100 protein-coding genes and 1 pseudogene (2 of these 101 only partly in view) are annotated in these 115343 nt (G+C 62.4%); 54 read left to right on the top strand and 47 right to left on the bottom strand.

Annotation, left to right across the window (positions count from 1 at the left end):
- From IFT47_RS06735 to IFT47_RS06715, 5 genes are all read left to right on the top strand, one after another.
- Positions 1-159: the final stretch of an AAA family ATPase gene (locus tag IFT47_RS06735; protein ID WP_122538460.1), read on the top strand. 759 nt of this gene lie to the left of the window's left edge; the window shows 159 of its 918 coding nt (coding positions 760-918); the start codon falls outside the window, past its left edge; the stop codon is at positions 157-159.
- On the top strand, positions 129-1112 hold the full coding sequence (locus IFT47_RS06730; RefSeq protein WP_192172196.1) for a DUF58 domain-containing protein: 984 nt from the start codon (positions 129-131) through the stop codon (positions 1110-1112). The genes IFT47_RS06735 and IFT47_RS06730 overlap by 31 nt, the downstream gene beginning before the upstream one ends.
- A gap of 13 nt (positions 1113-1125) precedes the next feature.
- Entirely contained in the window at positions 1126-3126 is a 2001-nt protein-coding gene (locus IFT47_RS06725; protein ID WP_192172195.1) for a transglutaminase TgpA family protein, read from the top strand.
- Positions 3127-3171: 45 nt separating this feature from the next.
- A complete protein-coding gene (locus IFT47_RS06720; RefSeq protein ID WP_192172294.1) occupies positions 3172-3942 on the top strand; it encodes a CHAD domain-containing protein in 771 nt (256 codons plus the stop codon).
- 128 nt (positions 3943-4070) lie between these two features.
- Positions 4071-4865: an acyl-CoA thioesterase gene (locus IFT47_RS06715; protein ID WP_192172194.1), complete on the top strand. Its 795-nt coding sequence runs from the start codon at positions 4071-4073 to the stop codon at positions 4863-4865.
- A 72-nt stretch (positions 4866-4937) separates the two neighbouring features.
- On the opposite strand, the gene IFT47_RS06710 is transcribed toward IFT47_RS06715, so the two are convergent.
- The 3 genes from IFT47_RS06710 to IFT47_RS06700 form a co-directional block, all read right to left on the bottom strand.
- Positions 4938-5159 (bottom strand): hypothetical protein, encoded by a 222-nt coding sequence (locus tag IFT47_RS06710; RefSeq protein ID WP_192172193.1) that lies wholly within the window; start codon positions 5157-5159, stop codon positions 4938-4940.
- Positions 5160-5301: 142 nt separating this feature from the next.
- A complete protein-coding gene (locus IFT47_RS06705) occupies positions 5302-6786 on the bottom strand; it encodes a methyl-accepting chemotaxis protein (protein WP_192172192.1) in 1485 nt (494 codons plus the stop codon).
- Positions 6787-6945: 159 nt separating this feature from the next.
- Complete coding sequence (locus IFT47_RS06700; RefSeq protein WP_192172191.1) at positions 6946-7770, bottom strand: TatD family hydrolase; 825 nt, start codon at positions 7768-7770, stop codon at positions 6946-6948.
- A gap of 197 nt (positions 7771-7967) precedes the next feature.
- Between IFT47_RS06700 and IFT47_RS06695 the strand changes: the two genes are divergently transcribed.
- The 3 genes from IFT47_RS06695 to IFT47_RS06685 all read left to right on the top strand — a co-directional run bounded on the left by IFT47_RS06695 (position 7968) and on the right by IFT47_RS06685 (position 10513).
- Complete coding sequence (locus IFT47_RS06695) at positions 7968-9371, top strand: transglycosylase SLT domain-containing protein (protein WP_192172190.1); 1404 nt, start codon at positions 7968-7970, stop codon at positions 9369-9371.
- A 102-nt stretch (positions 9372-9473) separates the two neighbouring features.
- Positions 9474-9911 carry a DoxX family protein gene (locus tag IFT47_RS06690; RefSeq protein WP_192172189.1) on the top strand — a complete coding sequence of 146 codons (438 nt, stop codon included), beginning with the start codon at positions 9474-9476 and terminating at the stop codon, positions 9909-9911.
- 284 nt (positions 9912-10195) lie between these two features.
- A complete protein-coding gene (locus IFT47_RS06685) occupies positions 10196-10513 on the top strand; it encodes a class I SAM-dependent methyltransferase (protein ID WP_192172188.1) in 318 nt (105 codons plus the stop codon).
- On the opposite strand, the gene IFT47_RS06680 is transcribed toward IFT47_RS06685, so the two are convergent.
- The 3 genes from IFT47_RS06680 to IFT47_RS06670 form a co-directional block, all read right to left on the bottom strand.
- Positions 10500-11438: a hypothetical protein gene (locus tag IFT47_RS06680; RefSeq protein WP_192172187.1), complete on the bottom strand. Its 939-nt coding sequence runs from the start codon at positions 11436-11438 to the stop codon at positions 10500-10502. The two genes, IFT47_RS06685 and IFT47_RS06680, sit on opposite strands and share 14 nt — an antisense overlap.
- 157 nt (positions 11439-11595) lie before the next feature.
- Positions 11596-12612, bottom strand: a complete 1017-nt coding sequence (locus tag IFT47_RS06675) for a zinc-dependent alcohol dehydrogenase family protein (RefSeq protein WP_192172186.1) — start codon at positions 12610-12612, stop codon at positions 11596-11598.
- Positions 12613-12744: 132 nt separating this feature from the next.
- On the bottom strand, positions 12745-13647 hold the full coding sequence (locus IFT47_RS06670; protein ID WP_192172185.1) for a LysR family transcriptional regulator: 903 nt from the start codon (positions 13645-13647) through the stop codon (positions 12745-12747).
- A 100-nt stretch (positions 13648-13747) separates the two neighbouring features.
- Between IFT47_RS06670 and IFT47_RS06665 the strand changes: the two genes are divergently transcribed.
- Positions 13748-15025 carry an aspartate aminotransferase family protein gene (locus IFT47_RS06665; RefSeq protein ID WP_192172184.1) on the top strand — a complete coding sequence of 426 codons (1278 nt, stop codon included), beginning with the start codon at positions 13748-13750 and terminating at the stop codon, positions 15023-15025.
- 393 nt (positions 15026-15418) lie between these two features.
- Here IFT47_RS06665 and IFT47_RS06660 read toward each other — a convergent pair whose 3' ends face one another.
- On the bottom strand, positions 15419-16672 hold the full coding sequence (locus IFT47_RS06660) for a M20/M25/M40 family metallo-hydrolase (RefSeq protein ID WP_192172183.1): 1254 nt from the start codon (positions 16670-16672) through the stop codon (positions 15419-15421).
- A gap of 226 nt (positions 16673-16898) precedes the next feature.
- Here IFT47_RS06660 and IFT47_RS06655 point away from each other — a divergent pair, with 226 nt between their 5' ends.
- Complete coding sequence (locus IFT47_RS06655) at positions 16899-19268, top strand: DNA polymerase II (protein WP_192172182.1); 2370 nt, start codon at positions 16899-16901, stop codon at positions 19266-19268.
- Positions 19269-19277: 9 nt separating this feature from the next.
- Here the strand turns inward: IFT47_RS06655 and IFT47_RS06650 are convergent, their stop codons facing one another.
- Complete coding sequence (locus IFT47_RS06650; RefSeq protein ID WP_192172181.1) at positions 19278-20177, bottom strand: LysR family transcriptional regulator; 900 nt, start codon at positions 20175-20177, stop codon at positions 19278-19280.
- Between the two features lie 95 nt (positions 20178-20272).
- On the opposite strand from IFT47_RS06650, the gene IFT47_RS06645 reads away from it, so the two are divergent.
- Positions 20273-20716, top strand: coding sequence for a (R)-mandelonitrile lyase (locus IFT47_RS06645; RefSeq protein WP_192172180.1), 444 nt, complete (start codon positions 20273-20275; stop codon positions 20714-20716).
- Between the two features lie 19 nt (positions 20717-20735).
- Here IFT47_RS06645 and IFT47_RS06640 read toward each other — a convergent pair whose 3' ends face one another.
- Positions 20736-21677, bottom strand: coding sequence for an AraC family transcriptional regulator (locus IFT47_RS06640; RefSeq protein ID WP_192172179.1), 942 nt, complete (start codon positions 21675-21677; stop codon positions 20736-20738).
- A 187-nt stretch (positions 21678-21864) separates the two neighbouring features.
- Here IFT47_RS06640 and IFT47_RS06635 point away from each other — a divergent pair, with 187 nt between their 5' ends.
- Both IFT47_RS06635 and IFT47_RS06630 read left to right on the top strand, forming a co-directional pair.
- Positions 21865-22893 carry an alpha/beta hydrolase gene (locus IFT47_RS06635; protein ID WP_192172178.1) on the top strand — a complete coding sequence of 343 codons (1029 nt, stop codon included), beginning with the start codon at positions 21865-21867 and terminating at the stop codon, positions 22891-22893.
- Between the two features lie 145 nt (positions 22894-23038).
- Positions 23039-24229 (top strand): MFS transporter, encoded by a 1191-nt coding sequence (locus IFT47_RS06630; RefSeq protein WP_192172177.1) that lies wholly within the window; start codon positions 23039-23041, stop codon positions 24227-24229.
- Between the two features lie 43 nt (positions 24230-24272).
- Here IFT47_RS06630 and IFT47_RS06625 read toward each other — a convergent pair whose 3' ends face one another.
- On the bottom strand, positions 24273-25142 hold the full coding sequence (locus IFT47_RS06625; protein ID WP_065986037.1) for an isocitrate lyase/PEP mutase family protein: 870 nt from the start codon (positions 25140-25142) through the stop codon (positions 24273-24275).
- Positions 25143-25826: 684 nt separating this feature from the next.
- Between IFT47_RS06625 and IFT47_RS06620 the strand changes: the two genes are divergently transcribed.
- The 5 genes from IFT47_RS06620 (at position 25827) to xylB (ending at position 31957) form a co-directional block, all read left to right on the top strand.
- Positions 25827-27422, top strand: a complete 1596-nt coding sequence (locus tag IFT47_RS06620; protein WP_192172176.1) for a sugar ABC transporter ATP-binding protein — start codon at positions 25827-25829, stop codon at positions 27420-27422.
- Positions 27419-28414 carry an ABC transporter permease subunit gene (locus tag IFT47_RS06615; protein ID WP_192172175.1) on the top strand — a complete coding sequence of 332 codons (996 nt, stop codon included), beginning with the start codon at positions 27419-27421 and terminating at the stop codon, positions 28412-28414. Before IFT47_RS06620 ends, IFT47_RS06615 begins: the two co-directional genes overlap by 4 nt.
- A 64-nt stretch (positions 28415-28478) precedes the next feature.
- A complete protein-coding gene (locus tag IFT47_RS06610; RefSeq protein WP_192172174.1) occupies positions 28479-29420 on the top strand; it encodes an ABC transporter substrate-binding protein in 942 nt (313 codons plus the stop codon).
- A 26-nt stretch (positions 29421-29446) separates the two neighbouring features.
- The gene (locus IFT47_RS06605; RefSeq protein WP_192172173.1) at positions 29447-30445 is read left to right on the top strand and encodes a substrate-binding domain-containing protein; all 999 of its coding nucleotides are present in this window, start codon (positions 29447-29449) and stop codon (positions 30443-30445) included.
- A gap of 27 nt (positions 30446-30472) precedes the next feature.
- Positions 30473-31957, top strand: coding sequence for a xylulokinase (gene xylB, locus IFT47_RS06600; RefSeq protein ID WP_192172172.1), 1485 nt, complete (start codon positions 30473-30475; stop codon positions 31955-31957).
- Between the two features lie 477 nt (positions 31958-32434).
- Here the strand turns inward: xylB and IFT47_RS06595 are convergent, their stop codons facing one another.
- From IFT47_RS06595 to IFT47_RS06580, 4 genes are all read right to left on the bottom strand, one after another.
- Positions 32435-34666 (bottom strand): xanthine dehydrogenase family protein molybdopterin-binding subunit, encoded by a 2232-nt coding sequence (locus tag IFT47_RS06595; protein ID WP_192172171.1) that lies wholly within the window; start codon positions 34664-34666, stop codon positions 32435-32437.
- A 14-nt stretch (positions 34667-34680) separates the two neighbouring features.
- Positions 34681-35664 carry an FAD binding domain-containing protein gene (locus tag IFT47_RS06590; protein WP_192172170.1) on the bottom strand — a complete coding sequence of 328 codons (984 nt, stop codon included), beginning with the start codon at positions 35662-35664 and terminating at the stop codon, positions 34681-34683.
- On the bottom strand, positions 35664-36335 hold the full coding sequence (locus tag IFT47_RS06585; RefSeq protein WP_192172169.1) for a (2Fe-2S)-binding protein: 672 nt from the start codon (positions 36333-36335) through the stop codon (positions 35664-35666). Before IFT47_RS06585 ends, IFT47_RS06590 begins: the two co-directional genes overlap by 1 nt.
- Before the next feature lie 389 nt (positions 36336-36724).
- Complete coding sequence (locus IFT47_RS06580) at positions 36725-37789, bottom strand: NAD(P)-dependent alcohol dehydrogenase (protein WP_192172168.1); 1065 nt, start codon at positions 37787-37789, stop codon at positions 36725-36727.
- A gap of 309 nt (positions 37790-38098) precedes the next feature.
- Between IFT47_RS06580 and IFT47_RS06575 the strand changes: the two genes are divergently transcribed.
- Entirely contained in the window at positions 38099-40984 is a 2886-nt protein-coding gene (locus tag IFT47_RS06575) for a sensor domain-containing phosphodiesterase (protein WP_192172167.1), read from the top strand.
- Positions 40985-40994: 10 nt separating this feature from the next.
- Here IFT47_RS06575 and IFT47_RS06570 read toward each other — a convergent pair whose 3' ends face one another.
- From IFT47_RS06570 to IFT47_RS06550, 5 genes are all read right to left on the bottom strand, one after another.
- A complete protein-coding gene (locus tag IFT47_RS06570) occupies positions 40995-41939 on the bottom strand; it encodes an alpha/beta fold hydrolase (RefSeq protein WP_192172166.1) in 945 nt (314 codons plus the stop codon).
- 58 nt (positions 41940-41997) lie between these two features.
- Positions 41998-43005 (bottom strand): transketolase family protein, encoded by a 1008-nt coding sequence (locus tag IFT47_RS06565; protein WP_192172165.1) that lies wholly within the window; start codon positions 43003-43005, stop codon positions 41998-42000.
- Entirely contained in the window at positions 43002-43850 is an 849-nt protein-coding gene (locus tag IFT47_RS06560) for a transketolase (RefSeq protein ID WP_192172164.1), read from the bottom strand. Before IFT47_RS06560 ends, IFT47_RS06565 begins: the two co-directional genes overlap by 4 nt.
- An 18-nt stretch (positions 43851-43868) precedes the next feature.
- A complete protein-coding gene (locus IFT47_RS06555) occupies positions 43869-45167 on the bottom strand; it encodes an MFS transporter (RefSeq protein ID WP_192172163.1) in 1299 nt (432 codons plus the stop codon).
- Between the two features lie 88 nt (positions 45168-45255).
- On the bottom strand, positions 45256-46005 hold the full coding sequence (locus IFT47_RS06550; RefSeq protein WP_192172162.1) for an SDR family NAD(P)-dependent oxidoreductase: 750 nt from the start codon (positions 46003-46005) through the stop codon (positions 45256-45258).
- Between the two features lie 224 nt (positions 46006-46229).
- On the opposite strand from IFT47_RS06550, the gene IFT47_RS06545 reads away from it, so the two are divergent.
- The 3 genes and pseudogenes from IFT47_RS06545 to IFT47_RS06535 form a co-directional block, all read left to right on the top strand.
- Entirely contained in the window at positions 46230-47147 is a 918-nt protein-coding gene (locus tag IFT47_RS06545; protein WP_192172161.1) for a LysR substrate-binding domain-containing protein, read from the top strand.
- A 137-nt stretch (positions 47148-47284) separates the two neighbouring features.
- On the top strand, positions 47285-48469 hold the full coding sequence (locus IFT47_RS06540; protein ID WP_192172160.1) for a DUF2252 domain-containing protein: 1185 nt from the start codon (positions 47285-47287) through the stop codon (positions 48467-48469).
- Positions 48470-48565: 96 nt separating this feature from the next.
- Positions 48566-48979, top strand: a pseudogene (locus IFT47_RS06535) (RidA family protein); the annotation flags it as partial.
- A gap of 148 nt (positions 48980-49127) precedes the next feature.
- Here the strand turns inward: IFT47_RS06535 and IFT47_RS06530 are convergent.
- The gene (locus IFT47_RS06530; protein WP_192172158.1) at positions 49128-50324 is read right to left on the bottom strand and encodes a sensor histidine kinase; all 1197 of its coding nucleotides are present in this window, start codon (positions 50322-50324) and stop codon (positions 49128-49130) included.
- Positions 50314-51129 (bottom strand): alpha/beta fold hydrolase, encoded by an 816-nt coding sequence (locus IFT47_RS06525; protein WP_192172157.1) that lies wholly within the window; start codon positions 51127-51129, stop codon positions 50314-50316. The genes IFT47_RS06530 and IFT47_RS06525 overlap by 11 nt, the downstream gene beginning before the upstream one ends.
- A gap of 238 nt (positions 51130-51367) precedes the next feature.
- Between IFT47_RS06525 and IFT47_RS06520 the strand changes: the two genes are divergently transcribed.
- The gene (locus tag IFT47_RS06520) at positions 51368-51844 is read left to right on the top strand and encodes a hypothetical protein (protein WP_192172156.1); all 477 of its coding nucleotides are present in this window, start codon (positions 51368-51370) and stop codon (positions 51842-51844) included.
- On the opposite strand, the gene IFT47_RS06515 is transcribed toward IFT47_RS06520, so the two are convergent.
- A complete protein-coding gene (locus tag IFT47_RS06515) occupies positions 51834-52763 on the bottom strand; it encodes a polyprenyl synthetase family protein (protein ID WP_192172155.1) in 930 nt (309 codons plus the stop codon). The genes IFT47_RS06520 and IFT47_RS06515 overlap by 11 nt on opposite strands.
- Before the next feature lie 198 nt (positions 52764-52961).
- Between IFT47_RS06515 and fni the strand changes: the two genes are divergently transcribed.
- The 5 genes from fni to crtB are packed head-to-tail and all read left to right on the top strand — an operon-like array spanning position 52962 to position 58938.
- Positions 52962-54017, top strand: coding sequence for a type 2 isopentenyl-diphosphate Delta-isomerase (gene fni, locus IFT47_RS06510; RefSeq protein ID WP_192172154.1), 1056 nt, complete (start codon positions 52962-52964; stop codon positions 54015-54017).
- The gene (locus tag IFT47_RS06505) at positions 54014-55288 is read left to right on the top strand and encodes a glycosyltransferase (protein WP_192172153.1); all 1275 of its coding nucleotides are present in this window, start codon (positions 54014-54016) and stop codon (positions 55286-55288) included. Before fni ends, IFT47_RS06505 begins: the two co-directional genes overlap by 4 nt.
- Positions 55285-56460 carry a lycopene beta-cyclase CrtY gene (gene crtY, locus IFT47_RS06500; protein ID WP_192172152.1) on the top strand — a complete coding sequence of 392 codons (1176 nt, stop codon included), beginning with the start codon at positions 55285-55287 and terminating at the stop codon, positions 56458-56460. The genes IFT47_RS06505 and crtY overlap by 4 nt, the downstream gene beginning before the upstream one ends.
- Position 56461: 1 nt before the next feature.
- On the top strand, positions 56462-57952 hold the full coding sequence (locus IFT47_RS06495) for a phytoene desaturase (protein WP_192172151.1): 1491 nt from the start codon (positions 56462-56464) through the stop codon (positions 57950-57952).
- A complete protein-coding gene (gene crtB, locus IFT47_RS06490) occupies positions 57949-58938 on the top strand; it encodes a 15-cis-phytoene synthase CrtB (protein ID WP_192172150.1) in 990 nt (329 codons plus the stop codon). Before IFT47_RS06495 ends, crtB begins: the two co-directional genes overlap by 4 nt.
- Here crtB and IFT47_RS06485 read toward each other — a convergent pair.
- A complete protein-coding gene (locus IFT47_RS06485; RefSeq protein ID WP_192172293.1) occupies positions 58820-59365 on the bottom strand; it encodes a sterol desaturase family protein in 546 nt (181 codons plus the stop codon). The two genes, crtB and IFT47_RS06485, sit on opposite strands and share 119 nt — an antisense overlap.
- A gap of 344 nt (positions 59366-59709) precedes the next feature.
- Here IFT47_RS06485 and IFT47_RS06480 point away from each other — a divergent pair, with 344 nt between their 5' ends.
- Entirely contained in the window at positions 59710-59958 is a 249-nt protein-coding gene (locus IFT47_RS06480) for a hypothetical protein (RefSeq protein WP_192172149.1), read from the top strand.
- Positions 59959-60055: 97 nt separating this feature from the next.
- Here the strand turns inward: IFT47_RS06480 and IFT47_RS06475 are convergent, their stop codons facing one another.
- Positions 60056-62458 carry a glucose/quinate/shikimate family membrane-bound PQQ-dependent dehydrogenase gene (locus tag IFT47_RS06475; protein ID WP_192172148.1) on the bottom strand — a complete coding sequence of 801 codons (2403 nt, stop codon included), beginning with the start codon at positions 62456-62458 and terminating at the stop codon, positions 60056-60058.
- Between the two features lie 550 nt (positions 62459-63008).
- On the opposite strand from IFT47_RS06475, the gene IFT47_RS06470 reads away from it, so the two are divergent.
- Positions 63009-63356, top strand: coding sequence for a hypothetical protein (locus tag IFT47_RS06470; RefSeq protein WP_192172147.1), 348 nt, complete (start codon positions 63009-63011; stop codon positions 63354-63356).
- Between the two features lie 82 nt (positions 63357-63438).
- The gene (locus tag IFT47_RS06465; RefSeq protein WP_192172146.1) at positions 63439-64170 is read left to right on the top strand and encodes a GNAT family N-acetyltransferase; all 732 of its coding nucleotides are present in this window, start codon (positions 63439-63441) and stop codon (positions 64168-64170) included.
- 8 nt (positions 64171-64178) lie between these two features.
- On the opposite strand, the gene IFT47_RS06460 is transcribed toward IFT47_RS06465, so the two are convergent.
- Genes IFT47_RS06460 through IFT47_RS06450 form a run of 3 tightly spaced genes read right to left on the bottom strand, consistent with a single transcriptional unit; the run spans position 64179 to position 66564 of the window.
- Complete coding sequence (locus IFT47_RS06460; protein WP_192172145.1) at positions 64179-64778, bottom strand: SAM-dependent methyltransferase; 600 nt, start codon at positions 64776-64778, stop codon at positions 64179-64181.
- Entirely contained in the window at positions 64775-65536 is a 762-nt protein-coding gene (locus IFT47_RS06455) for a PIG-L deacetylase family protein (RefSeq protein ID WP_192172144.1), read from the bottom strand. Before IFT47_RS06455 ends, IFT47_RS06460 begins: the two co-directional genes overlap by 4 nt.
- Positions 65533-66564 carry an acyl-CoA dehydrogenase family protein gene (locus tag IFT47_RS06450; RefSeq protein ID WP_192172143.1) on the bottom strand — a complete coding sequence of 344 codons (1032 nt, stop codon included), beginning with the start codon at positions 66562-66564 and terminating at the stop codon, positions 65533-65535. The genes IFT47_RS06455 and IFT47_RS06450 overlap by 4 nt, the downstream gene beginning before the upstream one ends.
- 440 nt (positions 66565-67004) lie before the next feature.
- Between IFT47_RS06450 and IFT47_RS06445 the strand changes: the two genes are divergently transcribed.
- On the top strand, positions 67005-67613 hold the full coding sequence (locus IFT47_RS06445; RefSeq protein WP_192172142.1) for an SCO family protein: 609 nt from the start codon (positions 67005-67007) through the stop codon (positions 67611-67613).
- A complete protein-coding gene (locus tag IFT47_RS06440; protein ID WP_192172141.1) occupies positions 67613-68098 on the top strand; it encodes a copper chaperone PCu(A)C in 486 nt (161 codons plus the stop codon). The genes IFT47_RS06445 and IFT47_RS06440 overlap by 1 nt, the downstream gene beginning before the upstream one ends.
- Before the next feature lie 600 nt (positions 68099-68698).
- Here IFT47_RS06440 and IFT47_RS06435 read toward each other — a convergent pair.
- The 4 genes from IFT47_RS06435 to IFT47_RS06420 form a co-directional block, all read right to left on the bottom strand.
- Positions 68699-69973, bottom strand: coding sequence for an Nramp family divalent metal transporter (locus IFT47_RS06435; RefSeq protein ID WP_197983773.1), 1275 nt, complete (start codon positions 69971-69973; stop codon positions 68699-68701).
- A gap of 142 nt (positions 69974-70115) precedes the next feature.
- Complete coding sequence (locus IFT47_RS06430) at positions 70116-70781, bottom strand: glycosyltransferase (RefSeq protein WP_192172139.1); 666 nt, start codon at positions 70779-70781, stop codon at positions 70116-70118.
- Between the two features lie 209 nt (positions 70782-70990).
- Positions 70991-71554 (bottom strand): type 1 glutamine amidotransferase domain-containing protein, encoded by a 564-nt coding sequence (locus IFT47_RS06425; RefSeq protein ID WP_192172138.1) that lies wholly within the window; start codon positions 71552-71554, stop codon positions 70991-70993.
- Between the two features lie 210 nt (positions 71555-71764).
- Positions 71765-72112, bottom strand: a complete 348-nt coding sequence (locus tag IFT47_RS06420) for a hypothetical protein (RefSeq protein WP_192172137.1) — start codon at positions 72110-72112, stop codon at positions 71765-71767.
- A gap of 300 nt (positions 72113-72412) precedes the next feature.
- Here IFT47_RS06420 and IFT47_RS06415 point away from each other — a divergent pair, with 300 nt between their 5' ends.
- The 5 genes from IFT47_RS06415 to adhP all read left to right on the top strand — a co-directional run bounded on the left by IFT47_RS06415 (position 72413) and on the right by adhP (position 77297).
- Positions 72413-73498, top strand: a complete 1086-nt coding sequence (locus IFT47_RS06415; protein ID WP_192172136.1) for a glycoside hydrolase family 3 N-terminal domain-containing protein — start codon at positions 72413-72415, stop codon at positions 73496-73498.
- Positions 73499-73612: 114 nt separating this feature from the next.
- Positions 73613-74377, top strand: a complete 765-nt coding sequence (tam, locus tag IFT47_RS06410; protein ID WP_192172135.1) for a trans-aconitate 2-methyltransferase — start codon at positions 73613-73615, stop codon at positions 74375-74377.
- A gap of 71 nt (positions 74378-74448) precedes the next feature.
- Positions 74449-74952 (top strand): cupin domain-containing protein, encoded by a 504-nt coding sequence (locus IFT47_RS06405; RefSeq protein WP_192172134.1) that lies wholly within the window; start codon positions 74449-74451, stop codon positions 74950-74952.
- Between the two features lie 146 nt (positions 74953-75098).
- The gene (locus tag IFT47_RS06400; protein ID WP_192172133.1) at positions 75099-75884 is read left to right on the top strand and encodes a sulfite exporter TauE/SafE family protein; all 786 of its coding nucleotides are present in this window, start codon (positions 75099-75101) and stop codon (positions 75882-75884) included.
- Positions 75885-76265: 381 nt separating this feature from the next.
- On the top strand, positions 76266-77297 hold the full coding sequence (gene adhP, locus IFT47_RS06395; RefSeq protein WP_192172132.1) for an alcohol dehydrogenase AdhP: 1032 nt from the start codon (positions 76266-76268) through the stop codon (positions 77295-77297).
- 168 nt (positions 77298-77465) lie between these two features.
- Here adhP and IFT47_RS06390 read toward each other — a convergent pair whose 3' ends face one another.
- Both IFT47_RS06390 and IFT47_RS06385 read right to left on the bottom strand, forming a co-directional pair.
- A complete protein-coding gene (locus tag IFT47_RS06390) occupies positions 77466-77771 on the bottom strand; it encodes a DUF6482 family protein (RefSeq protein ID WP_192172131.1) in 306 nt (101 codons plus the stop codon).
- Between the two features lie 221 nt (positions 77772-77992).
- Entirely contained in the window at positions 77993-78322 is a 330-nt protein-coding gene (locus IFT47_RS06385; RefSeq protein WP_074885710.1) for a hypothetical protein, read from the bottom strand.
- 402 nt (positions 78323-78724) lie between these two features.
- Here IFT47_RS06385 and IFT47_RS06380 point away from each other — a divergent pair, with 402 nt between their 5' ends.
- Positions 78725-78970, top strand: a complete 246-nt coding sequence (locus IFT47_RS06380; protein WP_192172130.1) for a hypothetical protein — start codon at positions 78725-78727, stop codon at positions 78968-78970.
- A gap of 16 nt (positions 78971-78986) precedes the next feature.
- Here IFT47_RS06380 and glgX read toward each other — a convergent pair whose 3' ends face one another.
- The 6 genes from glgX to glgA form a co-directional block, all read right to left on the bottom strand.
- Positions 78987-81173 (bottom strand): glycogen debranching protein GlgX, encoded by a 2187-nt coding sequence (glgX, locus tag IFT47_RS06375; RefSeq protein WP_192172129.1) that lies wholly within the window; start codon positions 81171-81173, stop codon positions 78987-78989.
- A gap of 174 nt (positions 81174-81347) precedes the next feature.
- Entirely contained in the window at positions 81348-81836 is a 489-nt protein-coding gene (locus tag IFT47_RS06370; RefSeq protein WP_192172128.1) for a DUF2934 domain-containing protein, read from the bottom strand.
- Positions 81837-81852: 16 nt separating this feature from the next.
- Positions 81853-84639, bottom strand: coding sequence for a malto-oligosyltrehalose synthase (locus IFT47_RS06365; RefSeq protein ID WP_192172127.1), 2787 nt, complete (start codon positions 84637-84639; stop codon positions 81853-81855).
- Positions 84636-86720, bottom strand: a complete 2085-nt coding sequence (malQ, locus tag IFT47_RS06360; protein WP_192172126.1) for a 4-alpha-glucanotransferase — start codon at positions 86718-86720, stop codon at positions 84636-84638. Before malQ ends, IFT47_RS06365 begins: the two co-directional genes overlap by 4 nt.
- The gene (gene treZ, locus IFT47_RS06355; RefSeq protein WP_192172125.1) at positions 86710-88536 is read right to left on the bottom strand and encodes a malto-oligosyltrehalose trehalohydrolase; all 1827 of its coding nucleotides are present in this window, start codon (positions 88534-88536) and stop codon (positions 86710-86712) included. The genes malQ and treZ overlap by 11 nt, the downstream gene beginning before the upstream one ends.
- 25 nt (positions 88537-88561) lie before the next feature.
- Positions 88562-90148 (bottom strand): glycogen synthase GlgA, encoded by a 1587-nt coding sequence (glgA, locus tag IFT47_RS06350; RefSeq protein WP_192172124.1) that lies wholly within the window; start codon positions 90146-90148, stop codon positions 88562-88564.
- 605 nt (positions 90149-90753) lie between these two features.
- Between glgA and IFT47_RS06345 the strand changes: the two genes are divergently transcribed.
- Positions 90754-91245, top strand: coding sequence for a GNAT family N-acetyltransferase (locus tag IFT47_RS06345; protein WP_192172123.1), 492 nt, complete (start codon positions 90754-90756; stop codon positions 91243-91245).
- Between the two features lie 400 nt (positions 91246-91645).
- The gene (locus IFT47_RS06340; protein ID WP_192172122.1) at positions 91646-93202 is read left to right on the top strand and encodes a TerC family protein; all 1557 of its coding nucleotides are present in this window, start codon (positions 91646-91648) and stop codon (positions 93200-93202) included.
- 90 nt (positions 93203-93292) lie between these two features.
- On the opposite strand, the gene IFT47_RS06335 is transcribed toward IFT47_RS06340, so the two are convergent.
- Both IFT47_RS06335 and IFT47_RS06330 read right to left on the bottom strand, forming a co-directional pair.
- Positions 93293-95038 (bottom strand): phosphoethanolamine transferase CptA, encoded by a 1746-nt coding sequence (locus IFT47_RS06335; RefSeq protein ID WP_192172121.1) that lies wholly within the window; start codon positions 95036-95038, stop codon positions 93293-93295.
- Between the two features lie 350 nt (positions 95039-95388).
- Positions 95389-95562, bottom strand: a complete 174-nt coding sequence (locus IFT47_RS06330) for a DUF6026 family protein (protein ID WP_192172120.1) — start codon at positions 95560-95562, stop codon at positions 95389-95391.
- 321 nt (positions 95563-95883) lie between these two features.
- Here IFT47_RS06330 and gnd point away from each other — a divergent pair, with 321 nt between their 5' ends.
- The 4 genes from gnd to IFT47_RS06310 all read left to right on the top strand — a co-directional run bounded on the left by gnd (position 95884) and on the right by IFT47_RS06310 (position 101102).
- The gene (gene gnd / locus IFT47_RS06325) at positions 95884-96861 is read left to right on the top strand and encodes a phosphogluconate dehydrogenase (NAD(+)-dependent, decarboxylating) (RefSeq protein WP_192172119.1); all 978 of its coding nucleotides are present in this window, start codon (positions 95884-95886) and stop codon (positions 96859-96861) included.
- A complete protein-coding gene (gene zwf / locus IFT47_RS06320; RefSeq protein ID WP_192172118.1) occupies positions 96861-98384 on the top strand; it encodes a glucose-6-phosphate dehydrogenase in 1524 nt (507 codons plus the stop codon). Before gnd ends, zwf begins: the two co-directional genes overlap by 1 nt.
- Positions 98381-99199, top strand: a complete 819-nt coding sequence (locus IFT47_RS06315) for an HAD family hydrolase (protein ID WP_192172117.1) — start codon at positions 98381-98383, stop codon at positions 99197-99199. Before zwf ends, IFT47_RS06315 begins: the two co-directional genes overlap by 4 nt.
- 97 nt (positions 99200-99296) lie before the next feature.
- Positions 99297-101102, top strand: a complete 1806-nt coding sequence (locus IFT47_RS06310; protein ID WP_192172116.1) for a glycoside hydrolase family 15 protein — start codon at positions 99297-99299, stop codon at positions 101100-101102.
- Between the two features lie 489 nt (positions 101103-101591).
- Here the strand turns inward: IFT47_RS06310 and alkB are convergent, their stop codons facing one another.
- The 3 genes from alkB to IFT47_RS06295 form a co-directional block, all read right to left on the bottom strand.
- A complete protein-coding gene (gene alkB / locus IFT47_RS06305; RefSeq protein ID WP_407073221.1) occupies positions 101592-102269 on the bottom strand; it encodes a DNA oxidative demethylase AlkB in 678 nt (225 codons plus the stop codon).
- 29 nt (positions 102270-102298) lie between these two features.
- Positions 102299-102478 carry a hypothetical protein gene (locus tag IFT47_RS06300; RefSeq protein ID WP_192172114.1) on the bottom strand — a complete coding sequence of 60 codons (180 nt, stop codon included), beginning with the start codon at positions 102476-102478 and terminating at the stop codon, positions 102299-102301.
- 96 nt (positions 102479-102574) lie between these two features.
- Positions 102575-102880, bottom strand: a complete 306-nt coding sequence (locus tag IFT47_RS06295) for a DUF1883 domain-containing protein (protein ID WP_037010615.1) — start codon at positions 102878-102880, stop codon at positions 102575-102577.
- Between the two features lie 203 nt (positions 102881-103083).
- Here IFT47_RS06295 and IFT47_RS06290 point away from each other — a divergent pair, with 203 nt between their 5' ends.
- Positions 103084-103440, top strand: a complete 357-nt coding sequence (locus tag IFT47_RS06290; RefSeq protein ID WP_122534636.1) for a hypothetical protein — start codon at positions 103084-103086, stop codon at positions 103438-103440.
- 56 nt (positions 103441-103496) lie between these two features.
- Here IFT47_RS06290 and IFT47_RS06285 read toward each other — a convergent pair whose 3' ends face one another.
- Positions 103497-103778 carry a hypothetical protein gene (locus tag IFT47_RS06285; RefSeq protein ID WP_065987192.1) on the bottom strand — a complete coding sequence of 94 codons (282 nt, stop codon included), beginning with the start codon at positions 103776-103778 and terminating at the stop codon, positions 103497-103499.
- A 180-nt stretch (positions 103779-103958) separates the two neighbouring features.
- Positions 103959-104144: a hypothetical protein gene (locus IFT47_RS06280; protein WP_065987194.1), complete on the bottom strand. Its 186-nt coding sequence runs from the start codon at positions 104142-104144 to the stop codon at positions 103959-103961.
- Between the two features lie 349 nt (positions 104145-104493).
- Between IFT47_RS06280 and galU the strand changes: the two genes are divergently transcribed.
- The 6 genes from galU (at position 104494) to IFT47_RS06250 (ending at position 111645) form a co-directional block, all read left to right on the top strand.
- The gene (galU, locus tag IFT47_RS06275; protein WP_192172113.1) at positions 104494-105336 is read left to right on the top strand and encodes a UTP--glucose-1-phosphate uridylyltransferase GalU; all 843 of its coding nucleotides are present in this window, start codon (positions 104494-104496) and stop codon (positions 105334-105336) included.
- Between the two features lie 136 nt (positions 105337-105472).
- Entirely contained in the window at positions 105473-106828 is a 1356-nt protein-coding gene (gene gorA, locus IFT47_RS06270) for a glutathione-disulfide reductase (RefSeq protein ID WP_192172112.1), read from the top strand.
- 105 nt (positions 106829-106933) lie between these two features.
- Complete coding sequence (locus tag IFT47_RS06265; protein ID WP_407073220.1) at positions 106934-108646, top strand: hybrid sensor histidine kinase/response regulator; 1713 nt, start codon at positions 106934-106936, stop codon at positions 108644-108646.
- Positions 108647-108825: 179 nt separating this feature from the next.
- On the top strand, positions 108826-109389 hold the full coding sequence (ahpC, locus tag IFT47_RS06260) for an alkyl hydroperoxide reductase subunit C (protein WP_065987199.1): 564 nt from the start codon (positions 108826-108828) through the stop codon (positions 109387-109389).
- A gap of 159 nt (positions 109390-109548) precedes the next feature.
- Positions 109549-111111 (top strand): alkyl hydroperoxide reductase subunit F, encoded by a 1563-nt coding sequence (gene ahpF / locus IFT47_RS06255; protein ID WP_192172110.1) that lies wholly within the window; start codon positions 109549-109551, stop codon positions 111109-111111.
- Positions 111112-111339: 228 nt separating this feature from the next.
- Positions 111340-111645, top strand: a complete 306-nt coding sequence (locus IFT47_RS06250) for a DUF1883 domain-containing protein (protein ID WP_342345366.1) — start codon at positions 111340-111342, stop codon at positions 111643-111645.
- A gap of 69 nt (positions 111646-111714) precedes the next feature.
- On the opposite strand, the gene IFT47_RS06245 is transcribed toward IFT47_RS06250, so the two are convergent.
- Entirely contained in the window at positions 111715-113454 is a 1740-nt protein-coding gene (locus IFT47_RS06245; RefSeq protein ID WP_192172108.1) for a dipeptidase, read from the bottom strand.
- Between the two features lie 323 nt (positions 113455-113777).
- Between IFT47_RS06245 and IFT47_RS06240 the strand changes: the two genes are divergently transcribed.
- A complete protein-coding gene (locus IFT47_RS06240; RefSeq protein ID WP_192172107.1) occupies positions 113778-114806 on the top strand; it encodes an alpha/beta fold hydrolase in 1029 nt (342 codons plus the stop codon).
- A gap of 217 nt (positions 114807-115023) precedes the next feature.
- Positions 115024-115343, top strand: partial view of a hypothetical protein gene (locus IFT47_RS06235; RefSeq protein WP_192172106.1) — the 5' portion only. It continues 295 nt past the right edge of the window; the window shows 320 of its 615 coding nt (coding positions 1-320); it begins with the start codon at positions 115024-115026; its stop codon lies beyond the right edge, outside the window.

The raw sequence follows: 115343 nt of genomic DNA, 5'->3' as shown, positions 1-115343 counted from the left end.
TGGGCGTTGCTCGCCGGGCGCGATTACGTGATTCCCGAAGACGTGCAGGCGATTCTGCCCGCCGTCATCAGCCACCGCCTGCGCGAGCGCACTGACCCGACCGGGCATGGCGGCGGGGCGCTGGTCCAGTGGCTACTGCGCGAGGTGCCGGTGCTGTGATCGAACGCTTCAAACCGGTCTGGCAGCGCTGGGTGGGACGCCGCATTCCCCCGGCGTCGCGGGTCGAACTGGATCACCGCCGAATCTTCATCCTGCCGACCCGGGTCGGCGGTACCTATGCGCTCATTCTGTTTCTGTTGCTGCTGGTGTCGATCAACTACCAGAACAGCCTCGCCTACGGCCTGACCTTTCTCATGCTGTCGGTGGGCGTGCTGGCCATTCTGCACACCTACCGCAACATCAGCGGGCTGATCCTCAGCGGCGGCCACGCGCGTTCGGTGTTCGTCGGCGAACCGGTGCAACTGCGCCTGCGTCTGGAAAGCACCGGCCATGGCCATCAGGCGATTGCCCTGGGGTGGGACAGCGAACAGCTGGAGCAGACCGACGTTGAAGCCGAGCGTCTGGTCGAAGTCGACCTGACGCTGCCGGCGCTCAAACGCGGCTGGATGCGGGCCCCGCGTTTGCGCGTGGAGAGCGTGTTTCCGCTGGGGATCTTTCGCGCCTGGAGCTGGCTGGACCTGGAACAGACCGTGCTGATCTACCCGCAACCGCTGGCCGGCACGATGCCGCTGCTGCAAGGCGTGCAACCCCATGCTGAGGACGACGGCCACGCCACGACGGGGCCGGGCGTCGACGATTATCAGGGCCTGCGCCTGTGGCAACCGGGCGACTCGATGCGGCGCATGCACTGGAAAGCCTGGTCGCGGGGACAGGGGCTGATGGTCAAGGAGTTCAGCGACCTCAGCGGTCACGACCTGTGTCTGGATTTCATGGCCCTGGGTGGGGATATCGAAGAGCGGCTGTCGCGCCTGTGTTACTGGGTGCTGGAATTGTCCCAGCGTCAGCAGCCGTTCGCGCTGCGGCTGCCCGGTTTTATCTCGGCGGTGGACAGCGGCGACGCTCACCGTGATGCCTGCCTGCGCCAATTGGCGCTGTACGGGGTGCGCGCATGAAAGGCGCGGCGCGATGACCTCCTCAAGCCTGGCCAAACCGATCCCCCGGGTCAGCCTCAATTGGTTGCTGATTGCCCAGGCGCTGGTGATCGTGCCCTTCGCCTTGCACGTGCCGGTGGCGTTGATCGTGCTCTGGCTGGTCTGCTCGTTCTGGCGCATCCAGATCTTCCGTATGCGCGTGCGCATGCCCGGCACCTGGATCAAATCTGGACTGCTGGTCGGCACCGCCAGTGGCATCTATCTGGCGCGGGGCAGTTTGATCGGTCTGGACGCAGGGGCGGCGCTGCTGATCGCGGCGTTCATTCTGAAGATGCTGGAAATGCAGAACCGTCGCGACGCGCTGGTGCTGATCTTTCTTGGCTTCTTCTGCATCGCCGTCGGTTACCTGTTCGAAGACTCGCTGCTCTGGGGCCTGTTTACCCTGCTGCCGATCACCACGCTGCTGGCGGCGTTGATCGGCCTGCAACAGTCCGGTATCTCCAGCAGGCCCGCCGCGACGCTGCGGCTATCGGCCAAACTGCTGCTGCAGGCCGTGCCGTTGATGCTTCTGCTGTTCCTGTTTTTCCCGCGCCTTGAGCCCCTGTGGTCGTTGCCGCAACCCAGTAACAAGGCGCTGACCGGGCTGTCCGACAGCATGGCGCCGGGGGACATCGCCGAGCTGAGCAAATCTGCCGAGCTGGTGTTTCGCGCCAGTTTTGACGGCCCGCTGCCGCCGCGCAATCAGCTGTACTGGCGCGCGCTGACCCTGGAGCAATTCGACGGCAGACGCTGGTCGCAATCGTCGCGGGCGCAAGTGCCGGACGCGCCGCTGTGGCGCCGGGAAGGCGAGCGGGTCAGCTACAGCGTGGTGCTGGAACCGACCGGCAAGCCGTGGCTGATGACCCTCGATGTCGGCCAGACCGATCTGGCCGGCGTGCGCCAGATGACTGATTTCCGCTGGCAGCGGCGACGACCGGTGGAGCAATCAATGCTCTACAGCGTCGAATCCTGGCCCGACGCGGTGCGCGAGACCGTGCTCAGCGACGGCGCGCGCTTGCAGGCCCTGCAACTGCCGGCCAAAGGCAATCCCCAGGTGCGCGAATGGGCAGCGGACCTGCACCGGCGCCATCCCGGCACCGACGCGGTGGTGGACGCGCTGCTGTCGTATTTCACATCGCAGCCGTTCCGCTACACCCTCAAGCCCCCGGCGCTGGGAGCCAACAGCATCGATGACTTCCTGTTCGGCAGCCGTGCCGGTTTTTGTGCCCACTACGCCGGCGCCATGACATTTGCCCTGCGCGCGGCGGGTGTGCCGGCGCGGGTGGTTGCCGGTTATCAGGGCGGCGAGCTCAACCCGGACGGCAATTACCTGACCGTGCGCCAGTTCGATGCCCACGCCTGGGTCGAGTACTGGCAACCGAACGTGGGCTGGCGCAGCGTTGATCCCACCGCAGCGGTGGCGCCCGCGCGGGTCGAGCAAGGGCTTGAACAGGCCCTGGCGGCGGACGAAGACTTTCTCAGCGATTCGCCGATGTCAGCCCTGCGCTATCGGCACCTGGCCTGGGTCAATTCAATCCGCCTGAGCTGGGACAACCTCAATTACGGCTGGCAGCGCTGGGTGCTGGGGTATCAGGGTCAGCAGCAACTGCAGGTGCTGGGCCGCTGGTTTTCCGGGTTTCAGGCACCCGTGTTTGCCAGCGGCGCGGCGGTTATTCTCGGGTTGCTGGCGCTGTGGCTGTTCAAACCGTGGCGCCGTGAGAGCGATTCGCAGCTGCGGCTGTTCAACCAGTTCGAACGTCTGCTCGCCCGGCAGGGTCTTAAACGTCAGCCGGGTGAGGGCGCCCAGGCCTTTGCGCAGCGTGCTGCCGCGCAACTGCCGGCCCACGCCGGGGCGATCAGGGATTTTGTCCACGAGTTCGAGGCCCAGCGCTACGCCGGGGCAGACGGCTCGGTTGGTGCATTGCGTCAGCGCCTGAAATGCCTGCGCCGCAGCCTGCCGTGGCGTTTGTCCACTGCGAGGGGCAAGCGGCCGTGAGTCATCAGACATTCATCTTCAACCTAGGAGTGTTTCATGTCAGCGATGGTCGATCACCTGGTCGCCGAGATTATCGGCCTTAACATCAAGCTGCTTGCCTGCCACGCGCGGTTGGAGGTCTCCACCGACAGCGAAGCGCTGCACGACCTGCGCACCAACGTCCGCCGCCTGCGCAGCGTTTTGCGCCCGCTGCGGGGGCTGCCAGGGCTGGATCAGGTGGAAGCGGCGGCCAAGGAGGTCGGCGCGCTCACCACGCCTTTGCGTGACATGCAGGTGCTGGCGGCGTTCCTCGATGAACAGGGTCTGCCCCAGGCGGCGGCCAAGCGCGAGCAATACCTGAAAACCGCGTGCCCGAAAGTGGCCAGCTCTGCGGAGCTCAATCGTCTGTTCGGTGTGCTGGATCAATTGCCGGCCCTGCTGCGCACCCAGGAACGCCATGGCCTGCTCGACAAGCTGGAGCAGCGCATTGAAAAGCGCCTGGACAAACAGTGGAAGCAACTGCGCGAAGCCATGGGCGAACCTGCCCACGATCGCCATCGTCTGCGCCTGTTGATCAAACGCGTGCGCTACGCCGGCGAGGCCTATCCAGAACTCAGTCATCAGCCGAAGAACATGGAGCGCCGGTTGAAAGCCGCTCAAGGCGCCCTGGGCGATTGGCACGATCACCTGCAATGGCTGGAGCAGGCGCGGCATCAGGCGGATCTGGCGCCGTGCGTGGCCGGGTGGGAATTGGGCATTCATCGTGCCGAGCAAAAGTCTGATCAGGTTCTGGAGCGTTTGTACAAGGCGTGCTTCGGAAAACATTCTCCACGCTGACTCCACGGGATCTTCAGGCCTGGTCGCTTTTAAACCGTCTGGTCCGCAGGATTGGCGCTTATCAACCCTGTCCTGCGGCGGCTGCCTCGTTACCATTTGCCCATCCCGCCTGCCACCCTGGAATGCCCATGAAATTCTCCGAGCTGCTTGACGCCGTCCGTGCCCATCCCGAATGCGTCAGCATCCCCGCCTCATGGGCACAGGGGCGAGCCTGCTTCGGCGGGCTGATGGCTGCGCTGATGTATGAAGCGATGCGCGCGAAGGTCTCGACCGAGCGGCCCGTTCGGTCGCTGGCGATCTGTTTCGTTGCGCCACCGGCCATCGATACACCCATTTCGTTTGAGGTGGAAGTCCTGCGCGAAGGCAAAGCGGTCAGTCAGGTCTTGGGCCGGGCGATCCAGAACGGCGAGGTCATGACCCTGATTCAGGGCAGCTTCGGCGCGCCCCGCGAGTCGATGATTTCGGTGCACGCCGAGCCAGCGCCGGTCTTCAAGCCGGTGGACGAGATCCAGCCGTTCCCGTTCGTGTCCGGCGTGATGCCGGAATACCTGCGGTTTATTGATCTGCGCTGGGCGCTGGGCGGCCTGCCGTTTTCCAACACACCGTCACCGGCGATTGGTGGCTATGCACGCTTGCGTGACGTGGAAGAGGAGCCCTTGACCGAAGCGCATCTGCTGGCGCTGGTCGACACCTGGCCGCCTGCGGTGCTGCCCCATCTGAACAAGCCGGCACCGGGAAGCTCGTTAACCTGGACGATCGAATTTGTGCAGCCGTTGCCCGCGATGACCACCCATGACTGGACCCAGTACCGAGCGGTGATCGAGCATGCCCGCGATGGCTACGGTCATACCGCAGCGGCGCTGTGGACGCCAGAAGGGGAATTGGTGGCGATCAGTCGCCAGACGGTGACTGTCTTTGGCTGATCAGATCAGAGGTGAGGTTGCTGACAACGTCATCAGGTGACGCATCTCTGTACCGGGCAAAAGCCAGGTGCCTTATTGACCTCTGGCTTTAATGGCTTGCGCGGCGATCAGACCCAGCACACCGATAGCGGCGGACGTCAGGCTGCTGTTGAACGCGCCGTCCAGCAGGAGCAAGCCGGAGACGATGGACAGCGGGAACGCCAGTGAGGACAACACAGCGTTCGACGGCAAACCGTCCTTGCGCGATGGGTTGAAGAATTCGCCGATGTGAAGATCCGTAATGAACTTGGGCATGACGCTTACCTCGGTGAAACGTGAACAAGAAGTGTTTTCGATACAGATGAGAATAGGCCCGGAGGTTCACTTCGGCGAATCGAGGATTGCTATCAGCCTGATAGGCAGGATGTGTCGGAGCAATCGCAGGGGCGCGAGGCAATCAGCCCTGTAATTTCAGCTGCCCGATGGCCGTGTTCAAGGCGCCGGCCAGTGTCGCCAGCTCATCGCTGGTGCCGGCCGAGTCCACTGTTTGTCGGACGGTGCGCTCGGTCACGTCGCGGATGCTTACCACGGCCCGGTTCATTTCTTCGGCGACCTGGCTCTGTTGTTGCGCCGCTACCGCAATCTGAGTGTTGCTCTCGCGCATCTGCGCCACCGCTTCAGTGATCGCCGTCAGCGCCTGACCCGCTTCCCGCGCGCGCTGCACGCAGTCGTCGGCCTTGTGCGAGCTTTCCTGCATGAACTCCACCGCATCGCGGGTACCCGCCTGCAGAGTGCAGACCATGGTGGTGATCTCGTCGGTGGACGTCTGCACCCGGCGCGCCAGATGTCGCACCTCATCGGCCACCACCGCGAAGCCGCGTCCCATCTCCCCAGCGCGGGCCGCTTCGATGGCGGCGTTGAGGGCGAGCAGGTTGGTTTGTTCGGCGATGCTGTGAATCACGCTCACGACGCCGTTGATTTTCTGACTGTCCTCGGCCAGCCGCTGGATCATCCCGGCCGTCTGTTGCACCCCGCTGGACAGCCCGGCGATGGACGTCTCTACCCGATCAACCACGGCTTTGCCGGTGCCCGCGAGCCGGTCAGCGTTCCGGGATTGATCACGGGTGGCACCGGCGTGTTGAGCGATGTGGTGGACGGTGGCGGTCATTTCATTGATGGCCGTTGCCACTTGATCGGTCTCGCTCTGCTGGCCGAGCATGCCTTGGCGCACCTCGCTCATGCCCGACGCCAGTTGACCCGCGCCTGCATCCAGGCGGGCGGCGGAGTGGGCAACGGTGGTGACGATGCGTTGATAACCGGCTTGCATGGCGTTGAAGGCCTTGGCCATCTGCCCGACTTCATCCTCACCGGCCAGGGGCACGCGCGCCGAGAGGTCGCCGCTGCTTTCTACCTGCAGCATCACGTCTTTGAGGGTGTTGAGGTGGGTCAGCAGAAAGCGGATCAGCAGTTGCGACGCGCCGAGCATGGCGAGCATCAGAATGAACACTGCGACGGCGTACTGGACGAAACGCACCTCCACCCATTGCAGCAGGTGTGGCGCAGCGGCGAGCACGGCGATGCGTTGGTCACCGCGCTGGATGACATAGGCGCCGATCAGTGGCGTACCGTCTGTGTCGGAAACACCCGTCAGGTCAGTCCAGCCGGTAACCGGGCTCAGCGAGGGCAGGGGCTGACCTTTGAACACCGGCACCTGTCCCGCTGGATACGTCAGACGGTGGGCTGCAGCTGGCAGTGATTGCCCGGCGGGCCACGCGCTCAACAACTGTGCCTCGGCCTGCGCGGCGGCTCTGGCATCGTTGGCGCGGGTTTGTTGCTCCAGCTGCAGGGCGTAAAGCACCAGCAACAGCGTGGTGAAAAACGCAACGGCGTTGACCGCCCAGAACTTGTATTTCAGCGAAACATTGCTCAGCCAGCGGGCCATGGTGGAAGTCTTCTGTGGGTGCACGAAGCAAGGCAGGGTGCCATCATTTTGTGCGCTTTAAAGACGCGAAGCGTTGATCTGGATCAATGGTGTTTATGGGGTGACAGGTCAGACGGCGCTCCTATCGTTTTGAACTGCGGAACAAGGCAGAGCCTGTTGTTACGATGCGTGAACGGCCGCTTCCACCGCCGGCAACGAAAAAAACGCCCGAGCGCAATTGGTGGTGTGGGCCGCAACGTCGTGCAGGCTTTCACCTCGGTGCAGCGCCACTTCGCGCAGGACCTCGGGCAAATAGGCCGGTTCGTTGCGGCCGTTCTTTGGTTTGGGCCGCAAGGTGCGGGGCAGCAGATAGGGCGCGTCGCTTTCCAGCATCAACCGGCCGCGGGGAATTTCGCGGACCAGCGGGTGCAGGTGCGTGCCCCGGCGCTCGTCGCAGATCCACCCGGTGATGCCGATGTGCAGGTCCAGATCCAGATAGTTGAACAGCGCGCGTTTTTCCCCGGTGAAGCAATGCACCACCGCCGCCGAGAGCTGATCGCGGTAGTCCCGCAAAATGGCGAGCAGGCGCTCGTCGGCATCGCGCTCATGGAGAAACACCGGCAATTGCAGCTCAACGGCCAGTGCCAGATGCGCTTCCAGAACCTTTTCCTGCTGCGGGCGAGGGGAGAAGTCGCGATTGAAATCCAGCCCGCATTCACCCACGGCGCAGACGGTCTTTTCACCCAGCAGCGCCCTGAGCTGGCTCTCGGTTTCGCCCGTCCAGGCGCTTGCCGAGTGCGGATGAATGCCGGCAGTGCTGAACAGACGTTGGCCGCTTTCATCGAGCCGGCGGGATAACGCCAAGGCCTCTTCGCTGCCTTCGACGTCGGTGCCGGTGAGGATCAACTGGCCGACGCCGGCGGCGTACGCGCGTTCCACCACCTCATGTTCGCGGGCGGCGAAGCTGGGGTTGGTCAAGTTGACGCCAATGTCTATTAGTTGCATGGTGCTACCTCAGGCCGGAGGCCGAGAAGAATACCAGAGCGATTGAAGCGATAAAAAACAAGCAGGCTCAACTGCTTGGAATACCCAATCCTGTGATCCCGCTTTTGTTGACGCATGCCGCGATGCACGCGACGAGCCGTTCAGCTGCGCGACACAGACTTCAAGCCCGTTTTTTTCGGCCTTTCATCGGAGCGTCAATGATCCGAGCGTCCCTGCTTTCCCTGATGTGCGTCCTGGCCGTGCCCAGCCACGCGTCGCCGCGCCCCGCCGGTCCGCCGGTGGTGATCAAAAAGAGTCAGGTGCGCGACCTGCCGGCGATCCGCAGTGGCAAAGTCCTGCGGGTGCTGGTCAATCAGAGCCGCAACAGCTCCGCCGAAGTTCAGGGTGAGCCCGTTGGCGTCGAGTGCCGTCGCTTGCAGGCGTTCGAAACCTACCTCAACAGCCACGCCCGCGACGGTCAGAAGATCTCCCTCAAGCTCATTCCCAAAGCCAAGGACCAGCTGCTCGCCGCGCTGCAGCGGGGCGAAGGCGACATGGTTGCGCCGGGCGAACTCCTGGACGCCAGCGCCGCCCGCTACGTCGACGCGTCTGAACCGGTGGTCGCCCAGGTGCCGCTGGTGGTGGTGGGCGTCAAGGGTGAGCGCGGCCTCCGGCGTCCCGAACAGCTCTCCGGCCGCACACTGATGCTCACCAGCGGCAGCGCCGCCGATGAGGCCATCCTGCAGCTGAATCAGAAGCTGGCCCTGCGCAAGCTGCCGCCGGTGAAGATCGAATGGGTTGACCCGAGCCTGGCCGTGGAAGACGTGCTGGAAATGGTTCAGGCCGGTGTTTATCACCTGACCGTGGTCGAGCAACCCATCGCCGAGCGCTGGGCCAAAGTGATGCCGAAGCTGCGGATCGACCGCGCTGCTGCCTTGAGCGATCCGGGGGACATGAACTGGTTCGTGCGCAAGGACGCCGTGGTGTTGCGCGGCGCCGTCGACCATTTCCTGCAAACCTACGAACCGCCGCGCAATCAGGACGCCGCCTTCCAGACCGCCTACAAGGACCGCTACCAGATCCACAATCCGCTGGCGCGCGAAGACCGTCAGCGCCTGGAGAAACTGCGTCCCACGCTGCAATTGCACGCCGACAAACAGAAGATGGACTGGCTGGATCTGGCCGCCGTGGCCTTCAAGGAGTCGGCGCTCAACCCGGTCGCCAAGGGTGGCAGCGGCGCCACCGGTCTGCTGCAGATCACCCCGTCGGCCGCCCAGCGCGTCGGCGTCGACAACATTCATGACCTCGACGGTAACGTGCAGGCGGCGAGCAAATACATGGCGCTGCTGCGGCGCAAGTTTTTCGCCAGCCCGAAAATCAACGAGCGTGAGCGCATGGCATTTACCCTGGCTGCCTACAACCTCGGCCCGGAGCGCGTGCAGGCCATGCGTGCGGAGGCGAAGCGCCAGGGGCTCAACCCGAACCAGTGGTTTTTTCAGGTCGAGCGCGTGGCCATGGAGCAGGGCGGCAAGAACGTCGTGAGCTACGTGAACAGCGTCAACAAGTACTACCTGGCGTTTGACCAGGCCCGCAGTTCATTGGAGCGTCCGGAGACTCGGTGACAGATCCAAGGATTCGATAGATATCACGCGTATTTTGCGATTTTCATATTTATAGAAGCGATTAAGATGGCGCCATTCTCAACTCAAACGGAATTAACCGCCATGAATGCTCAACTTAAATCGATCTTTAACACCCACGCCGGTTTCGGCATCACCGGCCTGCGGATTCTCATCGGCATCATCCTCATGGCCCACGGCAGCCAGAAACTGTTCGGTATGTTCGGCGGCTATGGCCTGGAAGGCACTGGCCAGTACATGGCGAGCCTGGGCCTGAACCCTGGCTACCTGATGGCCTTGATGTCCGGCAGCGCGGAATTCTTCGGCGGCCTGGCGCTGTTCCTTGGCTTGCTGGCACGGCCTGCAGCGCTGGTGGTGATCGTGATGCTGGTGGTGGCGATTCTCTCGGTGCACATCCACAACGGCTTGTTCATGGCCAACAACGGTTATGAGTTCGGGCTGGCGCTGATCGCCGCTGCGGTGGCGGTGCTGTTCGAAGGCGCGGGTCGCCTGTCCGTCGACCGATTGATCGCGCGTCGCTGATTCTCCTGGACAAATCCGTAGCAACCACATTGTTAGCAAACAAAAATCCCGGCCTCTCAGGGCGCCGGGATTTTTTTGCGTCCGGTTAGACAGGAGCGCGACGGTATCCGTCGATTGACAATGCCTACAGCGCTTCTCTAGGATGCCGTTCATGCGCCGATTTAAACAGCTACTTGCGGGGCGCCGGGTGACGGTCATTCGTCATCGAAATTCCGCTAAAGCGCTGGTTCGGTGTTGCCTCTCACCGCTGCCCAGCGGATCAATGAGGCAGAGAAAACGACACTATGAGCAGTCATTCCCACCCGCGTCCCCTCGTTCGTCTGGCCCCCATCGCCAGCCAGTTCAATCGTCGTAATCCACAAATCCTTCTGGGCGGCGCCCATCAGCCGTCGTTGCTGCGTTACCTGGACGGCTGGCCGCGTCGCCAGGGCGGCCCGCACGCTTTCCTCATTCAATTTATCGAAACCGACGATGCCCTTGAGCGCTTCAGCAACGACCAGTTCGACCTGGCCGTGATTCAGGCGCCCGCTGCCGAGCGCGCGGAAGCGGTGATTCACCAACTGATTCGCGTCGCCCGACAGGGTTTGATCACGCGCTGCTGACGGCTCGCCGCCTGGGTTGCAACGGCTGATCGGGATGGCGCAGGTTGAAGCGGGCACGCATACCATTGGCATGACGGCAATGGGCGACCAGCGCGCTGCGCAGGGTCCAGTCGGTGTTGATGATGTAGAAATTCTGGATGAAGCTGTTCTCGTCCGTCGACTCGAACCACTGATCGATCTTCCCGCTCAAGTCACTGGGCGCGTGCAGCGGCAATGAATACTTGGCGCACTGGATGGCGGTCAGGCTGAACTCGGGTTTGTTTTCCACTGCCACTTCGTTGACGAACGCCTTCAGGGTGTTGGTGTTGAACAGGTTTTCTCCCGGCCAGCGCTGCTTGACCCCGTCCCACAGCAGCTCGTCGCCGGAGCGCCGGTTATAGGCAAGCACGACGTTTTTGCCCGGATGATCACGCCAGATGCCTTCCAGCGTCAGCCTGCTTAGTTGCCGTGGCACGGCCCTCGGGCCAAGGGTTTTGGTTAGCAGGTTCTGAAATTCCCTGTGGGTCAGTTCAGTGAAATCCTTGAACTGATGGAAATCCAGAATGACGATTTCACGCGCCGGGGAGCCGTTCTGTTCCAGTTCTTCAAAAAATGCATGGACGCACGCCAGAATGTCTCCGGCGACCGTGCGCCCTGACGAGGTCAGGTGGAACAGCTGAAAACGCCGCGGGTCACCCTTTTCATACTTCGAATAAAACGCCACGCGCAAATCCAGCGCGCGCACCCCCTGGCGCAATTGCTCCAGGGGCGCGACGTCCTGGGCCATCTCCTGGGGGACGGCGAAGTTGGGTGACAGCTTGTCGCTGCCGGCGTTGTGGGCGCCGGGGAGGATGAGTTGGTCAATGCGCAACTGCGCGAGTTCGGGGATGTGCGCCATCCAGTCGAGATGGGGCGGACGGGGTGAAGCCGGTGGGTTAAGGGGCATACAGTCATTCCTTGACGTGTGGTGAGGCTCCGAGGGCGGAGCGGGGTGAGCGGTCATTCGCTCGGAAAGTCCTTTTCTGGAGTGTGGCCGCCGCGTCACCGACGTCAACCAAGGCAGTTCTTCAGGTCTGTTACCCCATGTGAATGGCGGCGTGCGCTCATCTGACTTTCAGCACCACGCGACCGCGCACGGGATGCTCGTCGAGGTGGTTGTGCGCCTTGCCGAACTGCTCGAAGGGCCAGGTGCGGTGGATGTCCGGCTTGAGCAGACCCTTGGCCGTCAGATCGTTGATAGCGTCCAGTGCCCGCTGCAGGGCGGGGCCATTCTGCTCGATGCCCAGCTCCGGTTTGCCGGTGAAGTTTTCCAGGCAATGCACGTGGAAGCGCATGTTCTTGCGGAATGCCTGCTGCGCCGGGAAAGGCGTTTTGTTGCCACCGCGCAGGCCGTACAGCACCAGACTGCCGCGGGGCGCCAGCACGTCACCGAGCATCGACATCTGCATGCCGCCCAGTCCGTCGAACACCGCTTCGATGCCATGGCCGTGGGTCAGCGACTCGATGCGCAGGCCGATGTCGTCCTCGTCGGTGACGATCACCCGATCGGCGCCGTTCGCCAGCAGGTATTCACGGTCTTGCCCATGGGGCGTCGCCGCGATCACCCGCAGGCCCAACGCCTTGCCCAACTGCACGAAGGCAATGCCGGGGCTGTACGTCGCGTCGGTGACGAGCACGGTCTGGCCCGGTTGCACGTTGGCAAGCTCGACGAAGGCAAACCAGGCCAGCAGCATCGGCGTGTAGTGAACGCTGGCTTCCACCGGCGTCAGTGCGTCCGGGTAAAGGGTCAGCGCGTTGCGCGGGACCATCACGTGGTCGCCACACACCGGGTACTGGTTGGCGCTCATGGCTTTGAAGCTCGCCACCTTGTCGCCCACCTTCAAGTCGGTCACGCCAGCGCCCACGGCTTCGACGACGCCGGCCATTTCACTGCCCAGACCCGCTGGCAGTTGCACCGGTGCCAGTGACAGGTTTTGCCGCCACAATACGTCGTCCCAGCTGATGCCGATGGCTTCGGCACGAACCAGCACTTCCTGTGGGCCGGGGGACCGGTCAGGCTGCTCCTCGCAACTGAGCACATCGGCTTTGCCGAAGCGATGAAATTTGATGGCGCGTGACATTGTTGACCTCGATGCCTGTCGTTGAGTGTTGCAACGACTGTATCGATGGGGGCCCCGGGGCACTATTTCTGTCGGTCGATACCCGACATGCCTGCTATCAATTCGCGTTGACGACTTCCCTGGCGTGAGCGCTTATTTGCCCCAAGCCCGTAAAGCATGTTCGACGAACTGCCGCACCTTGGGCAGGCGATAGCGGTCCTGGGGGTACATCAGCCACAGCGTGCGGCTGGGCGGTTGATAATCCTGCAGCAGTGGCACGAGCTTTCCGCTGGCGATGTCCTCGCTGATCAGCACGTCGGGCAGCATCGACACGCCCATCCCGGCGAGCACGGCCTGGCGCAGCGCCGGCGTGCTGTTGACGATCATCGAGCCCGACACCGGCACCTCCATCACGCCGTCGGGCCCGGTCAGGCGCCATAATTTGTCGGCGGCACGCCAGTCATCACCGGCCGGGTAGGCGAACGCCAGGCAGTCGTGGTCGCGCAGGTCGTCGGCGTTTTTCGGTGTACCCCGACGCTTCAAATAGGCGGGCGCCGCGCAGATGGTCAGGGTGTAGTCCTGCAGGGGCCGGGCAATCAGGGCCGAAGATTCCGGGGTGCCGAGGCGGATGGCGGCGTCGAAACCGTGCTCGATCAGGTCCATCGTCTGATTGCTGAGCACCACCTCCACCTTGATCTCCGGGTAGCGCTGGACGAAATCGCTGAGCAACGGCGCCAGGCGTTCGGCGCCGAAGGCTGGCGGGGCGGTGACGCGCAAGGTGCCGCTGGGCTCGGTCTGGGCCTGTTCGGCCATGCGCTCGGAATCGTTGACCAGCCCCAGTACTTCGACGCAACGCCGGTAGTATTCGAGGCCAAACTCGGTCAGGTTCTGCCGGCGCGTGGTGCGCTGCAACAGGCTCACCCCGAGGCGCTGCTCCAGGGCTTTCAGGTGATTGCCGACCATGGTCGTCGACATTTCGCACTGGCGCGCGGCCGCGGTCATGCTGCCGCCTTCCACCACTTTGACGAAGACCGTCATCGCCAGAAATACATCCATTATCAAGCCCTGCTTTAAAGTCACTGAAGGATGGCGGTCTTTATACATCAGAACGGGCTAACGATACTGGCCTCACTTACCCCGTGATGGAGCCACCGACATGACCGCCGCCTGCCTGATGAACACCTACAAACCCATGCCGTTGAGCTTCATCCGTGGCGAAGGCGCGCGGCTGTGGGACGACAGCGGTCGTCAGTACCTGGACGCCGTCGCGGGTGTTGCGGTAACCAACGTCGGCCACAGCCACCCAAAGATTGTCGCAGCGATCAGCGAGCAGGCCGGGCTGCTCTTGCACACGTCCAACCATTACCGCATCGACTGGCAGCAGAAGCTGGCGCAACGTCTGACCCGGCTGTCGGGCCTGGAACAGGTGTTTTTCAACAATTCCGGCGCCGAGGCCAACGAAACCGCGCTCAAGCTGGCGCGTTTGTATGGCTGGGCCAAGGGCATCGAGCATCCGCTGGTGCTGGTGATGGACAACGCCTTTCACGGCCGCACCCTCGGCACGTTGTCGGCCAGCGATAACGGCGCCGCGCGGCTGGGTTATCAGCCGATGTCCGGTGAGTTCGTGAAGGTGGCGTTCGGTGACATCGTTGCGGTTAAACAAGCGACGTTGGCGTATGGCGAGCGCATCGTCGCGGTGCTGGTCGAACCGATTCAGGGCGAGGGCGGTGTGGCGTTGCCGCCGCCGGGCTATCTAAAGGCACTGCGCGACCATTGCACTCAAAACGGTTGGCTGATGATGCTGGATGAGATCCAGACGGGCATGGGTCGGACGGGGCGCTGGTTTGCGTTCGAGCATGAGGGGATCGTACCGGATGTGATGACGCTGGCGAAGGCGCTGGGCAATGGCATTCCCATTGGTGCGTGTCTGGCGACGGCGGCGGTGGCGCGGCTGTTCACGCCGGGCAGTCATGGCAGTACGTTTGGCGGTAATCCGCTGGCGTGCCGGGTCGGTTGTACGGTGCTGGATATCGTTGAGGATGAGGGGCTTTTGCTCAATGCGGCGGTGCAGGGGGAGCGGTTGCTGGCGGGTCTGCGCGCTGCGCTGGCGGGGCACGCTGATGTGGCGCAGGTGCGGGGGATGGGGTTGATGATCGGGATTGAGTTGAGGCGGCCGATTCGGGATGTGTGTCTGGTGGCGGCGCAGGAGTATGGGGTGTTGATCAATGTGACGCGTGGGCAGACGATTCGGCTGTTGCCGCCGTTGGTGATTGATGCAAACGATGTGGACCGGATCGTGGCAGGCGTCGTAGGGGCGCTTCGCGGTTCAGGTTTTAAGATCAAGATCAAGATCATCGACCTTAAGATCAAGAGCGTCTGCCTGGGGGCAGACGTTTCGCCTTCGGCGAGTTACTTGGAAAAGCACCCCAAGTAACCAAGGGTGCTTGCTCATGGTTGGGTTCCTCCTTCGTCGGAATACCCTCACTTCGACGACGCTCCGTGGGCCCGCGCCGAACGGACATCCATGTCCTGACGGCGCTCTCGCCGCATCCATGCGGCTCGGCCCACTCCGCGTCGTCTGCGTTCAGCCTGCACCAAAGTCGCGATTGGTGTCGTCTGGACTTTTTGCGTCGTAATGATGATCAAAGGCGAAAATCAAAGCCCGTCTTATGTAGCCACGCCCAATTTTCGACGCAACCCAAAAGCTGGCAACTCGGTCTATCAGGCCATGGCACGTTTAAGCAAATGTGGGAGCGAGCTTGCTCGCGAAAGGCCCGAAGGGCAACAAAGTCGCGATCTATCGACAAGCTCTAAAAAGCGCCCCGCCTTATTTCCCGGACAATTCCATGATCATCGCCGCCGTCAGGTAGAGCCTTGGGGCGATGCTGGTGAGGTCCATGTATTCGTCGTCGGCGTGGAGGCCGGCGCCGACGACGCCCATGGTTTCGAGGACGGCGGGTTTTTGGCTGTCGGGGACGTAGGCGTAGCCGGCGTCGGTGCCGAAGCGCATGGCGATGGGTTCGAGGGTGCGGCCGGTTTTGGCGTAGATCGCCTGGGCGGTTTTGGCGAGGGCGTCGGTTGCGGGGTTTTTTGCCAGTGGGGGGCGGCCTTTGTCGAGGCGGAAGGTGACGTCGGTGCCGTCGATCATTTTGCCCTGCACGATGCGCTGACCGTCGGCCAATACGCGATCGGATTCGCTCAGGTCTGAATAGCGCATGTCGCCCTCAGCCGCGGCGCTCGACGGGATGATGTTGCGCTTCTCGCCGCCTTTGATCAGGGTCCAGTTCACCGTAGTGCCCTTGGCCGAATCGCCCAGGTCCTTGAGCTGCACCAGTTGATGGGCCAGTTCCATGGCCGCATTGCGCCCGGCTTCCGGGGCGGAGCCGGCGTGGGAGGATTTGCCTTTGACATCGACGAACACGCCGTTGATGCCGTTGGTGGCGACCGTCACGGCGTCCTTGTCCGGTGGCTCGAACGAGAACACGTAGTCGTGCTTGCGGGCCAGCTCGGCGATGAGGGTTTTCGAGCCGGCGGACCCCGTTTCCTCGTCAGGGTTGAACAGCACGGTGATCGTGCCAAAGTCCTTGAACTTCTGGTCTTCCAGCAGCTTCAGGGTATGCAGCACCATCGCCACGCCACCTTTGGCGTCGGCCACGCCAGGGCCGTAGGCGTGGTCGCCGTCGACGCGGAAAGGCCGCTTGGCGGCGGTGCCCGGACCGAACACCGTGTCGTAATGAATCATCAGCAGAAAGGATTTGCTGCCCGTGCCCTTGAGGGTGCCGACGATGTTATCGCCCGCCGAGGGCGTCGCCGGCGTGGTTTCGACTGTTGCGCCTAAGGCCTTTAGCCGTTCGACCAGCACCGCACTGACCATTTTCAGGCCGGGTGCCTGACCCGTTCCGGTGTCGATGTCGACCAGTTGCTTGACGGTGGCCAGATAAGGTTTTTGCTCGGCCTGGGCCTTCTTCAATAACTGCTCGGGGGAGACATCGGCGGCATAGGCGCTGCCGGCAAAAAGGGCGCCGCCACTCAACAGCGCGGCGAGGATGGAAGTCGTCAGGGCGGTACGTCGAACGTGCATGCTGGATCCCTCAGATGATGGTCGAGTTGTTGTGATGTCCATGGGACCCACATCGTTCCCGCAGCATAGGTCGTCAGGCACTGACCGTGGGGCGGATTTTCCGGGAGAGCCGCTGCTGGCTGACAGGTCATCGGCCGGGCATGGCGCTTTCCCGCAGCCGCCGCGCTTTCCTGTCGCATTCACCGTAGAATCCTCGTCTGAAATAAAAAGCGACGAGGTTGCAGCGGTGGATTTACAGCAGGGCTTCGTCCTGACCCGGCATTGGCGCGACACGGACGCCGGCACCGAAGTGGAATTCTGGCTGGCCACCGACGAGGGGCCGCGCCAGGTGCGCCTGCCGTATCAGACGTCCGTCGCGTTTATCCCGGAACAGCACCGCGAGCGCGCTGAAACCGTGTTGCGCAAAGAGCGCCATGTCGAGCTCAAGCCACTGGAGCTGTGTGATTTCCGCCATCGCCCGGTGATGGGGCTGTATACGCGTCAGCATCGCCAGTTGATGAACCTGGAAAGCGATCTTCGCAAGGCCAGCGTCGACGTCTACGAAGCCGATATCCGTCCGCCCGAGCGCTACCTGATGGAGCGTTTCATCACCGCGCCGGTGCAGTTCAGCGGGCGGCCGGACGCCAATGGCCTGTTGCTGGACGCGCAACTCAGGCCTGATCCACGTTACCGACCGACCCTGAAACTGGTCTCGCTGGACATCGAAACCACCGAGCGCGGCGAGCTGTATTGCATCGGCCTGCACGGCTGCGGCGAGCGTCAGGTGTACATGCTCGGCCCGGCCAATGGCGATGACGCCCAGGTGAACTTCAAGCTTGAGTACTGCGACACCCGCGTTGCGCTGCTGGAGAAACTCAACGAATGGATGGCCCGCCATGACCCCGACGGGATCATCGGCTGGAACGTGGTGCAGTTCGATCTGCGCGTGCTGCATGAGCACTCGCGGCGCTTGAATGTGCCGCTGCGTCTGGGGCGCGGCGGCGAGGTGATGACCTGGCGCGAACACGGCGCGCGCAACAATCACTTCTTCGCGGCGGCGGCCGGGCGCTTGATCATCGACGGCATCGAAGCGCTGCGTTCGGCGACCTGGAGCTTTCCCTCGTTCAGCCTGGAAAACGTATCGCAGACGCTGCTGGGCGAAGGCAAGGCCATCGACAATCCGTATCAGCGCATGGACGAGATCAACCGCATGTTCGCCGAGGACAAGCCGGCGCTGGCGCGTTACAACCTCAAGGACTGCGAGCTGGTCACGCAGATTTTCGCCAAGACCGAGCTGCTCACCTTCCTCCTCGAACGCGCCACGGTGACCGGCCTGCCGGTGGATCGAAGCGGCGGCTCGGTGGCCGCGTTCGAGCATTTGTATATCCCGCTGATGCACCGTCAGGGCTTCGTCGCGCCGAACCTGGGCGAGCGCATGCCGGAAGCCAGCCCCGGCGGTTTCGTCATGGATTCGCGCCCAGGGCTGTACGAATCGGTGTTGGTCCTCGATTACAAGAGCCTGTATCCGTCGATCATCCGCACCTTTCTGATTGACCCCGTGGGCTTGATCGAAGGCCTCAAGCACCCCGACGACAGCGAGTCGGTGGAAGGCTTTCGTGGCGCGCGTTTTTCCCGCACCCGGCATTGTCTACCGGCCATCGTTTCGCGGGTGGCCGAAGGACGCGAAGTCGCCAAGCGCGAGCGCAATGCGCCGCTGTCCCAGGCGCTGAAAATCATCATGAATGCCTTTTACGGCGTGCTGGGTTCCAGTGGCTGCCGGTTCTTCGACACGCGGCTGGCATCGTCGATCACCCTGCGCGGGCACGAGATCATGCACCAGACCCGGCTGCTGATCGAAGCCCAAGGCTACGAGGTGATCTACGGCGATACCGACTCGACGTTCGTCTGGCTGAAAAAAGCCCATGAGCAGGACGATGCCGCGCAGATCGGCACCGCGCTGGTTAAGCAGGTCAACGACTGGTGGCGCGCTCATGTGAAAGAGGAATACGGGCTGGAGAGTGCGCTCGAGCTGCAATTCGAAACCCACTTCAAGCGCTTCCTGATGCCGACCATTCGCGGCGCGGAGGAGGGCAGCAAGAAGCGTTATGCAGGTTTGGTGACCCGCGCCGATGGCAAAGACGAAATGGTCTACAAGGGGCTGGAGGTCGTGCGCACTGACTGGTCGCCGCTGGCCCGGACTTTTCAGCAAGAGCTGTACCTGCGGATTTTCCAGCGTCAGCCGTTTCAGGAATACATTCGGGAGTACGTGGGCCGAACCCTGGCCGGGGAACTCGACGGCCAGCTTGTCTATCGCAAGCGCCTGCGCCGGGCCCTCGACGATTACGAACGCAACGTGCCGCCCCATGTGCGCGCCGCGCGGCTGGCCGATGAGTACAACCGCCAGCAGGGTCGGCCGTTGCAGTACCAGAATGGCGGCTGGATCAGCTACGTGATCACGGTCGCCGGACCCGAGCCGCTGGAAGTGCGGACGGCGGCCATCGATTACGACCACTACATCAGCAAACAGCTGCAGCCGATTGCCGACGCAATCCTGCCGTTCGTGATCTCGCGGACCATCGATCTCAGTTCCCAGGACCAGTTCAGCTTCGACTTCTGACCTGGGTTTTCACGCCAGCGGATTGATCCGCAGCGCCTCCAGCACCACGCGAAACGCCGCCGTGTGCTGGCGCCGGCTGGGGTAGTAAAGGTGGTAGCCCTCGAACGGCTCGCACCAGTCGGCGAGCACTTCCAGCAGTTCGCCCTGCTCGATAGGCCCGGCCACCAGCCCCTCGGGAAGCTGCGCCAGACCGACGCCGTCCAGGCAACCCTGAAGAATCTGAAACACGCTGTTCATGATCAACGGGCCGTCGACGCGCACGCGGATATCACGGCCGTCTTTGGCGTACTCCCATTGATACAGCGCGCCATGGGTGGGCAGGCGCAGGTTGATGCAGCGATGGCGGGGCAAGTCCTCCGGCACCTGCGGCGTGGAATGCCGCGCCAGGTACTCGGGGGACGCCACGGTCATCAGCCGCAGCGGCGGGGCAATCGGCGCGGCGATCATGTCCGCCGCGAGGGTGTCACCCAGGCGCACGCCGGCGTCGATGCGCTGGGCAACGATGTCGGTCAGGCCGTAGTCGGTGACCAGCTCAATGGTCATGTCCGGGTATTGATCGAGCAATGGTTTGAGGCGAGGCCAGAGCACGTAACGCGCGGCGAATTCATCGGCGGTGATGCGCACCGTGGCGGACGGGCGGCCGCCGTGCTCGATGGCGGCGTTGACCTGCTCTTCAATGCTGTCGAGCAGTGGCGCCAGTCCCTTGAATAACTGCTCGCCGACTTCGGTGCGGGTCACGCTGCGGGTGGTGCGGGTGAGCAGGCGAACGCCGAGACGCTCTTCCAGCAGGCGCACGGTCTGGCCGACGGCGGAGGGGGAGATGCCCAGCGCGGCGGCGGCGCGGGTGAAATTGCCTTCTCGGCCCACTGCAACGAACACCGCCAGATCATCGAGTTTGTAATCCGCCATTGCGAAGCGCTCCTTCATTTTGATCGAAGCATTCTACGGATACTGTCGCCAATGTGCCCTTGTTATGCTGGCTGCACACTTTCTGGAGACCTGATATGACCGCCACTGACAGCGCTGCTGAAGACATGCAAATCCACCGCGCCGGCTCGGCCAAAGCCATCAAGGGGCCCGCAGACTGGTTCACCGGCGACGTGCGCATTGACCGGATTTTCAACGCCCCGGCACCGGCGCGGGTCGGTCTGGCCATCGTGAATTTCCAGCCCGGCGCGCGCACTAACTGGCACACCCACCCGCTGGGCCAGATCCTGCTGGTCACCGATGGCGTCGGCTGGACCCAGTGTGAAGGCGGGCCGAAAACCGAAATCCGTCCGGGCGATCTGATCTGGTGTAACTGCGGCCGTCGTCACTGGCACGGCGCGACCGACACCACCGCCATGCAACATGTCGCGGTCAACGAAGCGCTGGACGGCAAGCCGGTGGACTGGCTGGAGCCGGTGACCGAGCAGACCTACCTGGCCGGGCCGGTCAAAAAAGACTGAGGGGCTGGCGCGGCGACGATCATGACGCCGCTACGGCTTGGCTGCGCATCCGGGCGATGTCCTTTTTCGGTGGTGCGCCAAACAGACGACCGTACTCGCGACTGAACTGCGATGGACTTTCGTAGCCGACCTTGAACGCAGCGCTGGCGGCGTCCTGATGGTCGTTGAGCATCAGCCGCCGGGCTTCGTTCAGGCGCAGCCATTTCTGGTACTGCAGCGGGCTCATGGACGTCAGGTTGCGAAAGTGCAGGTGAAAGTTCGGCGCGCTCATCTGCACGCGCGCGGCCAGGTCTTCGACGCGCAGGGCTGTCGCGTAATTGAGCTTCAGCCAGTCGATGGCCTTGGCGATGCGGTAACCCTGACTGTCGACCGACGCAATGTGTCGCAGCAGCGGCGCTTGATCGCATGTGAGCAGGCGGAAATGAATCTCGCGCTGCAACAGGGGCCAGAGCACCGGAATGGCGTCGGGCTCCTGCAACAGGTCGACCAGTCGGGCCAAGGGATCGAGCAGCGCTGAGGTCAGGCTGGCGATGCCCGCGCTTTTGCCCACGGTGCGCGCCTTCGGTGTTGGCACATCCCCCTGGGCGATCAGCTCGGTCAAGGTGCGCAGGTCAAGCTTGAACACCAGTCCCAGACACGGCGCGTCCGCGCTGGCGAGGGTCACGGCGGAATTGGCCGGCACGTCCAGCGAGGTGATCAGAAAGCGCGTCGTGTCGTAGGGATAGACCTCGCTGCCGATGACCATTTCCTTGGCGCCCTGAACCACCAGCACGATGCTCGGCGCGAGGATGCACATGACCGGCGGCGAGGGCGCTTCGCGGCGAAACAGGCCGAGGTCGGCGATGGCGGTGGGAAAGTCACCGGAGGCCGGCGTGAGGTGCCCGATGATGTTCGTCAGCGACCGCAGCTGCACGGTGTCCGAAGCGCGGCACGCGGGTGTAGAAGCGGATGTCAGTGGCATGTCTGCGGCCCTCGGAATCAAGTCGAAACTGTACGTGCCCGGCAAAACAGCCGTCCAGCCTCGCGCCTCGGGATTGATCGGATCAGGCAAGAAAACCACCGGATCGCTCTACGGGTTGCCCGGCCCGCGCCATGAAGATGTGCATCGCACACTTCATTTGCGCCATGCCCTGGCGCCGGAGACATTCATGAAACAGCTGATGATGGGGCTGGCCTTGCTGGTCAGCTCATTCGCGACAATGGGAGCCGATATGTCCAGCGGAGCTGACAACTTCTACACCAGTGAACAGGTCACCCGGCAGAAGGTGACGTTCAACAACCAGTACCAGATGAACACAGTGGGCAACCTGTTCGTGCCCAAAGACATGATCAGTGGCCGCAAGTATCCCGCGATCATCATCGGTCACCCGATGGGTGCCGTGAAGGAACAGAGCTCGAACCTGTACGCGCAGAAACTGGCCGAGCAGGGTTTCATTACGCTGGCCATCGACCTGTCCTTCTGGGGCGAAAGCGAAGGCCGGCCGCGCAATCTGGTGTCCCCCGAGATCTACGCCGAAGCCTTCAGCGCTGCTGTCGACTACCTCGGCAGCCAGGGCTTCGTCGATCGCGACCGCATCGGCGTGCTGGGTATCTGCGGCAGCGGCAGTTTCGCCATCAGCGCTGCGAAGATCGACCCACGCATGAAGGCTGTCGCGACCGTGAGCATGTATGACATGGGCGGCGTCAATCGCAACGGCCTGCAGCATTCGGTCAGTGTCGAGCAACGCAAAGAAGCCATCGCGGCCGCCGCTGCACAACGTGATGTCGAGTTTGCCGGTGGCAAAACCCAGTACACCAGCGGCACCGTGGACACACTCACCGAACACTCCAACCCGATCGAGCGTGAGTTTTACGATTTCTACCGGACCCCACGTGGCGAGTTCACCCCGAAGGGCCAGTCGCCGGAGTTGACCACGCATCCCACGCTGACCAGCAACGTAAAGTTCATGAACTTCTACCCGTTCGCTGACATCGAGACGATTTCACCGCGGCCAATGCTGTTCATCGCCGGCGAGAACGCCCATTCCCGTGAGTTCAGCGAGGAGGCTTATCGCCTGGCCGGTCAGCCCAAAGAGCTGGTGATTATTCCGGGTGCCGGGCACGTGGACTTGTATGACCGGGTGGATCTGATTCCTTTCGACAGGCTCACGTCTTTCTTTCAGACCCATCTGAAGTAACTCTCAGACTGTTCAAGACGCCTCGATCCGGTCACGTGCCGGATCCTGCCGGAACGGTCCTTATTGTTGCACGCGCGGTTTTGCGCGCCGTTTGTTGATCACTGGCCCCGCTGCATGACGGGGCTGAATGAGCTGGAGCATGTTCATGGGCACCCCCGCTGTATCGATGACCGAAACAACCCACCGTGTGTGGGGCGCCGTGCTGGCGATGTCGCTGTGCGCGTTCGCGCTGGTCGCGTCCGAGTTTTTACCGGTCAGTCTGCTGACGCCCATTGCTGCCGACTTGAGCCTGACCGAAGGCCAGGCAGGTCAGGCGATCTCAATCTCGGGATTTTTTGCGGTGGTCACCAGCCTGTTTCTCTCTGCGCTGACCCGTGGGCTTGATCGCAAGCCGCTGCTGCTGACCCTGACTGCCTTGCTGATGGTTTCGGGGGCAATGGTTGCCTTCGCGCCGAATTACCCGGTGCTGATGTTCGGTCGGGCGGTGCTGGGTGTTGCGATCGGCGGTTCATGGTCGATGAGCACGGCGGTGATGATGCGCATTGCCCCCGAGTCGATGGTGCCCAGGGCCATCGCCATGGTGCAGAGCGGTACGGCGCTGGCCACCGCCGTTGCGGCGCCTCTGGGCAGTTTTCTGGGCGGGCTGATTGGTTGGCGCGGCGCGTTTTTCTGCGTGGTCCCGCTGGCTGCATTGGCGCTGTGCTGGCAGGCCTTCACGCTGCCGCGCATGCCCAGTGAGCGCTCGTCCGGATCGGCGATGGACGTGTTTCGACTGCTGGGCCGCGCGAAGGTGGTCTACGGGATGGCGGCGGTAGCCTTCCTGTTCATGGGTCAGTTTGCGCTGTTCACCTACCTGCGGCCGTTTCTGGAATCGGTGACCAGGGTCGATGTGCCGAAGCTGTCGATCCTGCTGCTGATCATCGGCGTCTCAGGGCTGGCCGGGACGCTGATGATTGGCGCCGTATTGGCAAAAAGTCTGTACCGGGTACTGATCGCCATTCCGGTGCTGATGGCCGGCATTGCCATCGCGCTGCTGACCTGCGGTCAGTCGTTTGCCATGACCGCTGTGATGCTCGGGGCCTGGGGTCTGATCTCGACCTGTGCGCCGGTGGGATGGTTCACCTGGCTGACCCGCACGCTGCCCAAAGACGCCGAGGCGGGAGGAGGGCTGATGGTCGCGGTGATCCAGCTGGCGATCACGCTGGGCGCAACGGCGGGTGGCTTGCTGTATGACGGGATGGGCTACAGCGCGACGTTTATCACGAGCGGCGTGTTTTTGCTCGTCGCCGCGCTGTTGGCGTGGAAGGTGTCGCGGACCGCAGCGGTAACTGCATGAAGCGTGCAGGCGGTGTGACGCAATCATGCGCCACGCCGCAGCCTCACTCTTTCACGTCCATGAAATCCTTGGCCCAGGCCACGTAATTTTCCGGGAAGGTGTAGGTGTGGGTCAGTTCGGTGGCGCTGTGATTCGAGGTGCTGTGGGTGACCTGGCGCTGGGCGCGGAGGCTGTCGTAGGTGGCCTTGATCGCGGCGAAGTACGCCGCGTGCCCGGCGACCACCACTCGCACGCCCAGATCGGCGAGGCGCTGGCGGTCATTGAGCTCGGGGTTGCCGTAGGTCACCAGCATCAGCGGGACGGTGAGCTTTTCCGAAATCTGCTCCAGGTGCTCGAAGTCCTTGATGCCAACGATGCAGATGCCGTCGGCGCCGGCCTTTTCGTAGGCGAGGGTACGTTCGATGATGTCCTGGACCGGCAGCACGCCAGCGTTGGTCCGGGCGACGATCGTCAGTTCCGGATCGACGCGGGCTTCAAGGGCGGCCTTGACCTTGCCGATGCCTTCTTCGATGGAGACCAGGTCCGTGGATTTGCGGCCGAATTGCGCCGGCAGCAAGGTGTCTTCGATGGTCAGCGCCGCCACACCGGCGCGCTCCAGTTCTTCCACGGTGCGCATGACGTTCAGGGCGTTGCCGTAGCCATGGTCGGCGTCGGCGATAAAAGGCAGTTGCGCGACGCGGCCGATGCGGGTGGCCTGCTCGACGAACTCGCTCAGGGTGATCAAGGCGAAATCAGGGGCTGCCAGCACCTGCAGCGACGCCACCGAGCCGCCCAGAATACCGACCTCAAACCCCAGATCCGCCGCGATGCGCGCCGACATGGGATCGAACACTGAAGCCGTCTCGACGCAGTGCTGCGAAGCCAGCTGCTCACGGAATTTGCGACGCAAAGCGGAGTGGGAAATTCTGGACATAAGGCTTCCTGATTCTGGCCGTCATCTAAATGCCAGCAATGCTACCGCAAATTCAGGCTGAAACGTCTCACCTCGACGAGCGACGTGCATTGATTTGCGCAGGTGGCAGCGCGGCCCCGACCTCCGCAGCGCCTGGGAGGACCGGCTTCAGCATCGCACCGCAGAATTGAAGGTGATCACCCCGGCCTCTTCCCGGCTGAAGCCGGTCCCACTGAAACACCACGCGCGCCGAGTGCCGATCGTTCCCACGCTCTGCGTGGTAACGCCGCCCCGGACGCTCCGCGTCCAGCAGAAGACGCGCATTCGAGAACGGGAGGCGACGCGGAGCGTCACAGGCTGCATCCCCACGCGGAGCGCGGGGACGATCAAGGGCGGGGCTTACCTCTGCCGCGCTGGGTAGGACCGGCTTTAGCCGGGAAGGGGCCAGACCTTCCGCCGCAAACTCCAAACTGTAAATACCGAAGCAAGCGCTTGCGTGAATCGATTCAGCTGTTCTAGGATTCAGCTGTTCCGAAATATTTCACAGCAACACCCGAGTGCCACCCGCAAAGAGGTGGCCCAGGCATAAAAACAAGAAACCTCGGAGATCCACATGATCAGCTCGTCTGTTCGATTGCCGCGTGTGCTGTCCGCGCTCGTCATTGCTGCTTCATCGGCCGCCCGGCCATGAGCGCCGTCCTCGCTATGTCCCCTCAACCCGTGCTGGAAATGTCCGCCATTTCCAAGACCTTCAACGGCCTGCGCGTGCTGAAAAATGTCGCCCTCAAGGTGTACGCCGGTGAAGTTCATGCCCTGATGGGCGAGAACGGCGCGGGCAAGTCGACGCTGATGAAGATTTTGTCCGGCGCCTATCAGGCCGATGCCGGTGGCGAGATCCGCATCGACGGCCAGGCCCTGAGCGCGTTTGACCCGTTGTCCGCCAAAGCGCGCGGCATTGCGGTGATCTACCAGGAACTGAGCCTCTGCCCGAACCTCAGCGTCGCCGAAAACATTTACCTGGGCCGCGAACTGCGCCGTGGCTGGAGCATCGACCGCAAGGCGATGGAAGCCGGCTGCGTTGATGTGCTGGTGCGCCTGGGGGCTGATTTCAAACCGTCCACCAAGGTCAGCGTGCTGTCGATTGCTGAGCGGCAACTGGTCGAGATCGCCCGGGCCCTGCACGCCAACGCGAAAATCCTGGTGATGGACGAGCCGACCACGCCGCTGTCTTCCCGAGAGACCGACCGCCTGTTCGCGCTGATCAAACAGCTGCGTGACCAGGGCCTGGCGATCATTTACATCAGCCATCGCATGGCTGAAATCTATGAGCTGTCCGACCGGGTCTCGGTGCTGCGCGACGGCGAGTACGTCGGCATGCTGGAGCGCGATGCGCTGTCGGCCGAGGCGCTGGTGAAGATGATGGTCGGCCGCGACTTGTCCGGGTTCTACAAGAAAGAACACGCCGCCTACGACCCCGGCGCCGTGGTCATGCGCGTGCGCGACATGGCCGACGGCAAGCGCGTCAAGCCGTGCAGCTTCGATCTTCATGCCGGGGAAGTGCTGGGCATCGCCGGGCTCGTCGGGGCAGGGCGCACGGAACTGGCGCGTCTGATTTTTGCCGCTGACTCGCGCATCTCCGGCACCCTTGAAGTGGCCGGCAAGGCGATCACCGATCTGCGCAACCCCACCGACGCCATCCGTGCAGGGGTGGTTTACCTGACCGAAGATCGCAAGGCCCAGGGCCTGTTTCTGGACATGAGCGTGCGCGACAACATCAACGTTTGCGCCTGCGTGCCCGATGCCCATGCCGGCGGCGTGCTCGATCGCGGGCGTGGCGCACAGCGGGCAATCGAGGCGATTCGTTCGCTGTCGATCCGCGTGGCGTCGGGCAAGGTCAATGTCGGCGCGCTGTCCGGCGGCAACCAGCAGAAGGTGCTGCTGGCGCGACTGCTGGAGGTCAAGCCCCACGTGCTGATCCTCGACGAGCCCACCCGCGGCGTGGACATCGGCTCCAAGTCCGAGATCTACCGAATCATCAACGAACTGGCCAAGGCCGGCGTCGGCATTGTGGTGATCTCCAGCGAGCTGCCGGAAATCATCGGCACCTGCGACCGCGTGCTGATCATGCGTGAAGGGGAGCTGGTGGCTGAAGTCGGCGGGGCGTCTGGGCAGGAGATCTCCCAGGAGCGGATCATCGATCTGGCGACGGGGAGCGAGAACGCCGCAGCCGCCGCGGCCCACGGCGCCCGCGATACTTCGACCACCCCATTCAACAACAATAAAAAGGAACCCAGGCCATGAGTCTGCCCCTGGAAAACTCGCCCACCGTTGCCGCCATCAGCAAGCGTGAACGTGCGCGCGAATTGATGCGCACCGTTGGCATGCTGCCGGTGCTGATTCTGTTGCTGATCGGCTTTTCGCTGATGACCGACACCTTCATGAGCTGGCAAAACCTGTCGATCATCACCCAGCAGGCCTCGGTCAACGTGGTGTTGGCTGCGGGCATGACCTTCGTGATTCTGACGGCGGGGATCGACCTCTCGGTGGGCGCGATTCTCGCGGCCTCCGCAGTGGTCGCCCTGCAAGCGTCGATGTCGCCGCAGTTCGGCATGCTCGGCATTGCCGCCGCCGGCGTCGGTTTCGGCCTGCTGCTGGGGCTGGTCAATGGTGGCCTGATTGCCTTCATGCGCCTGCCGCCGTTCATCGTCACCCTCGGCGCGCTCACCGCCATGCGCGGCCTGGCGCGTTTGCTGGCCGATGACAAAACCGTGTTCAACCCCGACCTGCCATTCGCCTTCATCGGCAACGATTCGGTACTCGGCGTGCCGTGGCTGGTGATCATCGCCGTGGCGGTCATCGTGGTCTCGTGGTTCATCCTGCGCCGCACGGTGATGGGCGTGCAGATCTACTCGGTGGGCGGCAACCCCGAAGCGGCGCGCCTGTCCGGGATCAAGGTGTGGAAGGTGTTGCTGTTCGTCTACGCGGTGTCCGGTGCGCTGGCCGGGCTCGGCGCAGTGATGAGCGCCTCGCGCCTGTTCGCCGCCAACGGCCTACAGCTGGGCCAGTCCTACGAGCTGGACGCCATCGCGGCGGTGATCCTCGGCGGCACCAGTTTCACCGGCGGCGTCGGCACCATCGGCGGCACCCTGATCGGCGCGCTGATCATCGCGGTGCTGACCAACGGCCTGGTGCTGCTGGGCGTGTCCGATATCTGGCAATACATCATCAAGGGGATCGTGATCATCGGCGCGGTGGCGCTGGATCGCTATCGCCAGTCCGGTGCGCGAACCTGATTCAACGCTGTCTGGCTGCACGCGTTTCAACGAAGACTCCGACAATAATCACAAGAGAGAACCCATGAACTTCAAACGCAAATTCCCTGCTGTCATATCCCTGTGCCTGGCCGCGTTGCTGTCACAGGGCGTTCAAGCCCGCGAGCTGAAATCCGTCGGCATCACCCTGGGTTCCCTGGGCAACCCGTATTTCGTCACCCTGGCCGACGGCGCCAAGGCGAAGGCCATGGAGCTCAACCCTAACGTCAAAGTGACTTCCGTCTCCGCCGATTACGACCTGAGCAAGCAGTTCTCCCAGATCGACAACTTCATTGCGTCGGGCGTTGACCTGATCCTGATCAATGCAGTGGACCCGAAGGCCATTGCTTCGGCGATCAAGAAGGCCCAGGCCGCCGGCATCAAAGTCGTGGCCGTGGACGTCAGCGCCGCCGGTGTCGACGCCACCGTGCAGACCGACAACGTCGAAGCGGGCAAGCTGGCCTGTCAGTTCATCGTCGACAAGCTGTCGGGCAAGGGTAACGTGATCATCGAGAACGGCCCGCAAGTCACCGCCGTGACCGACCGCGTCACCGGCTGCAAATCAGCCTTCGCCGCCGCGCCGGACATCAAGATTCTTTCCGACGATCAGGACGCCAAAGGCTCCCGCGAAGGCGGCCTGAACGCGATGCAGGGTTACCTGACGCGCTTCCCGAAAATCGACGGTCTGTTCGCGATCAACGACCCCCAGGCCATTGGCAGTGACCTGGCCGCCAAGCAGCTGAAACGCAGCGGCATCGTCATCACGTCGGTCGACGGCGCGCCGGACATCGAGCAAGCGCTCAAGTCCGACACCTCGATTCAGGCCTCCGCCAGCCAGGACCCGTGGGCCATGGCGCAGCAGGCGGTGGTCATCGGCAACGATTTGCTCAACGACAAGAAGCCGGCTGAGGCGGTCACTCAACTCACGCCGAAACTGATCACCCGCGACAACATCGGTTCCTACAGCGGCTGGTCCAGCAAGCACTGAGACGCAGGCCTGAAGGAGTCGGCGCAGTGATCAAAATGGAAGACGTGGCGAAGCGGGCGCGGGTATCGACGTCGACCGTTTCCCACGTGCTCAACGGCACGCGCAAGGTCAGCGCCAAGACGGTGGAAGCGGTGCAGCGGGCGGTTCAGGACTTGGGCTACATCCCCAACACCCTGGCGCGCTCGCTGGCCCGTTCGCGCACCAACACCATTGGCGTGGCGATTTCGGCGCTGTCGAACCACTATTTCAGCGAGACCGTGCACGCCATCGAAACCGAATGCGCGCGCCACGGCATCATGATGTTGTTCGTCGACACCCACGACGATCCCGCCCAGGAACTGCGGGTGGTGCAGGCGCTGCACCATCGCCGCGTCGACGGCATTCTGCTTGCGCCGTCCAGCGATCCGCAGCAGGCAGCGCTGGCGTACTTGCGCAGCAACGCGATTCCCAGCGTGTTGGTGGACCGGATGGCGGTGGAGGGTTTTGATCAGGTGGGCGTCGAGAATCGCCAGTCCACCGCTGAGTTGGTGACCCACCTCATCGGCCACGGTCATCGGCGCATCGGCATGATTGCCGGGCATCGCGGGCTGAGCACGACGGAGGAGCGTATTGAGGGCTACCGGCAGGCGCTCGTCGAGGCTGATCTGCCGTGGGATCCGCAGTTGCTGATCGACGGCGAGTCGAACAGCGAATCGGCACGTGTCGCCACGTCAGCGCTGTTGCGCCTGAACCCGCCGCCCACGGCAATTCTGGCGGCGAATAACCTGATGACCATCGGCGCCATGCACGCGCTGCGCGACGCCAGTATTGAGGTGCCGCAGCAGCTGGCGCTGGTGGGTTTCGATGATTTCGACTGGGCGGATTTTTTCCTGCCGCGCTTGAGCGTGATCGCTCAGCCGGTGCAGGCCCTGGGCGCGCGGGCGGTGCAGTTGCTGTTGCAGCGCATCGATAAACCCGAGGGCAAACGACTGTCGGAGCGACTGGCGCCGACGTTACGCATTCGCAATTCGTGCGGATGCCTTTAGGCGTCCGCTGACAGGAATGACACCTTAATGAAGCAGTTTGTTTCCCTGGGCATCGACCTCGGCACGTCCGAGCTGAAGGCCATTTTGCTGAGCGCCGAGGGCGAAGTGCTGGCCCAGGCCGGTGCCCGGGTGGAAGTCAGCCGCCGGCAGTCGGGTTGGTCGGAGCAGAATCCGGCCGATTGGTGGCAGGCCTGCCTATCTGCGCTCGGGCAGTTGCGGACAAACGATCCTCAGGCATGGGCGCGGGTCGGTTGCATCGGTTTATCGGGGCAGATGCACGGCGCGGTTCTGCTGGATGCCGCAGAACAAGTGCTGTACCCGGCGATTCTTTGGGACGACTCCCGCGCGGTGCTTCAGGCGTCGCAGTTGAACCAAGATTTCCCGGATTACGCCGAGGTCACCGGCAGCCTGGCCATGGCCGGGCTTACTGCGCCGAAGCTGTTGTGGATGCAGCAGCACGAACCGCAGCTGTTTGCGCGCATCGCCAGCGTGTTGTCGCCGAAGGATTACCTGCGTTTGCTGCTGACCGGCGAGCAGGTCAGTGACATGTCTGACGCCGCTGGCACCTTATGGCTGGATGTGGCAAAGCGCGAGTGGTACGCGCCGATGCTCCACGCCACCGGGCTTACGGTCGAGCACATGCCTCGGTTGCTGGAAGCCGATCAACTGTCTGCCCGGCTGAGTGCCGAGGCGGCGGATGCGCTGGGTTTGCCGCTGGGTCTGCCCGTGGCCGCAGGCGGGGGTGACAACCCGGTTTCGGCGGTGGGCATCGGCGCGATCAACGCCGGCGATGCCTTCGTCACCCTTGGCACCAGCGCGGCGATCGTCGCGATCACCGATCATTCGGCGGGCAATCCGGCCAGCGCCGTGCACAGTTTTTGCCACGCGTTGCCGCAGCGCTGGTACACCATGGGCGCGATGCTGGCGGGGGCGAGCTGTCTGCGCTGGGTCACCCGTTTGTTGGGTCAGCCCAGTGAGCAGGCCTTGCTCGATCTGGTTCACGCGCAATGGCCGGTCGATCAGCCGGTGGCGATTTCCAGTCCGCTGTTTCTCCCGTACCTGGCGGGCGAGCGCACGCCCCACAACGACCCGCTGTTGCGCGGCGGATTCATGAACCTGGGGCACGACAGCACGCCGGCGATGTTGGGTTATGCGGTGCTTGAAGGCGTGGGTTTCGGGCTGCTGGATGCGATGAACGCTACGTTGTCCGCAGGAGCCACGGTCAACGCCTGCGCCCTGGTGGGCGGTGGGGCACGCAGCGAATACTGGGCGCAGTTGCTGGCCAACATTCTTGATCGCGAGGTGTACACGTTGCACGGCAGCGAACTGAGCGCGTGCATTGGTGCCGCGAAACTGGGGTTGCTGTCGATCGGTGAGGGGGCTGAGCTGTTGGGGCAGGGGATGGCGGTGAAGGAGCGGTATCAGCCGATGCCGGCGGTGCAGGATGTACTGAGCGCGCGTTACGGGAAATTCAAAGGGCTGCTGGGTGCAGCGCAAGGATTGCGCGCCTGACAACATGGTCGTTCCCACGCAGAGCGTGGGAACGATCAATCAAAATCAAAGGCTTCCCGGCTAAAGCCGGTCCTACTGACTGCACGCGGTGAGTCATGATCGTTCCCACGCTCCGCGTGGGCATTCATACCATGACGCTCCGCTTCAGCTTTGGTACGCGGAGCGTCCAGTGCGGCATTCCCACGCAGAGCGTGGGAACGATCAATCAAAATCAATGGCTTCCCGGCTAAAGCCGGTCCTACTGACTGCACGCGGTGGGTCATGATCGTTCCCACGCTCCGCGTGGGAATTCATACCATGACGCTCCGCGTCAGCTTTGGGACGCGGAGCGTCCAGTGCGGCATTCCCACGCAGAGCGTGGGAACGATCAATCAAAATCAAAGGCTTCCCGGCTAAAGCCGGTCCTACTGACTGCACGCGGAGAGTAGGACCGGCTTTAGCCGGGAAGAGGGCGCTCAGCCCGCGGGAATTTCCGGCTCAGACCCTCATCGTCGGCGGCAACTCCATCAGCTTGTCCAGCGTGATCGGCAGGTCCCGAATCCGCTTACCCGTGGCATGTGAGACAGCATTCGCCACCGCTGCAGCCAGTCCGGTGATCCCGATCTCGCCGATCCCGCGTGCGCCGAATTCGTTGAGCTCGAAGTCCGGGTAGTCCAGCAGGATCACATCGATCTCCGGCTGGTCAGCGTGCACCGGCACCACGTATTCGGCGTAGTTGTTGTTCACCGGCATGCCGTTGCGCTCGTCGAAGTCGGTCGCCTCAAACAGCGCCATGCCGACGCCCATGACGATCGCCCCTTCAACCTGATTGAGCGCGGTTTTCTGGTTGATCACCTTGCCCACGTCGATCGCACTGACCACCCGCGAGACGCGCAGCCGCGAGATGCCCGGGTCCCAGCGCACTTCGACAAAATGCACGCCGAAGGAGCGGAACGAGTGCTTGCTGGTGTCGTTCATGCCGGTTTTCGCTTCACCAAAGGCGCTGCCCTGCTTCTGCGCCTTGAGCACATCGGCAATGGCAAAGGTCTTGTCGCCGCTTTTCAACTGACCCTGCTCGAAGCTCACTTGCTCGGGCTTGGCTCCGGCAAACACGCCCTTGGGCGCGGTCGCGAACGCCTTCAGCTGTTCGACGGCCTGGCGGGTGGCTTCGGCGATGGCTGGCAGCACGCTCGCCGTTGCCCATGAGCCGCCGGACACCGGCGCCGGCGGGAACGACGAATTGCCCAGCTCCACTTCGATCTTGTCCAGCGGAATGCCGGTGATGCTGCTGACCACTTGAGCAACGATGGTGTAGGTGCCGGTGCCGATGTCCTGCACACCGCAAATGGCCCAGGCCGTGCCGTCGGCGCGCAGCACGACTTGCGCTTCCGCCGGGGTGCGATAGGCGTCCCAGTTACAGGCGGCCATGCCATAGCCGATGATCTCGGTGCCGTCCTTCATCGACGCCGGCGTCGGGTTGCGTTTGCTCCAGCCAAAGCGTTCGGCGGCCTTGTCGATGCATTCCTGCAGATGATTGCTCGACCACGGCAGGTTCTGGCTTTCGTCGCGCTCGGAAACGTTGAGCTTGCGGAACTCAAGGGGGTCCATGCCCACTTTATCGGCCATCTCGTCCATGGCCGATTCCAGCGCGAACAGCCCCGGCGCTGCACCCGGCGCGCGCATGGAGGTCGGCGTGCCGCGATTGACCTCGATGATCTTGTGGGTGACCAGCACATTGGCGCAGCTATAAAGGCTCTTGGTCGACGTGCCGCAGTTTTCCTTGTACGGGTCGGTGAAGGAGGTGGTGTTGATGGACTCGTGGCGCACCGACACCAGCTTGCCTTTGTCGTCGGTCGCCAGGCGCAGGCGCTGACGGGTTTCCGGGCGGTGGCCGGTGGTGGTGAACATCTGCTGACGCGGCACGACCAGTTGCACCGGCCGATTGAGCACCTTGGCCGCGCCGCAGGCGGCGACTGAATGGGGCCAGATCCACAGCTTGCTGCCGAAGCCGGAGCCAATGAACGGCGCCCGCACTTCGACCTTCTCCGGGATCAGGCCGAAGATTTTCGCCAGGGAATTGCGGTGAGCGACCACGCCCTGGGTGGCTTCATAAACGATCAGGCGCCCGTCTTCCCAACTGGCGACGGTGGCGTGCATTTCCATCGGGTTATGGGTTTCGACCGGCGTCGAGTAGGTGGCGTCGATGCTATGGGCCGCGCTGTCGAACGCGGCGGCGGCATCACCCCGGGTGTGGTTCGGGCTGCCGTCCTGCAAGGCGCCGGCTTTCAGGCCCTGTTCGAGATTGGCCACTGCGTCGGTCTTGCTGTAGCTGACCTTGATCTTGTAGGCCGCGGCCCGCGCGTGCTCGAAGGTGTCGGCCACCACCAGGGCGACGAACTGACCGGCGTAATGCACGGTGTCGTCTTCGAACGGCAGGCGGCTTTCGTCTGACTTGGCCGCCTTGAGGATCTGCGCGAAGGACATCGGCAGCGTCGAGTTGTGATAGAGCGACGGGAAGTTGCCGTGGTGTAAAATTTCCAGCACGCCGGGGGACTTGCGCGCGTCGTCCAGCTTCAATTCGGTGATCTTGCCGCTGGCAACGGTGCTGAACACGCCGTAGCCGTAGGCCATATTTTTCAGGTGATGGTCGGACGCGTACATCGCGCTGCCGGTGACCTTACGCTGGCCATCAATGCGGCGGGGTGCCGAGCCAATCATTGCATCAGTCATGGTGAATCCTCCGGTCAGGCGTTCAAGGTGCCGAGGTTGCGCACGATGGCCTGCTGCCCCAATGCGATCTTGTAGGCGTTGTGGCGATAGGCTTTGGCGCCCTTGAGGGCGATGGCGGCGACTTTCTCGAGGGTCTGCGGCGTCAACGTTTGGCCTTTGAGCGCCTGCTCGGCTTCACGCGAGCGCCAGGGTTTGGTGCCGACACCGCCCAGCGCCACCCGCGCGTCACGCACAGTGTTGCCATCCATGACGACGATCACCGCGCTGGACGCCAGGGCGAACTGGTACGAGGCGCGATCTCGCAGCTTCAGGTACGAAGACTTGTTGCCGGCCAGCGGCGCGGCGAGCACCACGTGGGTGATCAACTCGTCGTCCAGCAGCGCGTGTTCTTTCCACGGCGTCGCACCGGGCAGCAGGTGGAAGTCAGCGAAGTCCACGCTGCGCTTGCCCTTCGGCCCTTGCACCTCGACGGTCGCGCCAATGGCGACCATCGCCACGCACATGTCCGAAGGATGGGTCGCGATGCACTGGTCGCTGGTGCCGAGCACCGCGTGAACACTGCGATTGTGGCCGTCGATGGCTGCACAGCCCGAGCCCGGCTCGCGCTTGTTGCAGGGTGAATAACCGTCGCGGAAATAGTTGCAGCGCACCCGTTGCATCACGTTGCCGGCGGTCGTGGCCTTGTTGCGCAGCTGAGTGGTGGCGCCGGACAGCAACGCCTGGGACAGCACGGCGTAGTGCTCGACGATGTGCGGGTGATGTGCCAGTTCGGTATTGCTGACCAGCGCACCGATGCGCACGCTGCCGTCCTTCTGCACCTCGATCTGCTTGAGCGAGAGGTGGTTGACGTCGATCACCTGATCCGCCGGCATGATGTCCAGCTTGACCAAGTCCAGCAACGTCGTCCCGCCGGCGAGAAAGAAGGTCGTCGGGCTTTTCGCGTGGGTTGCCACAGCCTGTTCGACGCTGTTGGCGCGCACGTAATCAAAGGCTCTCATCAGCTCACCTCCTGGACGTTGATGCGCGCCGACTGGATCGCCGCGAGGATGTTCTTGTAGGCGCCGCAACGGCAGATGTTGCCGCTCATGGCTTCGCGCACGCTGTGATCGTCGGTGCCGATGTTTTTGTCTTTCAACAACGCCGCCGCGCTCATGATCTGCCCCGAGGTGCAATAGCCGCACTGGTAGGCGTCGTGTTCCCAGAAGGCTTCCTGCACCGGGTGCAGCTTGCCGTTCTGGGCCAGGCCTTCAATGGTGGTGATGTCATCGCCTTCGTGCATCGCCGCGAGGGACAGGCACGAATTGATCGCCACGCCGTTGACGTGAACGGTGCAGGCGCCGCACTGGCCGTGGTCGCAGCCCTTCTTGGTGCCAGTGAGTTGCAGGCGATCGCGCAGCACATCAAGCAGCGCCGCGTTGGCCGGCAGGTTAAGGGTGTGGGCCTGGCCGTTGACTTTCAGGGTCATGCGCCGCTCGTCTGGCGCGGGCGGATCAATGTCATCGGCGACGGCGGCCTGGGCTGCCAGCGCCTGGGTCCAGATCGGCGCCGTCGCGGCAGCGAGGCTGGACACGCCGATGGACTTCAGGAAGTTGCGGCGGGACGGGACGGTAAAGGCCTTGAGGTCACAAGACAGTTCTTCTTTGTTGGGGCGATCAGGCTGATCGGTCATGAGCGGGTTCCTCGTCAGCGTTGGGTCAGACCTGGCGGCCGACGGTGGGCGGACGCGCGGGCAGGGACGGCAGGTGGAACGGTATCCGGTATGGCTGGGGCCAAGGGCAGTCTTCAAAAGACGGCAGTCTTCAACGATAACCAATGCGCAGGCACTGCATTCGGTTGAATCCGTGCATGCACTTGTGAGTCGTGCTCTCTAATCCGTGGCGCTTGTGTCAGCAGCGAGGGCTGGCGCCTTGTCGGGATCAGGAAAGCAGGCGGTGCTGGCCATGGCTCAAGGGTTGTGACCGAAGCACCGGGGGATGGTTGCGGATATTTCACGAGCGGAAAAATCACAGAATGTTACAAGTGCCCAGGCCGCGGCATCCGGCCCGGGAACATTGAGCGTCAGGCGGCCGACGCTTCTTCTTTCAGGGTCGCCATGTCGATGACAAAGCGGTACTTCACGTCGCCCTTGATCATGCGTTCGTAGGCTTCGTTGATGTCCTTCATGTGGATCATCTCGATGTCCGAGACGATGCCGTGCCTGGCACAGAAATCCAGCATGTCCTGGGTTTCCTGAATGCCGCCGATCAGCGAGCCGGCAATGCTGCGGCGCTTGAAGATCAGGTTGAACACGCCTGGCGACGGGTGCGGCTGATCCGGCGCGCCGACCAGGGTCATGGTGCCGTCGCGCTTGAGCAGGTTCAGGAACGGGTCAAGGTTGTGCGGTGCCGCCACGGTGTTGAGGATGAAGTCGAGCTGATTGGTCTGGGTCGCCATTTCATCGGCGTTTTTCGACACGATCACTTCATCGGCGCCCAGGCGCAGGCCGTCTTCGCGCTTGTTCGGCGAGGTGGTGAACAGCACCACGTGGGCGCCCATGGCGTGGGCGATCTTCACCGCCATGTGACCGAGACCGCCCAGCCCGACAACGCCCACCTTCTTGCCCGGGCCGACTTTCCAGTGGTGCAGCGGCGAGTAAGTGGTGATCCCCGCGCAGAGCAACGGCGCGACGGCGGCCAGGTTGTCGCTGTGGGAAATCTTCAGGACGAACTTCTCTTTCACCACGATCTTGTCGGAGTAGCCACCGAAGGTGTTCTCGCCGCCAAACACGGGGCCGTTGTAAGTGCCGGTGAAGCCGTTTTCGCAGTATTGCTCTTCGCCTTCCGCGCAGGACGCGCAGTGCTGGCAGCTGTCGACCATGCAGCCGACGCCAGCGAGATCGCCGACCTTGAAGTGGGTGACGTTGGCGCCGACCGCGGTGACCTTGCCGACGATTTCGTGGCCCGGCACCGACGGATACAGCGTGTTGTTCCACTCGTTGCGCGCGGTGTGCAGGTCCGAGTGGCAGACGCCGCAGAACAGGATGTCGATCTGCACGTCATCGGCGCCCGGCTCGCGGCGTTCGATCTGCAACGGAGCCAGCTTGTCAGTGGGTTTTTGCGCGGCGTAGCTGTAAGTCTTGATCATGGGGTGATCATCTCCAGTGGGGCAAAAAGACGGGTAACAGCAATCAGTGACAGGCGAGGGCGCGCAAAGGTCAATGCCGAAACATGAAACCCTCACTGCCGGGCAGTTTGACGAGCTGTCTGAATAGAGTGCCGGGTTAAATCTTTCCGTTTGGAGGCCGCTATAGGGCTGTGCAGCGTGTGATTTCAATAAATGTCGCGGAATACAGTTTTTTCGTCGCGAATAGACCGCAAATCCGAATAAGCCGCTTGCAACCTTCTGTCACACCCCATGAAGATAGCTCAGTCCGACGCTGGCAATGGAGCGCCTATGAATTCCCCACTTTCCACCCTCTCCGGGTACACGCCGATTGCCGACGAGCGGATCTCCGCACCCGGCGATAACGGCCTGTCGGCCGTGGGGGGATTGACCGAGGAGAATTCGCTGGACGCCTTGCTGCGCGCCGCACGCGAGGCTGCACCGGAGTTGAGCTGGGCCGCTTACCGTGCCGGCCAGCAAATGCACCTGTTGGGGCAGGGCAGTTCCGCCACGGACTGGCCGACGTTGATACCCCGTGAAGAATTCGACGGCTACTGCCGCAAGCACCATTTGCAGCGTTGGGTGACCGGCCATGGCGAGTCCGCGCTGGGCTGGCTGTTGATGCCGGACGCGCACGCCGGCGATCCATTTTTCGCCGAGCTGGCCGGGCGTCTGGGGCTGCGCCTGCAGACCGATGCGCTGGCCCGGGCCCAGGCCACCCAGCGGGTGCTCTATGAAATCACCTACCTGGCCAGCTCGACCCGTGACCGTTCGGCGTTTCTGCAAGGCGTGCACAAGCAGCTCTCGACCCTGATCGACGCGGAAAACTTCTACCTGGCGCTCTACGAAAGCCACAGCGGCAAAATCACGTACCCCTATTACATCGACATCACCGACCTCGACGCTCTCGAGGCGGAAACCTACGAGTTTCTCGATCCCGAGCGGCTGTCCATGACCGGTTATGTGCTGACCACCGAGCAGGCGCTGTTCGTCGATGCCGCCGCCATCGAGCGGGCGCGGGCGCTGGATCGCTTCCACTGCGTGGGCCATCGCCCGGAATTCTGGATGGGCGCGCCGCTGAAAAACGCCTCTGACGACGTGTTCGGCATGCTGGCGATGCAGGTCTATGACGTCGCCCGGGTCTACAGCGTCGAGGATCAGGAGCTGTTTCTGGTGGTAGCCCGCCACGTGGCCATGGCCCTGGACCGCATTCTGCACCGCGCGCAACTGGAAGAAACCGTCGCCCGCCGCACCCTTGAGCTGTCCCGCCTCAACGACGCCCTGCGCAATGAAGTGGCCGACCGCGAGCGCGCCGAGCACTTGCAGAGCGCGCTGTTCCAGATCACGGAGCTGTCCAGTCAACCCGGTGACATGACCGACCTGTTCAAAAGCCTGCACGGCATCGTCGGCGAACTGCTGTTTGCCCTGAACTTCTATATCGCGCTGTTCGACGACGCCACCGGCGAGGTGACCTTCCCGTACTACGTGGACGAACGCCTGACCCGCCGCCCCGATCCGCGCCGTGGCGAGCGTGGCTTTACCGAATACGTCATCCGCCAGCGCCGGCCGTGCCTGATCGATGGCCCGGAGGCGCGCTGGCTGGAAAGCATCGGCGAGATCACCCTGCAGAACGAGGTCAACCGGTCCAGTTCATGGCTGGGCATTCCGCTGTTCGACGGCGATGTGGTCCGCGGTGTGCTGGCAGTGCAGAGCTACACCTCCCATGTCAGCTACTCGTTGCGCGATCAGGAGCTGCTGACCTTCGTCTCCCGCCACATTGACACCGCACTGTCCCGGCGCAGCGCCGCCGAGGCCATTCACACCGCCAACCTGCGCCTGGAAGCGCGTGTTCAGGACCGCACCCGGGAGCTGGACTACGCCAACGCCAAGCTGCAACACGAAAACGCCCACGACGCGCTGACCGGCCTGCCCAACCGCAGCCATTTGCAGCAGCGCCTGAGAGACGCGTGGGAGAAATTCTCCCAGAAGGGCGAGGAACTGGCGGTGATGTTCATCGACCTCGACCGCTTCAAGATGGTCAATGACAGCCTCGGCCATCACTCGGGCGATCTGCTGCTGATTCAGGCCGCCGACCGCTTGCGCCACTGCATGCGAGACAGCGACTTGCTCGCCCGGCTGGGCGGCGATGAGTTCGCGGTGCTGGCGTACGCCGCGCCGCCGGATGTCACCGTGGCGATTGCCGAGCGCATCCTCCTGGCCTTCGACGTGCCGTTCTACATCGACGGCCACGCGGTGTTTTCGTCGTGCAGCATCGGCGTGGTCGGCGCCGACCTGCAGTTTCACAGCGAGCCGGCGGATTTGCTTCGCGACGCCGATACCGCGATGTACCGGGTCAAGAACGCCGGGCGAGACAGCTACGCGGTGTTCAACCAGGAAGTGCGCCGCGAGGTGTCCGACCAGATGGAGCAGGAGACCGCGCTGCGCAACGCCCTCAAGCGCACCGACGAACTGCTGCCGTATTTCCAGCCGATCATCGATGTGGCCAGCGGCCGGATACTGGCCCTCGAAGCGCTGATTCGCTGGCGTCAGGCCGATGGCCGTATCGTCGCGCCGGGTCAGTTTCTGCCGGCGCTGGAAGGCCTGCGCCTGATCGGCCGTCTGGACCTCTACATGCTGCAGCAGGTGATAGTGATCCTCGCCCATCCCGACCACGCCCATTGGCCGACGGTGCACGTCAACTGCTCCAGCTACAGCATCACCCGCCCGGAGTTCTCCAGCGAAGTCCTCGGTTTGCTGAGCCAGCACGGGGTGGCGCCGTCGCGCATCTGCCTGGAACTCACCGAAGGCGCGCTGGTGGCCGAGCCTGAACTGGCGCGTCAAGCCATGAAGCATTTGGCGGACAACGGCGTCTCGGTGGTGCTCGATGACTTCGGCGCCGGGTTCTCGTCCCTCAGTTACGTGCACCAGTACCACTTCAGCGGCCTGAAAATCGACAAGTCCTTCACCCTGGAACTGACCACCAGCTCGCGCAGCCGGGCCATCGTTCGCGCCATTGTGCGCATGGCCGAATCCCTGGGGCTGACGGTGGTGGCGGAGGGCGTGGAAGACGCCGCGACCCTGGACCTTCTGCGGGACATGGGCGCAGGTCAGGCTCAGGGTTACTACTTCTCGATGCCGGTGCCCCAGGACAGGCTGGATTTGAGCGCGTTGCGGTAAACGGCGCGAATTAACGTTTCAGCATTTTCCTCAGTGCGCGCACGACATCCCTTTTGCACTGCTCCGTCAGGGCGCCGGGGTGGAAGTCGAACATGTGTGGCACGCCGGGGTAAACGTGCAGCTCGACTGGAACTCCGCTGCGAGAGAGCTTGCCGGCCCACGCCATGTCCTCATCCAGGAACAGGTCCAGCGCACCGACGGCGATAAAGCTCGGCGGCAGGTGACTCAGGTCATCAGCCAGCGCGGGGGAAAACAGCAGCGCGCGGTCATCGTCGCAGAGGTACTCGCCCCGGTAGCACTGCCAGCAGAATTGATTGGCCTCCCGGGACCAGCTGAACCTGCCCGCGCCAGGGTTTTGCACGGGAGCCCCAGGGGGGCCAGTGCGGTGGTCGAGCATCGGATACATGAGCACCGAGCCGGCGATGGAAATGTCACCACGGTAACGGGCGAGCAGGGTCAGCGCCGCCGCCAGTCCGCCGCCTGCGCTGTGGCCCATGATCACGATGCGTTCGGGATTCACGCTCAGCGCAGCCTGCTGGTGGAGCAGCCACTGGAGGCTGCGATAGCAGTCTTCCAGCGGGGCAGGAAAGGGATGCTCGGGGGCGAGCCGGTAATCGACGGCGACGATCAGCGCGCCTGACTCACTGGCCAGATCCGCCAGGTAGTCGTCGGCCATTTCCGGGCACCCCAACACGAATCCCCCGCCGTGCACGTACAGAATCGCAGGGAGGTCATGGGCGTCGGCGCTGTGGTCAGGGCGGTAAAGGCACTGGCGCAGGTCGTTGCCGTTTGCAGGTTCACGGACCCAGCGCTGTTCGCCGCGAGCGAGGTCCGCGGGTTTGAACGCAGCGTGGATGCGTGTGCGAATGGCGGCGAGGTTGTCCCGGCTCCATTCGCTGGACACCTCGTCGCGGAAGAAACGGTACTCGGGATCCAGCAACTGATCGGGGTCCACACAAACCTCCTGAGCGAAGACGGGGGACTGGAAAGCCCCCCCCCCCGTTGTTCTGCGCTTACAGCCACGCCTTGATACGCGAGCACACCGCCGGGGTGGAAATTCCATAGCGGTCATGCAGCGTCGGCAGGGCGCCGGCGTCGAGGAAGGCGTCGGGCAGGGCGATCTGCCGGAACGTCGGGGTGACTCCGTTACGTAACAGCACCGTCGCCACCGCTTCACCCAGCCCGCCGATGATCGAATGGTTTTCCGCCGTCACCACCAACCGCCCGGGTTTTCGCGCTTCGGCGAGAAGGGTCTGCTCGTCCAGCGGCTTGACGGTCGGCACGTGCAGCACTGCTACGTCGATGCCATCGGCCTGCAACGCCTTCGCCGCTTCCAGCGCGCGCATGGTCATCAGCCCCGTGGAGATGATCAGCACATCGTTGCCGGTGCGCAGGGTCTTGGCCTTGCCGATCTCGAAGGTGTAGCCGTATTCGTCGAGCACCAGCGGAACGTTGCCGCGCAACAGGCGCATGTACACCGGGCCCTGATGCGCTGCGATGGCTGGCACCGCTTGTTCGATTTCCAGCGCGTCGCAGGGGTCGACGATCATCAGATTGGGCATGGCCCGGAAGATTGCCAGATCGTCGGTTGCCTGATGGCTCGGGCCGTACCCAGTGGTGAGGCCGGGCAATCCGCAGACGATTTTGACGTTGAGGTTTTCTTCGGCGATGGCCATGCAGATGAAGTCGTAGGCCCGCCTCGATGCGAATACCGCGTACGTGGTGGCGAAGGGCACGAAGCCTTCGCGGGCCATGCCGGCTGCGGCACTCATCAGCAACTGCTCGGCCATGCCCATCTGGTAGAAGCGCTCCGGGTGGGCCTTGGCGAAAATGTGCAGATCGGTGTATTTCGACAGGTCGGCGGAGAGCCCGACGATGTCTGCGCGTTGCTCGGCGAGGGCGGCCAATGCGTGGCCGAAGGGTGCCGGGCGCGTGGCCTGGCCTTCGGAGGCGATCGAGGCAATCATCGCCGACGTGGTCAGGCGTTTCTTGCCGGGCTCGTTGTGGGTCAGTGCGCTCATGCCGTTCTCCCGATTTGCAGGTTTTCCAGTGCCAGGTCCCACTCGTTTTCATCGACGCGAATAAAGTGGGTTTTCTCGCGCGTCTCCAGAAACTCCACGCCTTTGCCCATTTTGGTGTCGCAGATGATTACCCGCGGTTGCGCGCCGACATGGTTGCGTGCGGCATCGAAGGCGGTGACCAATGCCTCGATGTCATTGCCGTCCACGCGCTGGGTGAACCAGCCGAAGGCCTGCCAGCGGTCAACGATAGGTTCGAACGCCAGCACCTCGCTGGAATGGCCGTCGGCTTGCTGATTGTTGACGTCGATGATCGCGATGAGGTTGTCCAGCTTCCAGTGCGATGCGGACATCGCCGCTTCCCAGGTCGAGCCTTCGTTCAGTTCGCCGTCGGAAAGCAGGTTGTAGACGAAGGAGGCGGCCTGCTTGCGCTTGAGCCCCAGACACGCGCCGACGGCGATGCCCAGTCCGTGGCCCAGCGAGCCTCCGGTGATTTCCATGCCCGGCGTGTAGGCCGCCATTCCCGACATGGGCAGGCGGCTATCGTCGGCGCCGTAGGTTTCCAGCTCGTCCACGGGGATGATCTCGGCCTCGATCAACGCGGCGTACAGCGCGATGGCGTAGTGACCGATGGACAGGTAAAAGCGGTCGCGGCCTTCCCATTCCGGGTCCCGGGGCTGGTAGCGCAAGGCGTGGAAGTAAGACACGGCGAGCAGATCGGCCGCGCCCAATGCCTGCCCGACATAACCCTGGCCCTGAACCTGGCCCATGCGCAGGGCGTGGCGTCGGATATTGAAGGCGCGCTGGGCCAGCGACAGCGCCGGTTGATGTGATGGACTGATGTTCATGTGAGTGGCTTCTCTTTGTTAGCGATTGACGGACGCGGCGGGGATGCGCAACACCAGCAGGGCGCCGATGCACAACACGCCGGTAATCAGGTACATGCCGATGGCGCTTGAGCCGGTGGAGGTGGTGATCCAGCCGATCAGGTACGGCGAGCAGAAGCCGGCGAGGTTGGCGAAGCTGTTGATCCCGGCGATCCCTGCGGCGGCGGAAACGCCGCCCAGCAGCGTGGTCGGCAGCATCCAGAACAGTGACGACGCCGAAAGCACCCCGGAGGCGGCGAGGCACAAGCTGAGCACCGACAGCAGCAGATTGCCGCCCAGTAACGCCGCCAGCGACAGGCCAACGGCGCCGGCGATCATCGGGGCCACCAGATGCCAGCGTCGCTCGCGGTGCTTGTCGCCGCTGCGGCCCATCAACAGCATGGCCGCGATGGCGCACATGTACGGCAAGCTGGTGAGCAGGCCGATGTGCAGCGGATCAGCGACGCCGGCGTTACGGATCAGCGTCGGCAGCCAGAAGGTGATCGCGTACTGACCCATGACCACGCAGAAATAGATGCAGGCCAGCAGCCACAGACGCCTGTCGCGAATGAACTCCCCGACCGAGCTGTGGGTGACTTTCTGGCTGTTATCCTCGGCCAGCTCCTTGTTGACCAACTCCTTTTCCTCGTCGTTGAGCCAGGTGGCCTGGTGCACGCCGTCCTTGAGGTAGCTCAGTACCAGCAGCCCGACGATGAGGGTGGGAATGGCCTCGATCACAAACATCCATTGCCAGCCGGCCCAGCCGTGCACGCCGGCGAAACGGGTCATGATCAGCCCGGACAGTGGCCCGCCGATCATTCCCGACAGCGGGATGGCGATGAACCACAGCACGGTCATTCGTGCGCGGCGATAGGACGGAAACCAGTAGGTCAGGTACAACAGCAGACCCGGCGCCAGGCCGGCTTCGGCGATGCCCAGCAGAAAGCGCAGGCCGTAGAACTGCCAAGCGGTTTCAACGAAGGCGAAGAGGGCGGAGATGATGCCCCAGGAAATCATGATGCGGGCAATCCAGCGGCGGGCGCCGACCCGGTGCAGGATCAGGTTGCTCGGCACTTCGCAGAGAAAGTAGCCGAGGAAGAACATGCCGGCGCCGAGCCCGTACACCGCTTCGCTCAGGGCCAGGTCGTTCATCATCTGCAGCTTGGCGAAGCCGACGTTGACCCGGTCCAGGTAGGCGCACAGATAGCACAGCATCAGGAATGGCATCAGCCGCCAGGCGGTTTTGCGGTAGGCAGTGGTGCGGACGGAAACGACCGCATCCAGGGAGAGGGTAGTCATGATGGTCTGATCTCTTGTTTTTATGGTCAGCTGCGGCTGAAACGTCGATTCAGAACAGCGCCGACGACCTCGGCCGGCGCAGAAAACATCAATGAATGAGCATGCCGCCGTTCACGTCCAGGGTGATGCCGGTCAGGTAGGACGACAGGTCGCTTGCCAGAAACAGCGCGGCGTTGGCGACATCCTGCGCCGCGCCCAGTCGGCCCAGCGGGATGCCGTCGATGATGGCGTGGCGGCGCTCGTCCTGCATCAGGCCGCCGGTGATGTCGGTGTGGATCAGGCCCGGCGCAATGGAGTTCACGCGCACGTTGTCCGGGCCCAGTTCCCGAGCCATGGCTTTGGCCAGGCCCAGTACGCCGGCCTTTGCTGCGCTGTAGTGAGGCCCGCCGAAAATGCCGCCGCCACGTTGTGCCGAGACCGACGACATGCAGACGATGCTGCCGGATTTTTGCTCGCGCATCAGCGGAATCACCGCCTGGGACATCAGCAAGGTACCGCGCAGGCTGACGTCGAGCACTTTGTCGTAGTCGCCGGGGCGAATATCGAGGGTCTTGAGGGGCTGGGTGATGCCGGCGTTGTTGATCAGTACGTCGATGCGGCCAAAGTGCTCGATGACCCGCGCGACGGCCTGTTTCACCTGCGCTTCGTCGGCGACATTGGCGGCAAGGCCCAGATGACCTTCGCCCAGTGAAGCGGCGGCGTCGCGGGCGGCGGATTCGTCGAGGTCGAGGATGACCACGCGGGCGCCGTGTTGGGCGAAGGTGGCAGCGGTGGCCCGGCCAATACCGCGAGCAGAGGCAGCGCCGGTGATGATTGCGATTTTGCCTTGAAGGAGCATGGGCGTGATCTCGTGTGATTATTGTTATGGGCTGGATCAGCGGGAAGCGAACTTTTTCGCTGTCCGACTTCTCTGGCCAGGTCAGCTTGTGCTCCGTGCCAGGGGTGAGCAATGACGCAAAAGTCATTGGATGCTGAAAAAAATTCAGCACTCGTCACGGCCTGTGCCGGGTGATTGAATGGCGGGTCTGGAGATAACAACAACAAACGTGGAGCCATGTCCCCATGAAGCGTATCGACGAAGCCCCGCCCAGCGTGCCACCGCTGAAAGCCATTCAGGCCTTTGAGCAGACCGCGCGCTTTGGCAACGTTGCACGGGCGGCGGAAGTGCTGGACCTGACGCCCTCGGCGGTCAGCCATCAACTCGCCAGGCTGGAAGCGATGATTGGCCGTCAGCTGTTCGTGCGCGCGGCGCGCGGCGTCACCCTGACCCCGGTGGGCGAGCAATACCTGAAGGATATTTCCGGGTTGTTGCACAGCCTGGCCATCGCCACAGAGCGGGCGGGCAGCGACGTCAGCCTCGACTGCCTACGGCTGCATTCCTCACCCAGCTTCGGGCTGCTTTGGTTGATGCCGCGACTGGAAGCCTTTCGCCTGAGCCACCCCGACATTCAGATCAATCTGTCGTGTTCCTACGAGTCGCTGCATTTCAGTCGCGACAAGATCGACGTCGACATTCGCCACGGCGAGCCCAACTGGCCGAGCTTCGAAGTGCGCACGGTGCGCAACGAAACCTTCGCCGTACTGGCTTCACCCAAGCTCATTGAAACGCGTCCGGTCGCTCAGGCCTCCGATCTGCTGGACCGCGATTTGATTCTCTCGGAAGCGACGCTGCTGCGCTGGCCGGCCTGGTTCGCCCAGCATGGTCTGGCGCGTCCGGAAAAACCCTATGCGCTGAGCTTCGATCGCTCTTACATGACGCTCGAGGCCGCCAGCCACGGTTTGGGTTTCGCGCTGGAAAGCACGCTGCTGGCGCAGAAATACCTGGCGAGCGGGGCGTTGGTCGAGGTGGCGCCTGAAGCGCTGTCAGCGCCGGTCGCAGCGCATCATCTGGTGTTCCCGAAAGCGCACTCCGGCTTTCCCAGGGTGCGGCGATTTCTGGAGTGGATGGAGAAGGAGTTGGGGCATGGGTTTGTGTTTTGAGAGGTCAACTGCTGACCGCGGCTACACGTCTGTAATGTGTTTCTGTGATCGCGCCTCTCATCGCAGTTTGATGAAACATTCCGCAACATTTCTCTTCGCCGCGAGTCAACGCTACATCTCCCTGCAAAGAATTGTTCATGAAGACCCCTCGACCGTCCGCACGCCTCAAGCCACTCAACGAATTACGCAATCTGAAAATGGCCCGTTCCGCCCACGCCTATGTGCGCGGCAGCACGGTGCAGTTTTACGAATGGCTGCACAGCCAGTCAGGCCGACGTCTGCCCAGTGGTCCGCCGGTGTGGATCTGCGGCGACTGTCACGCCGGTAATCTCGGGCCGACCGGGGATTCCAAAGGGCGCATCGACATTCACATCCGCGATCTGGATCAGACGGTGATCGGCAATCCGGCCCACGACCTTGTGCGCCTGGCGCTGTCCCTGGCCACTGCGGCCCGGGGTTCCGATCTGCCTGGCGTCGCCACCGCCAGAATGCTCGAAGAGATGATGCAGGGTTACGAGCTGGCGTTCGAAGATGGTGCCGACGAGGAGCCCGCACGCCCGGCGCAGGTGAAGGCGGGGATGCGCAGCGCGGTTCAGCGGACCTGGAAGCACCTTGCTCAGGAGCGTATCGAAGACACCCGGCCGACCATTCCGCTGGGCAAGCATTTCTGGTCGTTGTCCCGCGATGAACGTCACGGCCTGAAAGACCTGTGCGCGACGCCGGAGATTCATGCGCTGGTCACTTCGCTGAAGGGCCGATCCAAGGATGATCGCGTCGAGATGCTCGATTGTGCCTACTGGGTGAAGGGTTGCAGTTCGCTGGGCCTGCTGCGTTATGCAGTCCTGTTGAGCGTGGGCGATGACGAAGATCAGGAATATTGCCTGCTCGACGTCAAGGAGGCTGTCGCTGCCGCCGCGCCGCGCACCCCTCGCGCGGGCATGCCTCGGGACAACGGCAAGCGCGTGGTGGAAGGCGCTCGGCATCTGTCGCCAGGGCTGGGTAATCGCATGATCGCTACGCGCATGCTCGATCACGGTTTCTTCGTCCGCGAGCTGTTGCCCCAAGACATGAAGCTTGAGCTCGATCAGTTGAGCGAGCGCGAAGCCATGAAGGCCGCCGGCTACCTGGCCCGCGTCGTCGGCCTGGCCCACGCCCGGCAGATGGACCTCGCCACGCGCTCGTCGTGGATGCGCGAACTGCAGCTCAACCGCTCGCAGACCCTGGATGCGCCGTCGTGGCTGTGGAGCAACGTCGTGCATCTGGTGGGCAGCCACGAACAGGGCTATCTGGAGCATTGCCGGCGGTATGCGCTGGAGAATTGATTCGCCCCGGAAAATCGATTCGAATGGGAGCGCCCCCTTGACCTCGACTTAGGTGGAGGTTCGAGACTGGGCGCTCCGACGTTCAGGATCATTCCCATGCCGCAAACCCACCTTGCTTCACCCTTCGCGTTGTCCAACCCGCCAGGCTTGTATGATCCGGCCCCCAATGCGTATTCCCATCTCGCCGCCGTGAGCCCCATGGCGGAGTGGCTGTTCATCGCCGGGCAGGGCGGTGAGGATGCCCAAGGTCAGCTGTCCCCGGTCTTCGCCGAACAGGCAGCCCAAGCCATATCCAACGTCCGCACCGCCCTGCAATCCCGCGGGGCCGACCTTCAGCACCTCTTCAAACTGACGCTGCTGATCGTTGATCACACGGAGGAACGGTTGCGCATGTGGGTCGAGGAGGCGGATCTGGCATGGGCCGGTCATATGAAGCCGGTGTGCACACTGATCCCGGTACCCCGCCTGGCATTGGACGGGATGCTGATCGAGATCGAAGCGGTGGCGGCGCGCATGCCTAACGGGGGAACGATAGTTCGTCAGATGCGCGCGCTGGTAGGACCGGCTTCAGCTGGGAAGACGCCAGCGTGAGCACCGTCAATTCTGCAGTGTGACTGCCGACGCCTTCCCGGCTAAAGCCAGTCCTACAGCTGAATGCTCAATCCCCGGACGCCACCGCTTCACCGGCACACCGCGGAAGCCTCACCGTGAAGGTCGTGCCTTCCACCGCGTCGGAGACCACGGACACATCACCACCATGGGCCCGGGCGATTTCGCGGACGATAAACAACCCCAACCCCACGCTGCGCAGTTCGGCGTCAACATCCACGCCGCGGGTCAGCGGCTCGAACAGACGGGTGCGCTGCGCTTCGGGAATGACCGGGCCGAAGTTATGCACGGCAATCACCACCGTCCCGGCCTCCAGCGCGGAAGTAATCGTCACCGGTCTGGCAATGTCCCCATACGCCACGGTGTTCGCCGTGAGGTTGCCGATCACCTGAATCAGACGATCGTTATCCAGCGCCACGAGCCCCGTGCCCTCCGAGCAGTGCGCCAGCTCCGCGCGGGGGAAAGCAACACGCAGTTCATCAACGCAATGGCCGATGAAGGTGTGCAGATCGACTTCCGTGGGGTTGACGCTGATGCCGCGCCCGACCCGGATCACCGTCAGGTCGAGCAGGTCGGCGATCATCCGGGTGGCGCGCTGCACCGAATCGCCGACGTGCTTGAACAACCGGGTTTCCTGGGCCGTGCGTTCACCGCGAGCGAGCAGGTCGGTGGCCATCTTGATCGCGGTGAGGGGGTTCTTCAGGTCGTGGCTGACGATCGCCACCATCTGTTCGGCAAACGTGGCGCGTCGCTGAGCGGTTTCGTAAGCCTCGTTGATTTCCGCCTGGGCCTGGCGCAACGCGGCCTCGGCGGCGGTTTTTTCCTGCAGCAGCTCTTCCGCCGCCTTGCGTGCCTTGAGCAGCTCGCGCTCGTATTTGTCTCGGTCAGCGGTGCCGAAAAATGCCAGCTCGTTGTAGACCTTGCCTTCATGCGCCCGGCGCACGCCGTTGAGCAGCATGATGATCTGGCGACGGTCGCGATGAACGATGCTCAACTTGACCTCCGCCACCGAGCCCTGCAAGCGCATCAACGGCGCCCAGTGGGTCTGGTGGAAGATGCGCCCGCCGACCGTGAGCAGGTTCTGGAACAACCTGCCACTCAGCTCGTTGCCGGTGTAGCCCAGCCAGTCGCAGAACGTGCGGTTGGCGCGCAGGATCCGCCCGTCTTCGTCGGTGACCACCAGACCGCACGGCGCGCCCTCGAACAGTTCGACGACGTCCGGTGCTGCCGCGAAATCACTCGGCATTGAGGCTGATCCACCGCCCAAGGAACGCATCGATCGCATCGGAACAGGCGGCGGGCGCACTCAAGTGAGGGCAGTGGCCGACATTATCGACCAGCTTCAGGGTGCTGTTGGGCAACGCGGCGTGCAGGTATTCACCGACGGCAACCGGGGCGATGAGGTCGTCGGTCGATTGCAGGATCAGCGTCGGCGTGGTCAGGCCGGCGACGTCCTTGCGGTTGTCCGAGAGAAACGTGACGCGGGCAAACTGCTTGGCGATCTCCGGGTCGGTGCGGCAGAAACTGTTGGTCAGCTCTTCGCCCAGCGCCGGTTGACCCGGCGCGCCCATGATCACCGGGGCCATGGTGCTCGACCAGCCAAGGTAGTTGCTGTCGAGGGTATCGAGGAGCGAATGCACGTCCTCTTCGGAGAATCCGCCGACGTAATCGCCGGAGTCCACGTAGCACGGGGAGGGGCCGATCATCACGTGGGCGGCGATCAGCCCTGGTGCCTGTCGGTCCGCCAGTACGCCGATCATCGCGCTGACCGAGTGGCCGACGATGATCACCGGGCCCGTGCCGAATTCGCGGACGAGTTCGGCGAGGTCGTGGGCGTAGCCGTTCAGCGTGGCGTATTTGTCGGGGTCGTAGGCCTCGATGGCCGAATTGCCAGCGCCCACCAGATCGTAAAGTACGACGTTGAAGCGGTCGGCGTAATGGGGGCTGATCAAGCGCCACATGGCCTGATCGCAACCAAATCCGTGGGAAAAAATCAGGGTCGCCCGGCCGTCACCCATGACGTGAACGTTGTTGCGCTGCTGAAGGTTCATTGAGTGTTCGGAAAATGGCGGTGGGCGCGAGTGGTGCCGAGCCTATAGGGTTATCCGGGATAAATCACCTGCAAAACCCATAACAGGCGAACCGGCCGTACCGCTTGCTGGTAAATTGGCGCACGCTTCATTTGTTGAGCCATTATTGGCGCCAAAAAGGGTAATACGCGCGGGCAGGCCAGTCCTTATCCTCGACGCTTATTCTTGTTCAATCTTTCCTGCTGAAGGGATTTACACCATGCGGCAATTTGCGGCCCTCGCTCTGTTTCTCAGTCTCAATGCCTTCGCACAGGACGCGCCCCAGCCGATCGTCAAATGGACGCTGCTCGACCAGTTCGACAAGGCCTACACGCTGGACGACCAGGCCCAGGTGCTGTTGATCGCCCGCAGCATGTCGGCGGCGAAAATGGTCAACGCCGCCCTTGAAGAGGGTCCCGAAGGTTACCTGGAGCAGCGCCACGTGGTGTACGTGGCGGACATCGAGAAGATGCCCTCGCTGGTGAAGATGGTGGCGGTCCCGGCGATGCGCTCGGCCAAGTACCGAATCCTGCTGGACCGCGACGCCCGTGTCGCCTCGGCGTACGACGGCGACCGCGACACCGTGCAGTGGCTGACGCTGAAAAACGGCGCGGTCATCCGCCAGGAACGATTCTCCGACGGCGAACAACTCAAGCAAGCCATCGCAAAACTGGGTTCGCAATCGGCTAGCCGTTGACCGCGGCTTTCTCGAAGATCAGCCGCAGGTAGCCGGCGATGGTCGAGGCGTCGCCGTAGACCTCACGCAAGGCCTGCTCGGCGCTGGACAGGTGCAGCACCAGTTGGCGCCTGACCTTGTCCTCGCCGTACAGCGAAACGAACGTGGATTTGCCGTCGTCCTTGCCTTGATCCTTGTCGCTGTCGGCGCAGCGGTCGCGCAGGTCGTCGTACATCTGGAAGGCCTGGCCCAGCTCCATGGCGAAATTCTGCAGCAGCGGCCGCTGGTCTTCCCGGGCGCCGCTGATCAGCCAGGCCATGTCCATGATCGCGCCGAACAGCACGCCGGTTTTCAGGTTGTTGGTCAGGGCGATCTCGTCCGCGTCGCGGCTGTGCTGGCCGTCGCGCAGGTCCTGAAACTGCCCGCGCACCAGGCCTTGCATGCCGACCGTATTGGCCAGCACTTCGACCAGCTCGGTGCGGGTGGTGGCGCCCAGATCACTGATGGTGGCGACGACACCGAACGCACGGCTGAGCAGGGCGATGGCGGTCAGAATCGCCACGTCCTCACCGAACTTCAGGTGAACCGTGGGCTGACCGCGCCGCAGCGACGCGTTGTCCATGCACGGCATGTCGTCGAGCACCAGCGATGCGGCGTGGATCATCTCGACGGCGCAGCCCAGGTCCACGGCCTGTCGCCTGATCGTGCGGCTGTTCTCGCGGCCGTCCTCAACCAGTCCTTCGGCAGCGAGTACCAACAGCACCGGGCGCATGCGCTTGCCCGGTGCCAAAGTCGATTCGCGCATGGCCAGCGCCACCAGGTCGCGCTCGTTGCCGGATTCGGGCAGCAGCTCGGAGAGCCGCGTTTCGATGGCCGCCCGGACGTCTCCCAGTCGCCCGGCAAAGCCCGATTTGATTGTTGTGTCGAGGTTACCTGCCATCGGTCTTTCCCTATGCTTTAGCGGTAAAACTGTTCGTCGCGGAGCGGTTCGGCGTGCGAGACCGGTCATCACGGAACGACTGCTGTTTCTTAATGCCTCAAGATACGGCAAAGTTGTACAGGAAAATCGGCTTTGTACAAGATTCCGTATGCAGAATACCGTATAGCCCGTTCAATAATTCAGCTGCAGGGAGCGAGTATGACTCACAGCGATATGGGTCGTCGCAAAGACGATCACCTTGATATCGTGCTGGACAGACGCGCCAGCGTGCGTTCCTCCTTCTCCGGACTGGACGACATCCGTTTCGAACACTGTGCGCTGCCGGAGTTGAATCTGGACGACGTTGACGTCAGCAGCTCACTGCTGGGCATCGCCTTGCGCGCGCCGCTGCTCATCAGTTCCATGACCGGCGGGGCCGACCGGGCCACCGCGATCAACCGTCATCTGGCCGAAGCCGCCCAGGAGCTGGGCATCGCCATGGGCGTCGGGTCGCAGCGGGTGGCCTTGCAAAGCGGCGGTGATCAGGGCCTGACCCGCGAACTGCGGCGTCTGGCGCCGGACATCGCGCTGCTGGGCAACATCGGCGCCGCGCAGTTGATCGAGCCTGACGGCCTGGACATGGCCCGCCGTGCGGTCGACATGCTTCAGGCCAATGCGTTGATCATTCATCTGAATCCGTTGCAGGAAGCGGTTCAGGCCGGCGGCGACCGGCGCTGGCAGGGCATTCTCGAAGCGATCCACGGCGTGGTGCTCGATGTCGGTGTGCCGGTGGTGGTCAAGGAAGTGGGCGCGGGCCTGTCTGTCGATGTGGCGCAGGCGCTGGTGCAAGCCGGGGTGCACGTGCTGGACATCGCCGGGCTCGGCGGCACCAGTTGGGCGGCGGTCGAGGCCGAGCGCGCCGAGAACCCGGCCGATCGCGAAGTTGCCATGGCGTTTGCGCAATGGGGCATTCCGACCGCCGTCAGCCTGGCCATGGTCCGCCAGGCACTGCCGGACACGCCGCTGATCGCATCCGGCGGCGTTCACAATGGCATCGACGTGGCCAAGGCCATTCGCCTGGGCGCCGATGTCGTCGGTCAGGCAGCGGGCGTGCTGCGCAACGCGACCCTGTCGACGGCTGCAGTCATCGAACACTTCGACATTGTCATCCGCCAGCTGCGTATCGCCTGTTTCTGCACCGGCTCGGCTGACCTTCGCGCGTTGCGCAGCGCCCGGTTGCTGGCGCCCAACACCCTGCAGACGTTGCTCTCATGACGCATTTTGCCGTCGTGGCGCCAGCGTTCTATAGCCACTTTCAAGGGTTTCAGGCGTTGGCCGGGACATTGATCGACCGCGGTCATCAGGTGACCTTTTTCCAGCAGGCCGATGCACGGCGCTGGCTGACCGACCCGCGCATCGGCTTTCATGCCCTCGGCGCCCTCAGTTATCCGCCGGGCAGCCTCGAAGCGGCGCTGCGCCGTGCCGCCTGTTCGAATAATCCGCTGCGCCTGCGCCGGGTGATCCGCGACCTGTGCGACACCACCCGCATGCTGTGCGCCGAGCTGCCGTTTGCGCTGGCGGTGCGGCAGATCGAGGCCTTGCTCTGCGACCAGATGGAAGCGGCAGGCGGGATGGTCGCCGAAGGGCTGGGCTTGCCGTACGTGTCGGTGGCCTGCGCCTTGCCGGTCAACCGCGAGCCGCAACTGCCGCTGCCGGTGATGCCCTTTGCCTACGCCACCGATGAACGCAGTCAGCCTATGTATGAAGGCAGCCGCAAGGTGTACGACTGGTTGATGAGGCCGTTGAGCAAGGTGCTGCGTGATGCGTCACGCCGACTGGCCATCGAGCCCCGCGACGGCCTGCATGAATGCCTTTCACCCTACGCGCAGATCAGCCAGACCATCCCTGGTTTCGATTTCCCCCGCCAGCATCCGCCTGTGAATTTTCACGCGGTCGGGCCGCTGCGGGCGCCTCAAGCCGAACAACAGGGCGAGTGGCCGATTGACCCTGACCGGCCGTTCATCTTCGCCAGCCTCGGCACGCTGCAGGGGAGTCGTTTTGACATGTTCAAGCGCATCACCACGGCCAGCCGACAATTGAACGCGCAGTTGCTGGTGGCCCATTGCGGCGGGCTCGATGCCCGGCAAGAGCAGCGGCTGATCAAGGCCGGCGCGACCTGGGTGACCGACTTCGCGCCGCAACAATGGGCGCTGCAACACGCCGATGCGGTGGTGACCCATGGCGGCTTGAACACGGTGATGGACGCCATCGTCGCGCGCACGCCGATGCTGGTCATGCCCATCGCCTTCGATCAGCCGGGCGTGGCGTCCCGGGTTACTCACGCCGGCATTGGCCTGCAACTGCGGCGCGGCGCCGGGGCAGGGCAGATTCGCGAGCGGCTGACGCAACTGAGCGGGCTGTCCACCGAACCTTTCGATCAACTGGCGACCGAACTGGCCCAGGCCGGCGGCACGTCTCGCGCCGCCGACATTGTCGAAGCCGTGGTGCGCACGGGCGAGCCGGTGCTGGCGAGGCAGTTGCCATGACGTATGACTTGATTCTCGCCGGCGGCGGACTGGCCAACGGTCTGATCGCCTGGCGCCTGAAGCAGCTACGGCCGGAGCTGTCCGTGCTGTGCATCGAAGAGCAGACGCACCTGGGCGGCAACCACACCTGGTCCTACCACGAAGGCGACCTCACGGCCGAGCAGCATCAATGGCTGCAGCCGCTGGTGGTGCAGCGCTGGGCGACCTATGACGTGCACTTCCCGCAACGCTCGCGGCGGCTGAACAGCGGCTACGCCAGCATTACGTCGGAACGCTTTGCCGAGGTCATCGAGCCCGCCCTGGGCGATGCGCTGCTGACCGGTCGACGCATCACCGAACTGACCCCGCGCACCGTCGTGCTGGACAGCGGCGAGCGGCTTCAGGCCAGCGCGGTGATCGACGGCCGCGGCGTGCAGGCCACGGCGCACATGGTGTTGGGGCAGCAGGCATTTCTGGGTCAGTTGCTGCGCTTGAAGGTGCCCCACGGCCTGACCGCGCCGATCATCATGGACGCCCGCGTCGAGCAGAGTGAGGGCTATCGCTTCGTCTACGTGCTGCCTTTTTCGGCCGACACCCTGCTGATCGAAGACACCCACTACGTCGATCACCACTCGTTTTCCGCCGAGCAGCTTCGTCAGCACATCGCCGATTACGCTGCCGCCCATGGCTGGGAGATTGCCGAGTGCCTGCGCGAAGAGCAGGGCGTGCTGCCGATCACCCTGGCCGGGGATTTCGCCGGGTTCTGGCGTGAGGCGGCGGGGCAGCCGCGATCCGGTTTGCGCGCCGGACTTTTTCATTGCACCACCGGCTATTCGCTGCCCCATGCCGTGCGGCTGGCGGAGTGGATCGCCGCTCAACCCACGCTGGATGCCGACTCACTGGACGCAGGCATTCGCGCCATCGCGCATGAAGCGTGGCACTCCCAGCGTTTCTATCGGCTGCTGAACCGCATGCTGTTTCTGGCCGGACGTCCGTCGAATCGCTGGCAGGTGATGCAGCGGTTCTACGGCCTGTCCGAAGGCCTGATCAGCCGTTTCTATGCAGGCCGCAGCACCCTGGCCGACAAGCTGCGCGTGCTGACCGGCAAACCGCCCGTGCCGATCAACGAGGCTGTCACAGCCGCTGCCCGTTACTTACCCAAGCATTACCTGCCTAAGCATCATGAGAATTGACATGACCCAAGCAAAAACCGCAATTGTGATTGGTGCCGGTTTCGGCGGCCTGGCCCTGGCCATCCGACTTCAGGCGGCGGGCGTGCAGACGACGCTGCTGGAAAAACGCGACAAGCCCGGCGGCCGCGCCTACGTCTACGAAGATCAGGGTTTCACCTTCGACGCGGGGCCGACGGTGATCACCGACCCGACGGCCATCGAAGAGCTGTTCACCGCGGCCGGCAAATCCATCAAGGATTACGTCGAGTTGCTGCCGGTGTCGCCGTTCTATCGCCTGTGCTGGGAAGACGGGACGAAGTTCGATTACGCCAACGATCAGCAGTCCCTGGACACCCAGATTGCCGCGATGAACCCCAAGGACGTCGCCGGCTATCAGCGCTTTCTGGCGTACTCCAAAGCGGTGTTTCAAGAGGGTTATCTGAAGCTCGGGGCGGTGCCGTTTCTGTCCTTCCGCGACATGGTCCAGGCCGGCCCGCAGCTGGCGAAGTTGCAGGCGTGGCGCAGCGTGTATTCGATGGTGTCGCAGTTCATCGAGGACGACAAACTGCGCCAGGCGTTTTCCTTTCACTCGCTGCTGGTCGGTGGCAACCCGTTTGCGACGTCCTCCATTTACACGCTGATTCACGCCCTTGAACGGCAGTGGGGGGTGTGGTTCCCGAAGGGCGGGACCGGCGCGCTGGTGCAGGGCATGGTCAAGCTGTTCGAAGACATCGGTGGGCGTGTCGAGCTCAACGCCGATGTCGCCAGCATTGACACCAGTGGCCAGAGGGTGACCGGCGTGCGGCTCAAGGATGGTCGGCAGATCAATGCCGACTGCGTGGCCTCCAACGCCGATGTCATGCACACCTACGCCGAGCTGCTCGGCGGCCATCCCCGCGGGGTCAAGGAGGGCGCACGGCTGAAAGGCAAGCGCTTCAGCAACTCGCTATTCGTCATCCACTTCGGGCTCAAGCGCCCGCAGCCCCAGTTGCAGCACCACACCGTGTGTTTCGGCCCGCGCTACAAGGCGCTGATTCAGGAAATCTTCAAGGGCGCGGCGCTGGCCGAAGATTTCTCGCTGTACCTGCACGCGCCGTGCATCACTGACCCGAGCCTGGCGCCGCCGGGCTGTTCGAGCCACTACGTGCTGTCGCCGGTGCCGCACCTGGGCAATGCCGATATCGACTGGGAAGTGGAAGGGCCGCGTTACCGCGACCGCATTTTCGAGTACCTGGAAAAGCACTACATGCCGGGTCTGCGCGAAGATCTGGTCACCAGCCGCATCTTCACGCCGCAGGATTTCAAGGGCGAGCTCAACGCGCACCTCGGTTCGGCGTTTTCCCTTGAGCCGATCCTGCGTCAGAGCGCGTGGTTCCGCCCTCACAATCGCGACGCGAGCCTGAGCAATCTGTACCTGGTCGGCGCCGGCACACACCCGGGCGCTGGCGTGCCGGGCGTCATCGGATCGGCCAAAGCCACGGCCGGGCTGATGCTGGAGGACTTGCATTCATGAGCGTCGCCGATCAGGCGCTGCTCGACCACGCCACCCAGAGCATCGAAGTCGGCTCGAAAAGCTTCGCGGCGGCGTCACGCCTGTTTGACCCGGTGACCCGTCGCAGCGCGGTGATGCTCTATGCGTGGTGCCGGCATTGCGACGACGTCATTGACGGTCAGGAAGCAGGGCATTCGGCGACGGTGGTCAGTCAGCAGGAAGTCACCGAGCGGCTGCAACGGCTAATCGCCCAGACCCACGCCGTGTACGCCGGGACGCCGACCCACAGTCCGGCGTTCGAGGCGTTCAGGGAGGTTGTCCTGCGCCATGGCATCGAGCAGCGTTATGCCCTGCAGCATCTGGATGGCTTCGCGATGGACGTCAGCCAGCGCGAATATCGGCGCATCGACGACACGCTGGAGTACTGCTATCACGTGGCCGGCGTGGTCGGCTTGATGATGGCGCAGATCATGGGCGTGAGTGACGACGCGACCCTCGACCGCGCCTGTGATCTGGGTCTGGCGTTTCAGCTGACCAACATCGCCCGGGACATCGTCGAAGATGCCTCGGTGGGGCGCTGCTACTTGCCGACGGAATGGCTGGATGAGTTGGGCATTCCCCATGATCGCCTAGCAGCTCCGGAGTTTCGCCCGGCGGTGGCGGTGCTGGCGAAGCGGCTGGTGGACATGGCCGAGCCATATTACGAGAGCGCCAACGCTGGCCTGACCGCGCTGCCATGGCGATCGGCGTGGGCGGTGGCGACGGCGGGTTGCGTCTATCGGGAGATCGGCGTGAAGGTCAGGGAGCGCGGCGCCCGGGCATGGGATACGCGGGTGTCTACGAGCAAGCTGGACAAGCTGCGTCTGGTGGTGCTGGGGGCGTGGAAGGCTAGCGCGTCTCGAGGTCGGCACTGGCCGGCGCGACCGGCGCACCTTTGGCAACGTCCGGGTCGGACTTGTGCAACGGGCCGTCATGCAAGCGTCGAAGCTGGGCGCGCAATCGAGTGACGCTCGGCGCGTAGAGAAAGCCGAACGACACGCAGCGCTCTTTGCCCGACACCGCGTGATGCATCAAATGCGCCTGATACAGGCGCTTGAGATAGCCATTGCGCGGCACGTATTTGAACGGCCAGCGCTTGTGCACCAGACCATCGTGGGCGATGAAATACAGGAAACCGTAAGCGGTCATGCCTGCGCCAATCCACTCCAGGGGATGGGCGCCTGCGGTGCCCAGCGCGATCAGCACGATGGCGAAGCCGGCGAACACCACGGCATACAGATCGTTCTTCTCGAACCAGCCGGTTCTCGGCTCATGGTGCGACTTATGCCAGCCCCAGCCCCAACCGTGCATGATGTACTTGTGCGCAAACACGGCAAAGCCTTCCATGCCGATCACGGTTGCGAAAAAGACGAGGGCATTGATCATCGGGTTCATCCGCGGGGAGAGTCTCAACGTCAGACCGTAAAAGGGCCGACGGTGTTCGGTGCGTGATTGTCGCATGCCGATGGCTGAAGGCGGAGGTCGGTTTGTCAGTTGCTGGTTTGGGCGTCACCGTCCGTTGGTTTTGTAGCGTGACGTCTGCCGCCTTCCCGGCTGAAGCCAGTCCTACAAGTCGAGCGTGATGCTTTTCGTGGGACCGGCTTAAGCCGGGAAGGGGCCGGTTCGTGCGCCCTCGGTCTTCTGCCGATGCTGGTCCTTGGCACCGCGCGTCCACGTGGACTGAACTGTGCGCGCCATGTGGGGCCTCAGACTTACACCCGCTAAAGGAGGCCAAGGCCATGAACAACGACGAATTCAATCAATACGACGCAGAGCGCTTCCACGGTCAGGTCGCCGAGCAACTGGGCATCAGTGTGGAAGAGCTGAAAACCTGGATGATCAACGACATCGAGCGGGTCACCGAGGGCGGCGAGGAGGTAGGGCACATGGTGGTGTTCCGCGAGTCCACGCCGGATGAGGTGCTCGACAAGCTCAAGAATCCGCAGAGTCGTTATACGGCGATGACGGGTGTGATCAAGACCGAGTAAGCCATCGCCGTTCGCCAGAAATGGCCAGCCCATGACTTTAATCGCAAACAACAAAAAGCCCGATCACTCGGGCTTTTTGTTGCCGCTCAGCCGCTGATTATTTCGACGGCAGGGCGTAGGCGATCAGCGAGTCGCCCATCTTCGTACCAAACGAGCCATGCCCGCCGGCCATGATCACAATGTACTGCTTGCCATTGCTCTCATAGGTCATCGGGGTGGCTTGACCGCCCGCTGGCAAGCGCGCCTCCCAGAGCAGGTCACCGTTGGTGACGTTGAAGGCGCGCAGGTAGTTGTCCTGCGTACCGGCGATGAACATCAGGTTGCCGGCCGTGGAAATCGGACCACCCAGCATTGGCACACCGATTTTCAGCGGCGGCAGCTGGATGCCCTTCAGGCTGTCGCGGATGGTGCCGATGCGTTTGCGCCAGACCACGTCGTGGGTCTTCATGTCGACGCCGGCTACATAGCCCCACGCCGGCTCTTTGCACGGCAGGCCGAGTGGCGACAGGAAGGCGTTGATTTCGACGCCGTAAGGCACGCCGTACTGAGGCTGAATGCCCATTTCGGTACCGCTGCCGGTGGCACCTTCTTTAGGCCACAGCGGGTTGTTCGGGCCACGGGGAATCAGCTTGGACACGAACGGCAGGGCCATCGGGTTCATCAGCGCGACTTGACGGTCAGCGTTCACCGAGATACCGCCCCATTCGAAGACACCCAGGTTACCCGGGAACACCAGCGTCCCTTGCTCGGATGGCGGCGTGTACTGGCCGTTGTAGGACAGCTGCTTGAAGATCACGCGGCAGACCAGTTGGTCAAACATCGTCGCGCCCCACATCTCCTTGTCGGAAAGGGTTTGAACGGACGTTAGATTGAGGTCCGAGCGCGGCTGGGTCGGGCTCACCCGATCCCCTGGCGCCGCTTCACCAGCAGGCACCTGCATTTCATGAACAGGCACGATCGGCTTGCCGTCGCGACGGTCCAGCACGAACAGGTTGCCGGCCTTGGTCGGCACGTACACCGCAGGGACGGCTTCGCCGCTGCCGGTTTTGACGTCAGCCAGGGTAGGCTGGGCCGGAACGTCCATGTCCCACAAGTCGTGGTGAGTGGTCTGGAAGCTCCACACCAATTTGCCGGTGGAGCCATTCATCGCGACGATCGAGCTGGCGTAACGCTCCATCACCGGCGTGCGGTTGCCGCCCCAGATGTCGGGCGTCGGGTTGCCGGTTGGCACGTAGACCACGTCGGTTTTCGCGTCATAGGCCAGCGGAGCCCAGGCGTTCGGCGAGTTGTTGACCAGGGTTTTACCGTCGCCCGGGATTGCGTTCGGGTCTTCGGCACCGGTGTCGAAGATCCACTTCAACGCGCCGGTGTTGACGTCGTAGCCACGGATCGCGCCGGATGGCTCGTGCACCGACAGGTTATCGGTCACCGAACCGCCGATAATCACAGTGGTGCCGGTCACGACAGGCGGGGAGGTGGGTTCGAGGCCGCCCGGATACGGGTAGGGCTGCAAGTGCAGCAGGTCCAGCTCGCCGTTTTTGGCGAAGTCGGCACATGGTGCACCTGTGTCGGCGTTGATGGCGAACAGGCGACCGTCGTTGACCGGCAGGAACACCTTGCGCGGGCAACTGGTGGCGACCGGTTGGGTGCCTTCCAGGCTTTTCGCAAACTGAGTGGTGTCGGCCTGATCGAAGTACGCGACGCCACGGCAGGTCAGGTGCTGGAAGGACGGATCGGATTTGAGCTTGGGATCGAATCTCCACTTCTCTTTACCGGTGGCCGGGTCCAGAGCCACCAGAATCTGGTGAGTGGTGCAGATGTACATGTTGTCGCCAACCTTGATCGGCGTCAGCTCGTTGGTGGTCTCGCCGGAGTCATTGGCGGTTTTCGATTCGCCGCTGTTGAAGGTCCAGGCCACCTGAAGGTCTTTAACGTTGCCTTCGTTGATCTGAGTCAGCGGGGAATAACGCGTGCCCGACTGCGTGCGGCCGTAAGCAGGCCAGTCGCCGTTGGCGATGCCTTCGACAGGCTGATGCTGCGCGGGTTGCGCCGTCGCCATGCTGCCGTTGATTTCCTGCGGGTCGTTGAAGATGGAATACACCATCACCACGATTGCCAGGGCCAATGTCGCGGATAAAAAGGTTTTGCCCGGCTTCAGACGCTCCGGAATGTCACGGGTGACCCCCGGGATCAGCAGCCACAGACCCAACACCCCGAGGATGTCGAAACGCGGCACCAGCGCCCAGAAATCCGTGCCGGCTTCCCACAGGCCCCAGACCACGGTGATGAGCATCAGCGCGCCGTAGAGCCAGAGCGATGCAGCGGAACGTCGCCACAACAGGACGGCGAACACCAGCAGCGCGACGCCCAGGAACAGATAATAAAAAGAGCCGCCCAATGAGAGCAGCCAGATACCGCCAACCACCAGAAACAGAGCAAAGATGCCTGCAATGATGGAAGTAAAACGCCTCAGCCCTGAAGCTTTTGATAAGTCATTCATCGATGTTCCCCCTTGGGATGTAGTGCATGGACTGTGCGCCGTATAGGGGGTTCAACTCCGGAACCTGGAGTCTGGATAAAATTTTCAGCGCCACTGACCATCCACTCTTTCGAAGCATAGGCCGTGTTTGCAATCTGATCACGGGGGAAAAGCATTCAGATGGCGAACGGCGCGGCGTTGGGCGAGATCGGCTCACGATGACGAGGGCGGAAAGGCGGCCACAGAGTGCGTTGGAGAGGGGCCAGGTCATGCACGCGCCGGTGCATCCCATCGCTCAAAGTTGCGGGGGTTGTGGGGGCAGACTAGAGTCGGAAACAGCCCCACCTAACTTTGTTACCGCAGGCGCATGAACGAGTGAAGTCTTTGCACTTCCATCAAGCCTGCGAGTCAATAACAAGCTGGAAGTAAGTTCGCTATGCATAAACGTTTTAGCAGAGCGCGAACCACACTAACGCTATTATGTGCGGCGTTTGTGTTGTGCGCGTCTGGCTGCACTGGCACCGCCAGTAATACCAAAACAACCGGACTGTCGTTAGTGGATTACACCTCCGTGAGCGCGTCTTCCCCACCCGAGCACCTTACCGGACTCTGGGCCGGCCCCCATGCCGGCGGCACGTTTTACGTGGAAATCTTCGACGACGGCGACCTGCGCACCTGCTTGAGCGCTCCGCCTTATTACCACGCGATGGACGGAAAATACGCCGATGAGGCGCTGTATCTGGAAGACGGCACCCGCATCGAATTTCAGCCGGTGGGGGCACGGCAGATCACCATTTATTCCCCTCCCGGCAGGCCGGTCACCACGCTGGAACGCAGCGCACCGGGTCACTCCGCCAGCCAGTGTCTGGCAGGTGCCGCTGACGTCCAGCGCAAACTGTCCCACTGGGCTTCGCATTAGCGGCAGGGTTCGATAATTGAGGCAGTGCGCGGGTATCATGCACGGCTCGAACCCACCGCCCGACCCCGGATTCAGGATCACAATGCCCAGCCCCACGTTTACCGTCATGCGCCTCGACGCCACGCCGCCGGAATCGATCAAGAGCCAGATCATGCAGATGGTGATCGACTACGTTAGCGAGCTCAGCATGGTCGCCATCGCCCCGAGCAATCCGTTGTACCCGCTGTATCAATACGGCGTCGGCCATGAGGTGCATCAGTACGTGCAGGCGATGGACGGATCGCGGGGGATTGCGGTGGAATTGATCGTGGCGCTGGATGCCGAGGACCCTTCGGTCGTCATCGGCTTCTTGCTCTATCTGCCGGTTCAACAGGACCCGCAGGCGTGCGCCGTGGCGTACATGGCAGTGCAGACGGCGCGCCGTCGTCAGGGCGTGGCGCGGGCCATGCTGGAGAAAATGACCGAACGCTATCCCCACGCCGAGCTGGCGTGCTTCGTTGCGAAAGTGCCGGTGTTCGAGGCGCTGGGCTTTCGGGTGCTGGGAGCACGCGGGCCGCAGGTGTTGATGAACACCCGCGATCAGCAAACCGACGGCTTGTTGGCCGTGCTGGACATCGCGCCGATCTACAACTCGCTGGAAGTGCGGCAGATCCACAGCTATCTGTTGAAGCAGCACGGCAAGCGTGCGATGACCGATGCGGAAAAACAGCGCGATCGGCACATTGACCAACTGACCCGGCAGGCGCGCCTCTTCGTCAACGGACTGCTGGGCGAGTCAGGCGCGCAGGCCTTCATCGGCCCGAAGCTTGTTTGACGCCCGAATCAGCGAACGGCCTCGTTGAGGTCGATTCCTCGTGAGTCCTTGCTCCACATTTCCAGCAGGAAATCCCGCTCGGCGTGATGCAGCGTGCGTTCCATCGCCAAGTGCCGCGCGAGGACCTGATGCACTTCGCGGCCTTCCATGGGGCAGCCTTCGATGGGGTGCAGCCAGTGGCACGCCAGCACCGCGCCATCGGGCGTCAGGCTTTCACGAATGCGCTCAATGATCTCGCCAAAGGCATCCGGCGTCAGGTAATAGGCCCATTCGCTGATCACCACCAGATCGAATTGCCCGGCAGGCCAGTCCTGGGGCAGACAACCTTCCAGCACTTGCACATGGGCGTGCGCACTCAGGCGATCGCGGGCCAGGGTGACGGCCCGGGGGCTGAGGTCCATGCACAACAACGCGTCGCACCGTTCGGCCAGGCGCAGGCTCAATTCGCCATTGGCGCAGCCCGGCTCGAAGATGCGCGCGTAGCGCTGACGCGGCAGGGCAGCAAGGGTCAGATCGCGTTTGCGATGCTCGTACCAACGCGTGCGAAAGGCCCAAGGGTCGTCACTGCTGGCGAACAGTTCGTCGAAATACTCACCTGTAATGCTCACAGAAACACCAGTTCGAAGGGTTGCAGCAGACGCTCCAGCGTTTGCGGGTTCAGCACCGCGGGCGCGCCGGTGCTCGGGTCGTTTTCCAGCTGGCTCAAGTGAGCACCGATGGCGTCGCGCTTGCGCCGCAGTTGCTCATCGCTGAGCCAGAATTTGCGGGCCTGTTCCCAAGGGATGCGCGGGTCATTCGGTTCCGCCCAATGCCAGGCCCACACCGGAATCTCCACCAGCGTCGCGCCAGTGTTGGCCACCGCCTGAGCCGCGCAATGGCCGACGGCTTCGTGGTCGCAGTGGCCGTCGTGGCGCCAGGTGGTCAGCAACACATCCGAGGGACGCAGGTCTTCGCTGAGCAGCGCAATCAATGACTCGGCATGCTCGGCCACCTGACCATCGCCCATGCCGAGCCGTTGCCAGGACAACCTCGACACGTCCAGGCCCAGGTGCGCGACAGCTTGCTGGCTTTCCCGCCGACGCTCGGTGCGCAGGCGTTGCATGGGCCACAGCGGCGATTGCGGATGGCTGCCTTCGCCGTCGGTGACGGCAACCAGGTGCACATCGTTCTGCCGCTGGGCCATCGCTGCGAGCAGTCCGCCACAGGTCAGGACTTCGTCGTCGGGATGCGGCGCGAGCACGATCAGGCGTGAACCGGGTGGAACCAGTTCTTCCAGGGTGATCGGGCGCACGCCGCGCAACGCCACGCTGTTCTCCCAGGCGCTCAACGGTGTCCCGCTGACGCCGAATGGCTGTGCTTCGTTCATAGTGACCAATCCTCGGGTTCGACCGTGGCGACTCGCTGGCCCAGGTGCGCCAGGTCACGCTCGGCGTGGCTTTGTCGGATAAACACCTGCAGGTCGGCGGCCAGCCGCGCAAAGTGCGGATCGCGGCAGAACGGTGTTGCGCCCAGCGCCCGGCCGACATGTCGGCACACCTGTTCAACCGCCATCTCGACCTGCGCCCGCAGGCGCTGCACCTTCAGGCTCGCGTCGTCTTGCGGATGGGCGTCGATCCATGACGCGCATTCGCGCAAGGCCGCCGCCGCGCCACACAGCGCTGCATCCACGCTGCCCAGATGGGCGTCGGCATGGGGTTCTGGCCGTCCGTGGTGTCGGTGCGTGCGCAAGCTTTTCGCCAGCGCCACTGCCGCGCCGTACCAGGCGGCAGCGATCCCGGCGCCGCCTTGCCAGAACCCTGGCCGGGTCAGATAGTCGCCGCTATTGCCCACGCATATGCCGACCGCGCCGTCGAAGTGCACGTCGCCGCTGGCGGTACCGGCCATGCCCACGGCCTGCCAGGTCTCGCTGCTGAAGCGGACGCCCGGCTGCTTCAAATCGACGGCCACCAATTGCGGCGCCTCGTCGCTGGCCCAGGCGGTGAGCAGGGCGTAATCCAGCTGTTGGGCGCCGGAGCACCAGGCCTTGCGGCCGTTGAGGCGGACCTTGTCGCCGTGGCGCTGGCTGACGCCGACCTTGGCGTCGGGCGGTTCGGCGGCCCATACGCCCCAGATGCCGGGTGCATCGAAAGGTGCGGCGCCAAGTTCTTTCAGAATGGCGAGGGCGTCGGTATGGCCTTCGTAGAGTTTGAGCAGCGCCAGATCGAGGCCCGCCACCGTTGCCAATTGGCGCCAGCGTTCGAGGGTGCGACCGCTGCCGGGCAACGGCAGTTGATCGAGTCCGCTGTCGAGGCAGCGCTGCATGGCGTGCCGCAGGGGCGCGTCCGGCACGTGGGGATTGTCACGGTGGGCGAAATCCGCCAGCAGTGATTCAAGTCCTTGTGCATCGTCCCGCATGGCTGGCTGTCTCCGACCCGTTGACGCCGACGCGAGGTGCGCGGGCTTTCTGCCTGGCCCGCTTGCGCGGCCTGCTGATGGAATTCGGCAGCGCCAGCGGGGCGGGGTTCAAACATTTCTTCTGCCAGCCGGTTCGGTTGCCTCTGGCAGGGAGCACTCAAGAGGGCGGTGATCGGCGCCTTGCAGTCAGGTGCGCGGTTTTGTCGCAGTGGGCGTTTCCCGACCCATGGGCGTCAAGGCGTGCAGCGTCGTCGGATGGCCTGCGTAAAATCCGCTGGTAACCTATTCAAGCCGGTTTTGCGCGACACTGTCGGGCACCTGTTTTTTTCGCTTCGTCCCTCGCTGCTGCAGTGCGACTGCCAATCAACGCCTGCGCCCGGCGAGGTGGACGAAAAAAGGGTTGGCGTTGGCGCCAGCCGCTGCTTTCGAGAGTTCGCCAGATGAATGAGTTTCTGACCCGCCGTCAGGTGGTCACCGGCATGGGCCTGTTGGGGCTGGGCCTGCTGGCCGGATGTGACGGTTCGACCACTGCGCTGGATTTCAAGTACGGTAAAGATCTGAGCAACAAGATCATGGGCCGGACCTTCAAGTTGACCGACACCGACGGTGAGGTCAAAACCCTGTCGAGTTATCGCGGGTTGATGCCGATGGTGTTTTTCGGCTTCACCCAGTGCCCGGCGGTGTGCCCCACGGCGCTGGCCCGCGCTGCGCAGATCAAAAAGATGATGGGCGAGGACGGCAAGACGCTGCAGGTGATCTTCATCACCGTCGACCCCGAGCGCGACACACCGCAGATTCTCGACGCCTACGTCAAACAGTTCGATCCGACGTTCGTTGCCCTGCGCGGCACGCTGGAAGAGACCGCCCACGTCGCCAAAGAATTCGGCGTGTTCTACGAAAAGGTCCCGGCGGGGAACACCTACACCATGTCCCACACCGCCACCAGCTTCGTTTTCGACTCCCGGGGCAACCTGCGCCTGGGGCTGTCGCCTTCGCTTTCCGCCAAGCAATGCGCGGAAGATTTGCTCACTGTCATGGAAGTCTGCTGATGAATGCTTTGTTGAATGCTGTATCGCGCACGTTGCTTGTCTCTCTGTTGGCCGGCGTCAGCCTGAGTGCGGTTGCGCAGACGCGGGTCGAGGATCCGTGGGTGCGTGCGACGGTGGCCGGGCAGCCTTCCTCCGGTGCCTTCATGCGCATCACCGCCGACACCGACAGCACGCTGCTCAGCGTCAGCTCGCCGGTGGCCAAAGATGTGCAGATCCACGAGATGAGCATGACCAACGACGTCATGCGCATGGGCCCGGTCGACGCCGTGCCGCTGCCTGCGGGCGAGACCGTGGCGCTGGACCCCGATGGCTACCACGTCATGCTCATGGGCCTGAATGGTCAGATCAAAGAGGGCGACCAGGTACCACTGACCCTGACCGTGAAGAACGCCGAGGGCGAGACCGAAGTGGTGAACGTCACCGCCCCGGCCCGCGCCGCGACAGCACCGATGGACATGGCCCATGACCACGGAATGACGCATTAAGCAGGAGCGCTTATCTGCGTACCTCTCGTAGGACCGGCTTCAGCCGGGAAAGCGTCAGATATCACACTGCAAAACTGAGGGTGCTCATGCCGACGTCTTCCCGGTTAAAGCCGGTCCCACAAAGGCACCGCGCAGCCCGGTAGGACTGGCTACAGCCGGGAAGGCCTCAGGTGCCGCGCCGCAGAGTTGATGGTGTCCGAACCGACGTCTTCCCGGCTAAAGCCGGTCCCACAAAAACACCGCGTATCCACCGTGGGACCGGCTTCAGCCGGGAAAGCGTCAGGCGCCACACCGCAGAATTGATGGTGTTCGAACCGGCGTCTTCCCGGCTAAAGCCGGTCCCACAAAGGCACCGCGCAGCCCGGTAGGACCGGCTTCAGCCGGGAAAGCGTCAGGCGCCACGCCGCAGAAAAGAGGGTGCTCGACCCAGCGTCTTCCCGGCTAAAGCCAGTCCCACGAAGACACCGCGTACCTCAGTATGACTGGCTTCAGCCGGGAAAGCGTCAGGCGCCACGCCGCAGAATGGATGGTGTCCGAACCGACGTCTTCCCGGCTAAAGCCGGTCCCACAAATAGAATGCGTTCTCCTGTGGGACACGCTTCAATCCCCAAACGCCCCCAGCAGCAACACCACGTTCAGCACGATGATCAACAGCGCGATGCCCCAGGCCAGGGTCGTCAGAATGGGCCCGGTCACGAAATCACCCATCAGCTTGCGGTCCGACACGAAGCGCACCAGCGGGACGATGGCGAAGGGCAGTTGCATCGACAGGATGACCTGACTCAGTACCAGCAATTTAGCCGTTCCCTGAGCCCCATAGATGCTGGTCACCACAATCACCGGAATGATCGCCAGCCCACGGGTCAGCAGGCGGCGGATCCAGCCCGGCAGGCGCATACGCAGAAAGCCTTCCATGACGATCTGCCCGGCCAGGGTCGCCGTGACCGTGGAGTTGATCCCCGACGCCAGCAACGCCACGCCGAACAGCATCGACGCCATGCCCACGCCTAGCATCGGCGAGAGCAAGTGGTAGGCCTGTTCGATTTCCACTACGTCGGTTTTGCCGGCCTTGTGAAACACCGTCGCTGCTGTAATGAGAATCGCCGCGTTGACGAACAGGGCCAGGGTCAGCGCGATGGTGCTGTCGGTCACTGCCCAGCGCAGGCCGATGCGCCGGCCTTCATCCGTGCGCGGATAGGCGCGGGTCTGCACGATGGAGGAGTGCAGGTACAAGTTGTGCGGCATCACCGTCGCACCAATGATGCCGATTGCCAGGTACAGCGCCTCGGGATTGGTGACCACCTCGGCCTTGGGAATGAAACCGGCGAACAGCTCCGCCAGATCAGGCTGGGCCAGCACCATCTGAATCGCGAAGCAGCCAAAGATGACCAGCAGCAGTGCGATGACAAACGCCTCGAGCGCCCGAAACCCGCGGCCCATGAGCAGAAAAATAAGAAACACATCGACCGCCGAAATCACCGCGCCCCAGATCAGCGGAATGCCGAACAACAGGTTCAGCGCAATGGCAGTGCCGATCACCTCGGCCAGGTCGCAGGCGATGATCGCGATCTCGCAGGCAATCCACAGGGCAATGCACACCGGCCGGCTGCAGCGCTCGCGGCAGGCTCGCGCCAGGTCCCAACCGGTGACGATCCCAAGACGCGCGGACAGCGCTTGCAACACGATGGCCATCAGATTCGACAGCAAGATAACCGACAGCAGCAGGTAACCAAATTTCGAACCGCCGGCGATGTCAGTCGCCCAATTGCCCGGATCCATGTAGCCCACGGCGACCATATAGCCGGGGCCGGTGAACGCGAGCAGCCGCTTGAACCAGTTGCCGCTCTTGGGCATGGCGACACTGGCGCTGGGCATGCCCCCGCCGAGTGTGTCGTCGCCGGGGCGGGCAGGGTGGTCGATAGGCGGCATTAAGGATTCCGGCGTTGGACACTGAGTGATCAAAGGTGGCGACAGGCAGGGTCTGCTGTGCGGTTTTGGCGAGTGCGCCCGGCAACCATCAGCTCGACAGCGACGCCGCTGCCAGTGAGTTTAGATAATCCCCAAAGCCTTCCTTGCACCGGTAGTCCTTTCGTGCGCTGGTGGTGACGCTGTTCGCGGAAATCCACGCGATGGACGCACCGATGCGTTGCAGATCGGCGACCAGATGCACGTCTTCATGGGCCGCCAGCGCCTTGAAACCGCCGGCCCGCTGATAGGCATCGGCGCTGACGCCCAGGTTCGCGCCATGAATGTGCCGATGGTCATCTACCGGGCGGTACAGCGAGTCATAGCGTTGGCGCACATGGTCGGGATGGCCGGACCAGTCGTCGACCTCGACGATGCCGCACACCGCATCCACATTCAGGCTGACTTGATGCGCCAGCCAGGCATAGGGCACGACGCTGTCGGCGTCGGTGAACGCCAGCCAGCGCGCGCCACGCTCGAGCATCAGCCGCGCGCCTTCTGCCCGGGTCATGCCGACGTTGCGGTAGGCGCATGCGTGGGTCCTGACGCCATGAGCGGCTGCAATCCCGGCCGAGGCATCGGAGCAGTCATCGAGCATGATCAGGATTTCCACGGGCTCGCCGTGGAGGTCTTCGTGAACGGAGGATGCGATCAGCGACTTGATGCAGTCGTCCAGAAAATCTTCTTCGTTGTGCGCGGGGACAATAATTCCAATCATTGAAGTGTCTCGTCTCGGCACCTGCGCTGATCGCGGCGTCCTTCGATGTCGACCGAAGCGAGGGAAATTTGGTTTCAAGTATTTTCGTTTGCGAAGACCACCAACTCGCCTGGCAGCGTTTAGGTATATCCCAGACGCAATGACGCCGCTGAATAGCGGCGTCGATGGCTTTGCGTTATGGCGAGACCCTACGGAGTGGGAATCAGGCTTCAGCCCGCCAGCAGCGCCTTGGCGATGGCCTCGTTGAACGCTGGCAGATCGTCTGGCGTGCGGGAGGTGATCAGGGTCCAGCCGTTGGCCGGGCATTCCTTGACCTCGGCATCAACCCAATTGGCCGCGCCGGCATTGACCAGGTCAGTGCGCACACTTGGGTAAGAGGTCAGGGTTTTGCCTTTGATCACGCCGGCATCGATCAGCAGCCATGGGCCGTGGCAGATCGACGCGACGGTCTTGCCGGCGTCGGCGAATGCTTTGACCAGCTTCTGGGCATCGCTGTCCTGGCGCAGGGTGTCGGCGTTGACCGTGCCGCCGGGGATGACCAGTGCATCGAAATCATTGGCAGACAGGCCGGCCAGCTTGGTGTCGGAGGTCACGACGGCGTCTTTGTCGGTGTCGTTCAGGAACAGTTGCGCAGTGCCGCCTTCGATGGAGGCGTGGGTCACCGCAGCACCCTGACCCTTCAACGCTTCCAGCGGCTTGAGCAGTTCGTCGCGCTCGATGCCGGTGTTGGACGTAATGATCAAAACCTTCTTGCCGTTCAGTTGATTGCTCATGTTTTCGCTTTCCTCTGAAATAAAAAGTGCTGAACTGCGCCCGCTATCAGCGGGCGGTGTCACTTTCAGAGGGAAACGGAAAAGCGAAAGTTCAGCCTGATTGCGTGGCCGGGCTGAAGGTCGATGGCGACGACTCAGGCTAAGCACCCGGATTTCGGGCGCCGGGATCACCGCCGTGCGACGAAACGGCGCAGCGTAATGACACCGTCGTCACAAGCACTCGCGGACCGCTTTTTCCAATGCATTGCGGCCAAAGGCCGACGACAGCGGGGCGCGCTGGTACAGGAAAACCCGGGTATTGGGGTTGCCTTTGTAGACCTCGAGAATTTCATCGGAGGCGATCTTGCCGGAGATCAGCAGTTTGTAGTGACCCTTGCTCTCGGTCATGGTCGTGCCCGGCTTGATCTGCTGCCACTTGGGGTAGATGCATTTGGCGTAGTCAGATGGCGTCTTGGCGGTATCGAAATTGAACGACGGGTTGTTCGGCGTAGAGCTGCAACCGGCCAGCACTACGGCGATGGCGCAGCCCAGTAACGAGTACGGTGATAAACGGCGCATCAATTCATCCTGAATTAGAAAACGAAAACAATTCGATCGGGTCGATGGGCGCCTATGTTGACCAGCAACCGTGCAAATGAAAAGCGCACGCTTTGAAATATTTCACCGCGGGTTAAAGCCTGGCTTGCGCTGCCGTCACCGAGCTTCTGGACGGGTCATCCTGATCAATGGGTCGCTTATTCAAGCGCTGCTTATTGCTCGATTAGTTTGCATATTGCTCGATTGATGAATAGAGTGAGCTAAAACGAGCGCTCACTTAAGCATGTGCCCGTTCGTTACTGCCTGAATGACGGAGAACACATGTCACACGACGAACTGCAACGGGCTGCGCGGTCAGTCCTGATGCCGGCGATTGCCGGCCTGGCGCTGGACGAACCCGTGCGCCGCCATCTACACGCTGGCGGCGTGTCGGTCCTGCTGGGTGAGACGCGTGATGAGTACTTGGCCCGAAACATGAGTTTCGAGCGCCGCCGGGAAGAAACCGATGCGCAGTTTTCCGCGATCGCCAGGGAGGCGGCACTGTGTGCGGCGGCGCCGGTGCTGATCGCCGTGGATCAGGAGCTCGGCGGCATCCAGCGCTTGCACGGTCTGGTGCCCGGTATGCCGAGCTCGACCGACCTGACCCACACGAGCACCGCTGACATCGAGTCGCGCTGTTATGAAATGGCCAGCTCGGCCAGGGTCATGGGCGTCAATCTGTTCCTGGCGCCGATTGTGGACGTGGTCAGCGGGGTCAACCCCTGGCTGCACCAGCGCAACCTCGGGCCCGATTCCGCCGAAGTGGCGCGCATTGCCTGTGCTTTCATTCGGGGTGTGCAGCGTGCCGGCGTGATTGCCACTGCCAAACACTTTCCGGGTCATTACCAAGTCGAGCACGATCCGGCGGTGGCGCGGGCTACCGTGCCCGACAACGCCGCCGCGCTCAGCGACGGGCTGGAGGTGTTCAGGCAGGTCATTGCCGCAGGCGTTGGCGCAATCATGCCCGGGCCTGCGGTGTTCCCGGCGCTGGATCCGCAGCAGTCGGCCAGCACCTCGGCGGCGATCATCGGCCTGCTAAGGGATGCGTTGGGTTTTGAAGGGCTGATCGTGTCAGACGACCTCGACGCCGTTTCCATCCTGCGCGGCAACAGCATCGCCGACACCGCCGTCGCCGCCCTGAATGCCGGTGCGCACCTGTTGCTGGTGTCGGCGGAGGCGGGGCTTGACGGCATCTCCCACGCCATCGTCGATGCGGTAAGCAATGGAGAACTGGATGCGCAAACCCTGCTTGCAGCCGCGCACACAGTTCGCGCCCACGCCCAAAGGTCGAGAGCCCAAGTGGACTCAGGCCTGTACGTCTCCTACCCGGTCTCAGGCGGTCATCTCACCCGCCGAGTCATGATCTGAACACCCGCTGTTGCTGCCGACCACGTGCAGCTTGCAGCTCATCGCTCACCCTATTTGTACTCGCGGCCCGCGCGTTCTACTCTCGCCACTCTGTCCACCCAGAAGGAAGGCACGATGAGCTGGTCCGCCAGGCAGTACTCCATGTTCGAGCAGCAACGCACCCGACCGGTCCGCGACCTCGTCGCCGCCATTCCTCTGGCCTCGGTGCACACCGCCGTCGACCTCGGCTGCGGTCCCGGCAATTCCACCGAAGTGCTGGCCGAAGGTTTCCCGGAGGCCACGGTGACGGGGCTGGACAGCTCCGATGACATGCTGCGCGACGCCCGTCAGCGGCTGCCGAATGTTGCATTCGAACTCGCCGACATCGGCAGTTGGAACCCGGCACAGACTTACGACGTGATTCTCGCCAACGCGTCGCTGCAATGGGTGCCTGACCACGCGACGCTGTACCCGCGGCTGGTCAGCCTGCTCAACCCGGGTGGCGTGCTGGCGGTGCAGACGCCGGACAACCTGGAGGAGCCTGCCCATCGTCTGGCCCGGGACATCGCCGCGAGTGCGGAGTGGGCGAGCAGGATTGGCGACGTCAGGCACCCCGACCGACACTCTGCCGCCTATTACTTCGAACTGCTGCAAGGGCATTGCGCCGAGGTCGATGTCTGGCGCACCACGTATCACCATCCGCTTGCCGGCGGGCACGGGGCAGTGGTCGAGTGGTTCAAGGGCTCGGCGCTGCGGCCCTATCTGCAACAGCTCGACGAAGTGGCGCAGCAGGATTTTCTCGACACCTATTTGCAGGCGATCAGCCAGGCCTACCCCGCGCTGGACGACGGCACGGTGCTGCTGCCATTCCCGCGCTTGTTCATCGTTGCGACACGTTGAAGCCTGTGGCTTGCGTTAAGCCGCTGTGTTGCGAGCCGTGATCGACACCGCCGTTTTCTGATGGAGCTAGCATGAGCAATGACCCCGGCGAACTGGCCGCACGGCTGATTCGCAATTTCAACGAAGTGCCGCTGCAACACGAGCGCCGCGACCCGCTGTACGAAAGCCATGCCGCCCGCCTGGGCACCGGCACCGCCGCGCAGAAACTGGGCGCGTCAATGGACATCGTCGCGCCCGGCAAGCGCTCGTGCCCTTATCATTTTCATTACGCTCAGGAAGAAATGTTCGTCATTCTGGACGGGCAGGGCACCTTGCGCGTGGCGGGTGAAATGCTCCCGATCCGCAGCGGCGATGTGATCTTCATTCCGCCGGGGCCTGAGTATCCCCACCAGATCATCAACACCTCTGACGCGCCGCTGAAGTATTTATCCATCAGCACCCGCGAGACGCCGGAAGTGTGCGAATACCCGGACTCCGGCAAGTATCAGGCGATGGTCACCATCAACGGAGCACGTGCGTTTGCGGCCGTGCAGCGTCCTGATGCGACACTGGATTACTGGGAGGGCGAGCCTTGATTCAATCGGCAGCCATGTGCCCATGACCCATTTGGTTATAACCATAGAACGTCTCGATCTAGGCGCGATATAAGAAAAACAGCAGTCCTTAGAGCAAAAATCGCTATCCTGCCCGCCGGCTTTTGAATGTGCAGTCAGGCAGAGCAATGGATTTTGGCAACGCAGGTTTCGTCGTCGCAGGGCTGGTGGTCGGTTTCATCGTTGGCATGACGGGGGTGGGCGGTGGATCGCTGATGACCCCGATCCTGCTGTGGTTTGGCATCAATCCCGCCACCGCAGTGGGCACTGATCTGCTGTACGCCGCCATCACCAAAAGCGGCGGCGTGCTGGTTCACAAAAAGAACGACAACATCGATTGGGGCATCACCGGTTGGCTGACTCTGGGCAGCGTGCCGGCCGCCGGGCTGACGCTGTGGTTTCTGAGCAGCCTGCACACCGCGCCGGACGCGATGAATCAGGTGATCAAACAAGCGCTGGGTGTGGTGCTGCTGCTGACCGCGCTGGCGATCTTTTTCAAAAAGTGCCTGCTGGCGTTTGCTCAGCGCCACGCCGGCGATCGTTATCGCCTCAGCAGCAGAATGCTGAACGGGCTGACGGTGCTGACCGGCGTCATCCTCGGCACCATGGTCGCGCTGACGTCCATCGGCGCCGGCGCCCTCGGCACGGTGGCGTTGTTCCTGCTTTATCCCTTCCTCGAAACCCGTCGCCTGGTTGGCACCGAAATCGCCCACGCCGTGCCCCTGACCCTGATCGCCGGCATCGGCCACGCGAGCATGGGCAACATGAACTGGTCGATGCTGGGCTACCTGCTGATGGGCTCGCTGCCCGGCATCTACATCGGCAGCCACCTGACCGGCCGCATCCCCGACGCCATCCTGCGCCCGTGTCTGGCGCTGATGCTGCTGGCGATCGGGTACAAGCTGGTGTTTTAACCCTGCATGGATGCGCCTGTTGACGTAGCGGTCATGGGCGCTGGTTTGCCGGGGGGCATCCGCTGTCTCTCCAGCGGCCGAAATGCCGTCTTCGTGAGCAAGCTCACTCCCACAAGGGATGTGTTTGCTGCAGGACATTCAGCGCCTGCACCTCTGAGCTCACTTCTTGTCTTCCCCCCAATAGCGCTGCGTCTCGATGAACGGGACTTGTTGATCCAGATCAATACCGGGTCACTTCAGGCGAGCACACTGGCCGTCGGTTGATTCAGGTCAGCCACCGCCAAGCCCATCGCGACCATGGGAGGCTCATGAGGCAATTCCATGACTGATCATTCGCGCCCGTTACTCGAACTTAGCCCGTCTCAGGCGAAGGCAGACTCTATGAAAGGCAAAATGAAGGCCGCAGTTGTAGAAGCATTCGGCAGCCCGCTGGTGCTTCGCGAGTGGGACATTCCTACCCCGGGCCCCGGGCAGATCCTGATCAAAACTGAAGCCTGTGGCGTGTGCCATACCGACTTGCACGCGGCACGGGGAGACTGGCCGGTGAAGCCGTCGCTGCCGTTCATTCCGGGACATGAAGGCATCGGCATCGTGGTGGCCCTGGGGGCTGGCGTGACCAGTGTGGGCGAAGGCGATCGCGTGGGCGTGCCGTGGCTGTATTCAGCGTGCGGTCACTGCGAGCACTGCCTGAGCGCGTGGGAAACCGTGTGCGCCAGCGCCGAGTTCGGCGGCTATACCCGCAATGGCGGGTTCGCCGAATACATTCTCGCCGACCCTGAATACGTGGCGCACATTCCGGCCGGGCTCGCGCCCCATGAAGCCGCGCCGATCATCTGCGCCGGGGTCACCACCTACAAAGGCATCAAGGAAGCCGATGTCAGGCCGGGTCAGTGGATCGTGATTTCGGGAATTGGCGGCTTAGGGCATTTGGCCGTGCAGTACGCCAAAGCCATGGGCCTGCGCGTGTGCGCGGTGGACGTCGACGACGGCAAACTGGCCCATGCCACCAGGCTGGGTGCAGACGCGGTGGTGAACGCCCGAGCGGGTGACCCGGTGCAGGCCGTCAGGGACGTCACCGATGGCGGGGCGCACGGCGTGCTGATCACCGCGCCCTCGCTGGCGGCGTTCAAACAAGGGGTGGGCATGACGCGCAAACGTGGCACGTGCGTGCTGGTCGGGCTGCCACCGGGCGAGTTTCCGCTGTCGCTGTTCGAGGTGGTCGCCAACTGCATTACCGTACGCGGCTCGTTCGTCGGCACTCGGCAGGACATGGCTGAAGCCTTGGCCTTCGCCGCCGAAGGCAAGGTGAACGCCGATATCGAGTTGCGGCCGTTGGCCGAGATCAATCAGGTGTTCAGGGAGCTGGGTGACGGCGAAGTGCAGTCGAGGATTGTCATCGATTTTCGCGGGTGATTGACGATAACTGCCCCATGCACCCAGTAGGACCGGCTTTAGCCGGGAAGGCATCAGTCGTCACGCCGCAGAATTGAGGGTGGTCTCACTGGCCTCTTCCCGGCTGAAGCCGGTCCTACTGCACCGCATGCATTCAGCAAGAACCGGCGCGCACTCGACGCATTCAGGTCAGTTCCCCGAGCGGAACGGAATAGGCTGGCGGGGCGCTTCGGGTGTGGTGTGCGGCTGCCCGACCATTTCGTCGTAGACCACCGGGTGCACGATGAACAGCTTCACGTCCTGAAGGGACGACAGGCATTTGCGCGCTTCGTCGACCGATGCCACGTGCAGCACCTTGCCGTCCGGGCTGGCGATGGCATTGGACTTGCCGTCCATGAGCGCATGTATGGCGTACGAGCCACCTTCGATCGACACCAGATTGACCTCGGTGACTTCCCCGGCCTTGACGTGTTTGATGAGCTTGTCCAGATCCATTACGGCACCTTAATTACGCACGCGGGCGTTGTCTGTTCCATGGATTGATGCGGAACCGTCGACGCGGCTCGCTTGCATTGGAAGAGGATGGCGGTGCCAAGTTCAACGTAAACAGGGGAGGCGGACGAGGGGGCGTTGGCGGGGGCTTGCAACGGGATCAGCGCCGCGAAAAAAACCACCGTTGCCTGCCCATCGAAAACAGGCAGGCAACGGGGTTTCAATCAGCAGAGCTTGTCAATAACGCGCAGGCCAGGCGCTTGCTGCACGGCGCCCCATTCACTGCTCAGGGTTTCCAGTACCTGGCCGAGGAACTGCTTGTCCGCCGCGGCCTTCTTGCCGACATAACCGTGGCCCTTGCGGTACATCTTCAGCCGGGCACGCATGTGCGGGTGCTGACTCTCGAATTGTTCTTCCTCGGTGCAGGCACCCAGGCCGTCCATGTGCACGTTGCCTTCCTCGCACACCCAGAGGATGTGGCTATCAAGGGAATCCTTGCGTGCGGCGAACAGTCGAGCCAATTGATCAATGGTAGGTTGGTTGTTCAGGTTCATGGTTGTTACCCCTTTTTGACCACTGGTTAATCTATCGAGTGAGTTCAAACGCAATGGCGAATCGTCCGTCGATTCGCAGTCCTTCCAGTCGCTGACAAACAAGGTCCGTCGGTACACAGAGCCGGTGCCGGGCCGCAAACATGTGGGTATTGATGACGGCAGAGAGGGAAGATCGGACCTGGGCGAGAAGGGCGGACGCCTGGAAGACACGGGCGACTGGGTGGTCGACCACAAGTGTCATGAGGACGTGTCGCCAGCGCTCGGCCTGGTGGGTCGATCATGCCGGTTCGGCTTCATCAATCTGCCTTGTGGGCAGCACACATCCAGAGGTTGTTCGACGGCTGTGTCGAACGGGCCCGGAATACTTTTGCCAGCTCTCCCGATCGGGGAGACGCCTGCACTATGCAGTCGGCAAAAGGCCTCGTCAACGGTTTTGTAGTGATTATTTTCGTGCACTACATATTTTGTAGTTTCAGAACATGGAGGTCGATTCGTGACTACAAAGTCAATGAATCCGGGGGCAACAGTGCGGGCGTCGGGCGGGGGCATGAAAGAGTGGTGCCGAAACGGCGCTTGCCCGCGACCGGATCGGCCAGCCATCACATCTGGCTGACTGACCCCATCGCGGGCAAGCAGGTGTCGCTATGAATCCAGGCGCGAACAGTTACGCCTGTGGAGCCTTCTGCAGCTCAAACAACAACAGCGAACGCGGCGTGACCGTGTACTCGCTGCCAAACTCGAACTGGTCCTTGCCGTCGATTTCCGGCTGATTGGTGTCGATCAGGCTGGTCCAGTTGAGACCTTCCGGCACTTCCGGCAGCGTGAAGTTGACGCCGTCGTGGTGGGAGTTGACCACCAGCAGCAGCGTTGCTTCGGAGCCGCGGCGACGAATACCGGTTTCCTGAGCGCGGCCATCCATCAACATGCCCAGGCAGCGGCCGTTCGGATCTTCCCACTGCTCGATGGTCATCTCTTCGCCGCTTGGCGACAGCCAGGTCACGTCCTTCACGCCCAGTTCTTCGTTGTAATCGCCCACCAGGAAGCGGCTACGACGCAGGATCGGGTACGACTGACGCAGCTTGATCAGACGCTTGACGAACGCCAGCAGGGCCTTGCCGTCTTCGTCCAGGTCCCAGTTGACCCAGCCGATCTCGCTGTCCTGGCAATAGGCGTTGTTGTTGCCGTGCTGGGTACGAGCGAACTCGTCACCGGCAACCACCATCGGCGTGCCTTGGGCCAGAATCAGCGTCGAGAAGAAGTTGCGCATCTGACGCAGGCGCAGCGCGTTGATTTCCGGATCGTCGGTCGGGCCTTCGACGCCACAGTTCCAGGAACGGTTGTCGTTGCTGCCGTCCTGGTTGTTCTCATCGTTGTCCTCGTTGTGCTTCTCGTTGTACGACACCAGGTCATGCAGCGTGAAACCATCGTGGGCGGTGATGAAGTTGACCGAAGCGTAAGGGCGGCGGCCACGCTGGTTGAACAGGTTGCCCGACGCCGTCATGCGGTTGGCAAAGTCCGCCAGTTGGCCTTCATCGCCTTTCCAGAACGCACGGATGTTGTCGCGGAATTTGTCGTTCCACTCCGCCCAGCCCGGCGCGAAGTTGCCGACCTGGTAACCGCCTGGACCGCAATCCCAAGGCTCGGCGATCAGTTTCACCGAACGCAGCACCGGATCCTGGCGGCAAGCCACGAGGAAGCTGTGGCGCTCGCTGAAACCGTCGTGGTAACGGCCGAGGATGGTGGCCAGGTCGAAGCGGAAGCCGTCGACGTGCATCTCGGTCGCCCAGTAGCGCAGCGAATCGGTGACCATCTGCAGCACGCACGGGTGGCTCAGGTCGAGGGTGTTGCCGGTGCCGGAATCGTTGATGTAGTAACGCTTGTCATCCGGCATCAGGCGGTAGTAGGAGGCGTTGTCGATACCACGCATCGACAGGGTCGGGCCGCGCTCGTTGCCTTCGGCGGTGTGGTTGTAGACCACGTCCAGGATCACTTCCAGGTTGGCGTGGTGCATGTGCGCAACCATTTCCTTGAACTCGGAAATCTTGCCGTGAGCCAGATAGCGTGGATCCGGGGCAAAGAACGCCAGGGTGTTGTAACCCCAGTAGTTGGTCATGCCTTTTTCCAGCAAGTGCTGGTCGTTGACGAAGGCGTGGATCGGCAGCAATTCGATCGAGGTGACGCCCAGACCTTTGATGTGTTTGATCACGTCATCGACCATCAGGCCGGCGAACGTGCCTTTGACTTCATCAGGCACCGAAGGGTGACGCATGGTGAAACCACGGGTGTGGGTTTCGTAGAAAATCGTCTTGTCCCACGGCACGTCGACGCGCTGTTCGCGGCCCCAGGTGTACGCAGGGTCGATGACCTTGCACTTGGGCACGAAGGGCGCGCTGTCACGCTCGTCGAAGCTTAGGTCGTCGTCCGGGTGACCGATGGTGTAACCGAACAGCGCCTCGGACCACTTCAGCTCGCCGACCAGTTGCTTGGCATACGGGTCGATCAGCAGCTTGTTATGGTTGAAACGGTGGCCGTTCTTCGGATCGTACGGACCATAGACGCGGTAGCCATAGACCTGACCCGGGTGGGCGTCGGGCAGGTAGCCGTGAAAGATCTCGTCGGTGTATTCCGGCAGCTCGATGCGCTCAAGCTCCACTTCACCGGCCGAGTCGAACAGGCACAGCTCGACCTTGGTGGCGTTGGCGGAAAAGATGGCGAAGTTGACGCCGAGGCCGTCCCAGCTGGCGCCGAGCGGGAAGGGCAGACCTTCCCGAATGCGCGATGCCGTGACTTCGGGGCTGCCAGCGTTGCCGGATTCATTCTGTGTAGCGGTGCTTTTATCTTGCGTGCTCATGTGTATTCCTGACGTTCGAATGAGTTCCTGAAGGCGAACAAAGCCGTGGCCTCAGTACGTGACTGCGCCATCGATGCAACAGGTTTGAAAATTACCGCAGGGTGACGACCGTTTTAAGGCGATCCCTGCGGTAGGGGTGTTAGCGGCGCAACAGTGACGCGTTAAAGCAGTTGATCAAGACGCAGGCTTGGCGGCGGCAGGCTTCTTGGCAGAAGACTTGGCCGCCGGCTTGGCCGGTTTGGCGGCAGCATCGGTACCGCTCGCCGCAGCCTTGGGTTTGGCGGGCGCCTTGGCTGCCGGTTTAGCGGCAGGCTTAGCGTCAGCTTTTGCCTCGGATTTACTGGCAGCCTGATCAGCGGAGCTGCCTGCTGATTTTGCGGCTGATGCGGCTGCGGGTTTAGCCGCAGGCTTGGCAGCAGACTTCGCCGCCGGTTTGGCTGCACCCTTCGCAGCGGGTTTGGCAGCGGCAGCCTTGGGCTCCGCTTTGCCGTCGAGCTTGGACTTCGCCGTCTTCGCAGCAGCCGGTTTTTTAGGCGACTTCGCCTCGGCGGCGGCCAACTTGCTAGCCATTTCCCAGTGGCGGGCATCTTGCCCATGTGGCTTGCCTTCCGTTTCCCAGATCTGGTGGGCAAGCTCGCTGATTCTTTTATCGTCGGCACTCATCTCGACACTCCCGGTATCACAAGGTTTGTATAAGCAGGTTTACAGAAATTTCCTTGAGCGCTGCGCTGAGCAACATTTCCTTGCTGGATGTGACTGTAGCCTGTGAAAAAAGTCCCTTCCAATTTGGATGTGAATCAGCGAACGGCAGGTTGATTCGTGTATCGCCCCAATTTGCTGCATTGATGAATGGAGTTTGCGCAGTGCCCAATAGTTCAGCCGGCAAGCGCGGAACCACAACAATAGCCCGCATCTCCTTCGTTACCCGGGCAAAAGCGATGACGTGATCGGCTTTTTCACCCACCACTTCAAGGGGTTGATAGTCGCCTTCACTGAACAGCGCGGGGTACTCATTGCGCAGGCTAAGCACCTGGGCAATCAACGCCTGCTTGATCCGGCCGTCGTGCCACTGGTTCAACAGCTCGGTGACCGGCACGGATGCCTGCAACGCACGTTCGCGAGCGGGGTAATCCACCGGACGACGGTTGTCCGGATCCACCAGGCTAAAGTCCCAGAACTCGGTGCCCTGATACAGATCAGGCACACCGGGCGCAGTCATTCGCAGCAAAGTTTGCGCCAGACTGTTGAGCGCGCCGGCCGTCGCGATGCGATTGGCCGTGGCACCGATGGATTGACGCAGTGCCAGACCGTCGGCGTTCAGCAGCAAGTGCTGGAGAAACTCGCGGCAAGCGGTCTCGTACGGCTCGTTGGGCGCGCTCCAGCTGCTCTGCAGTTTGGCTTCGCGCAGGGCCTTTTCCTGCCACTGGGTCAGTCGCTCGGCGTAGGCTTCGAAAGCCGGCTCGCCTTCGAGGTCCAGCGGCCAGCTGCCGATGATTGCTTGATACAGCATCAGCTCGTCACCCGGGCTGATGTGGGTGTCACCCGCCTTGAGCGGAGCCGACAGCTGCTGCCAGCGCTCGACCTGCTCGGCATACCAGGGCGCCAGTTCGCTGAGCACGGCCAAGCGGGTGCGGGTGTCCTCGCCACGCTTGTGGTCGTGGGTCGCGGTGGTCAGCAGGTTGTTCGGGAAGCTCCTGTGCCGCTCGATGGAGACGTGATGAAACGCCTCCACCGGCGCACTGAAATGTTGCGGGTGGAAACCCACATCGTTGCGCGACAGCAACACGGCGGAGCGGTAGAACGACGTGTCTTCCACCGATTTGGCCGCCACTGGCGACGTCAACTGCTGGAAACGGTTGCCGGCCTTGCGGCGCATTTCGCGCAACCGGCCCGTCGGGTAGTCGCGCAGCTTCTCGCCACCCAGCCACAGCTTCAGGGAATCCAGCACCGGCCAGTCGCCTTCGCTGAGCATCTCCCGCGCACCGTCCATGGCCTGCTGGAAGAAGCGCTCGTCTTCGGCAGAACGGCCGCAGGCGGTGAGGTAGGTGCGGTAGACCGGGAAGTTGCTAACCAGCGCCAGCAGCGCGCGGCGGATGGCACCGAGGGTCATGTCGCGGGTCATCACGTCACTGCGCGAGACCTGCAGCAGTGCCTGGGCCAGGTTTTCGAAATCACCTGCCAGAGTGCCGTGGAGGACCAGATCGCGGGCTTCCAGCACTTCCTGATTGAAGTCGGCCGTGCGTCCGCTGATGCGGCTCCACAGCTCGCCCAGCACGGCTTCGCCTTTCGGATCGTGCTGCAGCAGCGACACCTGATTCATGAATTCATAACCGGTGGTGCCGTCGACGTTCCAGTCAGTGCGCAGTTGCTCGTCGGGGCCGAGGATCTTCTCGACGAAAATCGGCAGACGTTCCAGTTCGGTGCCGGCCGGGCGCAGTTTCATCAGGCTGTCGACGCGACGACGCAGCTTGCGGCAATACCCGCGCGGGTCGGCGAGGCCGTCGATGTGGTCGATGCGCAGACCGTCCACAAGCCCTTTGGCGATGAGCTCGAAAATCTTCCCGTGGGTTGCTTCGAACACCTGCGAGCGCTCGACCTTCAGGCCGCCCAGCTCGTTGATGTCGAAGAAACGCCGCCAGTTGATGTCGTCGCCCGCGGTGCGCCAGCTCGCCAGACGATAGTCCTGCTGCTCAAGCAGACGGTGCAGGCGGTCGAAGCCTTCCGGGGTGCTGGAATCAAACTGCGCGAGACCTTCTTCAACGGCCTTGACCAGCTCGGGTTTGGCCTTCACCGCTTCGGCCAGCTCAGCCTTGGCCTGACGGGCACGCTCGTAGGCCTGCGGATAGTTGTCGAGGTCGGCGAAGCGCTGGGCCAGTTCATCCAGCTCGGAACGCTTCGCTGCCTTCAACAGCGGCGCGTACGTGGCCGGATTGATCGGGAAGAGATGCTGGTAGTGCTCGGCGTGAAAGGTGCCGTGCTCCGCATCGAAACGCAGGGGCACTTCACCGTTCTGCAACACGGTGCCGTAGTCGGTGCTCAGGAACGGCAACAACAGCTGGCCCTTGAGCAGCGGGTCCGGGGAATTCCACTGGATGTCGAAGAACTTGGCGTACGGGCTGCGCTGGCCCCATTCGAGCAGGTCGAGCCACCAGGGATTGTCGTTGCCGCCGACTGCCATGTGGTTGGAGACGATGTCGAGAATCAGGCCCATGCCGTGCTCACGCAGCGCCGCGACCAGACGCAGCAAGGCCGGCTCACCGCCCAGTTCGGGGTTGATCACCCGTGGGTCGACCACGTCGTAACCGTGCATGGAACCGGCGCGGGCTTTCAGCAGTGGCGAGGCGTAGATGTGGCTGATGCCCAGGCTGGCGAAGTACGGCACGAGCTTGGTGGCGTCGTCCAGCGTGAAGTCTTTGTGAAACTGCAGGCGCTGGGTGGCGCGCAGGGATTTAAGAGGGGTACTCATTTTTGATCACGCTCCGCGGCTTGTTGCCGTGCCGCTGCCAGAATTTCAAGTCGTCGTGCTGCATCGGCGTTGTCCAGCAGAGAACCGCTGTCGCCGTTGAGCCGACGTCGCCAATTGGGATGACTGTCGATGGTGCCGGGGAAATTCGCCTGCTCGTCGATGCCGAGGGCGTCCTCGATCGGGAGCAGCACCAACGGCGCCGGGGTGTGGCCGAGGTACGCAATGCTGTAGTCGATGACGTCTTTCGCGCTGATGCTTTCACCGCTGCTCGGCAGCGTGTAGTTCTGCTTGAGCGCCTTGATCAGACCCTTGCGTTCCCGTTCGCGGCCGTCGCGCATCTTCTGCTCGGCGTCGTCATCAACAAGCCCGAGTTTTTTGTTCCAGTCGACATCCAGTTCGCTCAGCCAACCGGTGAGGGTGGGCAGGTCGTGGGTGCTGGTGGTAGCCAGTGCGTCTCTCGACCACTTCGTGATGGGCTTGAACGTCGCGTCGTCCTGTTCGAACAGCAGCACGCGCATCCCCAGGATCTCGCGCTCGGACAGCTTCTCGTGCAGACCTTCGGGCACCGTGCCGAGGTCTTCGCCCAAAACGATTGCTTCGTGACGCCACGATTCCAGGCTCAACAGCCGCAGCATGTCGTCCAGCGGGTAATTCAGGTAAGCGCCTTCACTCGCCGGGGATCCCAACGGGACGACCCACAGGCGCTGCAGCCCCATCACATGGTCGATGCGCAGGCCACCGGCGTGGGCGAAGTTGGCCCGGAGCATTTCGATGAACGCCTGAAAACCATTGCGCTTCAGGCCGGTCGGCGAGAACGCCGAGATGCCCCAGCTCTGGCCCGAGCGGTTGAGAATGTCCGGTGGTGCGCCCACGGTCAGCGAGGAGAGCAACTCGTCCTGACGACTCCACGCCTGGCTGCCGGCACCGTCGGCACCCACAGCCAGATCACCGATCAGGCCGACGCTCATGCCGCTCGATCGTGCGGCGGTCTGGGCGCGTTCGAGGCCACGCGCGATCAGCCATTGCGCGAAGGCGTGGAAACCGATCTCTTCGCCGTGCGCCTTGGCGAACGCGTCGAGGGCAGGGTTACGCGGGTTCTTGTACTGCTCCGGCCATTCATGCCAGTTGCCGCCAATGCCCAATTCGTCGCCCGCATCACGCAGGGCTTCGAAACGGCAGTGGTTTTCCAGGGCTTCACCGCCCGCTTGGCGGAAACTCTTGAAGTCCTCGTGGAAGGGATGATCGCTGCCGATGAAGCCGGCATACAGCTCGCGCAGCAGGGCATATTTTGCTTTGGCGGCGGCGGGCCATTCGATCAGCTCCAGTGATTCCAGACGCTTGAACTCGTCGGCCAGGCCGGCTTTCTCGATTGCCAGCTCAACCGCGCGGTCACCGAGAATGGTACCCGGCGCCGCATACAGCGCGTTGAGGAACAGGCGACTGGACGGCGAGTACGGGCTGTAGCGCTCGCTGTCGTTGGAGAACATCGCGTGAACCGGGCTGATCGCCACGGCCGAGGCACCACGGGTGCCTGCGGCACGTACGAAAGCCTCCAGCCCCTGGGTATCGCCGATACCGCCATCACCTTCACGGCGCAGGTAGTACAGCTGAGTGGTCAGGCCCCAGTCGCGGGCGATTGCCTTCTTGCTGGCCATGGTCAGGCTGTAGCACGTCTTTGGCGCGACGGCGACGGTCAACTGCTGGCCGCCTACGTCCAACTGGTGATAACCCACTGTGGCCAACCCGGGCAGGGCAGCCTTGTCGGTGAGCTTCGCTTCGAGCAGCGAGCCGTCTTCCAGGGTCAGCTTGAACAAGGTGGCTGGGGCGAACCAGCTCGACAGGTCGAGATCCTTGCCATGGTCGACGGTCATCAACGGCGGCGGGTTGGCCGGCTGACTTTCTTCGTTCAGGCGTTTAAGGCTGGCTTCGACGTCTTCTTCTGTCTCGGCGGGGTAACCCAGGCCGCCGAGGACCTTGCGCAGGACCTCGGGGCTTACGTGTTGCGGTTTGGCGTTGGCGTCCTTCCAGTCAACCGACAGGCCCGCCTGGGCTGCCAGTTTTTCCAGTTGCTCATTGCTCATCCTGTTCCTCCACAACGTCACTCGATTTCAGGCTGACAATGGCCGTGTATGGATTGAGGGTGGCGGATGGGGAAAGTTCTGCGGACTTGGCACGGGATTGATGAAGCACTCTGTAGCCGGTGTGATCATCAGTGTCGACCGCCTCGCTGCCGAGGTTCAGATCAATGCGCAACTCGCTGCCGTCGCCCAGCTTCCAACGTGCGCTGACGGCTTTGTCGCCGAGCTCTTTCACGCCCAAAGCACTGGCGCCGTGCAGGCGAGGGAACAGCTCGGTCTTGCGAATCTGCAGCAAGGTTTTGTAGAGCTCAAGCCAGTTGCGATGGTCCTGACCCTTGTCGGTTTCCAGCAGCAGCGCATCGAACGCCGGACGCGAGGCCTCGAAAGTTTTAAGAGCATTGGGATCAGGGATCTGCTCGCGCTTGGCCGGATCCTTGAACGCGGCGAAATCCTTGAACTCGCCACGACGTCCTTCACGCACGGCATCTGCCAGCTCGTCATGGAAGTCAGTGAAGAACAGAAACGGCTCGCTTGCGCCCCACTCATCGCCCATGAACATCAGCGGGATCATCGGTGACAGCAGCAACAGCGCCGTCGCCGCCTGCAACGCAGGGGGTGGGCTCAGCTGGACCAGACGCTCGCCGAAGGCCCGGTTGCCGATCTGGTCGTGGTTCTGCAGAAACAGCACGAAAGAGGTCGGCGGCAGATGGCCGCTCGGTTCGCCCCGGGCATGGCCATGACGGGTGGATTCGCCTTGATAGACAAAGCCTTCGCCCAGCAGACGCGCAAGCTTTTGCGTGGGTTTTTCGGCGAAGTCGGTGTAGTACGCGTCGGTCTCGCCGGTCAGCAGGACGTGCAGCGTGTTGTGGCCGTCATCGTTCCACTGGGCGTCGTAGCCCTGATCCATGCGTCCGGCTTCGTTGAATTCGTTTTCCAGGGTCAGCCACACGTGACGCTCCGACGGAATCGTCTCGCGTACGTGTTCTGCCAGGTCTTGCAGAAAAGTCGGGTCTTCGATGGCGTGCACGGCGTCGAAACGCAGGCCGTCGAAGCGGTAGTCCTGCAGCCACATCATCGTGTTGTCGATAAAGAAGTCGTGCACTTCACGGCGGCGGAAATCGATCGCGTCGCCCCACGGCGTCTTCTTGTCGCTGCGGAAGAAATGGCTGGCGTAGGCGCCGAGGTAATTGCCGTCCGGGCCGAAGTGGTTGTAGACCACGTCCAGAATGACCGCGAGGCCCAACCCGTGGGCGGTGTCGATCAGGTGCTTGAGTTGGTCGGGCGTGCCATAGGACGACTGCGCGGCGTAAGGCAACACGCCGTCGTAACCCCAGTTGCGATCACCCGGGAATTGCGCGATAGGCATCAGCTCGATGGCGGTGATGCCGGTGTCCACCAGATGCTGCAGACGCTGTTCAACGCCTTCATAGCCACCCAGTGCACCGACGTGCAGCTCGTAAATGACCGCCTCGTGCCAGGGCCGTCCCTGCCACTCGGTGTTCTTCCATTGGTAGGCGGCCTGGTCGACGACGATGCTGTAGCCGTGCACGTCGCCGTCCTGAGCCCGGGAGGCCGGGTCAGGAACGGTAAGGTTGTTTTGTCCATCGAGAGCGACGTTGAAGCGATAGCGCGTGCCAGCTCCACACTCGGCCTCGAGCACGAACCAGCCGTCCTGCTCTGGCTGAAGGGCCTGTGCAGGCCCGTTTTCGAATTCGACGCTGACGCTTTGAGCGTCCGGTGCCCAGAGGGCAAACCGGGTGTGTTGTGGATCCAGCATGACGGCGCCGTGGCGCCAGTTTTGATCCGTGCGCGAAGGCATCCGTAATTCCTTGATCAGTGAGTTATCAGTAATGCAGTGCCACGCCTGCGTTTTTCTTCAGCAGCTCCTGGTAAAGATCGGCGTAGGGTTCTACTGCCTTGTGCCAATCGAACGGAGCGGCCATGGCGCGGCAGCGCATGGCGTTGAGCAGCAATGGACTTTCGAAGACCTTGAACGCGCGGGTCAGGGCTTCGGTGTAGCTCTCGACCGTGGATTCGTCGAACAGGAAACCGGTGCAGCCGTCTTCGATGGTGTCCGCGAGACCGCCAGTGCGGCGTGCGATCGGCAGGGAGCCGAAGCGCTGCGCGTACATCTGGCTCAGGCCGCAAGGCTCGTAGCGCGAAGGCATCAGGAGAAAATCACTGCCGGCGAACATGCGACGTGCGTCTGTCTCATTGAAGCCGACGCGCACGCTGACCTGACCCGGGAAGCGGGCGGCGAGGGCGCGCATGGCGTCTTCTTCTTCAGGTTCGCCACGGCCGATGATCGCAATCTGGCCGCCGTTGTTGACGATGTGCTCGGCAACCCCGATGGTCAGGTCCAGACCCTTCTGGTAAACCAGACGGGAGACCACGGCGAACAGCGGGCCGGTGGAAGGCTCCAGTTCAAACAGCTCGCGCACGTAGTCAGCGTTGATTTCCTTGCGGGTCCACTCGTTCGGAGCGAAGCGGCAGATCAGGTGCTCGTCGGTGGCAGCGTCCCAGCTCTCGTCGATGCCGTTGGGAATGCCGCTGAGCTGACCGCGGTCGGCTTTGCTCTGCAGGAAGCCTTCCAGGCCACAGCCAAAATCCGGGGTGGTGATTTCTTTCGCGTAGGTCGCGCTCACGGTCGTGATGTGGCTGGAATACGCCATGCCGGCCTTGATGAACGACAGCTGACCGTAAAACTCCATGCCTTCCGGGCTCAATGCAGAGTCGGGAATGCCCAGCTCACGGCTGGAGGCAATGCTGACAAAACCCTGATACGCCAGGTTGTGGATAGTGAAGATCGACGGCGTGGTCTGGCCGCGCCATTTCATGTACGCCGGTGCCAGGCCTGCTGGCCAGTCGTGAGCGTGAACGAGCTCGGGGCACCACTGGGTCTTGACCGCGCCGGCCGCAAAGTCGGCAGCCGCCAGGCCCAGGCGGGCAAAGCGAATATGGTTGTCGGACCAGTCGCGGCCGTCATTGTCACCGTAGGGCGTGCCTTCACGCTCGTACAACTCGGGACAGATCAGGACGTAAATGACCAGACCGTCTTTCATGTCCATCCGGCCGATCTTGCAGGGAGGCAGCGCGGCGTGACCGGGCAGCTCGCTGATGATGTGGATCGGGTTGCCACTATTGATGACCTGTGGATAGCCGGGAATCAGCACGCGTACATCGTGCAGGTGGCGCATGGCGCGCGGCAGTGCGGCAGACACATCGCCCAGGCCGCCGGTTTTCACCAGGTCGGCCATCTCTGAAGTCACGAACAGGACTTTCTTGCGGGTCACCGAAGAAATCACTGGTTGAACAGGAGGCAGTTGCAGCACGGGTGCGCTCGTCGTTGCGAAGACCGGCAGATGGGTCAGCTCGCTGGCCGGCTGATTAAAACTCTCTCCCTTCTGGGTTTTGACAGCGGCACTAATCATCGTTTTCTCCAGTTCGATATGCAGTGTTGGTACAGCACTTAAGGTGTAAGCAGCCATTTCCTATGGCCAGGCACACAAGACCTACGCAAGATCGATACCCATTTACCGACTGCACATTAGAGGACAAGGTGAAAGCGGACTCTGCTTCGATTTTTCAACAGCATAGTTGCTCTATTCACATGACCCATGCGCCTGTGCAGAAGTTTCGACAATTTTTCCGGGCCATGTCTGGCATGCGGGATTGCGATGCGGGGTATTGTGGAATTCAGGGTGATGAAGCGATCTGCAAGGCCCTGAATGCGCCGTTGTGGAGCATGGGGTGTAGGCCTTGTTACAGGGGTGCCGTCGGTCGGATTGTTGGACAATTACCGGGCCGATGGTCTATCCGCGCGCAGCCCCTGCGCTGTTGTGGGACACCGTAGGCACAATTTGCTCGCACTGCCTTTTCCCGGTGCGCGCCGGAAGAATTCCTGGCCGATCAGAGACATTTCCTACTTCTGTATAAGGATATTTTTTCGGCCAGGGCGTTAGAATCGCCGCCACGCGGCACGTCGGCACACTGAGTCGACTGCCTGTTGAGGTTTCTCCAGCGGTAGAGGAAGTCAATGCAAGCCCCTGAGGTTCTGGTACTGCAAGCCAGCTACAGCAATTCGGTTCACGCAGAAGCGATCGGATTTCTGCTCAATCAATACGCCGAGGACGCCATGGGTGGCGGTCAGTCGCTGTCCATGGACACCCGTCAGCAATTGGCGATCGAACTGGCCAAGCGCCCCCATGCGTTCAGCGTGCTGGCGTTCATCGCCGGCGAGCCGGTCGGCCTGGTCAACTGCTTCGAGGGCTTCTCGACCTTCGCCTGCCGGCCATTGGTCAACGTGCATGACGTGGTGGTGATCGCCTCCGCGCGAGGCCAGGGGATCAGCCAGAAGATGCTGGCCAAGGTCGAGGAAATCGCCCGCCAGCGCGGCTGCTGCAAAATCACCCTGGAAGTGCTCGAAGGCAACGAAGCCGCCAAAGGCGCGTACCGCAAGCTTGGATTTGCCGACTATCAGCTGGACCCGCAAATGGGTCGCGCGCTGTTCTGGCAGAAGTCGCTCTAGCGAAGCGCTGTCAGCGGGACCGGCTTCAGCCGGGAAGAGGCCGTTTTGAACGCCTTCAATTTTATGGTGTGACGCAATAAGCCTTCCCGGCTAAAGCCGGTCCCACTCAATACCCGCGGTGTTTCTGGTGTTGCCCAGGCAACACCTTCCAAACCATTTGTAACAGTTCTGTCCTGTAAGGCAATTCCGAGAGCGCGATAGGATCGCCTCCCGTATTGCTTTCAGGACACACATGTCGCTCTCTCTGGAACCTCCCAGTCGCCGATTCCCCTCAAACAGGGTCGCAGGCGCTCACTTCGCTTTATCCCGCTTAAACAAGATTTCTGTCTGGCTCGACCTGCCTTCCGGCACGTCGGGCCTTTTCGTGTCTGTGCCATTGATCGAGAAGGGGCGCTGACCCATGGAATGGATCGCTGATCCCACGGCCTGGCTTGGCCTGTTGACCCTTATCGTGCTTGAGCTGGTGCTCGGCATCGACAACCTGGTGTTTATCGCCATCCTCGCCGACAAGCTGCCGCCCGAGCAGCGCGACCGTGCGCGGGTGCTCGGCCTGTCGCTGGCGTTGATCATGCGCCTGGGCCTGCTCGCGAGCATTTCGTGGATGGTGACGCTGACCGAGCCGCTGTTCGAGATTTTCGAGAAGAGCTTCTCCGGTCGCGACCTGATCATGCTGTTCGGCGGAGTGTTCCTGCTGTTCAAGGCGACCATGGAATTGCACGAGCGCCTAGAGGGCCACGTCGCCCAGCGGGCGGGCAGCACAACCTACGCGCTGTTCTGGCCGATCGTCGCGCAGATCGTCGTGCTCGACGCGGTGTTCTCTCTGGACGCCGTGATCACCGCCGTGGGCATGGTCGATGAGCTGTCGATCATGATGATCGCCGTGGTGTTCTCGATCGGCATCATGATCATCGCCAGCAAGCCGCTGACCGCCTTTGTCAACGCTCACCCGACCGTCATCATGCTGTGCCTGGGCTTTCTGATGATGATCGGCTTCAGCCTGACCGCCGACGGCCTGGGTTTCCATATCCCCAAGGGTTATCTGTACGCGGCCATCGGTTTTTCGATCCTGATCGAGGTGTTCAACCAGATCGCCCGTGCCCGCCGCAAACGCAGCGTGAAAGGTGACTTGCCACGCCGCGAGCGCACCGCCCATGCCGTGCTGCGCCTGCTGGGTGGCCGCAGGCCGAGCGCCGAGGAGCTTGGTGAGGAGATCGCCGACATGCTCGATGGCGACAGCGACGAGGTGGTGTTCGACCGCCGCGAGCGGGTGATGATCAGCGGCGTGCTGCAATTGGCCCAGCGGCCCATTCGCGGTGTGATGACGGTGCGCAACGACGTCGACGTGATCGATCTGGATGACACGCCGGAAGGCATTCGCCAGCGACTGGTCAACTCGTCGTACTCGCGGCTGCCGCTGATCCGCGGGGGCCGCATCGACGAGCCGCTGGGCTTCGTGCACAAGAAGGAAATGCTCAACGCCTGGCTGTCCGGTACCGAGCCGAACATCGAACACCTCGCCCGGCCGACGCTCAATCTGCTGGAGAGCTTCTCGATCCTCAACGCCCTGGAACAGATGCGCGCGCAGTCCACGCACATCGCCTTCGTGATCAACGAATTCGGCGATTTCGCCGGCATCCTGACCATGACCGACATCCTCGAATCCATCGCCGGCGAGCTGCCGGACGCCAGTGAAATCGAGGGCCCGGACTTGATCGAAGAAGGCGAGGGCGTGCTGGTCAATGCCGCCATGAACCTCAGTCACCTGCGCGAACGCATCGGCTTCAAGGCGCGGGCGACCGGTGATTATCAGACCCTGGCGGGACTGGTGGTGAGCCTGCTGGATCGTTTGCCGGTGGTCGGCGACGAATTGCAGTGGGAGGGTTGGCAGCTGAAGGTCGTGCAAGTGCAGGAACGGCGGGTGACCCGCGTGCTGCTGCTTCAAACACCGGCTCCATAACCCTGTTTGAAGCACACCCATTCCGACGAACAAAAAAAGGCCTGCATTGCGCAGGCCTTTTCGTTTGCAGCGAACGTCACTTCGCCTTTTTTACTTTTGCACCACTTCGGGCATGGTGCCGGGCTGGCTGGCGGCCTTTTCCATATGGGCAAAATCACTCAGGCCTTTCGGCGCATAGGGGTCGCCGATCATGCGTGGGCGCGCCTTGAAGTCCAGGCTGACCAGGCTTTTGGTGGTATCGAGTTCATCAAAGCTCAGGCCTGCCAGTTGCGCCCAGGTATGGATCAGGTTCGAACTGGTGTAGGGACGGTCGTGGATGCTCTCGAAATTCCAGTCATGGGTCTGCTTCCACTTCGGCGAGGCGTAGGCAATGAAGGGCACGGTGTACATCGGGATGGTCGGTTTGTTCTCGTTGCGGCCCAGGGTGTTGCGGCCTGGCGAGTCATAAACGTCTTCGCCGTGGTCCGAGAGGTACAGCAGGAAGCCCTTCGGGTCGGCCTTGCCATATTCCTTGATCAGGCTGGACACCACGAAATCGTTGTAGAGCACGGCGTTGTCGTAGCTGTTGTAGAACTCCAGCTTGCTGTCATCGATGTCCGCCGGCACGCCGTCACGTCCGCTGAATTTCGCGAACTCCTCCGGGAAGCGGTACTGATAGGCCATGTGGGTACCGAGCAGGTGCACCACGATCAGTTTGCGCGGCGCGGCATCGGTCAGCGCTTTGGTAAAAGGCGCGATCACGTCGCCGTCGTACTGGCGAGCGTTCTGGTTGCGGTTGTTATTCAGGTAGACCTGTTCGTCAGCCTGTTCGGAAAAGGTGGTCAGCATCGTGTTGCGCTTGGTCATCGTCTGCTGGTTGGTGATCCAGAACGTCTTGTAGCCCGCCTGTTTCATCACGCTGACGATCGACGGCGTCTTCAGGTAAAGGTCCGGGTTTTCCTCATCGGCGAAGGTCAACACCTGCTGCAGCGCCTCGATGGTGTAAGGCCGAGGCGTGATGACGTTACTGAACACCTGCAGCTGGTCCTTCATGGCGTCCAGGTTCGGGGTGGTCTGGCGCGGGTATCCATAAAGGTGCATGCGCCCGCGGTTGGTCGACTCGCCGATCACCAGCACCAGGGTGGTGGGCAGATTGGCCTGCTGGTCCTTGAGGTTTTTCAGCGGCGCAATGTTGCTGCTGCTGGTCAGCATGTCCTGCATGCCATCCAGTTGCTGGGTGTAACGGTGATAGGCAACGATCATCTGCCATGGCACCGCTGGCTCGATGCGCGACTCGAAGGCTTCGAGGGCCGAGGCGGTGTCGTCGTGGCGGGCCAACTGTTTGGCCAGCGGGTAACCGATGATGCCGATCAACAGCGCTGCCGCAACGGCGTAGGCGCGAGCGCGTGGCATGTACACCGGACGCAGGCGTGTCCACAGGAAGATCGCGAACGCGGTGTGGGCGATGAACGCCAGCACGATCCACCACGCGAAGTATTGGGTCATGTACTCGCCAGCTTCAGAGATGTTCGATTCGAACATGATGAAGATGACGCTCTGGGAAAACTCCTGCTGGTAAATGAAGAAGTAACCCAGGCTCGCCATGGAGCAGGCCCATAGAATCACGCCGATGACCGCAGCCATGATGCGGGTCTTTTGCGGGAACATCAGCATGGGCGCGAGCCAGATGCCGCTGATCACGAACCCCTGACGGAAGCCGGCAAAACCGGTGATGCCGGTCAGTTGGATAAGCAGTTGCGTGATGCCGGAGAAGTACCAGAAAAACACGAACAGCCAGATCACTCCCGCCCAGTCGAACCCTTTCGGAGTCGTAGTGCTCCATTTCATCGTTGTCATCAAGCGCTCCGCTATAGACCGTTCAGGCGACCAAACACCGCCCGAATGAATTCAAGTGCCAGCATTTGGCCAGCAATCAATGTGTTGAGGGTCGGGATTATGTTTTCAACGGGGTGAAAATTTTGTCAGGAGGGTGTTGCGAAACCGCCAAAATCGGCTAAAGACGCGGAGGCTAGAGCAGGGCGGGGAACGTAACGACGTGTGTCGGGTCCGACGGAGGGTCGAAAACCGTGTCAAGTGTGCGGCAATGCAAGGCGCTGCCGAGGTACGGCGGAGGGGGGATTGAACGATGCGCCGGCAAGCCTGCAGATCGGGCTTGCCTTGAAGGGTGTGGTGCGGGGAGTCGTGAATCAGGCGTGCAGGGCGGTGCCGTTGCCGATGAGCTGGGCGTGCTGCAGCATCGAAGTCAGCTGGGCGACTTTGTTCTGCAATACGGCGCGTTCTTCCCTGAGCTGGCGCAGCTCGTCACGACGGATTGTGACGTAAAGGGTCTGTGGAGCGTTGGCTGTCAGTACTGTGCCCATTGCACACCTCGCAAATGGCGGGTTCAACTTCATAAGGTTCAAGCAAGGACGTCTGCTACCTGGCAAATCCTGCTCACTACCTCTATCGGCCGGAATTCTGATTTCTTTTGCGTAAAAAAGGAACTTTTTTATTTATGATTGTCGCGAACGTTTCTTGATCGCGAAAACCTGCGTCATAGGGCAGTCTTGCAGACCTCTGTGCCGATGCACATGAAACATTTTTCACCGGGAAACCATAGTTTGCCTCCCCGGACTAACCCACTATGCGGCACTGGGCTATAAACTGAGGCACCTCTGAATTTGATTAAGGAGCACCTCTACATGCAACTCGGGATTGTTGGACTAGGCCGCATGGGCGGCAACATCGCACGTCGACTGATGCTCAATGGCCACACGACCGTGGTCTATGATCGCGATGAGAAGTCTCGCACAGTGCTCGCCGCAGAAGGCTCGACCCCGGCAACAGACCTCGCCTCACTGGTCGCTGCCCTGGAAAAACCGCGAGCCGTCTGGGTGATGTTGCCTGCTGGCGCTCCAACCGAAGACACCATCAACGAGCTGGCCGACCTGCTCGATGCCGACGACGTGATCATCGACGGTGGCAACACCTTCTATAAGGACGACGTACGTCGCTCCGTGGCGCTGAAAGACAAAAACCTGCACTACGTAGACGTGGGCACCTCCGGCGGCGTCTGGGGTCTGGAACGTGGCTATTGCATGATGATCGGCGGTGAAACCGACGTCGTCACGCGCCTCGACCCGATCTTCAAGACCCTGGCCCCCGGCATTGGCGACATCCCGCGCACCAAGGACCGTTCCAAAGACGCCGATCCTCGCGCCGAGCACGGTTACATCCACGCCGGCCCGCCGGGCGCAGGCCACTTCGTCAAGATGATTCACAACGGCATCGAGTACGGCATGATGCAGGCCTTCGCCGAAGGCTTCGACATCCTCAAGACCAAGAACTCGGAAAACCTCCCTGTCGAGCAGCGCTTTGACCTGAACCTGGGCGACATCGCCGAAGTCTGGCGTCGCGGCAGCGTGGTCTCCTCCTGGCTCCTGGACCTGACCGCCGACGCTCTGGCCACCGACCCACAGCTCAACGCCTATTCCGGCTCCGTCGCCGACAGCGGTGAAGGCCGCTGGACCATCGAAGCGGCCATGGAGCAGGCGGTGCCGGTTCCGGTGCTGTCCACTTCGCTGTTCGCTCGCTTCCGCTCCCGTCAACAAAGCACGTACGGCGACAAAATGCTGTCCGCCATGCGTTTCGGATTTGGTGGTCATAAGGAACCAAAATAATGGGTTTATCCCGCAGCAAGCAGAATGCTCCGGTCGCTCCGGCGACCACGCTGTTCCTCTTCGGCGCCCATGGTGACCTGGTCAAACGGCTGTTGATGCCGGCCCTCTACAACCTGTTTCGCGACGGGTTGGTGGGGGAGGACCTGCACATTGTCGGCGTTGACCACAACACCGTCAGCGATGCCGATTTTGCCAAAAAGCTCGAAGATTTCATTCGTCAGGAGGCGGCCAGCAAGGTCGCCCAGGGCGGCGAAGAGCCTCTGGATCCGGCGCTGTGGGGTAGCCTGTCGAAGCGCATCACGTACATCACCGGCGATTTTCTCGACGATTCCACGTACGCGGACATCGACGCGAAGATCAAGAGCACGGGCACCCGCAACGCCGTGTTCTACCTGGCGACCGCGCCGCGTTTCTTCAGTGAAGTGACGCAGCGTCTGGGCTCTTCCGGGCTGATGGTCGAAGACGACGAGAGCTTCCGTCGCGTGGTGATCGAGAAGCCGTTCGGCCACGATCTGCCCAGCGCTGTGGCCCTGAACAACTGCTTGTTGAAGGTCATGAGCGAGAAGCAGATCTACCGGATCGACCATTACCTGGGCAAGGAAACGGTGCAGAACATTCTGGTCAGCCGTTTCTCCAACGGTCTGTTCGAGTCGTTCTGGAACAACCACTACATCGACCACGTGCAGATCACTGCGGCCGAAACCGTGGGCGTCGAGACCCGTGGCAGTTTTTACGAGACCACCGGCGCCCTGCGGGACATGGTGCCCAATCACCTGTTCCAGCTGCTGGCGATGGTGGCAATGGAACCGCCCGCTGCATTTGGCGCCGATGCCGTGCGTGGCGAGAAGGCCAAGGTGGTCGGTGCGATTCGGCCTTGGTCGGAAATGGAAGCGCTGGCCAATTCGGTGCGCGGTCAGTATTCCGAGAGCAGCATCGATGGCAAGGCCGTCACCGGCTACCGCCAGGAAGACCGTGTCGATCCCGAGAGCAACACCGAAACCTATGTCGCCCTCAAGGTGATGATCGACAACTGGCGCTGGATGGGCGTGCCGTTCTACCTGCGCACCGGCAAGCGCATGAGCGTGCGCGACACCGAGATCGCCATCTGCTTCAAGCCGGCGCCATACGCGCAGTTCCGTGATACCGATGTCGACAGCGTCGCGCCGAATTTCCTGAAGATCCAGATCCAGCCTGACGAAGGCATGTGGTTTGATCTGCAAGCCAAGAAGCCCGGCCCGACCCTGGACATGCAGACCATCGAGCTGGGTTTTGCCTACAAGGACTTCTTCGAGATGCAGCCGTCGACCGGGTACGAAACCCTGATCTACGATTGCCTGACCGGCGACCAGACCCTGTTCCAGCGCGCCGACAACATCGAGAATGGCTGGCGTGCCGTGCAACCATTCATTGATGCCTGGGCGAAGGATCCGCAAGTGGACCTTTATCACGCAGGCGAGGACGGGCCCTCGGAGGCCGATGAGTTGCTGGCCCGTGGCGGCCGCACATGGCAGCGCCTGGGATGAGTGACGTTTCGCAGTCCCTCATCCAGTTCATGCTGTCCGACATCGACGGCACGCTGCTGCACCCCGATCACAGCCTGAGCCAGGCCAACATTGACGCCGTGCGTAAATTGCAGGAGGCCGGGATTCATTTCTCGGTCGCCAGCAGCCGCCCGCCGCGGGCCATGCGACAGCAGATCGAAGCCCTGGGCATCACACTGCCGACCGTGGCGTTCAACGGCGCCAACATCATCAACCCGGACGGCAGTTTGTTGAAGGCCCACCGCATTGATGCCGCAGCGGCCCGCACCAGTCTGGAGTTGTTCGCCAGCGAGGCGGTGGCGGTCTGGGTCTTTGCCGATGACCAGTGGCTGCTGCTCAATCCCGAAGGCGATTACGTCGACCACGAACGCAACACGCTGGGCTACGACTTCGTTCAGGTCGACAGCTTCGACGAATACCTGGACCGCATCGACAAGATCGTCGCGGCGAGCAAGGACTTCGAGCTGCTCAAGCGCCTGGAGGCCACGCTCAACCCGCTGATCGCCAAGTCTGCGTTGGCAGCCCGTTCACAATCCTACTACCTGGACGTCACCGCGCTGTACGCCAACAAGGGCACTGCCCTTGAGACGCTGGCCGATGCGTTGGGCGTGCCGCTGGCCCACACCGCGGCGATCGGCGACGCGGGCAACGATGTGGCGATGTTCCTTCGCGCCGGGCTGTCGATTGCGATGGGGCAGGCCGAGGTGGGCGTCAAGACCCAGGCCAACTACGTTACCGACAGCAATGCCGATGACGGGCTGGCGAAGGCCATCGAGCGTTACATCCTGCCCCGTTGATTCGGGGCGGCGGTTGCGCTGCCACTCATGGGTACCGCTACTCAAGGGCACGGCGCACAACAAGAATAAAGTGCTCACCAAGAGGGATAACCGCCCGATGGCTGTATTGATCGAAGATTACGCGCTGCTCGGCAACTGCCGGACCGCAGCGCTGGTGGCCCGCGACGGGTCGCTGGACTGGCTGTGTTTCCCGCGCTTCGATGCGCCGGCCTGTTTCGCCGCGCTGCTGGGCGACAGCAACAACGGGCGCTGGAAGCTGGCGCCGGTCGACGGCAGCGCCCGATCCCGCCGCAGCTACCGTGACGGCACACTGATTCTCGAAACCCTCTTCACCACCGACACCGGACAGGCGCTGCTCATCGACTTCATGCCCATGGAGATCGACAGCAGCGTGGTGCGCATCGTCGTTGGCGTAGAAGGGCGCGTGGATTTTTCCATGGATCTGGCGATCCGCTTTGACTACGGCAGCACCGTGCCGTGGGTCGAAAAGCGAGATCCGCATACCATGACCGCCGTTGCCGGCCCGGACATGCTGGTGCTGCGCACGCCCGCCGAACTGCACCCGATGGACCATCACACCGAGAGCCTGTTCAGCGTTGAAGCCGGTCAGCGGCTGGGCTTCACGCTGTCCTGGCAGGTCTCCCACGAGCCGGTGCGTGCAGGGTTCGACGTGGAATCGGCGCTGCAGCAGACCGAAACCTTCTGGCGTGATTTTTCCGGCCGCTGCCCGGATGTCGGCCCCTGGACGGATCAGGTCAAGCGTTCGCTGATCACCCTCAAGGCCATGACCTATTCGCCGACCGGCGGGATCGTCGCGGCGGTAACCACCTCGTTGCCGGAGCAACTGGGCGGCGAGCGCAACTGGGATTACCGCTTCTGCTGGCTGCGCGACGCGACCATGACCCTGCTGGCGTTCATGAACCTGGGCTACTTCGAAGAAGCGACCGCGTGGCGCAACTGGCTGCTGCGCTCGATCGCGGGCAACCCGGAACAGGTGCAGATCATGTACGGCCTGGCGGGGGAACGGCGCTTGCTGGAGTATGAGTTGCCGTGGCTGGCCGGCTACGAGCATTCGCGTCCCGTGCGGGTCGGAAATGGTGCGGCCAGTCAGGTGCAGCTGGATGTGTACGGCGAAGTCGCCGACGCCATGACCCAGGCCCTTAAAAACGGCCTGCCGGCGCTGCCGCGCAGCACGGACATCCAGAAAGTGATCATGCCGTTTCTGGAAAAAGTCTGGCATCAACCGGACGCCGGCATCTGGGAAATCCGCTCGGCACCTCGGCATTTCACCCATTCCAAAGTCATGGCGTGGGTGTCATTTGACCGCAATGCCGGGGCGTTGGACAAGAGCGATGACCCGCAAGACCGCGAGCGGGGTCGGCATTATCGTGAGGTCGCCGATCAGATCCACGCCGACGTCTGCGCCCACGGCTTCGACGCAGAATTGGGCAGCTTCGTGCAGACCTACGGCGGCCAGGAAATGGACGCCAGCCTCCTGCAGATCGCGCTGACCGGCTTCCTCCCCGTCGACGACCCCCGCGTCACCGGCACCGTCACACGGATTGAACAGTCGCTGATGAAGGACGGCCTGCTGCTGCGCTACGACAGCGAACGCAGCACAGATGGCGTGTCGGGCAGCGAAGGGACCTTCCTGGTGTGTTCGTTCTGGCTCGCCGACGTCTACGTGCTGCAAGGCCGCGACGACGAGGCCCAAATCCTCTTCGAACGCCTGCGTGGCCTGTGCAACGACGTCGGCCTCCTCGCCGAACAATACGACCCCCAGCAAAACCGCATGCTCGGCAACTTCCCCCAAGCCTTCAGCCACATCGGCATCATCAACACCGCCCTGAACCTTCACCGCGTCATCTGCCCCGTAAAAAGCCGCGCGGCCACTCGGTCCTAGTGGGGCAGGGCATTAGCCGATGTCGGTGATGGGTGGGACAGGTTTTGCGTTACGCTGAGAGATTGATAGCGCTCACAGGGGCCTCTTCCCGGCTAAAGCCGGTCCCACTAAAAAGCAGCGTATGCTGCAGCGGGATCGGCTCCGACTGTAGGACCGGCTTCAGCCGGGAAGCTTTTGATCTTGATCTTCAAACACAAGAGGTCCATTCACCGCCAATCGCGACTTGGGTGCAGGCTGAACGCAGGTCTCGCGGAGTGGGCCGAGCCGCATGGATGCGGCGAGAGCGCCGTCAGGGCATGGATGCCCGTTCGGCGCGGGCCCACGGAGCGGGACCGGAGTGAAGGAACCCCGACGCAGGAGGGGCCCAACCAGGAGCAAGCACCCTTGGTTACTTGGGGTGCTTTTCCAAGTAACTCGCCGAAGGCGAAACAGTCTGCCCCCAGGCAGACGCTCTTGATCTTGATCTTGATCTTTAGACGTAAACCCCAATCACCGCGCCTTGCGAAACGTAAAATTAATCCGCTGCTCCCCCAACTGCGGATGCTCCGCCTGCCGAATCGGCAACACCCCATGAAAGCGCAGCCGATCAACCCCGCCCCACACCACCACATCCCCATGAAACAACGGCACCCGCTGAGTCGGATCACTGCGCCCAAGCCCGCCAAACAAAAACATCGCCGGCAAGCCCAGCGAAACCGACACCACCGGCCACTCCAAGCCGCGCTCATCCTTATCCTGATGAAGCGACATCTTGGCTCCCGGGATGTAACGATTGATCAGACACGCATCCGGCACAAACCCCGCAAACCCGGCAGCCGAAGCCGCCGCCACCGCCAACTCCATGAAAACCCCAGGCATCGCTGGCCATGGCTCACCCGTGAGCGGATCGATGGGAGAATATTTATAGCCACTTCGGTCAGTGGTCCAGCCGAAGTCCCCGCAACTGCTCAACGCCACCGACATCGTGTAACCACCGGGCGTGACCATATGGCGGAACGGCGCCTGGGTCAGCACCGACTCCAGCGCAGGCAGCAATGACTCGATGAAAGGCAAAGCGAAGCCACGAAACACAAACGACGCCGGCCCGATCTGCTCATGTGAAGGCGGTTGCGGCGTGTCCTCCGCGAACAGATCAAACGTCGCCGGCGTCGTGCCTGTGCGCTGCATCACCATGGGCTTCCCCGTTCAGATTTCGGCTACAGCGCTTTGCTGACCTTCACATCGCTGATGACATCGGTGCTGTCGCCGTGCATCTTCTGCAGGGCGGCCAGGGCCTCATCGGCGGAGGGCGACTGCAACAGGGCAAACTCGAAACGACGCTCGCCGTTGAGCTTGTAGCTGATTGCGTATTTGACGACGGGGGCAGGGGTGCTCACATTTTACTCCTGGAAAAAACTGACCGGATGTTCGCAAAAAAAATACAAAGATTTCACGCCAGCCGGTGTTCAATGGCGCTTTGGCTCAATGGCGCATCAGCTCAGACGCGAGGACGAGCGGCGAACGATTTTGATCGAATGGGTGAAGGCAGTCTTGCGCCCGCCATGGCTGTCGAGCTTGCGGCCGGCGGTGTCAATGGTGATGTTCCAGAAGCCGGTGCTGGGCACCGCGATTTTGGCGGGGAAACGGTCAAACGCGCCGCCGTGGTAAGTGTGACGACCGCCGTTTTTGAAGCTGCGGAAGTTGGCATCACTCATCAGGCGTATGTTGCAAAGCTGGGAGCATTCGATGACGACCATGTCGTCTTCGTTGAGGTGCTCGCGCTGGTGTACGAATTTCATGGGTGTCTCCGGAGACAGCGTTCTCGAAAACCCGAAACCATAGCACGACGAGCCTGGGCATTGATCTTCCCGGCGGGTTTTATTGATCGAGGACTCGCTTGAATCGACGCAAGGCTGACCGCCAGGCTGGCAGTTAAAAAAGCACACGCGCGGGATTTAATCCGGGTCGGGCTTGTCGTAAGCACCTTTACTGGAGGGATTGTATGAAATTGGCGGTTGTTATTCTGGCCCTGGCGATGACCGGTTGCGCCACAGTTACGGACATCGAACACACCCCGGCGACCATGAGCGTCATGTCCGGCAAGTCGCCGAAGGATTATGCCGCGTGCTTTGTCGGACGCATCTCTGACAGCCGCAAGCCGCCGCAGATCGAGCCGCATAAAGAGGGCCTGCGCATCATCGTTCCACAGAAGTTGCTGACCAGTGACCCTGCTGCCATCGTCGATATCGAGACTCGCTCCAGCGGCAGCTCGATCAAGCTGTTCGAACGCCTGTCGAACAACCCCCTGCGGCCCAAGGACGTGCAGCACGCCGTGACGGCCTGTATCTCGGGCGAGTGACGCGGTTGCGGGGCGAATCAAGGGTGACGCAGTTCCACGGTTAGACGGGCGAGACGTTATTTGCAGACCACCAGCACCGTGCGGTTTTTATAGTTGCCGACATCGACACCCAGGGTCTTGTCGTCTTCCTTGGGTTGCGGCGTGCCGTTGGTGCTGACGATGTTGTAGCCGGTGCCCGCGCAGGAGGCGTCAGCCTTTTCGTAGCAGGCGGCCCAGGACATGGCTTCGCCGGAGCAGTCGATGCTCAGCGCCTGCTTGCCGTCTTTGAGGTAAGTGTTCTGCGCAGTCGCGCAGCCGGTCAGGGCCAGTACAGCAATGACGGATAAGATCTTGATCATGGTGGAATGCTTCGCGATGAGGGCCGGTGTGGGAATTGCTAGTCTGAGACTGAGAGGCGGTGCCATCGTTCCGGCATCACCGTAGATTTTTTGCAGGACTTGCTCGGCGACATCCATGGCCGAAGCTGCGCAGGAGAGGCCTCGGCCGCACTCCATTGCGGAGCGGGCCGGGCGGCCTGATCAGTCCTTCTTGTCAGCCCGACGACGCGGGGCTGGCGTGTCTTCGAACACGGCGGCGACTTCGATGGCGCTGCTCTCGCTGGAGAACGGGCCTGCCACGGCTTCACCGTCGTGGCCGACCAGCCACCACTGGCCGTCCTGGAGCTTTTTGATCTGGTAACCGTTCACGCTTTTGACTTCAGACATCGACTCGTCTCGATTAGTAATTCAGGCGCCCATGATAATCGGCAAATGCCAAAGGGCAATCGCACAATTTCCCACGCGCGATGGCGAACAGGGCTACGCTTGCGAAGGTCACCGAACGGCGGTTACGCGGCGCTGGATGCCCTCGTACGAAGGACAGCATGGAATTCCAATAATCAGTGGGTGAAGCGTGGCGAGTGAGCTGGTTGCTGAGCTATTGGTGGAACGATCTGCGGAACTATCTGCGTCAGCGTTCCTCTACCTAGGCAGCGAACGGCCAGTAGCGGCATTGTAAGGTTATCGCCGCCTCATTAGACTGCGCCGCAACACCCCCAGCTCATCAAGGATTTATATGATCAAGAAATGCTTGTTCCCTGCAGCCGGTTACGGCACTCGCTTCTTGCCAGCGACCAAGGCCATGCCCAAAGAGATGCTGGCCGTTGTCAACAAGCCACTGATCCAGTACGGCGTGGAAGAAGCACTTGCTGCGGGTTTGACTGAAATCTCCATTGTCACCGGCCGCGGCAAGCGCGCGCTGGAAGACCACTTCGATATCAGCTACGAGCTTGAGCACCAGATCAAGGGCACCGACAAGGAAAAATACCTCGTCGGCATCCGCAGACTGATCGACGAGTGCAGCTTTTCCTACACTCGTCAGACCGAAATGAAAGGTCTGGGTCACGCGATTCTGAGCGGTCGTCCGCTGATCGGTAACGAGGCATTCGCCGTGGTGTTGGCGGATGACCTGTGTGTCAACCTGGAAGGTGACGGCGTTCTGGCGCAGATGGTCAAGCTGCACCAGCAGTACAAGTGCTCGATCGTGGCGATTCAGGAAGTTGACCCGAACGAGACCAACAAGTACGGCGTGATTGCTGGCGAAGAAATCAAGCCAGGCCTGTTCCGCGTCACTGACATGGTCGAGAAGCCGGCACCGGACGTTGCTCCGTCCAACCTCGCCATCATCGGCCGCTACATCCTGACCCCGGACATTTTCGAAAAGATCGAAAACACCGAGCCAGGCAAAGGCGGCGAAATCCAGATCACCGACGCCCTGATGAAGCAGGCCGCCGAGGGCAACGTCCTGGCGTACAAATTCAAAGGCAAGCGTTTTGACTGCGGCGGTGCCGAAGGCTATGTGGAAGCCACCAACTTCTGCTTCGAGCACTTCTACAAGACCGGCAAATCGACTCAGTGATGCATCTGTATCGGTAGTCAGCGTCTAGCTGTGCTGTCAGACAAAGCCACCTTCGGGTGGCTTTGTCGTTTCTGTCCTGCGGAACTTGCCGAGCGCGCTCAAGCGGTTATGCTAGCGCATCGCTTGGGAGAGACACATGAGCTACGACTTTGACCTTTTTGTAATTGGCGCGGGCTCGGCCGGCGTCCGCGCAGCGCGGTTTTCCGCCGGTTTCGGCGCGCGCGTGGCCGTGGCCGAGAGCCGTTATCTGGGGGGCACCTGCGTCAACGTTGGTTGCGTGCCGAAAAAACTGATGGTCTACGGCGCGCACTATTCCGAAGACTTCGAACAGGCGAAAGGCTACGGCTGGAGCAGTGGCGAGGCGCATTTCGACTGGCCCACCCTGATCGCCAACAAGAACCGTGAAATCAGCCGCCTCAATGGCGTCTACCGCAAGCTGCTGGACAGCAGCGGCGTGACACTGATGGAAGGCCATGCGCGCCTGCGCGGCCCCCACGAAGTCGAAATCAACGGCCAGGTTCACACGGCCGAGCACATCATGATCGCCACCGGTGGCTGGCCGCAGGTGCCGGACATTCCGGGCCGCGAGCACGCCATCACCTCCAACGAAGTGTTCTTTCTCGAACAGATGCCCAAGCGCGTCGTCGTGGTCGGCGGCGGCTACATCGCAGTCGAGTTCGCTTCGATCTTCAACGGCCTGGGCGCTGACGTCTCGCTGATGTACCGCGGCGAATTGTTCCTGCGCGGGTTCGACGAAAGCGTGCGCACCCATCTGCACGAAGAGCTCGCCAAGCGCGAGATGGACATCCGCTTCAAGACCGAAATCAACAGCATCGAGAAGCTGGCCGACGGCACCTTGCAACTGAGCCTGAACGACGGCAGCTCGTTCAACACCGACTGCGTCTTCTACGCCACCGGCCGCCGTCCGATGCTCGATAACCTGGGCATGGACACCGTCAACGTCGAGCTGGATGAGAAAGGCTTCATCAAGGTCAACGGTGACTACCAGACCACCGAGCCATCGATCATCGCCGTCGGCGATATCATCGGTCGGGTGCAGTTGACGCCGGTGGCCCTGGCCGAAGGCATGGCCGTCGCGCGGCGCCTGTTCAAGCCCGAGCAGTACCGCCCCGTGGACTACCGCCACATTCCCACTGCCGTGTTCAGCCTGCCGAACATCGGCACGGTCGGTCTCACCGAAGCCGAAGCCATGAAGGACGGCTATGCGGTGCAGGTATTCGAAAGCAAGTTCCGGCCGATGAAGCTGTCGCTGACCGACAACCAGGAGCGCACCCTGATGAAGCTGGTGGTCGACGCCAAAACCGATCGCGTTCTGGGTTGCCACATGGTCGGCCCGGACGCGGGCGAGATCATCCAGAGCCTGGCGATCGCGCTCAAGGCCGGCGCTACCAAACAGATTTTCGACGACACCATTGGCGTGCATCCTACGGCGGCGGAGGAATTCGTCACCATGCGCACACCGACGCGTTAAGGCGTGCGCCGCGCGTGTGATTGAACGACACGCGGCACATGTGAACGGTCCGGCCTCCATGGAGGGAGCTGGACGAGCCATTGTTTTTAGGGACGGACCCACTCTTTGACCAGCACGAGTTTTTCGGCAGCCATGCCCTTGAATCCAGCAGGACCTGACGACCAGGCGCTTTCCAGAACCGAAACGCTTGAGGAAAGTGAGCGGCAGTTTCGCAGCCTCGCCGACAACATGAGTCAGTTGGCCTGGATCGCCGATCCGGCCGGGCGCATCCATTGGTACAACGAGCGCTGGTACAGTTACACCGGCACCTCGTACGAGGCGATGATGGCGTTGGGCTGGCGATCGTTGCATCACCCTGACCATGGCCAGCGCGTCGAGTCGCGCCTGCAGCGCTGTTTCGCGACCGGGTCATTGTGGGAAGACACCTTCCCGCTGCGTGGCAAAGACGGCCAGTACCGCTGGTTCCTGTCCCGTGCGTTGCCGATCCGCGACGACCGCGGCAGCATCACCCACTGGCTGAGCACCAGCACGGACATCACCGCGCAAGTCAGTGCCGAAGATGCCCTGCGTGAGCTGAACGAGAGTCTTGAGCAGCGAGTTGCCGCGCGTACCCGTGAGCTGGCCGAGAGCAATGAGCGCCTGCAGATCGAAATCAGCGAGCGCGCCCAGGCCGAAGAGGCCCTGCGCCACGCGCAGAAGATGGACGCCATCGGCCAGCTCACTGGCGGCATCGCCCACGATTTCAACAACATGCTGACCGGCGTGCTTGGCGCGCTGGACTTGATTCAGCGTCGGGTAGCCGCAGGTCGCGTGTCGGAGATCGATCGTTACATCGAGGCCGCCATGGGCTCGGCCAACCGCGCCGCCTCACTCACCCATCGCCTGCTTGCGTTCGCCCGCCGCCAGTCGCTCAACCAATGCCCCGTGGACGTCAATCACATGGTGACGTCGATGGAAGAGTTGCTGCGCCGCACCATCGGCGAAAGCATCGAGCTGGAAGTCGATCTGCACGGGACCTCGTGCCTGACCAACACCGATGAGCACCAGCTGGAAAACGCCTTGCTCAATCTGGTCATCAACGCCCGCGACGCGATGCCCGATGGCGGCAGGCTGCTGATCCAGACTGAACTGACCCACATTGCCCTGTTGCAGGATGCGCTGGCACCGGGCGACTACGTGCGCCTTCGCGTGCAGGACACCGGAATGGGCATGTCCAGCGAAGTCATCGCTCGGGCTTTCGATCCGTTCTTCACCACCAAGCCGATCGGGCAGGGCACCGGGCTGGGCCTGTCGATGGTCTACGGCTTCATCAACCAGACCGGCGGCCGGGTCAGTATTTCCAGCGAAGAAGGGCGCGGCACGCGGATCGATTTGCTGCTTCCCTGTCATGAGGCTGCCGCCGAGTGTGCGCCCGTCGTGAACCCCAGCATCGAGCCGCCTCGCGCCAGTCAGGGCGAGCGCGTGCTGGTGGTCGAAGACGAGCCCGATGTGCGCATGCTGGTGGTGGATGTGCTGAAGGAGCTGGGTTACCGGGTGATCGTGGCCTGCGACAGCCATGAGGCGCTCCCGGTCCTGCAGGGCAGCGATCCGGTCGATCTGCTGGTGACGGACGTTGGACTGCCGGGCTTGAATGGTCGTCAACTGGCGGAGGTGGCCCGTCAGCACCGCCCCGGCCTGAAGGTTCTGTTCATGACCGGCTATGCGCGAGAGGCCGAGGTGCGTGGCGACTTTCTCGACGATGGCATGGATCTGCTCACCAAACCCTTCAGCATCGACGAACTTGCGGTGCGCGTGCGAAGCCTGATCGAGTCAGACTGAACGCGCCTTCCCCGGCCCCGACCGTCCATCAACAACGTCTTCTATTAATAAAGCATCCTTATAGTCAAAACCAATCGTTAGCATGAGGTTTGCCAATGAGTTCTTGCCGACGATTTTGCGTAGTATCCTCCCCATCGAATTTGTAACACCCATTTCCACAACCCTCAGGAGATTCACTGATGCCTATCATCAACAGCCAAGTCAAACCGTTCACGGCAACTGCTTTCAAGAACGGCAACTTCGTAGAAGTGTCGGACGCCGACCTGAAAGGCAAATGGTCTGTGGTGTTCTTCTACCCGGCTGACTTCACCTTCGTTTGCCCAACCGAGCTGGAAGACCTGGCGGACAACTACGCCGAGTTCCAGAAACTGGGCGTCGAAATCTACAGCGTTTCCACCGACACTCACTTTGCTCACGCTGCCTGGCACAACACTTCGCCAGCCATCGGCAAAATCCAGTACACCATGATCGGTGACCCAACCCTGAAAATCTCCCGCAACTTCGACGTCCTGATCGAAGAAGCAGGTCTGGCTGACCGCGGCACGTTCGTGATCAACCCGGAAGGCGAAATCAAAATCGTCGAACTGAACGACGGCGGTGTTGGCCGTGACGCTTCCGAGCTGCTGCGCAAAATCAAGGCGGCTCAGTACGTCGCTGCTCACCCGGGCGAAGTCTGCCCAGCCAAGTGGAAAGAAGGCGAGGCCACTCTGGCACCGTCCCTGGACCTGGTTGGCAAGATCTAAGTCGTCATGACCGGATCGGGGGCGATGAGCCCGTAGGCACGTAAACCGCATCGCCCCCAAAAAACGCCCGGGCGGTTATCGCTCGGGCGTTTTTTTTTGTAGAACTCGCTGGATTCCGAAGCGGATCCGGACCCTGAAAGTGAAGAAGGAAGCCGAACCATGTTGGACGCCAATCTTAAAGCTCAGTTGAAATCTTACCTGGAGCGGATCACTCGCCCGATCGAGATCATTGCGTCCCTTGATGACGGCGCAAAATCCCAGGAAATGCTGGCCCTGCTCAATGACATCGTCAGCAGCTCCGACAAGATCACCCTGGACACCAATGGCAGCGATACCCGCACGCCGTCCTTCGCCCTGAACAGCCCGGGCCAGGACATCAAGCTGCGCTTCGCCGGTCTGCCAATGGGCCACGAATTCACCTCGCTGGTGCTGGCACTGCTGCAAGTCGGCGGTTACCCGTCCAAATCCTCCGAGGAAACCATCGAGCAGGCCCGTAGCCTGACCGGTGAGTTCAAGTTTGAAACCTACTTCTCGCTGACCTGCCAGAACTGCCCGGACGTGGTTCAGGCACTGAACCTGCTTGCCGTGCTCAACCCGAACGTGCAGCACGTCGCCATCGAAGGCAGCCTGTTCCAGCAAGAAGTCACCGACCGCCAGATCATGTCGGTGCCAAGCATCTACCTGAACGGCGAACTGTTCGGCCAGGGCCGCATGAACCTGGAGGAGATTCTGGCGAAGATCGACACCAGCGCCGGTGATCGTCAGGCCGAGAAGCTGAATGCCAAAGAAGCCTTCGACGTTCTGGTCGTCGGCGGTGGCCCGGCCGGTTCCTCCGCAGCGATCTACGCTGCCCGTAAAGGCATTCGCACCGCCGTGGCAGCCGAGCGTTTCGGCGGCCAGGTGCTGGACACCATGGCGATCGAGAACTTCATCTCGATGCAGCATACCGAAGGGCCGAAGCTGGTGGTCGCCCTCGAAGAGCACGTCAAGCAGTACGAAGTGGACGTCATCAACCTGCAGCGCGGCGAGCAGTTGATTCCGGGCAAGAATGGCGAGCTGCATCAGGTCAAGTTCGCCAGCGGCGGCGTGCTGAAAGGCAAGACCGTGATTCTGGCGACCGGCGCACGCTGGCGTGAAATGAACGTCCCGGGCGAGCAGCAATACCGCAACAAGGGCGTGGCGTACTGCCCGCACTGTGACGGTCCGCTGTTCAAAGGCAAGCGCGTCGCGGTGATTGGCGGCGGCAACTCCGGCGTCGAAGCGGCCATCGACCTGGCCGGTATCGTGTCCCACGTGACCCTGCTGGAATTCGACGCCAACCTGCGCGCCGATGCAGTGCTGCAACGCAAGCTGCACAGCCTGCCCAACGTGACGGTCCTGACCAGCGCGCTGACCAGCGAAGTCACCGGTGACGGCCAGAAAGTCAACGGCCTGCGCTACAAGAACCGCCTCACGGGTGAGGAAATCACCGTTGAGCTGGAAGGCATCTTCGTGCAGATCGGCCTGCTGCCGAACACTGAATGGCTCAAGGGCACCGTCGAGCTGTCGCCACGGGGCGAGATCATCATCGACCAACGCGGCGAGACATCGATCCCGGGCATTTTCGCTGCCGGCGACGTGACCACCGTGCCGTACAAGCAGATCGTGATCGCGGTCGGCGAGGGCGCCAAAGCCTCCCTCAGCGCCTTCGACCACCTGATCCGCACCAGCGCCCCGGCGTGATGGTTTATTAGTGGGACCGGCTTCAGCCGGGAAGACTTCGGCTGCCACACTGCAAAATGATGGCGTACAGACTGGCCTCTTCCCGGCTAAAGCCGGCCCCACTAAAAGCAAAACCTCATGAGTGATCATGAGGTTTTTTTTGTGCTGTCATTTAGGCGACCCCGCCTTGTGGAGCCGGGCCTGCATGATATTCTCGCGCCCGTTTTCAACTCTGCCGTGGGATCCCCCGTGAAATTCATCCACCAACGCGAACACCTGAATGAAGGCGACATCGTGGTGATCGAGTCCTCGAACGCCTGCAATATCCGCCTCATGAGTGACGCCAACTTCCGCAGCTTCAAGAACGGCGGTCGCCACACTTATCACGGCGGCGCCTTCGACCGCTTTCCGGCGAAGATCGTCGTGCCCAGCACCGGCTTCTGGAGCATCACTCTGGACACGGTCACCCAACGGGCGATCAGTGTGACGCGCAAGCCCAACCTCAAACACTCGATCAAAATCGTGCGCCGGACAGGCTCAAAGCTTCAAAACTGAGTGGCTGATGACTGCGCATTCAGCGGCGCGAATCAGGCCCGCCATTGCAGCGGGCCTGGGGCAGGGGGGTCAGAGTTTCGGCAGCTGACCGATGCGGCCCATCATCTCGGTGACGATCTGCAAGTCCAGCAGGAACTGCTCGGTGGTCTTGAACTCGGCGTCGGTGTGACCGGTGTATTTGACGTCGGGTTTAGCCAGACCGAACTGCACGCCGTTGGGCAGCTCATGCACGGACGTGGCGCCGGCGGACGTGCCGAACTTGTGCTCCATGCCCAGGTTCTCGGTGGCCACGGCCAACAGCGCCTTGACCCACTCGCCCTCGGGATTGCGGTACATCGGCTCGGCGATCGAGTAATTGAAGCCTGGCGTGATATGGCTCTGCTGGGTCCAGGCGGTCAGCTTCTGTGCGATTTCCGCCTTCAGCGCTTCCGGTGATTTGCCCCTTGGCACGCGCAGATTGACTGCCAGTTTGAAGGCCTTGTCGTCCATCGCCACGTAAGTCAGCGAGGCCGTCAGCGGGCCCATGAACTCATCACTGAAGCCGACGCCCAGTTTGGCGCCCAAGTAGTCCAGGCCCCAGTTGTCAGCGGCGTAGCGCGCGGCGTCGGTGATCGCGTTGTGCTTGAGCGCGACCTTACCGTCCAGGCCGTTGATGAAATCGAGCATCCGCGCCACCGGGTTGACCCCCGATTCTGGCTCGGAAGAATGCGCCGACACGCCGGTGACGGTCAGCTTGACGTCCTTGCCGGCCACTTCCGCGTCGACCTTGAAGTTGCCGCCGTTGCGCTGGGCGTACTCGGCGCCGGCTTTCTGCAACTCGGCCGCGAGTTCAGCGGGTTGATCGCTCACCAGCGTGACGACCGATTTTGACGGGATCTGGTTAGTGGCCATGCCGCCGGTCATCGAAGTGATTTCCGCGCCAGTGCCTTCGGCGGTGCGACGGGCGAAGCTGGCCATGACCGTGCCGTAGCCCTTTTCCGCGATGACCACCGGGTAGCTGCCGTCGAGCGCCAGGTTGTAGGCCGGCGTCGGGTTGCGCTCGAAATAGTAGGGAATGGCGTCGCCGGAGGTTTCTTCGGTGGTGTCGATCAGCAGCTTGAAGTTGCGCGCCAGGGGCAGCTTTTCTTCCTTGATCACCTTCATGGCGTAGAGCGCGACGACGATGCCGTTCTTGTCATCCTCGGTGCCGCGCCCGTACATGCGGTCGCCGATCAGGGTGATTTTGAACGGATCCAGACGAGTGCCATCGGCCAGCACCCAGTTGTCCAATGTGACCGGCACGACGTCGGCGTGGGCATGAATGCCGACCACTTCAGGGCCCGCGCCCTCAAGGGAGATTTCATACACGCGGTTGTCGATGTTACGGAAAGTCAGGTTGAACGACTGCGCGAGGGTTTTGATTTTCTCGGCCATCTTGATGAACGCCGGGTTGTCGTGCTGTGCGACGCCTTCAGTCTGGAACGTAGGAATGGCGACCAGCTCGCGCAGAGTTTCGGTGGCGGCGCTGCCGTATTTCACCCGCGCATAAATCCCCAGCAGGCGATGGATATCGTTCTGCTCATCGGCGGACAGCTTTTTATTGCCGAGGAAGGCATTAATCGCCGGCTCAATGCCGGCGGCCTTGACGACGTCGGTGGTGCTAATGGTCTTAAGGAATTGGCGGAAATCCGTGACCGCGTTTTCTTTGAGACTGCCGACAATCGTGCTGCTTTGTTGCGCGGTGAGGTTGGCAAAGGCAGCCGGTGCAATGGCGGAGACGCCGGCGAACATCAAAGTGGCGGCGGCGAGTTTTTTGAGTGAAAAGTCCATTGGGTGGGGCATTCCTTGGCAGGCATGTTGAGAGAAATGTCTGATCATTCGATCAGAAACCACCGCACGCTACCATCGCCGGTGGAGCAGGGGGAGTCCTCATGGCGATATCTGTCGCCTTCAAGGGGAAAAGCGGCGCAGAACCGTAAATGACTCAGGCCATTGAATGGCCTGAAAAAATAGGCGTGAACCCGCCTCGCTCATACGCCATAACCGTCTACGCTGATGGCGCAGCGCGACGGCATGGTGTTGATGTACATGGTTTTCCGTAGCCGCAAACCTTTCAGGCGCTACCACGCCCGGCTATCTCACTGAGGAACTCCATGAAACTGCGTCATTACGCTGACCGGACGCTGCGTGCGTTGCTGGTCGTGATGAGTGTAGGCATCTGCCAGGCGGCAGAGCAGCAGCGTGTGAACATCGGCTCGTTGAACATGACCGGCGGCAAAATCACTCGTTGCGACTTGGGTTATCGCACCTACGGCACCCTGGCAGAAGATCGCAATAACGTCGTGTTGGTGACCACCTGGCTCGCCGGGCGGACGTCCGACCAGGCCGACATGATCGGACCCGGCAAGTTGGTCGACACCAATCGCTGGTACGTGGTGGCGATGGACGCTATCGGCAACGGCGTGTCCTGCTCGCCGTCCAACAGCCTTAGCGCGCCGCGCCTGAAGTTTCCGCAGTTCGGTATTCGCGACATGGTCAAGGCGCAGCATCGCTTGCTCGCCATGTACCTGGGCATCGATCACGCCCACGCCATCGTCGGCATTTCCATGGGCGGTATGCAGGCCTTGCAGTGGGCGGTGATGTACCCGGATTTCGCCAGCAAGGTGGTGACCATTGTCGGCACGCCACACCCGACCGAGCGCGATCTGCAGGCATGGAATGCAGAACTTGCCGCCATCGAACACGCGCCGGGCTGGAACAACGGCAACTATGGGCCGGGCACGGTGTTCAAGCAGCTCACGGCGGTACACAACGGTTATCTATGGACACCGGAGCGTGCTGCAGCCAAGCCGGCGGGGAACAGGCCTGCGCCTGGCGGCAACGTTCCTGCTTCAACAGGTGGCCAGCCGTTCAGTACGGTCGACTGGTACCGGCAATTGCAGGCGATGACGTCCTTTGATCTGTTGCGTCAGGGAGATATGGCCGCGCTGGCCGGGAAGATCAAGGCGCAGCTGTTAGTCATCACGTCAGAGCAGGACCGCATGGTAGACCCGGCCCCTTCCAAGGCGCTGGCCGCTCAAAAGCGCGCACAGTTGCTGGTGCTCAACAGCGATTGCGGGCACATGGCGCCGGCGTGTGAAGCAGACAAGGTGAATGAGGCGGTGAAGGCGTTCCTTAAATAGACGGCGGCCTCCGGTTGTCAGCGGTGCACTGGCCAGTACGGCAAGCCGGCGGCGAGAACCTGCCGCAGACGGCAAGCATTGTCGATTACGCGGCTCATCACGCCCTGGCGCGTGGTCTGCAGGCCCGTGCTGGCGGGCCTTTCAGGTGGATCAGGCGGTATGGCATCGGTTTTGCTGTTGTCGGGGTACATCGGACAACCTGAACAGGAGGTGAAAGATGTTAATCGGCAACAGTGCCATCCAGCAGTTCGTGTCGAAGGCCGTAAGCCACACCCATTACGCCACGACGGACACGGATGCCTACAACAGCGCCATGGCCGGCGCTGCCACACCCGTGGCGGCGATTGCAAGCAATGGTGAAGGCGCGGCGCAAAGCAGCAATGACGGCAAGCAGGGCTACGACGAGTCGTTTGCCAAAATGATGGTGAACCTGAAAGCAGCGGCGGCCAACACGGCGTCGTCGGTGACGGACGATGACAAGGCGGCTGCGGCTGCGGCGTTTGTGTCCAGCGCTGACAAGCAGGTCGCGTCGTCTGA

Source organism: Pseudomonas sp. CFBP 13711, from assembly GCF_014842265.1.
In the GTDB taxonomy this organism is placed as follows: Bacteria; Pseudomonadota; Gammaproteobacteria; order Pseudomonadales; family Pseudomonadaceae; genus Aquipseudomonas.
Note: the sequence above shows the minus strand (reverse complement) of the source record. Positions and strands in the feature narration are given on the sequence as shown.

Excerpts from the sequence above, each read along its gene's own strand:
- IFT47_RS06725 (WP_192172195.1), top strand. The coding sequence starts at position 1,126 with ATGACCTCCTCAAGCCTGGCCAAACCGATCCCCCGGGTCAGCCTCAAT.
- IFT47_RS06720 (WP_192172294.1), top strand. The coding sequence starts at position 3,172 with ATGGTCGATCACCTGGTCGCCGAGATTATCGGCCTTAACATCAAGCTG.
- IFT47_RS06715 (WP_192172194.1), top strand. The coding sequence starts at position 4,071 with ATGAAATTCTCCGAGCTGCTTGACGCCGTCCGTGCCCATCCCGAATGC.
- IFT47_RS06710 (WP_192172193.1), bottom strand. The coding sequence starts at position 5,159 with ATGCCCAAGTTCATTACGGATCTTCACATCGGCGAATTCTTCAACCCA.
- IFT47_RS06705 (WP_192172192.1), bottom strand. The coding sequence starts at position 6,786 with ATGGCCCGCTGGCTGAGCAATGTTTCGCTGAAATACAAGTTCTGGGCG.
- IFT47_RS06700 (WP_192172191.1), bottom strand. The coding sequence starts at position 7,770 with ATGCAACTAATAGACATTGGCGTCAACTTGACCAACCCCAGCTTCGCC.
- IFT47_RS06695 (WP_192172190.1), top strand. The coding sequence starts at position 7,968 with ATGATCCGAGCGTCCCTGCTTTCCCTGATGTGCGTCCTGGCCGTGCCC.
- IFT47_RS06690 (WP_192172189.1), top strand. The coding sequence starts at position 9,474 with ATGAATGCTCAACTTAAATCGATCTTTAACACCCACGCCGGTTTCGGC.
- IFT47_RS06685 (WP_192172188.1), top strand. The coding sequence starts at position 10,196 with ATGAGCAGTCATTCCCACCCGCGTCCCCTCGTTCGTCTGGCCCCCATC.
- IFT47_RS06680 (WP_192172187.1), bottom strand. The coding sequence starts at position 11,438 with ATGCCCCTTAACCCACCGGCTTCACCCCGTCCGCCCCATCTCGACTGG.
- IFT47_RS06675 (WP_192172186.1), bottom strand. The coding sequence starts at position 12,612 with ATGTCACGCGCCATCAAATTTCATCGCTTCGGCAAAGCCGATGTGCTC.
- IFT47_RS06670 (WP_192172185.1), bottom strand. The coding sequence starts at position 13,647 with ATGGATGTATTTCTGGCGATGACGGTCTTCGTCAAAGTGGTGGAAGGC.
- IFT47_RS06665 (WP_192172184.1), top strand. The coding sequence starts at position 13,748 with ATGACCGCCGCCTGCCTGATGAACACCTACAAACCCATGCCGTTGAGC.
- IFT47_RS06660 (WP_192172183.1), bottom strand. The coding sequence starts at position 16,672 with ATGCACGTTCGACGTACCGCCCTGACGACTTCCATCCTCGCCGCGCTG.
- IFT47_RS06650 (WP_192172181.1), bottom strand. The coding sequence starts at position 20,177 with ATGGCGGATTACAAACTCGATGATCTGGCGGTGTTCGTTGCAGTGGGC.
- IFT47_RS06645 (WP_192172180.1), top strand. The coding sequence starts at position 20,273 with ATGACCGCCACTGACAGCGCTGCTGAAGACATGCAAATCCACCGCGCC.
- IFT47_RS06640 (WP_192172179.1), bottom strand. The coding sequence starts at position 21,677 with ATGCCACTGACATCCGCTTCTACACCCGCGTGCCGCGCTTCGGACACC.
- IFT47_RS06635 (WP_192172178.1), top strand. The coding sequence starts at position 21,865 with ATGAAACAGCTGATGATGGGGCTGGCCTTGCTGGTCAGCTCATTCGCG.
- IFT47_RS06630 (WP_192172177.1), top strand. The coding sequence starts at position 23,039 with ATGGGCACCCCCGCTGTATCGATGACCGAAACAACCCACCGTGTGTGG.
- IFT47_RS06625 (WP_065986037.1), bottom strand. The coding sequence starts at position 25,142 with ATGTCCAGAATTTCCCACTCCGCTTTGCGTCGCAAATTCCGTGAGCAG.
- IFT47_RS06620 (WP_192172176.1), top strand. The coding sequence starts at position 25,827 with ATGTCCCCTCAACCCGTGCTGGAAATGTCCGCCATTTCCAAGACCTTC.
- IFT47_RS06615 (WP_192172175.1), top strand. The coding sequence starts at position 27,419 with ATGAGTCTGCCCCTGGAAAACTCGCCCACCGTTGCCGCCATCAGCAAG.
- IFT47_RS06610 (WP_192172174.1), top strand. The coding sequence starts at position 28,479 with ATGAACTTCAAACGCAAATTCCCTGCTGTCATATCCCTGTGCCTGGCC.
- xylB (WP_192172172.1), top strand. The coding sequence starts at position 30,473 with ATGAAGCAGTTTGTTTCCCTGGGCATCGACCTCGGCACGTCCGAGCTG.
- IFT47_RS06595 (WP_192172171.1), bottom strand. The coding sequence starts at position 34,666 with ATGACTGATGCAATGATTGGCTCGGCACCCCGCCGCATTGATGGCCAG.
- IFT47_RS06590 (WP_192172170.1), bottom strand. The coding sequence starts at position 35,664 with ATGAGAGCCTTTGATTACGTGCGCGCCAACAGCGTCGAACAGGCTGTG.
- IFT47_RS06585 (WP_192172169.1), bottom strand. The coding sequence starts at position 36,335 with ATGACCGATCAGCCTGATCGCCCCAACAAAGAAGAACTGTCTTGTGAC.
- IFT47_RS06580 (WP_192172168.1), bottom strand. The coding sequence starts at position 37,789 with ATGATCAAGACTTACAGCTACGCCGCGCAAAAACCCACTGACAAGCTG.
- IFT47_RS06575 (WP_192172167.1), top strand. The coding sequence starts at position 38,099 with ATGAATTCCCCACTTTCCACCCTCTCCGGGTACACGCCGATTGCCGAC.
- IFT47_RS06565 (WP_192172165.1), bottom strand. The coding sequence starts at position 43,005 with ATGAGCGCACTGACCCACAACGAGCCCGGCAAGAAACGCCTGACCACG.
- IFT47_RS06560 (WP_192172164.1), bottom strand. The coding sequence starts at position 43,850 with ATGAACATCAGTCCATCACATCAACCGGCGCTGTCGCTGGCCCAGCGC.
- IFT47_RS06555 (WP_192172163.1), bottom strand. The coding sequence starts at position 45,167 with ATGACTACCCTCTCCCTGGATGCGGTCGTTTCCGTCCGCACCACTGCC.
- IFT47_RS06550 (WP_192172162.1), bottom strand. The coding sequence starts at position 46,005 with ATGCTCCTTCAAGGCAAAATCGCAATCATCACCGGCGCTGCCTCTGCT.
- IFT47_RS06545 (WP_192172161.1), top strand. The coding sequence starts at position 46,230 with ATGAAGCGTATCGACGAAGCCCCGCCCAGCGTGCCACCGCTGAAAGCC.
- IFT47_RS06540 (WP_192172160.1), top strand. The coding sequence starts at position 47,285 with ATGAAGACCCCTCGACCGTCCGCACGCCTCAAGCCACTCAACGAATTA.
- IFT47_RS06530 (WP_192172158.1), bottom strand. The coding sequence starts at position 50,324 with ATGCCGAGTGATTTCGCGGCAGCACCGGACGTCGTCGAACTGTTCGAG.
- IFT47_RS06525 (WP_192172157.1), bottom strand. The coding sequence starts at position 51,129 with ATGAACCTTCAGCAGCGCAACAACGTTCACGTCATGGGTGACGGCCGG.
- IFT47_RS06520 (WP_192172156.1), top strand. The coding sequence starts at position 51,368 with ATGCGGCAATTTGCGGCCCTCGCTCTGTTTCTCAGTCTCAATGCCTTC.
- IFT47_RS06515 (WP_192172155.1), bottom strand. The coding sequence starts at position 52,763 with ATGGCAGGTAACCTCGACACAACAATCAAATCGGGCTTTGCCGGGCGA.
- fni (WP_192172154.1), top strand. The coding sequence starts at position 52,962 with ATGACTCACAGCGATATGGGTCGTCGCAAAGACGATCACCTTGATATC.
- IFT47_RS06505 (WP_192172153.1), top strand. The coding sequence starts at position 54,014 with ATGACGCATTTTGCCGTCGTGGCGCCAGCGTTCTATAGCCACTTTCAA.
- crtY (WP_192172152.1), top strand. The coding sequence starts at position 55,285 with ATGACGTATGACTTGATTCTCGCCGGCGGCGGACTGGCCAACGGTCTG.
- IFT47_RS06495 (WP_192172151.1), top strand. The coding sequence starts at position 56,462 with ATGACCCAAGCAAAAACCGCAATTGTGATTGGTGCCGGTTTCGGCGGC.
- crtB (WP_192172150.1), top strand. The coding sequence starts at position 57,949 with ATGAGCGTCGCCGATCAGGCGCTGCTCGACCACGCCACCCAGAGCATC.
- IFT47_RS06485 (WP_192172293.1), bottom strand. The coding sequence starts at position 59,365 with ATGAACCCGATGATCAATGCCCTCGTCTTTTTCGCAACCGTGATCGGC.
- IFT47_RS06480 (WP_192172149.1), top strand. The coding sequence starts at position 59,710 with ATGAACAACGACGAATTCAATCAATACGACGCAGAGCGCTTCCACGGT.
- IFT47_RS06475 (WP_192172148.1), bottom strand. The coding sequence starts at position 62,458 with ATGAATGACTTATCAAAAGCTTCAGGGCTGAGGCGTTTTACTTCCATC.
- IFT47_RS06465 (WP_192172146.1), top strand. The coding sequence starts at position 63,439 with ATGCCCAGCCCCACGTTTACCGTCATGCGCCTCGACGCCACGCCGCCG.
- IFT47_RS06455 (WP_192172144.1), bottom strand. The coding sequence starts at position 65,536 with ATGAACGAAGCACAGCCATTCGGCGTCAGCGGGACACCGTTGAGCGCC.
- IFT47_RS06450 (WP_192172143.1), bottom strand. The coding sequence starts at position 66,564 with ATGCGGGACGATGCACAAGGACTTGAATCACTGCTGGCGGATTTCGCC.
- IFT47_RS06445 (WP_192172142.1), top strand. The coding sequence starts at position 67,005 with ATGAATGAGTTTCTGACCCGCCGTCAGGTGGTCACCGGCATGGGCCTG.
- IFT47_RS06440 (WP_192172141.1), top strand. The coding sequence starts at position 67,613 with ATGAATGCTTTGTTGAATGCTGTATCGCGCACGTTGCTTGTCTCTCTG.
- IFT47_RS06435 (WP_197983773.1), bottom strand. The coding sequence starts at position 69,973 with ATGCCCAGCGCCAGTGTCGCCATGCCCAAGAGCGGCAACTGGTTCAAG.
- IFT47_RS06430 (WP_192172139.1), bottom strand. The coding sequence starts at position 70,781 with ATGATTGGAATTATTGTCCCCGCGCACAACGAAGAAGATTTTCTGGAC.
- IFT47_RS06425 (WP_192172138.1), bottom strand. The coding sequence starts at position 71,554 with ATGAGCAATCAACTGAACGGCAAGAAGGTTTTGATCATTACGTCCAAC.
- IFT47_RS06420 (WP_192172137.1), bottom strand. The coding sequence starts at position 72,112 with ATGCGCCGTTTATCACCGTACTCGTTACTGGGCTGCGCCATCGCCGTA.
- IFT47_RS06415 (WP_192172136.1), top strand. The coding sequence starts at position 72,413 with ATGTCACACGACGAACTGCAACGGGCTGCGCGGTCAGTCCTGATGCCG.
- tam (WP_192172135.1), top strand. The coding sequence starts at position 73,613 with ATGAGCTGGTCCGCCAGGCAGTACTCCATGTTCGAGCAGCAACGCACC.
- IFT47_RS06405 (WP_192172134.1), top strand. The coding sequence starts at position 74,449 with ATGAGCAATGACCCCGGCGAACTGGCCGCACGGCTGATTCGCAATTTC.
- IFT47_RS06400 (WP_192172133.1), top strand. The coding sequence starts at position 75,099 with ATGGATTTTGGCAACGCAGGTTTCGTCGTCGCAGGGCTGGTGGTCGGT.
- adhP (WP_192172132.1), top strand. The coding sequence starts at position 76,266 with ATGAAAGGCAAAATGAAGGCCGCAGTTGTAGAAGCATTCGGCAGCCCG.
- IFT47_RS06390 (WP_192172131.1), bottom strand. The coding sequence starts at position 77,771 with ATGGATCTGGACAAGCTCATCAAACACGTCAAGGCCGGGGAAGTCACC.
- IFT47_RS06385 (WP_074885710.1), bottom strand. The coding sequence starts at position 78,322 with ATGAACCTGAACAACCAACCTACCATTGATCAATTGGCTCGACTGTTC.
- IFT47_RS06380 (WP_192172130.1), top strand. The coding sequence starts at position 78,725 with ATGCAGTCGGCAAAAGGCCTCGTCAACGGTTTTGTAGTGATTATTTTC.
- glgX (WP_192172129.1), bottom strand. The coding sequence starts at position 81,173 with ATGAGCACGCAAGATAAAAGCACCGCTACACAGAATGAATCCGGCAAC.
- IFT47_RS06370 (WP_192172128.1), bottom strand. The coding sequence starts at position 81,836 with ATGAGTGCCGACGATAAAAGAATCAGCGAGCTTGCCCACCAGATCTGG.
- IFT47_RS06365 (WP_192172127.1), bottom strand. The coding sequence starts at position 84,639 with ATGAGTACCCCTCTTAAATCCCTGCGCGCCACCCAGCGCCTGCAGTTT.
- malQ (WP_192172126.1), bottom strand. The coding sequence starts at position 86,720 with ATGAGCAATGAGCAACTGGAAAAACTGGCAGCCCAGGCGGGCCTGTCG.
- treZ (WP_192172125.1), bottom strand. The coding sequence starts at position 88,536 with ATGCCTTCGCGCACGGATCAAAACTGGCGCCACGGCGCCGTCATGCTG.
- glgA (WP_192172124.1), bottom strand. The coding sequence starts at position 90,148 with ATGATTAGTGCCGCTGTCAAAACCCAGAAGGGAGAGAGTTTTAATCAG.
- IFT47_RS06345 (WP_192172123.1), top strand. The coding sequence starts at position 90,754 with ATGCAAGCCCCTGAGGTTCTGGTACTGCAAGCCAGCTACAGCAATTCG.
- IFT47_RS06340 (WP_192172122.1), top strand. The coding sequence starts at position 91,646 with ATGGAATGGATCGCTGATCCCACGGCCTGGCTTGGCCTGTTGACCCTT.
- IFT47_RS06335 (WP_192172121.1), bottom strand. The coding sequence starts at position 95,038 with ATGACAACGATGAAATGGAGCACTACGACTCCGAAAGGGTTCGACTGG.
- IFT47_RS06330 (WP_192172120.1), bottom strand. The coding sequence starts at position 95,562 with ATGGGCACAGTACTGACAGCCAACGCTCCACAGACCCTTTACGTCACA.
- gnd (WP_192172119.1), top strand. The coding sequence starts at position 95,884 with ATGCAACTCGGGATTGTTGGACTAGGCCGCATGGGCGGCAACATCGCA.
- zwf (WP_192172118.1), top strand. The coding sequence starts at position 96,861 with ATGGGTTTATCCCGCAGCAAGCAGAATGCTCCGGTCGCTCCGGCGACC.
- IFT47_RS06315 (WP_192172117.1), top strand. The coding sequence starts at position 98,381 with ATGAGTGACGTTTCGCAGTCCCTCATCCAGTTCATGCTGTCCGACATC.
- IFT47_RS06310 (WP_192172116.1), top strand. The coding sequence starts at position 99,297 with ATGGCTGTATTGATCGAAGATTACGCGCTGCTCGGCAACTGCCGGACC.
- alkB (WP_407073221.1), bottom strand. The coding sequence starts at position 102,269 with ATGCAGCGCACAGGCACGACGCCGGCGACGTTTGATCTGTTCGCGGAG.
- IFT47_RS06295 (WP_037010615.1), bottom strand. The coding sequence starts at position 102,880 with ATGAAATTCGTACACCAGCGCGAGCACCTCAACGAAGACGACATGGTC.
- IFT47_RS06290 (WP_122534636.1), top strand. The coding sequence starts at position 103,084 with ATGAAATTGGCGGTTGTTATTCTGGCCCTGGCGATGACCGGTTGCGCC.
- IFT47_RS06285 (WP_065987192.1), bottom strand. The coding sequence starts at position 103,778 with ATGATCAAGATCTTATCCGTCATTGCTGTACTGGCCCTGACCGGCTGC.
- IFT47_RS06280 (WP_065987194.1), bottom strand. The coding sequence starts at position 104,144 with ATGTCTGAAGTCAAAAGCGTGAACGGTTACCAGATCAAAAAGCTCCAG.
- galU (WP_192172113.1), top strand. The coding sequence starts at position 104,494 with ATGATCAAGAAATGCTTGTTCCCTGCAGCCGGTTACGGCACTCGCTTC.
- gorA (WP_192172112.1), top strand. The coding sequence starts at position 105,473 with ATGAGCTACGACTTTGACCTTTTTGTAATTGGCGCGGGCTCGGCCGGC.
- ahpC (WP_065987199.1), top strand. The coding sequence starts at position 108,826 with ATGCCTATCATCAACAGCCAAGTCAAACCGTTCACGGCAACTGCTTTC.
- ahpF (WP_192172110.1), top strand. The coding sequence starts at position 109,549 with ATGTTGGACGCCAATCTTAAAGCTCAGTTGAAATCTTACCTGGAGCGG.
- IFT47_RS06245 (WP_192172108.1), bottom strand. The coding sequence starts at position 113,454 with ATGGACTTTTCACTCAAAAAACTCGCCGCCGCCACTTTGATGTTCGCC.
- IFT47_RS06240 (WP_192172107.1), top strand. The coding sequence starts at position 113,778 with ATGAAACTGCGTCATTACGCTGACCGGACGCTGCGTGCGTTGCTGGTC.